A 90,721-nucleotide genomic window follows, 5' to 3' on the forward strand; every position below is an offset into this window, starting at 1 on the left:
GGTCGCGGACTCGGTGAGCGCGCAGGTCGACCTGTCGATGTTCGAGGATGGCCGGGACTGGCGGACCGCGCTGCACGACTGGGCCGTCTCCTACCGGTCCGCGCTGCGCGACCACCCCAACATCGTCCCGGTCCTCGCGCGCGGCCCCGGCCGCCGTCCGGCCGGGCTGCGGCTGGCGGACGCGGTGTACGGCGGGATGGTCGACGCGGGCTGGTCCCCGGCGCAGGCGACCTCGATCGGCGCGCTGATGCGGTACTTCGTGATGGGCTCCGCACTCAGCTCCTTCGCGGGCGGTTTCGTGGACGACGCGAGCGCCTACGACCCCGCCGACTATCCCCACCTCGGGCAGGCGCACCTCCTCGCCGAGCAGCAGGAGAAGATCGACGAGCGCGCCTTCGAGGTGGGGCTCGCGGCGTTGCTGGCCGGTCTTGAGGGGCAGTACGGTCAGCCGGAGCCCCGGCCATGATTCGGTGGGCGCCGAAGTGTCCGTGCCGCATGCTGGGCACATGACCGCCAGCGAACCGTGCGCCGCCGCTCTCGCCTCGCTCGCCGCGCTGCTCGCCGACGAGACGCGGGCGGGCTGTCTGCTGGCCCTGCTGGACGGGCGGGCATGGACCGCCGGAGAACTCGCCCGGCACGTCCGGGTCGCGCCCTCGACACTCACCGAGCATCTGAACCGGCTGGTCGCGGGCGGCCTGCTCGTGACGGAACGCCAGGGGCGGCACCGCTACGTCCGGCTGGCCGACCCGCGCGCCGCGCAGCTCGTCGAGGATCTGGCGGCGCATCTGCCGCAGGACGTGGTGGTCCAGGTCCCGCGCACCCTGCGGGAGGTCCGTACCCAGTCCGCGTTGGCGCGCGGGCGCACCTGCTACGACCATCTCGCCGGCCGGCTGGGCATCGCGGTCACCGACGCGCTGACCTCGCGCGGGCTGCTGCGCCAGGACACCGGGTTCGCGCTGACCGACGAGGGGCTCGCCTGGTTCGGCGAGGCGGGCATCGCCGTGGACCGTTCCACCCGGCGCCCGCTGGCCCGTTCCTGCCTGGACTGGACGGAGCGGCGCCCGCATCTGGGGGGCGCGGCGGGGGCGGCGCTGTGCCGGCACGCGCTGGACGCCGGGTGGTGCGCCCGCGTGGGCTCGGGGCGCGCGGTACGGGTGACGGCCGCCGGGGAGCAGGCGCTGGCGGAGCTGCTGGGCATCGACGGGCCGGCGCTGGTCTGAGACCGCCTGCCCTGTCTTTTTCACCTCCTTTCACCTCTTTTCACTGAGTTGTCACCGAGTCGATCGAGGAGTCCGATGGACCTCAGTCCGCGTCATCGTCTGCTGCCCGCGGCCGCCGCCGTGGTCACCGTGCTGCTGTGGGCGTCCGCCTTCGTGGTGATCCGCACCGCCGGTGACGCCTACTCGCCGGGCGCGCTGGCGCTCGGCCGCCTGCTCGCGGGCGGCCTCACCCTGGCCGTGCTGTGCGCGATACGGCGGGAGGGCTGGCCGCCGCGCGGCGCCTGGCCCGGCATCCTGGTGTCCGGGGTGCTCTGGTTCGGCTTCTACATGGTGGCCCTGAACTGGGGCGAGCAGCGAGTGGACGCGGGTACGGCGGCCCTGGTGGTGAACGTCGGCCCGCTGCTGATCGCCCTGTTCGCCGCCCGGTTCCTCGGCGACCCGATGCCGCCCCGGCTGCTGGCGGGCATGGCGGTGTCGTTCACCGGCGCTGTGATCGTGGGCCTGTCGATGTCGGCCGGGGGCGGCGGCTCCTCGGTGCTCGGGGTGGTGGCCTGCCTGCTGGCGGCGGTCGCGTACGCGGCCGGTGTGGTCGCGCAGAAGCCCGCCGTGGCCCGCGCGAGCGCCCTCCAGGTGACGACGTTCGGCTGCCTGATCGGCGCGGCGGCCTGCCTGCCCTTCACCGGCCAACTGATCTCGGAGGCGTCCCACGCCCCCGTGTCGGCCACGCTGGGCATGGTCTACCTCGGCGTCTTCCCGACGGCGCTGGCCTTCACCGCCTGGGCGTACGCCCTGGCCCGCACCAGCGCCGCCAAGCTGGGGGCGACGACGTACGCCGTCCCCGCGCTGGTGGTCGTGATGTCCTGGCTGGCCCTGGGCGAGGTCCCGGGCCCGGTGATGCTGGGCGGCGGCCTGCTCTGCCTGGCGGGCGTGGCGGTGGCCCGGTCGCGGGGTCGTACGGCGCCCGCGCAGGTGGCGGACGCGGCGCCGAGCCCGGACCGGGTGCGCTGAGTCCCTAGAACACCACCAGCGCCCGTCCACCCCGGCCCGCCAGCATGTCCTCGAACGCCGTCGGGATGTCCTTCAGGGTGATGTGTTCGGTGACCAGGGCCGAGAGGTTCAGGCGGCCCTCGCGGACGTGGGCGGCGATGGCCGGGAGGTCGCGGGCCGGGTCGGAGTTGCCGTAGACGCAGCCGGTGAGGGTGCGGCCCCAGTGGAAGATCTCCAGGGCGTTGAAGGTGACCTGCTCGTCCTTGCCGCCGATGCCGACGACCGTGGTGCGGCCGCCCCGGCGGGTGGACTCCCAGGCGGCGCGGATGCTCTGCGCGCGGCCCGCGCACTCCACCGCGACGTCGACGCCCTGCTTGCCGGTGAGGGCGCGAAGGGCGCGCGGGGTCTGCTCGTCGGCGAGGACGAAGTCGGTGGCGCCGCAGGCACGGGCCAGCTCCTCCTTGCCCGGCGAGACGTCGACGGCGATGATCCGGGCCGCGCCCGCGATCCGGGCCGCCTGGAGGGTGGCGAGCCCGACCCCGCCGACCCCGAACACGGCGACCGTCTCGCCGGGCTGGACCCGCGCCGAGTGGTGGACGGCGCCGTACCCGGTGAGGACGGCGCAGCCGAGCAGGGCCGCGTCGGTCAGCGGAACCCCCTCGGGCAGCGGCAGCGCACAGGCGGCCGGTACGACGGTCTCCTCGGCGAACGCGCCGACGTTGAGGCCGGGATGGAGTTCGGTGCCGTCGGCCGTACGGGCGTGCACGCGGGCGGCACCGTCCAGCGCGTGCCCGCACAGCCACACGTCGCCGCGCGCACAGGCCGGACAACCCCCGCACGCGGGAGCCCAGTTGAGGACGACGGGCGTACCGGGTACGAGCCCCGCCACCCCCTCCCCCACGGCGGTCACCGTGCCCGCGCCCTCATGGCCGAGCACCGCCGGGACCGGCACCCGCATGGTGCCGTTGGACAGCGACAGGTCGGAGTGGCAGACCCCGGCGGCGGCCAGGCGCACCCGCACCTGGCCGGGCCCCGGCTCGGGCAGTTCGATCCCGGTGATCTCCAGCGGTGCCCCGACGGCGGGCAGGACGGCGGCTCGTACGGTCATCGCGCGCGGTCTCCTCGGAAGCTGGGGCGACGGTACCCGGCGGGCGCGTACCCGCCGGCGCTCCAAACTAGCGGCGTTAGTTTTCCGGCGCCAGGGCTGCCGGGACGCCCGCGGGTCCGACCCGGACCGGGATGCCGTTGAGGACGGCGTTGCCGGACAGGGGATCGAGGAGGGTGCCGTCGAGGAGCTGGTTGACGTTGACGCCGGGTTCGCGGCCGGCGTGGCCCAGCCGGGTGCCGGGGCGGTCGTGGCCCCAGCCGTGCGGGAGGCTCACCACGCCGGGCCGGATGGCGTCGGTGACCTCGGCGGGCGCGGTCACCTCTCCCCCGGCGCCCTTGATCCGTACCGGTTCGCCGTCGCGTACGCCGAGGCGTGCGGCGTCCTCGGGGTGGAGGTGCAGGGTGCAGCGGTTGGTGCCGCCGGTGAGGGCGGGCACGTTGTGCAGCCAACTGTTGTTGGAGCGCAGATGGCGGCGGCCGACGAGGACGAGCCCGGTGGGCCGCTCGCGCAGGGCCTCTCGCAGCCGGGGCAGATCGGCGGCAATGGGGGCGGGCAGCAGCTCGACCTTGCCGCTGGGGGTCTTGAGCGGCTGGGGCAGGCGCGGGCGGAGCGGGCCGAGGTCGATGCCGTGCGGGTTCTCCAGCAGCCGGGCCAGGGTCAGGCCGTCGGGGCGGGCGCCGAAGCCGTCGCCGTAGGGGCCGAGGCGCAGCATCAGGTCGAGGCGGCGCTCCGGGCCGTCGGCGCCGGTGAGCCGCGCGGCCAGCTCGCGCGGGTCGCGGCCGTGGACCGGGGAGTGGGGGTCCTGGGCGGCCTTGCCGAGGGTCTGGTCGATCACCATGGTGTCGACGGCGGCCGGGTCGGCGCCGTGCATACCGCTCGCGGCGAGGATCAGCCGGGCGAGTATCTCGGTCTCGGCCATCCGGCCGGGCTCCAGCGGCACGGCGGGCCGGGTGTAACGGACCTGGTTGCGGACGGCCAGGGTGTTGAAGGCGAAGTCGTGGTGCGGGCTCTGCGCGGGCGGCGGCGGGGGCAGCACGACGTGCGCGTGGCGGGAGGTCTCGTTGAGGTAGGGATCTACGCTGACCATGAAGTCCAGCGACCCCAGGGCCTTGTCGAGCCGGTCCCCGTCGGGCGCGGACAGCACCGGGTTGGCGGCGATCACGATCAGCGCGCGCAGCGGTTCGCCCTCGGGGGTGGCGGTGTCGATCTCCTCGGCCAGCGCGGAGAGCGGCAACTCGCCCTTGGCCTCGGGCAGTCGCCGTACGCGGGAGTGCCAGCGGCCCAGGGAGAAGCCCCGGCCGGGGCCCGCCGGGCGGGGGGTGCGGTCGGTGGCGGCCTGGGGGAAGAGGGCGCCGCCGGGGCGGTCGAGGTTGCCGGTGAGGGTGTTGAGCACGTCGACCAGCCAGCTCGCCAGGGTGCCGTGCGGGACGGTGCAGCTCCCTATGCGGGCGTAGACGGCGGCGGCGGGGGCGGCGGCGAGTTCACGGGCGAGGGTGCGGATGGTGTCCGGGTCGACGTCACAGGCACCGGCGACGGACTCGGGGGTGAAGTCCGCTATCGCTTCGCGGAGTTCGGGCAGCCCGTCGACGTGCGGCGCGAGGTCCCCGAGGTCGACCAGCCCCTCCTCGAACAGCACGGTGGTCATCGCGGCGAGGAGCAGGGCGTCGGCGCCGGGGCGGATGGCGAGGTGCCGGTCGGCCAGTTTCGCAGTGCGGGTGCGGCGGGGGTCCACGACGGTGAGGGTGCCCCCGCGCGCCTTGAGCGCCTTCAGCTTGCCGGGGAAGTCGGGCGCGGTGCACAGACTCCCGTTGGACTCCAAGGGGTTGGCGCCGATCAGCAGGAGGTGGCCGGTGTGGTCGAGGTCGGGCACCGGGATGGCGTTGGCGTCGCCGAACAGCAGGCCGCTGGAGACGTGCTTGGGCATCTGGTCGACCGTGGAGGCGGTGAACAGGGAGCGGGTACGGACCGCGCCGAGCAGCACGGTGGGATAGAGGGCGCCGGCCATGGTGTGCACGTTGGGGTTGCCGAGGACCACCCCGAGGGCGTCCGCGCCGTACCGCTCCACGACCGGGCGCAGGCCGCGCGCGACGGCGTCGAACGCCTCCTCCCAACTGGCCTCGCGCAGCTCGCCGTTCTCCCGGACCAGGGGGTTGCGCAGCCGGTCGGGGTCGGCGTCCAGTGCGCCGAAGGAGGCGCCCTTGGGGCAGATGAAGCCCTTGCTGAACACATCGTCCCGGTCGCCGCGCGCGGCGGTGACGCGGGTCCCCTCGATGGTGAGGGTCAGGCCGCAGGTGGCCTCGCACAGGGGGCAGATGCGCAGGGCGGTGCGGGGCACGGGTCCTCCCGGAGGGTCGGCGGCGCTGCCGGGCGGGCTCGGCCGTACCGGCTCGGGCGAGCATACCGACCGGTAGGCATGGTGGGGAGACCTGTGCGGCCGGTTCAGTCCGCCGGGTCCAGGACGCGGCCCAGGTAGGCCCGCAGCAGCTCCCGTGTCTCGCGGATGATCGCCGGGTCGCCGTCCGGGTCGGTGCGGAAGGCGAGCTGGATGAGGGTGTCCGCGCTCTCCACGGCCACCAGCAGGACGCGGCGCAGGTCGTCGTCGAAGGTGCGGCCGAGGTAGCCGGCGATGAGGGCGCCGAGCCGGTCGGCGACGCGGGTGTTGGGCGCGGTGCTGCGGGTGCCTACCGGTATCTGGTTGCCGAAGTCCACCAGGGCGAAGCCGGGCGCGGTGCGCTTCATGCCGAGGTACTCGTCCAGGATGACATCCATCGCGGCCCGCCAGTCGCCGGGCGGCGCCTCCTTCAGCCGGGAGGTGACGTGCTCGGCGTAGTGGCGCAGGTTGCGCTGGGCGAGGGCGTCGGCCATCTGCCGCTTGTTGCCGAAGAAGCGGTACACCGAGCCGATGGGCACCCCGGCCCGCTCGGCGACCGCGCGGGTGGTCAGGGCGTCGTAACCGACCTCGTCCAGGAGGGCGGCGCAGGCGTCGAGGATTCTGGTCAGCCGTTCGGCGCTGCGCCGCTGAACGGGGGCGCGGCGGAGGGATGTCACATGGGGCACGGCCACATGATGCCTCGCCACGGGGAGGCGGAGAAGGGCGGGAGTCCTGGTACGCCCCCCGCACCGTCCCCGTACCTCCCCCGCGCGGCCGGTTCTCGCGCTCCGGCCGGGTGAAGGGCGCGTTCGCCTCTTGCGCACACCACCCGGCATTCCTACGGTGCTCCATAGGAATGCCGGAGTAGCGTGTGCGCAAGGGAGCGATCATGGCAGGGGACGCGCGGAAGACCGCCGAAGCACTGGCGTACCTGACCGGGTTCGGCAACGAACACTCCTCCGAGGCGGTGCCCGGCGCCCTGCCCGACGGCCGCAACTCACCCCAGCGCGCACCGCTCGGCCTGTACGCGGAGCAGCTCAGCGGTACGGCGTTCACCGAGCCCCGCGCCCACAACCGCCGTTCCTGGCTGTACCGCATCCGCCCCTCGGCCGCACACCCCGCCTTCACCCGCACCGCCAACGGCGCGCTCCGCACAGCCCCCTTCACCGAGACCGTGCCCGACCCCAACCGGCTGCGCTGGAGCCCGCTGCCCGAACCGCTGCCGGGCACCGACTTCCTGGCCGGCCTGTGGACGCTGGGCGGCAACGGCGACGCGACCCAGCGCAGCGGCATGGCCGTGCACCTCTATCACGCCAACTCATCGATGGAGCGCGTCTTCTCGGACGCCGACGGCGAGCTGCTGATCGTCCCCGAGCGGGGCGGCCTGCTGCTGCACACCGAGTTCGGCCGTCTCCATGTGGAACCCGCACAGGTGGCGCTCATCCCCCGTGGGGTCCGGTTCCGTGTGGAGCTGCTGGACGACTCGGCGCGGGGCTATGTGTGCGAGAACTATGGTGCGCCCTTCCGCCTCCCCGACCTGGGCCCCATCGGCGCCAACGGCCTCGCCAACGCCCGCGACTTCCGGGCACCGGTCGCCGCGTACGAGGAGGTCGAGGGCCCGGTGGAGGTGGTCAACAAGTACTGCGGCAACCTCTGGACGGCCACCTACGACCACTCCCCGCTCGACGTGGTCGCCTGGCACGGCAACTATGTGCCGTACACCTATGACCTGCGCCGCTTCAATGTGATCGGCACCATCTCCTACGACCACCCGGACCCGTCCATCTTCACCGTCCTGACCTCCCCCTCGGACACTCCGGGGCTGGCGGGCGCGGACTTCGTGGTGTTCGCCCCGCGCTGGCTGGTCGGCGAGGACACCTTCCGGCCGCCGTACTTCCACCGGAACGTGATGAGCGAGTACATGGGCCTGATCGAGGGCGCCTACGACGCGAAGGCGGAAGGGTTCGTCCCCGGCGGCGGCTCGCTGCACAACATGATGTCGGCGCACGGCCCGGACCGGGAGACCTTCGACCGGGCGAGCGCGGCCGAGCTGCGCCCGCAGCGGATCGACGACGGGCTGGCCTTCATGTTCGAGACCCGCTGGCCGATCGCCCTCACCCCGGACGCCGCCCGCGCGGACCACCTGCAGCGGGGCTACGACGACGTGTGGCGCGGACTGGAGCCGCACTTCCGCACCCCGTGACGACACCGAGTGACAACTCCCATGTGTGACCGCTCCGTTGCGCCGACCGATCCCGGACAGGTACGGATAGCCGCGTGACCTCTTTCGCCCCGGACTCGATCGTCCTGAACCGCAAGCTGCCGCTCTGGTACCAGGTGTCGCAGTCGCTACGGGCCTCCATCCTGGGCCGCTCCCCCGAGGACCCGCTGCGGCTGCCCACCGAGGAGCGGCTGGCCGGGCACTACGGGGTGAGCGTGCTGACGATGCGGCAGGCGCTGAAGGAGCTGGAGGACGAGGGGCTGATCAGCCGGCACCGGCGGCGCGGCACCTTCATCGAGCCGGGGGTGCGGCGCGGGGCGCCGGTCAGGCTGCTGGGCTCGGTGGACGCGATCGTGGCCCAGCAGTCCGGGATGACGGCCGAACTGCTGGACGTGGCGCGGGTCCCGGTGCCGCCCATGTGGGCGGAGCACTTCCCGGACCTCACCGAGGTGGCGGTCTACCACCGGCTGCGCGGGGACGCGAAGACCGGTGAGCCGACCAACCACGCCGTCAACCATGTGCGCCCGGAGCTGGCCGACCGGATCGACCCGGCCGATCTGGCCCGCTGGCCGATGACCAAGGTGCTGCGGGACGTGGTGGGCGCCGACATCAGCCGGATCACCGACACCGTGGAGGCCCGGCTCGCCGACCCGGAGACGGCCCGGCTGCTTCAGGTGCCGCTGCTGAGCCCGATCCTGCACTACACGGGGGTCACCTACGACTCCTCGGGGCGGGTGCTGGACGTGGCCGTCATCCACTACCGGGGCGACCGTTTCTCGTTCACCGTCACCCTGGAGGCGACCTGAGCGCCGCCCGTACCGCCGCCCCCGTTCCCGTACCCCGTCCGGGCCGAGGCCGTAGCATTCCGGGCGTGACGTACGAGGACGCGCCGCCGCTGGCGGACCTCATGCCGTGGTCCGTCGCACCGCTGCGGCCGGGCCGCGCCTGGCCGACGGCACCCGACCCGGCGTCCCTGAAGGCCCGCTGGGCGGCGCTGCTCGCGGCCGAGGGGGCGGAGCGGGAGGCCCTGTTCGAGCCGACCCGGTCGCGCACCGTCCACTCGGCGGTGGCGCAGTTGCCCGGCCGGAACACCGGTACCGAGCGGCTGGCGCGGGCCTCGGGGCCGTGCCCGGAGCCGGTGCGGGTGCTCGCGGCGCCGTTCGACGAGCGCTGGCTGATTCCGGACCACCGGCTGATCGACCTCGCCCGTCCGGAGCTGTGGCGGGTGGCGGACGAGCGGCAGGTGTTCGTGGTGGAGGCGGGTGCCGGGCTGCTGGCGACCTCGCTGCCGCCGACCCTCGCGGCGGGGCGCGTCCGCCCGCTGTACCGGCGTCCCGGCGGTGCCGAACCCAACCTGGCGCCGGGGCTGTTGGACGAGCTGGGCGCGCGGCTCGGCTCCCGGCCCACGGCGGCGGACGTGCTGGCGTGGACACTGGCCGCCGTCCAGGCCGACCTCACCGTGCCGCTCACCGGGGACCCCGAAGTGTGGGCGCGGGGTGTGGCGGCGGGCCGGCGCGCGCTGTGGCTGATGCGCCGGGACGGGGAGCGCCCCAAGCTGCCCGGCGGCCGCCGCCCGTACGTCCGCGCGCCGCTGCCCCCGTACCCGCGCACCCTGCGCTACGACGCCGAGGACGAGACCCTGTTCCTCGACGAGGGCCGCGTCTCCCCCGTCCCGCGCGCGGCCTGGGAGCACGAGGTGGCCGGGGTCCGCACGCTGGAAGCCTGGTTCACGGCCCGTACGACCCCCGGCGCCCCCGGCACCCTGGCCGCGATCGGCCCCCGGACCTGGCCGCAGAGCTGGACCTCGGAGCTGCTGGAGCTGATCACCGTGCTGACCCTCCTGGCCGAACTCCCCGACCCGGTACCGGTGTCGGAGCCGATCACGGCAACCGACCTACGTGCGGCCGGAGTTCTCCCACCCGCGCCCCGGTCTCGCCGCCCCGCCTCGGTCCTGGACCACCAGGAGGAGGGCCCGGAGGGACAGTTCGCCCTGCTCTAGCGAGGCGGGAGCCCGCCGGGAGATCATCGCGGGCATGGATCTGCTGCCGCCGCCCCTGGAGGGCGTCACCGTCGTGGCCGTCGAACAGGCCGTGTCCGCGCCCTTCGCCACCCGTCAACTGGCCGACCTGGGCGCGCGGGTGATCAAGGTGGAGCGGGTCGACGGCGGTGACTTCGCACGCGGCTACGACACCGCCGCCGAGGGGCTCGCCTCACACTTCGTGTGGTGCAACCGGGGCAAGGAGTCCATCGCGCTGGACCTGAAGGACCCGCGCGGTCTGGACGTCGTACGGCGGCTGGTCGCGGAGGCGGACGTGTTCGTGCAGAACCTCGCGCACGGCGCGGCGGCCCGCCTCGGCCTGGACGCGGCCACCCTCTGCGCGGCCGACCCGCGGCTGATCGCCGTGGACATCTCGGGGTACGGCGGCTCGGGGCCGTACGCGGACAAGCGGGCGTACGACATGCTCGTGCAGTGCGAGGCGGGGCTGGTGTCGGTGACCGGTACGCCCGAGCGGCCGGTGAAGGCGGGCATCCCGGCGGCGGACATCGCGGCGGCCATGTACGCCTTCTCGGGGGTGCTGGCCGCGCTGGTGCGGCGCGGTACGACCGGGCGGGGCGGCCCCGTGGAGGTGTCGATGCTGGAGGCGCTGGCCATGGGGGTCCCCCCTGCTCGAGCGAAGCCGAGAGCTTGGGGGAGGATGGGGCATCCGCTGCACCACACGATGCACGGGGGCGAACCCCCGGCGCGCACCGGTCTCGCGCACGCCGTGATCGTGCCGTACGACTCCTACGCGACGGCGGACGGCGGCCGGGTGCTGCTGTCGGTGCAGAACGACCGGGAGTGGCGGCGGCTGGCCGAACTGGTACTGGACAGACCGGAGTTGGCGTACGACCCGGCGTACGCGACCAACGCGGCGCGGGTGGCCGGGCGGGAGCGGACCGACGCGCTGGTCGCGGGGGCGCTGGGCGCGCTGACGGCGGACGAGGCGCTGGCGCGGCTGGAGGCGGCGGGGATCGCGTGTGCGCGGATCAGGGATCTGGCCGAGCTGGCGGAGCATCCGCAGCTCGCGGCGCGGGAGCGGTGGCGGCGGGTGGGTTCGCCGGTGGGACCGCTGCGCGCGCTGCTGCCGCCCATCACGCTGCCGGGTGGCGCGGAGACGCGGCTGGGGGACGTGCCCGCGCTCGGCCGGCACACCGACGCGCTGCTCCGTGCCGTGGGGATGACGGACGACGAGATCGCGGCGTTGCGCCGGGACGGTGTGGCGGCCTGAGCGCGGATGGCCTGCGGGGGCGGGGCGCCGGTTCGGTCGGGGCCGGGCCGGTACCGGGCGGCACTCCGGGGAGTCCGCTCGGTACGGCTCAGTGGCTGCCGAAGAGCGACCGGCGCAGCCGGCGCAGGGGCGCGAAGAGAGAGACCCGGCTGACGCGGACGCGCCGGTCGCTGCGCTGACGCACGGTGTCCCGCGCGGTCAGTTCACGCATCAGCGACGTCGCTTCGACCGTCTCCCGCTGCGGTATGGCTGGTCCGCCGAGCACCGCGAGGTGGCGGTCCAGACGCCTGCTGGTCGCACCACTTCCGCAGGTGATCGCAGGGACCCTGGCCCTGCTGCGCATTGCTATCTGCTCCATGTCACTCCCCACCCGTACGAATCCACCCGGCCCACGGGCAGAGTAACCCTATCGTCCCGGTAGGGCATGCGTGTATCTCGGCCACGGGATTCACCTTCCCCACAAGGAGGTTGATCATCCCTCATTGACTACTCTCCGAATCCGACTGATTTCAGGGTGAGTTGGACAACGGGCTGGCCAGTGGGGTGCTCAGAACCGCCGTTCGGCTCGACCGTCACCGCGAGTGACGCCGCGGACTTCTCCAGCCCCTTCACCGCCAAGGGCGTGTCGCCGCCGAGAAGCCCGAGAGACCGGGGTTGTACGCCGGGGCGCGTGAGCCAGAGCTGATGCACCCGGCCGCCGGACGGCGTGCCGTATCCGCTCAGGGTGACGACGGCGCGGCCCTCGGACGGCGAGGCGACGACCGCGAGCGCGCGGCCGTGTCCGTCGGTCCCGGCCGTGGCACGGGCGTCCGGAGCGGCCAGAACGTGGGCGATGTCACGTGCCCGCGCCCGCTCGGCGGCGAGCCGTTCCTCGGTGCGGTGCGCCTGGACGGCGAAGAGCGAGGCGACGACCAGGGCGGCCGCGGCCGTCACCGTGGCGAACGGCACGAACAGCGGACGCGGCCGGGTACGCGCGGGCGGCGGCTGGACTCCCCATACGTGCGGCGGCAGTTGGGCGGCGCGCGGCCGACCGGCGGGCGCCGGTTCCTGGGGCGTGGTGCGTACGGCGGCCAGGACGCGTTCGCGCAGGGCGGCCGGGGCGGGGGCGGCGGTGGACCAGGCCAGCCGGACGGCGTCCTCGGACAGTTCGCGCACCTCCGCCGTGCAGCGGCCGCAGCCCGCGAGGTGCTTCCCGAACCGGCGCCGCTCGCCGGGGTCGAGGGCGTCCAGGGCGTAGGGCGCGGCCAGCGAGTGCGGGTCCTCGCGGCGCAGCAGACGGGTGAAGACGCTCACGCGGCACCTCCGAGGCAGCCGCGCAGCCGGTTCAGGCCGTCGCGCATCCGGGTCTTGACGGTGCCGAGCGGCAGCGAGAGCCGTTCGGCGACCTCGCGGTAGGTGTAGCCGTCGTAGTAGGCGAGGGTGACGGACTGGCGCTGGAGGTCGGTCAGCCGTCTCAGACAGCGGCGCACCCACTCCCGTTCGAGTCCGGCCTCGACCTCCTCGGTGACGTGGTCGAAGGCGGGTTCCCCGGCGCGCAGGGCCTCGCGCTGCTCGCGTTCGCCGGCCGCGCGGGCGCTGCGCACCCGGTCGACGGCGCGGCGGTGGGCGAGGGTGAGTATCCAGGACAGGGCGCTGCCGCGTGCCGGGTCGAACCGGGCGGCGGAGCGCCAGAGTTCGAGCAGCACCTCCTGGACGACCTCCTCGGACTGGGCGGGGTCGCGCACGACCCGCCGGACCAGTCCGAACACCGGCCCGGAGACCAGGCCGTACAGCTCCTCGAACGCCTGGTGGTCGCCGCCCGCCACGCGCACCAGCAGTACCTCGGCACCCTCACCCCGGCCGTGGCCGCACCCGGCCGTGCCGGTGACCCCTCGCATCCGCACGAACGCACACCTCCGGCGGTTGATACGGATCGGCGGGCCGAAAACGCGGGTCGGAAAAGAGGAAAAAGAAAGTTCCGCTCCGGCCAATCCGCGCGCGCCGATCGCTCCGTATACCCGTCCGTCAAGCAAGTCGGATTCGAGGACGGACGGCATGACTCTCTTCGCCAGAAGCGGCACGGCACGCAACGGCCTGGTCCCGCTCATCTGCGGCGCGCTCGCCGCCGGTGGGCTCGCGGCCGCCGGTGTCGCCACGCTGGAGCCGGGGGCGGCCTCCGCCTCCTCCCATCGGGAGGCCCCGCTGATCTCGGGAACCCCGCAGTACGACAACACCGATCTGTACGCGTTCGTCAGCCCCGACAAGCCGGACACCACGACGATCGTGGCCGACTGGATACCGTTCGAGGAACCGGCGGGCGGCCCGAACTTCTACACCTTCGCCGACGACGCGCAGTACGACCTGCACATCGACAGCGATGGCGATGCCCGGGACGACCTCCTCTTCCGCTACACGTTCAAGACGAGGACGAGGAACGGGAAGACGTTCCTCTACAACACCGGCCCCGTCACCAGCCTGGACGACCCCGACCTCAACATCACCCAGACCTACGACCTCGAACTGGTCCGCCTGAAGGACGGCCACGCGATGTCCCGGACCAAGGTCGCGGACGACGTGCCGGTGGCGCCGTCCAACGTGGGCAAGGCGTCCATGCCGGACTACGGCACGCTGCGCTCGCAGGCGGTGTACAAGACGGCGGGCGGCGCGGCGACCTTCGCGGGGCAGGCGGACGACCCGTTCTTCCTGGACCTGCGCGTCTTCGACCTGCTGTACGGCGGCAACCTGAGCGAGGTCGGCCGGGACACCCTCAAGGGCTACAACGTCAACACGATCGCCCTCCAGGTCCCCAACGACCTGATCCGGCAGTCGGCGGACCAGCCGGTCGTCGGCATCTGGTCCACCACCCAGCGCCGCAACGCCCAGGGCTACTACAGCCAGGTCTCCCGCCTCGGCAACCCGCTGGTCAACGAGGTGGTCAACCCGCAGGCGGACAAGGACCGCTTCAACGCCTCCCAGCCCTCGCACGACGCCCAGTTCCTGAAGAACGTCACCAACCCGGAGCTGCCCAAGCTCATCGAGGGCATCTATAAGATCGACGCCCCGGCCGAGCCGCGCAACGACCTGGTGGACGTCTTCCTCAAGGGCGTCAAGGGCCTCAACCAGCCCCCGAACGTGCGCCCTTCGGAGCAACTGCGGCTGAACACCTCGATCAAGCCGACCATGCACCCCAAGCGGCTCGGCGTGCTCGACGGCGACAACGCGGGCTTCCCCAACGGCCGCCGGCTCACCGACGACGTGATCGACGAGGCCCTCCAGGTCGTCGAGGGCGAACTCCTGGGCGCCAAGAACGACTTGGGCGACGCGGTGGACGCCAACGACAAGAAGTTCGAGAAGTCCTTCCCCTACGTCGCCCAGCCCACGGCGGGTTCGCGGGGCGCGCTGGCCAAGGGCACGACCGCGGGCGCCGACGTCAAGAGCCAGCTCGGTGACGCACTGAGCCCGGCCTCGGCGTCGGGCGGCACCGACAACACCGTGCTGATCGCCGGCTCGGCGGCGGCGGGCGCGGCCGCGATCCTGCTGCTCGGCACCGTCGTCGGCTGGTGGCGCCGCCGAATGCGGCGCGCCTACTGAACCACTCCTTGAGCGACCGGCACGGCCCGTACCCCTTCCCCCACGGCGGGCCGCGCCGGTCTTCCCTACCACCATCAGGCGAACCAGGAGAGGGCGATGGGCCCGCGTACGAGTAGTGACGAGCAGACCGGTGGCACGCCGGACGGTCGCGTTCCGGGCCGCCGCCGGACGGCGTGGCGGGTGGCGTCCGCCGCCCTGCTGGCCGTCGCGCTGACCGGTGGCGCGGTCGCCTTCGGGGCCGCGCGGGACGGCGGGCGGCCGGCTCCGGTCGCCGCCTCCGCCGCCCTGGACCCCGGCGCACTGGCGGGCGCCGACCCGGACGCGGCCGTCGCCGCGCTCCAGACCCACTTGAAGGCGCAGCCGAAGGACCACGACGGCTGGGCCACCCTCGGCCTCGCCTACGTGGAACAGGCCCGCACCAAGGGCGACCCGGCCCGGTATCCGCAGGCGCAGGCCGCGCTCCGACGCTCCCTCGCGCTCGCCCCCGGCAACGACAGGGCGGTGGCCGGACAGGCCGCCCTCGCCGCGGCCCGCCACGACTTCACCGGCGCCCTCGCGGACGCGGACCGCGTCCTGAAGCACAACCCCTACGACGAACGCGCCCTCTGCTCCCGCATCGACGCCCTGGTCGAACTCGGCCGGTACGCCGAGGCGGCCCGCGCCGCCGACACCGCCGACGCCCGCAAGCCCGGCACCCCCGTCTTCACCCGGTACGCCTACGTGCACGAGCTGCGCGGGGACATCACCACGGCCCGGCGCGTCCTCCAGCAGGCCCTCACCGGCGCGATCTCCCCCGGCGACATCGCCTACGTGGCCGCCCAGCTCGGCCAACTCGCCTGGAACCAGGGCGACTACCGGACCGCCCTCACCCAGTACGCCCGCGCCCTGGCCGCCGACGACACCTACCTCCCCGCCCTGGAGGGCCGGGCCCGCGCCCAGGCGGCGAGCGGACAACAGGCCGCCGCGATCAAGGGACTTGAGACCGTCGTCGCCCGTGCGCCGCTGCCCACCTGGCTGGTGGCGCTCGGGGAGCTGTACGAGGCGCGCGACGGCGCGGGTGACCGGGAGAAGGCACGCCAGCAGTACACGCTCGTCCAGGCGTGGATCGCGCTGGCCCGCGCCAACGGCGTCGACGCCGACCTGGACACCGCGCTGGCCGCCGCCGACCACGGCGACAAGGCGGCCGCCCTGCGCGCGGCCCGCGCCGAGTGGGCCCGCCGGCACACCGTCCACACGGCGGACGCCCTCGCCTGGGCACTGCACGTCAACGGCCACGACACGGAGGCCCTCGCGCACGCCCGCGAGGCCACCGCCACCGGCTACCGCAACGCGTCCTTCCTCTACCACCGGGGCGTCATCGAACTCGCCACCGGTCACGCGAAGGAGGGCCGCGCCTCGCTGGCGGCGGCGCTGAAGCTGAACCCCGGCTTCTCCCCGCTCGGTGCCGCCGAGGCCCGCAAGGCGCTGGAGGCGGCCAAGTGAGGCTCCGCCGTTCCCTCGCCGTCCTCGCGGGCACCTGCGCCGTGCTGCTCGGCTCCGCCCCGGCGGCGGACGCGCATCCCCTGGGCAACTTCACCGTCAACCGGTACGACGGTCTCGTCGCCGCTCCCGGTACGCTCCGCGTCACCCATGTCGAGGACCTGGCGGAGATCCCGGCGACCCAGGCCAAGCCGGAGCTGGAGCGGCTCGGCACCGCCCGGTGGGCCTCGTCGCGCTGTGCCGAGGCGGCGCGGGGCAGCGAGGTCACCGTGGGCGGGCGCCGGGTCACGCTCACGGTGTCGGCCGCGCGGGCCGAGCTGCGGCCGGGGCAGGCGGGGCTGGACACCCTGCGGCTGGAGTGCGCGGAGTCGGCCCCGCTGCCTGAGGGCGCGACGCTGAACGTCGGCTTCCGCAGCGCCGGGGTGTCCTCCGGGCCGGGGTGGCGGGAGATCACGGCGCGGGGCGACCGGATGACGCTGAGCCGGTCCGACGTGCCGCGCGAGTCGGTCTCACGTCAACTCACCACCTACCCGGCCGGGTTGCTCTCCTCCCCCGCCGACACCTCCACCGCCCGGCTCACCCTCCGGCCCGGCGGGGCCGCCCTGGCCCAGGAACGGGACGCCCCCGGCGCCTCGGTGCTGCCGCGCGGCGCCGACCGCTGGACCCAGGCGTTGAACGACCTGGTCGCCCGGCGTGACCTCACCCTCGGCTTCGCCACGCTGGCCCTGCTCATCGCGGTCGGCCTGGGCGCGGCCCACGCGCTCGCACCGGGGCACGGCAAGACGCTGATGGCCGCCGCCGCTGCCGCCCGGGGCGGGCGCGCCCGGCTTCGGGACGTACTCCCGCTGGCCGCCTCGGTCACCGTCACCCACACCCTCGGGGTGGTCGCGCTGGGGCTGTTGGTGACGGCCGGCTCCGCCGCGACACCCTCGGTGGTGGCGTGGCTGGGGGTGGCGAGCGGGGCGTTGGTGCTCGGGGCGGGGGTCAGTCTCGTACGGCGGGCCTGGCGGGGGCGGGGGGTTCAGGCGGGGCATACGCATGAGCCTGTGCGGGTCGCTGAGGTGGAGGTGCGGGCGTTGGCGCTGGTGGGTGGGGGTGGTGGTCGGGAGGCACATGTTCGTACCGACCATGTCGCGGGACCACATGTGCCGAGCCCACGTGTACGGGACGCACACGTACGGAGCCCACATGGGCCAAGCGCCCATGTGTCAAGCCCCCATGTGTCAAGCGCACATGGAGAGACCCCACATGTGCCCGACCACCACCACCCGCACCCCCACTCACCCGACCACGACCACACCCACCCGCACCCCCACCCCCACACCCACACCCACACCCACGGCGGCCACACCCACACCCACCCCACCGCCCCCACCCTCAAAGGCACCCTCCTCCTCGGCTTCGCGGGCGGCCTCGTCCCCAGCCCCTCCGCCGTGGTCGTCCTGGTGGGCGCCGCCGCCCTCGGCCAGGCATGGTTCGGCCTCCTCCTGGTCGTCGCGTACGGCATCGGCCTGGCCCTGACCCTCACCGCCGCCGGCTTCGCCGTAGTCAGGCTCGGCACGGTCGCCGGCTGCCTCCTGGACCGGAACCCGGCCCGCCACGCCCACCCCCTCACCGCACTGCTCCGCCGCACGATCCCCCTGGCCTCCGCGCTGGCCGTGCTGGCGCTGGGCGCCGGATTGATGCTCAAGGGGGTCGCAAGCGCTGTCGGCTGAGCTACGTTGGTCAGGATTCGCGCGACGTGCCATGGGGGGAAGCCCGTGTCAGAACAGCCGGGACGCGATCGGTTGATCGCCGGCCGTTACCGTCTGCTGTCCCCGCTGGGCGAGGGCGGCATGGGCACGGTGTGGCGGGCCCGCGACGAGGTGCTCCGGCGTGAGGTGGCCGTCAAGGAGGTACGCGCCCCGGCCGGGCTGCCCGCCGGTGACGTGGAGCGGATGTACGCCCGCCTGGAGCGCGAGGCGTGGGCGGCGGCTCGGGTCGCCCACCCCAACGTGGTCACGGTGTACGACGTGGCGATGGAGGGCGGCCGCCCCTGGATCGTCATGGAGCTGGTGCGCGGCCGTTCGCTGGCCGACATCCTGGAGACGACCGGCCCGCTGTCCGTGACGGAGACCGCCCGCGTCGGCGCCGAGGTGCTGGACGCGCTGCGCGCCGCGCACGACGTCGGCGTACTGCACCGGGACGTGAAGCCGGCCAATGTGCTGCTGTCCGACGACGGCCGGGTGGTGCTGACCGACTTCGGGATCGCCTCGGTCGAGGGCAGTTCGGCGCTGACCATGGCCGGAGAGGTGATCGGCTCCCCCGAATATCTCTCCCCCGAGCGGGCGTTGGGCCGTACGCCGGGCCCCGAGTCGGACCTGTGGTCGCTGGGTGTGCTGCTGTACGCGGCGGTGGAGGGCGGCTCCCCGTTCCGCCACGACACCCCGCTCTCCACCCTGCGCGCCGTGGTGGACGAGCCCTTGCCGCCCCCGCACCTGGCGGGCCCCCTCACCCCGGTCATCGAGGGCCTCCTCCGCAAGGACCTCGAGGAGCGGCTGCCCGCCGAACAGGCCGCGCGCGACCTGCGGTTGATCGCGGCCGGAGGCGCGCCCACGACCCGTGTCGCGTACGTACCGCCGCCCCCGCCGACCGTCCCGCTGCCGGAGGGCGAGCCCGATCCGGGTCCGCCGGTGCGCGAGCGGCGCGCGGGTGTCGTCCTGGTCATCGGCGTGCTCGCCCTGGTCCTCGCGCTGGCCGGGCTGACGTACACCCTGCTGCAGCGGGACGACGGCGACCGGAACGAGGGCGGGAGCACCCCGGGCGCGACCGTCACGAGGACCAGCGAGCCCCGCTCCCCCACACCGACCAGCCATGAGCCGTCACCGTCGAAGAGCAGCGCCCCGCCGAGCAGCAGCGAGCCGGCGCAGTCGGTACGGGTGGCGCTGACCGGAACGCATACGGAATATCGAGGGAGTTGTCCGCCGCCGGAGGCCGAGTCGCCGGTGTTCACCGCGACGTTCACCGTGGGGCGGCTGCCCGCCGAGGTGCGCTACCGGTGGAAGCTGAAGCACGGCTCGTTCGAGGGCGACGAGTGGCGGACGCTGTCCTTCCCGGAGGGCGGCGAGCGCACTCGTCAGGCGCGGGTGACCGTGCGGACCAACGACGAGGACGGCACGTCGGAGAACGCGATCAGCGTGGAGGTGCGGGAGCCGGAGCGGGTCACGTCCGACGAGGTGCCGTTCACCGTGACGTGTGACAGGACGACGGAGACCCCGTCGGACGGGGCCTCCGCTTCATCCTCCGACACACCGTGATATTTCGTTCGTCCGAGTGAGTCCCGTACGGCTCGCATTGACGGGGCCACCCCTATGGACGGTGGGGGTCAGGCTGCGTTGGTGAGCACGGGGAGATAGCCGCCGGACTGTCCGGCCGCGGTCGGGTGGTACGACTCGCCGATGTTGGTCCAGTTGACGCTGTGCAGCCAGGAGTTGCTGGAGCAGATCTCATGGCCGGTGAAGGTGGTGCGGACGTCACCGAAGACGAAGCCGTGGGCCTGGGCTCGCTTCTGGATGGCGCTGTTCATGTAGTCGGCCGCGCTGTTGATCGCGGAGCGCTTGGTCTCGGAGAGGCCGAGGCAGCTCTGGCCGAGCAGGTAGAAGCGCGGGTAGCCGATGACGACCACGCGGGCGGAGGGGGACGTGGCACTGATCGCGTTGTACACGGCGTCGAGCTTGCCGGGCAGCGTGGAGTCGACGTAGGCGCGGGCGGTGTTGATCCGGGACAGACAGGTGCTGTCGGAGGAGATGACACAGGTGGTCATGACGTCGGCGAAGCCGGCGTCGTTGCCGCCGATGGTGATGGACACCAGGCCGGTGGCGGAGTTGAGCGAGCCGAGCTGGCCCGCGAGGACGTCGTCCGTGGTGGCGCCCGAGCAGGCGTTGAAGGCGAAGGAGGACGGGCCGTGCGCGGCGTTCCACAGGTAGGGGTACGCCTTGGTGCTGCGGTCGCAGTCGCCGCTGGAGCTGATGTAACTGCCTGAGCCGACCCCGGAGGAGTAGGAGTCGCCGAGCGCCACGTAGCCGCCGGTGGCGGCCTGCGACGATCCGGCACCGGCGAGGGTGAAGCCGGTGGCGAGGAGGAGTGAAGCCACGTATGCCGCAATTCGGGTACGTCTCATGGAACCTCCCTTTAGCAGGATCTCTGCCACAACTTTGGTACCAGCTACGCGCGTTGACGGGAAGTGTCCATGCCAAAACAATTTCGGTTCTCAACCATGATCAGTCGCTGACGCTGACGTCTCGCCACATAGCACAAGCCACAGGCGAGTTCGGGAACAATCCCCCGGAAGGGTCACGGGGGCCGAGGTCGTCTTGACGCCCTCGGAGCGGCTGCGCCACATTGAAGCCCGGCATCCGACGCGTCGGGGGGCAAGTCGGCCCATGCGGTCATCAACTGGCAACAGACACACGGCAGACGGTGAAGGCGCAGAGCGGACGGGTCCGGGGAGGGACCTGTCGGCCCTGCTCGCCGGAGCCGCGACCGGCACCGCCGCGTGCGGCGCGCTGCTCGCGCTCATCGACTCCGGCTCACCGCTGCGCGGACCGTGCGCACTGTTCTTCCTGCTCGCCGCGCCCGCCCTGGCCATCGCCGTGGCGCTGCGCGGTCTCGACCCCTTCGGCCGGCTCATCGCCGCGCTCGCCGGGGCGGTCGCGCTCGACATGCTGGTCGCCCAGGCCATGTTGACCGTGCACCGCTGGTCGGTGACGGGCGGGATCGTCGCCGTGACCGTACTCAGCCTGCTGATCCTGCTGGCCACCCATGTACGGCAGCGGGGGCGGACGCGAGAGGGGACGCCGGAAGGGAGTAAAACAGGCCAAAGTTTCGTAACGGCCAAACCAACTGATTCGTGAGACCACGTCCAGGTCTTGCGATTCTGCTTCTATCGTCAATACCGTCGTACATCTCACCCGATCGGTCCGTCGCCCACGGTTCAGGGGAGGGCTCGGAGCCGTGACGCACCGGGGTGAGGCGCGGTAGGGGGGTGCCGTGCTCGGTGACCGCACCAGGTGACCGGGCCGTGCCGCGCGACCGGAGGTCCCTGCACGCTCGGGGGCCCGGTCAGCTTTGCCAGCTCGTCCTTTTCCGGCCCGGAGTGCATTTCGCCGTGCCGCGAGCAGGGACGAGAACCCCCCTTTCGAACCGGACACACAGCCGGGCCGCCCGAGGGGCGGGCGGTCCACCGGACGAGAGGGACCACAGTCATGAGTTCTGTTCTGCGCACGCCGGGTCCGGACCGCGAGCCGCTGCTCGCGGCCCACTACCGGCCCATCTCCTCGCACCTGGCGATCACTCCGCCGGTGAGCGTGGTGATCCCCGCCATGAACGAGGCGGAGAACCTGCCGTACGTGTTCAAGACGCTGCCGGACTGGATTCACGAAGTGGTCCTGGTCGACGGCGACTCCACCGACGACACCGTGGACGTGGCCCGCTCGCTGTGGCCGGACGTGAAGGTGGTCGCCCAGCGCGGCAAGGGCAAGGGGGACGCCCTGATCAGCGGGTTCGAGGCGGCTTCCGGCGACATCATCGTGATGGTCGACGCGGACGGCTCGGCCGACGGCAACGAGATCGTCTCCTACGTCTCCGCGCTGGTCTCCGGCGCCGACTTCGCCAAGGGCTCCCGGTTCGCCAACGGCGGCGGCACCGATGACATGACCCTGATCCGCAAGCTGGGCAACTGGGCGCTGTGCACGGTCGTCAACCGCAAGTTCGGCGCCCGTTACACGGACCTCTGCTACGGCTACAACGCGTTCTGGCGGCACTGCCTGGACAAGATCGACCTGGACTGCACCGGCTTCGAGGTCGAGACGCTGATGAACATCAGAGTGGTCAAGGCCGGGCTGAAGGTGCAGGAGATCCCCAGCCACGAATACCTCCGCATCCACGGCACCAGCAATCTGCGGGCCGTGCGGGACGGGCTGCGGGTGCTCAGAGTGATCCTCCAGGAACGTTCCAACCGCCGTGCGCTGCGCCGGATTCGCCGTTCGCCGCTGGCCGACTCCCGGCGGGGAGCGGCGTCTTGACCGCTCCGGCCATTTCCGTCGTGATCTGCGTGTACACCGAGGACCGCTGGGAGGACATCCTCGCGGCAGTCGCCTCGGTGCGCGCCCAGTCGTATCCGGCGCTGGAGACCCTGCTGGTGGTGGACCACAACACCGCCCTGCTGGACCGGCTGGCCGCCGAGTACAAGGAAGCGGACGGCGGCCCGGTCCGGGTACTCGCCAACGCCGGTCCGCGCGGCCTGTCGGCGGGCCGCAACACGGGGGTCGCCGCATCGAAGGGCGAGGTCATCGCGTTCCTCGACGACGATGCGGTGGCCGAGCCGGACTGGCTGCGCCACCTCGCCGAGGGGTACGCCGACCCGCGCGTGCTGGCGGTCGGCGGCCGGACCGAGCCGGTGTGGGCGTCGGGGCGGCGGCCGGCCTGGTTCCCGGAGGAGTTCGACTGGGTAGTGGGCTGCACCTACCGGGGTCTGCCGCCCGGCCGGGTCCGGGTGCGCAATGTGCTGGGCGGCAACGCCTCCTTCCGGCGCACCGCGTTCGAGCTGGCGGGCGGCTTCGCCACCGGGATCGGCCGGGACGGCGACCGGCGCCCGCTGGGCTGCGAGGAGACGGAGCTGTGCATCCGGATCAGCCGGGCCCGCCCCGACGCCCTGCTCCTCATCGACGACCGCGCGGTGATCCACCACCGGGTGCCCGAAGTCCGCGAGCGCTTCGCCTACTTCCGCACCCGGACGTACGCCGAGGGCCTGTCCAAGGCGCTGGTGGCCCGGAGCGTGGGCGCGGCGAAGGGGCTGGAGTCGGAACGCCGGTACACCACACGGGTGTTGCCCGCCGGGATCGCGCGCGGCCTGCGGGACGCGGCGCTGGCCCGGCCGGGCGGCGCGGGGCGTGCCGGGGCGATCGTGGCGGGCGTGCTCGGCGCGGCCGGCGGTTACGCGGTGGGCAGCGTACGGGCCCGGCGCGGCGGGCCCCGGTTCGCGGTGCCGCCGGTGGAGGTGGGCGGATGACCGGCACGGCCGTACCGATCCTGATGTACCACGCGGTGGCGGCCGCGCCGGGCGACGCGACCCGCGCGCTGTCGGTCGCGCCGGAGGCGTTCGCGGAGCAGATGGCGCTCATCGGCGACCTGGGCCTGACCCCGCTCACCACCGCAGCCCTCGCGGCGCACTGGCGCTACCGGCGCCCGCTGCCCGCCCGGCCGGTGCTGATCACCTTCGACGACGGCTACGAGGGCGTCCACCGCCACGCCCTGCCGGTGCTGGCCAAGCACGGCTTCCCGGCCACCCTGTTCGCCGCGACCGGCTGGCTCAGGGGCCCCCACGACACCGGGGGCGGCCTGGACGCCATGCTCGACTGGGACCAGGTACGCGAACTGGCCGACAGCGGTGTGGAGATCGGGGGCCACAGCCACAGCCACCCGCAGCTCGACCAGTTGGACGACGCCGCGCTCGCCGCCGAGCTGGAGCACAGCACCGGCATCCTCACCGACGAACTCGGCGCCCGCCCACTGTCGTTCGCCTACCCCTACGGTTACTCCAGCCGCCGCGTCCGCGAGGCGGTACGGGCGGCGGGGTACACCCAGGCGCTGGCGGTCGGCAACGCGCTGGCCCGGCGCCGGCAGGGCCCGTACGCGCTGCGCCGGGTCACCGTGCGGCGCAGCACCGGGGTGGCGGAGTTCGAGCGACTGCTCCAAGGACGTTCCATCGCACGGGACTTCGCGAAGGACCGTGCGCTGACCACTGGATACGCACTCGTGCGAAGAGCACGCCAGGTCTGCCGGAAGGCCATCCGCTCCCGTGTCTGACACGACCACCGCCCAAGAGGCCGCCCCGGCCGTCGCCGCGCCGGGGCGCCGCCCGCGACTGCCCCTACTGGGCCGCGCGTTCGGCGGCAATCCGCTGTTCCGCAACGCCTACGCGCTGATGCTGAACACCGGCATCTCCGCCGTCCTCGGTCTCGGCTTCTGGCTGGCGGCGGCACGCTACTACTCGGAGTCGGCGGTCGGGCAGGGCTCGGCCGCCATCGCCGCGATGAAGCTCCTGGCGGGGCTGACCGCGGTGACCCTGACCGGCGCCCTGGCCCGCTTCATCCCGGTCGCGGGACGTGCCACCGCCCGGCTCATCTTCCGTACGTACGCCGGAAGTTCGCTGGTGGTGGCGGTGGCGGCGGGGGTGTTCCTGCTGACGCTGGACGTGTGGGGGCCGTCGTACCGGTTCCTGCACGGGCCGGTGAACGGGCTCGGGTTCCTCGCGGCGGTCGTCGCCTGGAACGTACTCACGCTTCAGGACGGGGTGCTGACCGGGCTGCGCAGCGCGCCGTGGGTGCCGGTGGGCAACACCGTGTTCTCGGCGGTGAAGCTGGGGCTGCTGGTGGCGTTCGCGGTGGCGGTCCCGACTGCCGGGGTGTTCGTCTCCTGGGTCGCGGCCATCGCCACCTCCGTACTCCCGCTGGGCTGGCTGGTGTTCCGGCGGCTGGTGCCCCGGCACACGGCGGCGACCGAGGGGCGGGCGCATCCGCCGACGCTGCGGGAGATCGGCCGCTTCCTGGCCGGCGACTACACCGGCTCGCTGTTCTCGCTGGGGGTGGTCTACCTCGTCCCGGTGATCATCGCGTCGCAGGTCAGCGCCGAGGACAACGCGTACTTCTACATCACCACCACCATCGGCGGCACCACCAACCTGCTCGCCATCAACATGGGCGCCTCCCTCACCGTGGAGGGCTCGCACGACCCGGCGCGGCTGGCCGCCAACACCCGTGCGGCGCTGAAACGGATGGCCCGGATCATGCTGCCGGTCGCGGGTGTCCTCTTCGTCGGCGCCCCCTGGATTCTGGGCGTGTTCGGCGCGGGGTACGCGGACGCGGCGACCCCGCTGCTGCGCTGGTTCGCGGTCGGCGCGGTGCTGCGGGTGGTGATGGAGACGTACTTCGCGGTGCTCCGGGCACAGAGCCGGACCGCCGGACTCGCCTGGCTCCAGGGGCTGTTGTGCGTACTGGTACTGGCCCTGACGCTGCTGCTCCTGCCCCGGATGGGGCTGACCGGGGCGGGCGTCGCGGAGATCTGCAGCCTGGCGGTGATCGTGGCCGTCGCCGCGCCGCGCCTGTGGCAGGTGATCCGGCCCGGCCCGGTGACGGCGGCGCCGGACGGTGATCTGGCCGATCTGGGGTCGCGCGAGGCGACCCGGCCGGCGCCCTCCTGGGTCAAGGGGACGGAAGCGGTCGACCCGGCTCCGCCAGAAGAGAAGCAGGCGCCCGCCGAGCCACCCCCGCCCCGCCCCCGCCGCTCCCCCACCCGCACCGGTCTCGTCCTCGGCTGCCTCCTCCTCTCCGCGCTCCTCCTCTACTGGGTCCCCGCCCTCCGCCTCACCGACGCCGACCTCGACCGGATGGGCGGCCTGGGTCTCGTCTCGGTGCTGCCACTGACGACGCTGGCCGGTGCCGCGCTGCTGGTCACGGTGTTCGCCGCGCTGCTCAGGCTGCGCCGGGAGCACCGGACGCTGCTGCTGCTCACCCTGGTGGCGACGGTGTTCTCGCTGCACGCGCTGCCCGCCGTGATCGAGAGCGCGCCCAGGTTCCCCACGGCCTGGCAGCACCTGGGCTTCCTGGACTACATCGACCGCACCGGCTCGACCGTGCCCGACCTGGACGCCCGCTGGAGCTGGCCGGGCTTCTTCGCGGTCACCGCGTTCGTCGCCCAGGCATGCGGGGTGTCCGACTTCACCGAGGTGATCCGCTGGTGGCCGACGGCGATCCAACTCGCCTATCTGGCACCGATGTTCCTGCTCGCCCGGTCGCTCCGGGCGAGCTGGCGGGCCCGGTGGGCCGGGGTGTGGCTGTTCGCGCTGAGCGGCTGGGTCGGGCAGGACTACTTCTCCCCGCAGGGCTTCACCTATCTGCTGTACCTGGTGTTCGTGGCGATCCTGCTGGTGTGGTTCCGGGCCCCGCACATGATCTGGTCCCGGCTGCGGCCCGGCGAGGCCGAGGTGGAGCCCACCGACCGGCGCCAACGGGTCGTGCTGCTCCTGGTGTTGATCGCCCTGTTCCTGGCCTGCGTCCCGGCCCACCAGCTCACCCCGTTCGTGATGCTCGGCGTGCTCGCGGCCCTGGTGCTGCTGCGCCGGTGCGAACTGCGGGGCCTGCCGCTGCTGTTCGCGGTGGTGGTGGCGGTGTGGGTCGGCTTCATGGCGGAGCCGTACTGGTCGGGGCACTTCGACGAGCTGTTCGGCGGCCTCGGCGGGGTCGGCGGCAATGTGTCGACCTCGGTCTCCGGCCGTATCGAGGGCGGGAGTTCGACCCACAAGCTGGTGCTGTACACCCGCGTGCTGCTGGCCGGCTCGGTGCTGGCGCTGGCCTGCTGGGGCTGGTGGCGGCGGCGCGCACACGGCTACCGCGAACGCTCCCTGCTGGTCCTCGCGTTCGTACCGTTCCTCGGCTTCGGCATGCAGTCGTACGGCGGCGAGATGGCGCTGCGCGTCTTCATGTTCGCGCTGCCGGGCGCGGCCCTGCTGGGGGCGCTCGCGCTGTTCCCGCGTACGGGGCAGCGGAACCGGGTGAACCTGGGCGCGCCGGCCGCGCTGCTCGCCGGGCTGCTGCTGATCGGCGGCTTCCTGGTGGCCCGCTGGGGCAACGAGCCGTTCGAGCGGACCCGGCCCGGCGAGGTCGCGGCGATGGACTGGGTGTACGCCCATGACGAGCCGACCGTACGGCTGCTGTGGCTGACCACGGACACGGTCAACGACGTGACTCCGGCGCTGGCCTGGGGCGCGCGGGACATGGAGCGGGTGACCTATGTGCCCACCCTCGCGCCCCCCGACCCGGTGCTGGTGTCCGGGCTGGTCAAGTCGCTGAAGGACGCGGGCCCGAACTCGTATCTGATCGTCAACGAGAGCCAGGTCCGCTATCTGGAGCTGGACGCGGGCTACCCGGCCTCCTGGGAGTCCCGGCTGACCCGCACGCTGGACGGCCGTGCGGAGCTGGCCAAGGTGCTGGTCAACGGGGACGCGACCGTGTACGCGCTGCGCGGCGGCGGGTCGGCGGCGGTGCCCGAGCCGGACCCGGGTCCGATCGGGCCGCAGATCACCTGGACGCCGTGGTCGGTGGTGGGCGCGCTGGCCGCCGGGGTGCTGATCCTGCTGCTGGCCGGCCGTGAGGTGCTCCGGGTGGCGGGCCGGCCGAGCGTGGGCCGGCTGCGGCGGCAGCAGAGCGCGTTCTGGTTCGCGCTGCCGCTGCTGGCGGTGGTGCTGGCCTCGCTGGTGCAGCGGTTCCTCACGATGAGCTGAGGAGGCGCAAGTGGCTCAGCGGTCGAGCCACTTCACCTCGTAGCCGCGCATCCGGAACCGCTTGCCGTCGATGCGGGCGCTGACCGGGCGGTCCAGGGTGTTCACCACCAAGGCGGTGTCCCGGCTCGCCAGCACGCGAAGGCCGGGCGCGGCGGAGAGCTTCTCATACCGGGTGCCGGGCGGGAACGCCTTGCCGAAGCGGGAGATGAGGCCGTACATGGGCAGTGCGCGGCCGCCGTCGGCGTCCCCGGTCGGGGTCCACAGGCAGCCGGGGCAGTCGGCGCCGCTCTTCTTCTCCGGGTTCCAGTAGAAGCCGGAGTCGGCGCCGCCTTGGGCCATGGCGATCAGCCCGGTGGCGTGCACGGCGATCCGGCGGTCTTCGGACCAGCCCTCGCGCCGGTCCTGGGAGTCGGCGGGCTCCACGTAGTACTCGGCCCACCACAGCGGGAGGTCGTGTGTGCGCCCCCGCACCCACTCCCCCACGGCGGTGAACTTGGCGGTGGCGGCGAACTCGTCGGGGAGCAGCTCGTCATCGTTGGTGTAGCTGGAGCCGTCGACCACCACGAAGTCTGCGCCGGACTTGTGGGCGTTCCAGTAGTCGAAGGCGTCCAGTACCCGCTGGTCCATGGCGCCCCAGGGCCCGCGCACCTGCGCCGAGGCGTGGTCGGCGCGGGGGTCGACGCTGTCCATGGGCAGGTAGGGACCGCCGACCATGTTGTCCGGGTCGGCCTTCTTCAGCGCCGCCCGCACCAGGTTGTACAGCTCGGTGTACCCCTCGTAGTCCCAGCGGCCCTCGCCTTCGTTCCAGAACCCCTTGAACTCGTTCCAGACGACGAAGTGCCGTACGTCGGGGTAGCGGCGGGCGACGGTGGCGGCGAGGTCGGCGAAGTCCTGGTAGTGCTCCGGGTCGGGCGCCCGCTCCAGCGAGCCCTGGCTCCAGTCGGTGGCACCGACACCGGCCTTGCCGCCCTTCATCCAGTCGGGGGCGCAGCACAGGGTGATGACGGGGGTGCCGCCGGAGGCGCGGATGAAGTCGATACGGCGGTCCAGGGCGCCGAAGTCGTAGTGCCCCTTCACCGGTTCGGGGTTGTCGGCGCCCCAGCCCATCACGGCCTGGTCCTGCGGGAGTCCGCCGTCACCCTTCAGCAGCCGGGCCACGCGATCGCTGCCGCCACCCTGGTCGGCGCTGTACTGGGTGTGGGTGAAACCCCAGCCCACATCGGGGCGTACGGGTCCGGTGGGGGCGGCGGGCGTGCCGTGCGCCCGGGCGCCGTCGCGGGTGGTGCCGCTTGTGTCGGCGCCGCGTCCGGGGAGGGTGTTCAGGAGGGTCACCAGCAGGGCCAGCGCGGTCACGCACACGCCGAGCAGGGCGGTGAGCCGCCACCGCTGTGCCCCCGTGTACCACCGATGACTGCCCATCAGCTCCACAGTAACGGCGGAAACCCGGCGTCGGACGCGAGTTGGGAACACCTGGGGACAAGCGGCGGAATTGCCGTGCGCGCGGTGCGCCGGTGCCCGATCATGGCGGCATGTCTGTGAACCCGCGGAACCCGCACGACGCGCTGCCGATCCGGCTGAACGTCGACGACTCCGACTCGCCCTCCGACGTCGTCGACGCGTTGTTCCTCGGCCGTTTCGCCACGGGTGAGCAGCCGTACGCGCACGCGGCCAACATCGACCGGGTCCGCTCCGAGGCGACCCTGCTGCCCGACGGCGCGCGGGTGCTGCGGGTGGCCCGCGACGAGGACCGCAGCGCGACCCTCGCGGAGGGCGACGGCTGGACCTTGCTGGTCTCCCGCTGGAACCGGGGCGCGGACGTCACGGTGACCGCCACCACGGCCGAGCTGGCCAAAGAGGTGCTGGGCCGGGCCACGGACGGCGCGGCCGACGAGCCCGCCCCGCAGCCGGACAACGTCACGATGGGCTTCTGGTACGTCTCGCCCCGGCGCGGTCCGCACCGCACCACCCGGCAGATCTCGGCCGGCACCTGGGAGGAGGTGCGGTCCAACTACACCGCGCCGGTGGCCCAGGCGATGGACCGGCTGATGAAGACGACGCCGGAGGACATCGCGGGCCGGCTCCTGCTGCTGCACGGCCCGCCGGGCACCGGCAAGACCTCCGCGCTGCGCACGCTGGCCCGGTCCTGGCGGGAGTGGTGCCAGGTGGACTGCGTACTGGACCCGGAGCGGCTCTTCTCCGACGTGGGCTATCTGATGGACATCGCGATCGGCGAGGAGGACGGCACCGGCAAGGGCCGCTGGCGGCTGCTCCTGCTGGAGGACTGCGACGAGCTGATCCGGGGCGAGGCCCGGCACACCGCGGGCCAGGCGCTGTCCCGGCTGCTGAACCTGACCGACGGGCTGCTGGGCCAGGGCCGCAACGTCCTGGTGGGGGTCACCACCAACGAGGACCTGGAGCGGCTGCACCCGGCCGTGGTCCGCCCCGGCCGCTGTCTGGCCCGGATCGAGGTGGGCCCGCTGACCCGCCCGGAGGCGGTGAGCTGGCTCGGCGACCAGGCCCCGGAGCTGGGGAACGAGCTGGGCCGGGACGGCTCGACACTGGCCGAGCTGTACGCGCTGCGCCGGGGTACGGCGCCGACGTCGGTACCGGGGGCGCGGGACGGGGCGGACGCGGGGCTGTACCTCTAACCGCGCGGGCCCGCATTCCGGGTTGGGCCGTTCCGGTGGGCGCGGTCGGTCCGCCCGCCCGGCCCGCGCGCGGATGTTTTCATGGACGTATGACCCTGTTCGTCGGTACGTCGGGGTGGCAGTACAAGAGCTGGCGGGGCGTGCTGTACCCGGCGGGCGTGCCGGTGCGCCGGTGGCTGGAGGAGTACGCGGAACACTTCGCCACGGTGGAGCTGAACAACGCGTTCTACCGGCTGCCGTCCCGCGAGAACTTCGAGGCGTGGCGGGACCGGCTGCCCGAGGGCTTCGTGGTGGCGGTGAAGGCGAGCCGCTATCTGACCCACATCAAGCGGCTGCGGGACCCCGAGGAGCCGGTGCACCGGCTGATGAGCCATGCCGAGGGGCTGGGCAAGGACCTGGGCCCGGTGCTGCTCCAGCTCCCGCCGACCCTGCGCGCGGACCCCCCGCTGCTGGACGCCTGCCTGGCCTGCTTCCCGGCGAAGACGCGGGTGGCGGTCGAACCGCGCCACGACTCCTGGTGGACGGCGCAGACCCGTGAGGTACTCGAAGCGCGGAAGGCCGCTCTGTGCTGGGCGGACGAGCTGGGCCGCCCGGCCGGCCCGCTGTGGCGCACCGCCGACTGGGGCTACGTCCGCTTCCACCGCGGCCGCGCCAAGCCCTGGCCCCGCTACGGCACCCAGGCCCTCCACACCTGGGTCGACCGCATCGCCACCACCTGGCCGGAGGGCCAGGACGTCTACGCCTACTTCAACAACGACCCCAGGGGCGCGGCGGTGAAGGACGCGGCGGAGTTCGGCAAGCTGGCCCGCCAGGCGGGGCTGGAGGTGACGCGGACCCCGGAGCCGTGGGCGCGGCGGTGAGCGCCGGTCAGTCGGTGCCGTAGGCGGCGCGCAGGGCGTCGCGGACCGTGGCCATGGCGGTGTCGTGGTCCAGGCCGAGGCGGCGGGCGCGTTCCGCGTACGTTTGGGCGGCGGTGCTGGCCTCGCGGGTGGCGGCGGGGGCAGCGATGTAGGTGCCGTTGCGGCCGCGGGTCTCGATCACGCCGTCCGCCTCCAGCGCCCGGTACGCCTTGGCGACGGTGTTCACGGCGAGGCCGAGGGACTCCGCGAGGCCGCGCACGGTGGGCAGCCGGTACCCGGCCGGGAGCGCGCCCGCCCGCGCCTGCTCGGAGATCTGCGCCCGGACCTGCTCGTACGGCGGCGCGCTGTCATCAATGTGGATCTTCAGGCTCACAGGGCCGATTCTCCCGCACCAGCCGGAAAATGAGAGGCACTCCGGCGGCCCCGCCCGTACGGTGCCTGCTCATGACCGTACTCGTGCGCGATCTGCGCCCCGACGTGCCGGCCGACACCGAGGGCTTCGCCCGCGTCCGACGGCTGGCCCTGCCCTACATCCTGTTCACCCCCGAGTCGGTACGCCATGTCCTCACCCGGAGCCACCCGGCCGCGCGGTTCCGCTCGCTGGTCGCGGAGGAGGACGGCGAGGTGATCGGCACGGCGCAGGTGGCGCTGGCGCACGAGAGCACGGAGCCGGGGCAGGCGTACCTCAACGTCCATGTCCACCCGGAGCACACCGGCCGGGGTGCGGGGCATCTGCTGGTGGCCACCGCCGAGGAGTACCTCGCCTCGCTGGGCGCCACCCGGCTGTACTCCTGGGTGCTGGACGAGCCCGCCAGCGTGCGCTTCGCCGAACGGCACGGTTACCGCGCCGGCCGTCCCGCCCGCTTCCTCCGCCTCGACCTGGCGCACGGCACCCTCCCGCCGCTGCCGGAGACCCCGGCCGGGGTGGAACTGCGCACGGCCGCCGACTTCGCGGCCGACCCGCGCCCGCTGTTCGAGCTGGACGCCGAGACCGTGGCCGACGAGCCCGGCGAGGTCACGCTCGCCTACGCCGACTACGAGGCGTGGCTGGCGGAGACCTGGGAGCACCCGCTGCTGGACTTGGACCTGACCGTCGTGGCGGTGGTGGACGGCCGTCCCGTCGCCTTCACCGTGGCCTACTCCGACGGCACCACCCGCTATTTCACCGCCATGACCGGTACCTCGCGCGCCCACCGGGGCCGGGGCCTGGCCAAGCTTGCCAAGCTGCACTCGCTGCACCGGGCGCGCGCGGCCGGCCACACCGAGGCGTTCACCGGGAACGACGCGGGCAACGGCCCGATGATCGCCATCAACAAGTGGCTCGGCTACGAGTTCTGCGCCACGGAGGTGCGGTATGTCCGCGAACTCGGCTGACACATCGGGCGAGTTGGAGGTCGTCCTCGTCAAGGCGGGTCGTACGAAGATCCGTTACCCGGCAACCCTGCTCGCGGACGACGGCACCCGTGTCTCGGTGCGCGCCCCCTGGGCGGGCGAGGGTGTACGGGACTTCGGGTTCGTGCGCTTCGAGCCGGGCGACCTCTTCACCGAGCACTACTGGCGGGACCGCTGGTACGCGGTGAAGGAGGTCCGCGCGCAGGACGGCACCCTGAAGGGCTGGTACTGCGACATCACCCGGCCCGCCGTCCGGTCCGGCGCCGAGCTGGTCGTGGAGGACCTCGACCTGGACCTCTGGGTCTCCGGCGACGGCAAGGACGTACTCCAACTGGACGAGGACGAGTTCGCCGCGAGCGGGCTGGCGGAGCGGGACCCGGAGGCTGCGGCCGCCGCCCGGTCCGCGCTGGACGAACTGGCGGCGCTGGCCCGCGCGGAGGGGCTCACGGGTCTGGTCTGAGCCTCAGATCTCGGCCAGCACCGCGTACCGCTCGTCGGTGACGGTCTTGCCCCACAGCAGCGGGTCGTCGGACAGCGGCTCCACCCGTATCCGCCCGGCGAGCGGCGCCAGCAGGCCGGTGACCTCGTCGACGGGCATCCCGACCGGGGAGAGGCTCCCCCAGACGCCCTCGACCAGCACGAACCGGCCGCCGGGGCGCAGCAGGGTGCGCCAGTGGCGCAGCACCTCGGCGGGGCGGGGCAGCGTCCACAGCACGTGCCGGACGAGGATCACGTCGTAGCCCTCCTCCACCACCGGCGGTATCGCGGCGTCCCCGCACAGGACCCGCGCGTCTTGCCCGGCGAGCTTGGCGCGGGCCCGCTCGACCATGGCCGGGGAGGCGTCGACCCCGGTCACCCGGTGCCCCTGCTCGGCGGCGAGCAGCGCGAGGCTTCCGGTGCCGCAGCCGAGGTCGAGGACGTCCGAGGGCTGATCGGGCAGCCAGCCCCGCAGCCGCCCGGCCCATGCGGCCCGTGTCTCGGGCGCGCGCAGGCCGTGGTCCGGTTCGTCGTCGAAGCCGGGGGCCTGGGCGTCCCAGTCCACGTCCGTCCCGGCGGTCCACTCGCTCGCGTCACTCATACGGCAAGCGTGCCATCCACCACTGACAATCAGGTTCCGTCAGCGGTCCACCGGCTTGCGGTAGTGGAGCCGGTCGTACGGCCCGTCGACCCGGCGTTCCACCAACTCGTAGCCGTACCGGGGGTAGATCTCCTGGTTCTCCCACATCAGCGCGTTGGTGTAGAGCCGGATCTCGGGGAGGCCAAGGGTACGGGCGTGGGTTTCCACGAAGCGCAGCAGCCGGCGCCCGACGCCCCGGCCGTGGGCGTCGGGGTGGACGGCGATGCTGTCGAGGAAGAGGTGGTCGGGGCGGGCGCGGACGGCCACGAGCCCGGTGACGGGCTCCCCTATGACGAAGACACACCCCTCTTCGACGTCCGCCATGTGGTCCGCCTCCATGGGCTGGGGCACCACACCGATGCGCGCGATGTAGGGGCGGTAGGCGGCGTCGGTGACCGCGCGCACGGCGGGCACGTCGGCGGCCGTGGCGGCGCGGACCGGGGCTTCGGGGTGATCGTCCATGCCGGGCACGGTAGCGACCTGAGCCCAGTCTGAGCACGGCCTTAAGCGGACCATAAAGATCGCCTCAAGGGGGCCGGAGCGGGTCAATCCGCCGCCGTACGGGGCTAGTTTCTGACCGTCCCCCCACGGGACCACCCCCCTCTTCCGGCACACCCTTCCGAGGAGTTCCGATGCCCTTCGCCACGCCCTCGACCCCGCGCGGGCGGCGCCTGCCCCGGCTGCGGGCCGCCGCCACCGCGGCCGCGCTCGGCCTGGCGCCGCTGACCCTGACCGTGCTGGCCGCCGCTCCCGCGTCCGCCCACGGTTCGATGGGCACCCCGGTCAGCCGGGTCGCGCAGTGCTTCGCGGAGGGCCCGGAGTCCCCCAAGTCGGCTGCCTGCCAGGCGGCCGTGGCGGCGGGCGGTACCCAGGCGCTGTACGACTGGAACGGCATCCGGATCGGCGACGCGGGCGGCCGCCACCAGGAGCTGATCCCCGACGGCAAGCTGTGCAGCGCGGGGAACGACGAGTTCAAGGGCCTCGACCTGGCCCGCGCCGACTGGCCGGCGACCGGCGTGCACAGCGGCGCGTACACCTTCAAGTACCGGGTGACCGCGCCCCACAAGGGCACCTTCGAGGTCTACGCAACCAAGCCCGGCTACGACCCGGCGAAGCCCCTGGCCTGGTCCGACCTGGATGTGGCCCACCCAGTGGCGAAGTCCACGGACCCGGTCGCCACGGACGGCTTCTACACCTTCTCCGGCACGCTCCCCGAGCGTACGGGCCGCCACCTGCTGTACGCGGTGTGGCAGCGCTCGGACAGCCCGGAGGCGTTCTACTCCTGCTCGGACGTCGACTTCGGCGGCACGACGGCGGCCGCCCCGGCCGGTACGGCCAAGGTGACCAAGTCCGCGAAGACGACCCCCGCGCCCACGCCCACGGTCTCCGCCCCCTCGGAGCGCCAGATCGCGGCCGGCGCCGACCGTTCCACGGTGGAGCACCACGGCCACGGCGACGACGACCCGAGCACCTCGGCGCAGCCGGTGAGCCCCACCCCCAACGCCCCTCAGCCGGAGGGCACTTCGGTCCCCCTGGCCGAGACCGGCACCCCCACCGGCACCTCGTACGCGGCCGTCGGCGGCGCCGCCGCCCTGGCCCTGGGTTCGGCCGCACTGTTCCTCTCGGTGCGCCAGCGCGCGACGGGCCGCAACCGCACCGCGCGCTGAACACCCCTTGAATCGCGGGGCCCTGCCGGGCGGCTCAGGCCGGGCAGGGCCCCGAGTCACGTCAACTGAAGGCGGACGCGCAGCTCGTGGCCGTGGCGTGGGACGGGTCGAGGGCGTTGGCGACCTCGTGGTAGGCGATGCGGTCGAAGATGCCGATCGCGACGTGTTCGGAGAGGTCGAGCGGGCAGAGGTCCTGGAGGAGGACGTTGCGGACGTCGGAGCCGGTCAGGTACTGGGTGCGCCAGGGGGTGACGACCTCGTCGTACTTGGTGGCGATGACGGTGTAGTGCACACCGGGGACGGTGTCGCCGCCCGCGTTGAGCTTGGTCATGAAGGCCGAGTTGGTGATCTGGTCGGCGAGTGCCGGCGTGCTGGACTTGATGAGGTCCTCGGCGCCGGGGAAGTACGGCAGCAGGTTGGTGAGGCCGCTCAGGTCGGTGCCGTGGTTGCTGGGGGCGATCCCGACGAGCGCGTTCACCTTGGCGGACCCGCCGAGGAACTTCAGGTAGTACCGGGGCATCATGCCGCCCTGGGAGTGGCCGACGAGGTCGGCCTTGGTGGCGCCGGTGGCGGTGAGCACCTTGTCGACGAAGGCGGAGAGCTGCTCGGCCGACTTGTCGATCGGGCCGAGGCCGTAGAAGACGGGGACGCCGGGGAGTTGCCCGTAGTCGAGGGAGAAGACGCAGTAGCCGCGCTCCTTGAGGTACGGAGCGAGCGACACCCAGTTGGTGACGGAGTTGCCGAGGGTGCCGTGGACGAGGACGACGGGCCGCGGGTGGGCGGCCGAGGGCTTGCAGGAGTAGTCGTTCCAGCCACTGCTGGGAGCGGCGTGGGCGGTGGCGGCGGGAACGGTGGCGAGCGCGGCGGCCAGGACCAGCGCGGCGAGCGGTCTGAGCGCTCGCTTCCAGGGCAGCATCGTGTGATCTCCTTGCGGCTCAAGGGAGAAGGTGCACGGCCTAACCCTGTGATCCGGATCACGGGATGCTGTTCACTGGTCAAGTTACGGACGAGTAGTGCAACTGTGAAGTTACGCGTCGGTAAAAAGTTCCCTCCCTCGCGCCCCTTGTGCTACTCAGGCCGCGAGCGTCCCGGGCATCACCGCGCGGGGTCCGAACTTGGCCCGCGCCAGGTCGGCGACCTCCTCGATCCGGCGGACCTTCTCGTCCACGGGGTCGAAGGTGAGCTGGTGCGCGGCCTCCCCGGCCGGGGCCAGCCCCTCGGCGCGCAGGGCGAGCGCCCGCACCCGCGCCCGCTGCAGCCCGAGCGCCTCGTACATGCCGTACGCGGCCTTCGTGAGGTCGGCCGAGTGCGCGGTCGGCTCGGCGAGGGTGCGCCCGCGGACCGTGGTGGAGCGGTCGGCGTAGCGCACGGTGAGCGTCAGGGAGCGGCAGACGTGCTCCATCCCCCGCAGCCGCGCCCCCAGTTCCTCGGCGTCGGCCAGCAGCGCCCGCCGGTGCCGGGCGGGGTCCAGCTCGTCCACGCCGAAGGACCGCTCGGCGGCCACCGACCGGGAGACGGCGTTCGGTACGACCCGCCCCCGGTCCACCCCGTTGGCCCGCTCCCGCAGCTCACGGGCGGTCCGGGCGCCGACGAGCCGCTGGAGCGTGGCGGGCGGCGCGACGGCGACCCGCCCGAGGGTGTCGAGCCCGTACTCGCACAGGGTGCGGGCGGTGGCCGTCCCCACACCGGGCAGCGCGACCACGGGCAGCCCGGCGAGGAACTCCGCCCCGGCACCGGGCTCGTCGGGCACGGCGCGCACCATCCCCGGCCGGGCCTCCCGCAGCGCCATCCGGGCCAGCATCGGGCCGGGCCCGGCGCCCACCACGCAGTCGACCCCGTACCGGGCGAGCGCCCGCACCCGGATCAGCGCGGCCAACTCCACCGGCCCCCGCCCGAAGTACCGCTCGGCCCCGCGCAGATCGGCCAGCGCCCCGTCGGGCGGCAGCCCCTCCACGACGGGCGTGAACTCCTCCAGCAGCCCGAGCAGTTCGGACAGCTCCAGCTCACCGTCACCCTCGCCGGCGCGGCGAAAGCGCACACAGAGAATGGTCATCCCGCACTCCCCGGACTCTGATGCCACAACTTCCGCATGGCGGACGGCGCTTGCTCGGACACCTCCTGGCCGGCCGGGCGCAGGTCGGCCCAGGGATGCATCTGGAAGCCGGTGGACATCCGAATCCGCCGCCCCACCCCGTCCTCAGCGGCCTTCGCCTCCGGCGCGGGCTCGGCCAGCCGGGCCGCCACCTTCTCCAGACCGCCCTCGGCCCGCAGCTCGGCGAGTTCGGCGAGGTTCCAGACGGCCGACCCGACCACGCTCAGACTGCGCGGCCCGCGCCGCTGCACCACCCCGCGCACCAGCAGCAGCCAGGAGTGGAAGACGGTGTGCGCGCAGGCGTCGTGCGAGTCGTCGAAGAAGGCGAGGTCGACCAGCCCGGTGCCGTCGTCCAGCGTGCTGAAGATGACCCGCCGGCCGGACCGGATCGGCGGTGTCTGGGTGGCCGCCTTGGCCCCGGCGACCAGCACGGTCTCCCCGTGCCGGGCCTCGCGCAGCCGCCGCGCCGACACCACGCCCAGCTCCTCCAGGAAGCCCCGGTGGTCGTCCATCAGGTGATGGGAGACGTCCATGGACAGCACACCCAGCTCGGCGCTGAGCCGCTCGGCCTCCGACAGATCGGGCAGCCCGGCGGAAGCGGTCCGCCGCCCCCCGCCCAGCGGAAGCTGATCCCCGCGCCCGCCACGGGACCCCCGGTGCAGCTCGGCCAGGTGCAACTGAAGATCACGCCGGTTGGCCCCGAACGCGTCCAGGGCTCCCACCTGGGCCAACCGCTGCGCGAGCGGCCGCCCCGGCCGCCCCCGCTCCCAGAAGTCCAGCAGGGACGCGTACGGCTGCCCCTCGGCGATCCGCGCGGCCTCCGCCTCACTGATCCCATGCACATCGGCCAGGGCGAGCCGCACCCCCCACACCCCAGAACCAGACACCAGTTCGATTCGATGAGCGACCCCGGACACATTCACGTCCAACGGCAGAACCGGCACCCCGAGCCGCCGAGCATCCGCCAACAGCAACCGCTTGGGATACATCCCCGGATCATGCGTGAGCAGCCCGGCATAAAAAGCGGCAGGATAATGCGCCTTGAGCCAAGCGGACTGATAGGTAGGCACAGCAAAAGCGACAGCATGCGCCTTGCAGAACCCATAGGACCCGAAAGCCTCGACAATCTCCCAGGTCCGCCGAATGGTCTCCGCGTCGTACCCCTTCTCCTCGGCCCGCTGGGCGAACCACACCCGCACCCGCCCCTGAGCCTCGGAATCGGAGAGCAACCGCCGCACCGCATCGGCCTCTCCCCGCCCACACCCGGTCATGACGGCAAGAATGTCGATGACCTGCTCATGAAACACCACCACCCCATACGTGTCCCGCAACGCCGGCTCAAGATCCGGATGCGGATACCGCACAGGCGCCCGCCCATGCCGAGCCTCGATAAAAGGCCGCACCATATCGGCGGCAACAGGACCGGGCCGGAACAAAGAAATATCAACAACCAGATCCCCAAAACAATCAGGCTGAAGCCGCCCCACCAGATCCCGCTGCCCAGGCGACTCAATCTGAAAACACCCAAGCGTCTCGGTGGACCGAATAAGCCGATAGGTATCACCATCCCCCTCCGGCAGAGCATCCAGATCGACCCGCTCCCCGGAAGCCCGCTCCACCTCGGCAACGGCATGCGCCATGGCCGACTGCATCCGCACCCCGAGCACATCCAGCTTCAGCAGCCCGAGATCCTCCACGTCCTCCTTGTCGAACTGCGACATGGGCAGCCCCTCTCCACTGGTCGGCACCACCGGAGTACGCCGGAGCAGAGAGGAGTCGGACAGCAGAACCCCACAAGGATGCATGGCAACCCCACGCGGCAACGCGTCCAGCGCCTCCACCAGCTCCCACAGCACCCCGTACCGCTCCTGCTCCCCCGCGAGCCCCTTCAACTCCGGCAACTCGGCGAGCGCGACGCGGGCGTCCCGAGCCCGCACATGCGGAAAAGCCTTGGCGACCCGGTCGATCTCGGCAGGGTCCATCGAAAGAGCGGCCCCCACATCCCGAATGGCATGCCGCACCCGATAGGTCTCCGGCATGGCGACGGTAGCCACCCGCTCCCCACCGAACCGCCCGATAATGGCCCGATAAACCTCGATCCGCCGAGCGGACTCCACATCCACATCGATATCAGGAAGCGCAATCCGCTCCCGCGACAAGAACCGCTCCATGAGCAACCCGTGCGCCACCGGATCGGCATGAGCAATACCCAGCAGATGATTGACCAGAGACCCGGCCCCGGACCCACGGGCAGCGACCCGAATCCCCATCCCTCGCACATCGTCGACCACCTGGGCAACGGTCAGGAAATAAGACGCGTACCCGTGGTACCCGACAATCTCCAGCTCCTCATGCATCCGCTCCCAGTACTCCCGCCGCCCGGAATACCCAAGCCGCACCATCCCGGCAACGGCCCGAGAAGCAAGCGCCCGCTGAGCCCCCCGCCGCCCGGCCCCCACCAGCCGCCCCTCGGGAAACCGCACACTCCCGATCCCGAGATCATCCTCAGGATCAACCACACACTCCCCGGCAACGGCAAGCGTCTCGGCAACCAACCGCCCCGCCATCTCCCGCCGATACCCGGCAGCCTCCACCACCCGCTCGGCAACCCGGAACATCTCACCAGGCCCCTTCAACCAGGCTTCCCCGGAATCAAGCCCCTTCCGAGGATCAATAGGCACCAGCCGCCGAGCAGCATCCAACACATCAGCAACCCGCCCCTGCCCCGAATCGGCATACCGCACCGCATTACTGAGCACAGGCCGCACCCCCTGCTCCACAGCGAACCCAAGACTCCGAGCAGCCAGCCGCAAGGACCCCCTCCCCGTCCCCCCGACCCCATGCCACACAACCTCAACCCGCAGAGCGTCCCCAAAAACCTCCCGCCAGCCCCCCAGCAACCGCCCAGCCCGATCAGGCCGCCCAGCAGCAAGAGCCCGCCCCACATCAGAGTCAGGCCCCAACAGCACCACAACCCCTTCCCCCCGAAGCGCCTCCCAGGGCACCAAGGGCGTACCCCCACCCCCGGCGTGAGCAGCGGTAACCATCCGACAAAGCTCAGCCCACCCCAAAGCCCCGTCCCGAGCCAGAAAGGTCACCCGAGGAGCCGACTCATCAACAAAGGCACCCCCACGCACCGGAGCCCGAAGCCGCCCCCCACCACCCCCGGAAGCAACGGCAGCAACCCCCAGCTCAACCCCAAAAACGGGCCGCACCCCACTCCCCGCACAAGCCTTGGCAAACCGCACAGCCCCGGCAAGCGAGTCCCGATCAGTAAGGGCCAGCACATCCATCCCCCGCTCGGAGGCCCGCTGGGCAAGCCGCTCCGGATGCGAGGCCCCGTACCGCAGGGAGAACCCGGAGGCCACCCGCAAATGCGCGAACGCCACCCCAGCACCTCCCATCACTCACCAATCGAACACCCGTTCCATCCCCACCATACCCCCACTATCGAACGCACGTACGACGAGAGCAACGACCCCCCTCACCTGCGAAAACGGCGAGGAAGCCCCACGAGGACTCCACGGGCGGGATGGCCGAACACGGCGGCGAGGGGACGTGTCGGGGGGTGTCCGCCCGCAGCGGCCGGCGAAACACCAACCCGAACAACGAAAGAAACAAAAGTCGCCGGACCGAGGACGGACACCCCCCGGCGCGGCCCCGCCCCACAACGCGCGCCCCGAAGCGCCCACCGGCAGAGAGCCGCAAAGGGCCCCCGCCCTCCCGAAGGAGAACGGGGGCCCAACAGCCCGAAGCCAGGACTCAGCCGATCTGCGTCCCGGTGGCGGACAGCGCCTCGGTAACAGGCTGGAAGAACGTCTCCCCACCGGAGGAGCAGTCCCCACTACCCCCGGACGTCAGCCCGACCGCACTGCTCCCGGAGAACAGCGACCCACCACTGTCCCCAGGCTCAGCACACACATCGGTCTGAATCAGCCCACTGACAGTCCCCTCGGAGTAGTTCACAGTCGCGTTGAGCCCAGTCACGGTCCCGTCGTGAACCTGAGTCGTGGACCCGCTCCGAGTCACCTTCATCCCCACAGTGGCCTCAGCAGCCCCCGAGATCGCCTGAGCAGACCCGTTGTAGAGATTGACCTCACTAGGATGATCGACCCCGTCGACATACTTCACGAGCCCGTAGTCGTTCCCGGGGAAACTGGAGTCCGCGTTGGACCCGATGGCATTCCCAGCCGAGTCGGTCCAACTGGAGATCGCAGCCGTGCAGTGCCCCGCGGTGAGGAAGTACGGCGCCCCACCCTTGGTCACGTTGAACCCGAGCGAACACCGCCCACCCGACCCGTTGATGGCGTCACCCCCGGAGACGAAGGGCTTGAACTCCCCCTTCGACCGCTTGAGTTCAGCAGCACCGTCCAGTCCGGAGACAACCTTCCCCAGCTTGGCGTACTGAGCCGAGGACACGGTCTTGTCGGCGGTGACGACGACCTTGTTGGACACCGGGTCGGTAGCCCAGGAGGTACCCGGGATCGTCGCGTCCTTGGTGAGCGTGGACCGCGCCCCGTCGAGCACGGCGAGCGAGTGGGAGACGATTCTGGCCTTGGCGCCGGCCGCCTGGACGGTATCGGCGGCAGAGGCGTTGAGCACGTTGACGACGAGGCTCTTGGCCTGGGCGTCGTAGTAGCTGCCCGCGCTGTCGGAGCCGAGGTCGGCAAGCAGCGTGGAGGCGAGCTTTCCGGCCGCGGGAGCGGACAGAACACGCGCGCCGGCCGCGGAGTCCGCAGCCCCGGAAGGTTCGCTGGCGTTCGCAGTCTGGAAGGTGACACCCGCTCCGACCAGTGCGAGAACACCCGCTCCGGCGATCGCGGCCCGGCGTGCGGGTATGCGTCGATGCTTCAACTCACGTCCTCCTGTGGGGGGTCGGTACGGCAGGTTGTGGGGACCTGACGGACCGGAAGGCTGGTTGACGAGCGCCCACTCTTCCGAAGGTCACAGCGGGCACACAAGACCGACTTCAGGCCGCACTCTCGAACAACCTCCCCAGCTTGACCGAGAACAGTCACCCCAGGAAGTTCGCAGTGCAAACGCGAAATCCACAACCGGGCCCCTCACGCACCAACAGGATCGGGTGTCCTAAAACCGCCCCTCCCAAAGCGCCCGAAAACCGAAGCCCCACACCCCCTGCACAGACCCCCCACACAGACCACCACCCGCCCCCACACCCCCACCCACAACAAAAAGCGGGCCCCCGCACGCGAGTTACCGCGTGCGGGGGCCCGCCGAACCGACCCGTCAGTAAGGACGGCCCGTCAGGGAACCTCAGAGAACCCAGGGAACTACGGAAGCGTCACCCCGTAGTAGCTCAACGCCTCGGTGACAGGCTGGAAGAACGTCGTCCCCCCGGAGGAGCAGTTGCCGCTACCCCCGGACGTGAGCCCGTAAGCGACACTCCCCCCGTACAGCGGCCCACCACTGTCACCGCCCTCGGCGCACACAGTGGTCTGGATGAGCCCGGAAACCACGTCCCCACCGCCGTAGTTGACGGTGGCGTTCAGCGCGGTGACCCGCCCACTGTGGGTACCGGTGGTGGACCCGCGCCGCGTCACGGTGGTCCCGACCGCCGGAGTCGCGGCGCTGCTGATCGTCTGGCTCCCGACCGCACTCGGGTGCGCGACGGACGAGTTGGTGTACCGCACCAGCGCGAAGTCGTTGCCGGGGAAGCTGTACCCGACGTTGGTGCCGAGCACCGTGGTCTTCGCGGAGTTGCTGTACCAGGTGGAGGCGACCTCACCGCAGTGGCCGGCGGTCAGGAAGTAGTACGTGCTGCCGCTGCGGACGTTGAAGCCGAGCGAGCACCGGTAGGAGCCGCCGTAGATGGCGTCACCGCCGGTGATCAGCTTGTTGAACTTGCCGGCCGTCCGCTTGACGGTGATCTTGTCCGCGCCGGCCTGCTGCTTGATCTTGGCGATCTCGGCCTGGGACACCGTGCTGTCGACGGTGACGAGGACGCGGTTGGTCTTGCTGTCGACGGCCCAGGCGGTACCGGGGACGTCGGCCTGGCGGACGGAGTCGCTCGCCTTGGTGAGCTGGCTGGCGCTGAACGTGTGGACGTCGCTGGCGTTCGCGGTGGGGGCGGCGAACGCGGCAACGGCGAGAAGGCCGCTGACGGCCGCCGTGAGCTGAGTGCGTCTGGCGATACGGCCTCGGGGAGTGGTGCGCTTGATCCTCACGTGTCGTTCCCTCCTGGGGAATTCGGGGGCCCGCGTGGGGTCGGGGCCCGTGAGGCGCAGTCAGCGGCAGGTCGATCGGACGTGCATGCCCCTGACAAGCGCTGAGGGGGAGTATTCGGCCGAACGACCGGTCGGCACAAGGGTGCCTTTCGGCCGTACACGGCTCAACGATCAGACGCCCCGCACACCCTGACGTTCCCTCAAGTCACACAAGCCGACAATCGCCCCACAAGACCCACCTCGGGCGTCCCGGAGACCCCTTCCGTCACCCGGACACACCACACATCACCCATCCGCCGCGACAAATCATATTTCACTCACAGTCAGCAGCCGTATGAGTCGCAGCCCTTGGGGCACAAGGGCTCTCGACGGATCGATCGTGCACCAGTACCGTCACAAACCCCCCGCGCGGCGTCTATCCACTTGGCGCACCGTCCGCATCATGGATGACCATAGGGAAGCGAAGAACAGACAAGACCGCTGTGAGAGGAGGCGTCCATGGGATCGGTACGCAAGGCGAGTGCGTGGCTCGGCCTCGTCGACGACAACGATGACGAGCGTTACTACGACGACGACTACTCCGAGGGCACGGAGCCCGCTGACGCCTGGGTCACCGACCCGCGGGTGAAGGTGGCCGCGGACACGGCCGAGGACAAGGGCCGCCGGATCGGCACGGTCACCCCGGACAGCTTCCGGGACGCCCGCGCCATCGGCGAACTGTTCCGGGACGGGGTCCCGGTGATCATGAACCTCACGGCGATGGAGGGCGCCGACGCCAAGCGGGTGGTGGACTTCGCGGCCGGGCTCACCTTCGGTCTGCGGGGCACGATCGAGCGGGTGGCGACGCGGGTCTTCCTGCTGACGCCCGCCCACACCGAGATCATCAGTGGCGAACCGGCGGGCCGCCGGGAGGACGGCTTCTTCAACCAGAGCTGAGGCGGGGCCGTTCACCGGCCCCGCCCCTCAGGGGGCTCACCGGAAGGCGTCGAGCCCGGTGAGCGCCTTGCCCAGCACGAGCTGGTGCATCTCCACGGTGCCCTCGTAGGTGAGCACCGACTCCAGGTTCGTCGCGTGCCGCATCACGGGATATTCGAGGGAGATCCCGTTGGCTCCGAGGATCGTCCGCGCCGTGCGGCAGATCTCGATGGCCTCGCGGACGTTGTTCAGCTTGCCGAAACTGATCTGCTCGGGCCGCAGCTTCCCGGCGTCCATCCGCCGCCCCAGATGGTGGGCGAGCAGGATTCCCTTGTGCAGCTCGACCGCCATGTCGGCGAGCTTGGCCTGGGTGAGCTGGAACCCCCCGATGGGCCGCCCGAACTGCTCCCGCGTCCGCGCGTAGTCCAGGGCGGCCTCGAAGCTGGCGCGGGCGGCGCCCATCGACCCCCACACGATGCCGTACCGGGCGTGCGAGAGACAGCCGAGCGGTCCGCGCAGCCCGGTGACGCCGGGCAGCACCGCGTCGGCGGGCAGCCGTACGTCGTCCAGCACGAGTTCGCTGGTGACCGAGGCCCGCAGCGACCACTTGTGCTTGATCTCCGGCGCCGAGAAACCGGGCCGGTCGGTGGGGACCACGAAGCCTCGGATGCCGTCCTCGGTGCGCGCCCAGACCACCGCGACCCCGGCGACCGATCCGTTGGTGATCCACATCTTGCGCCCGCTGAGCACCCAGTCCTCGCCGTCCCGCTTGGCGAAGGTGCGCATGCCGGCCGGGTCGGAGCCGTGGTCGGGCTCGGTCAGCCCGAAGCAGCCGATGACCTCGCCGGAAGCCATGCGGGGCAGCCACTCGTTCTTCTGCTCCTCGCTGCCGTACGCGTGGATGGCGTACATGGCGAGCGAGCCCTGGACCGAGACCAGGGAGCGGATGCCGGAGTCGGCGGCCTCCAGCTCCAGGCAGGCCAGGCCGTACTGCACGGACGAGGCGCCCGCGCAGCCGTACCCGGTCAGGGACATGCCGAGGGCGCCGATCGAGCCGAGTTCGCGGGCCAGCTCCCGGATGCCGGGCAGCTCACCCTTCTCGTACCAGTCGGCCACGTACGGCAGTACGCGGTCGGCCGCCCAGGAGCGGACGGTGTCGCGGACGGCGAGGTCCTCGGGGTCGAGGAGGTCGTCGAGGCCGAGCGGGTCGGCGGGGTCGAACGCGGGCGGCTTCGGGGACGCGGACATGGGGAACACCCTCCGGCACTCTGCGGCTCTGGACCTGCGGCGCCAAAAACTAGCACCGCTAGTTAACGTATGCCCGGCCGACGTTACGGCCGAGCGCGCCGTACGTCCAGAGCGACCGGGCCGGAGGTCAGGCGGAGACGGTGGGTTTCCCGGCCGTCCGGGGCGCGGGCAGCTCGCTCTTGGCGAGCGGTACGGGGCTCTCCGCGGCCGGTTCCGGGACCCCGGCGCCCTCCGGGGCGCAGTTCATGACGCGGGGCAGCCGGAGCGCCATCAGCGCGCCGAGCAGCAGCAGACCGGCGCTGACCAGCAGCGTCACATGCAGTCCGTGCACGAAGGAGTCGCGGGCGGCGTGCCGCAGCGCGGCCCCGGCGGGCCCGCCGAGCCGGGCGGCGACCTCGTACGCCTCACCCAGGGAGCGGCCCGCGGCCGAGGAGGCGGAGGCGGGGACGCCGGGCACGGAGTCGAGGGCGGGCGCGTAGGCGGCGTTCATCACGCTGCCGAGCAGGGCGATGCCGATGCCGGCGCCGAGCTGGTAGGAGGTCTCGCCGATGGCGGCCGCGCCGCCGGCCCGGTCGGCCGGGGCCTCGCTGAGCATGGACTCGTAGGCCCCGAAAAGGGTCGTCTCCAGGCCGAAGCCGAGCAGCACGAAGCCGGTGAGGAGCAGCGGGGTGTTGTCGTGGCCGCCCATCGCGGTGAGGGTGACGACGGCGACGGCGGTGAGGACGAACCCGGCGCAGACCATCCGGCGCGGCCCGAGACCGCGCAGGACCCGGGCGCCGGCGAGGCCCGCCGCCATCGCGGCGACGGTCAGCGGCAGCAGCCGCAGCCCGGTCTGGAGCGGGGACAGGCCCAGCACGAGCTGGAGGTACTGCGCGGCGATCAGTTCCAGGCCGACCAGGGCCAGCATGGCGAGCACGATGCAGCCCACCGAGGTGCTGAACGCGGGCCGCCGGAACATGCTCAGGTCGACCAGGGGATGGGCGCGGCCGGCCTGGCGCCGGACGAAGAGGACGAGCAGGGCCACGCCCACCAGGAGCGGGACGAGGGTGAGCGGGCCGGTGACGTCCTCGCCGCCGCCGAGCCGCTTGACGCCGAGGACGACGCCGAAGAGGCCGCCCGCCGCCATCAGGGCGCCGGTGACGTCCCAGGGGCCGTCGCGCTCGCCCCGGGACTCGGGCAGCAGCATCCGGCCGATGGGCAGGCTCACCAGCATCAGCGGGATGTTGACCAGGAAGACCGAGCCCCACCAGAAGTGCTCCAGCAGGAACCCGCCGAGCAGCGGGCCGACGGCCGCGCCGACGGCGGCGACCGCGCTCCAGATGCCGATGGCGAGCGCCCGTTCGCGCCGGTCGGGGAAGACCTGGCGCAGGATGGACAGCGTGGCGGGCATGATCATGGCGCCGCCGACGCCGAGCAGCGCGCGGGCCATGATCAGCGTCTCGCCGTTGTGCGCGAGGGCGGCGACGGCCGAGGCCACGCCGAACAGGGCGTAGCCGAGCAGCAGGACGCGTCTGCGTCCGACCCGGTCGCCCAGGGTGCCGAAGAGGATCAGCAGCGAGGCGCAGACCAGGGGATAGATGTCGACGATCCAGAGCAGTTCGACCGCGCTGGGCCGGAGGTCCTCGGTGACGGCGGGGACCGCCACGTGCAGCACGGTGGCGTCGAGACCGACGAGCAGCAGGCTGACACAGAGGACGACGAGGACGACCCAGCGGTTGGCGCCGGTCGCCTCACGGGACGGCCGGACGGCGGCCGTGGTCGTCCCGGACATGTACGTACCTCCCAGAAGAGTCCTCGCGTGCGGCGGGTCGGCGGGGTGGGGGGATCTCCACGCCGTACGGCCGGAGAGGAGCGGTGCCCGAAGGCCCGCCCGGACCCACGCGGGTGGCTCGTCAGCGTACGCGAGTTCATGCCCAGGTCACGTGGCGGACCTCTCACGGTTGCGCCCGATCGGTGTGGCGTGCGCCACCTCGCCACCGGGGGTCACCGGCGGATGACGGGGCGGCCGGCGCGGGCGTCGATAATCGGCCCGTGACCGAGACAGCCACGCGGGCGGCCCCTCCCGTGACTTCCCTCCCCCGCCGGGCCCTCCCGGCGCTGCTGGGGTACGCGGGGGTCCGGGCCCTGGGGCTGGCCGTGCTGGCCGGGTGGAGCGCGGCGCGCGGTACGAGCGCGCACACGCTGCTCTCCGCCCGCTGGGACTCCCTCTGGTACGCGCGGGTCGCCGGGGCGGGCTACGGCCACGAGGTCCGGCTGCCGAACGGCGACGTCCACTCCGACCTCGCCTTCTTCCCCCTCCTCCCCTGGCTGGAGCGCCTGCTGCACGCCCTGACCCCGCTGTCGTACGCGGACGCGGGCCTCGCGGTCTCCGCCCTGGCCTCGCTGGCGGCGGCGGGCGGGATCTTCGCGCTGGCGGACCGGCTGTACGGGGCGCGGGCCGGGGTGTGCGCGGTGCTGCTGTGGGCGGTGCTGCCGGTCGGGGTCGTGCAGTCGATGGCGTACAGCGAGTCCCTGTTCACCGCGCTGGCCGCCTGGTCGCTGTTCGCGGTGGTGTCCGGGCGCTGGGTGACGGCGGGGCTGCTGGCGGCGCTCGCGGGGCTGACCCGGCCGGTGGGGGCGGCGGTGGTCGCCGCGGTGTGGGTGGCGGCCGTTGCCTCGTTCGGGCGAACCGGGAGCGCGGACGGCCCGCGCGCCCCCGCCTGGCGCCGGGTGCTGGGCGCCGCCGTGGCCCCGCTGGGCGCGGCGGCGTACGTGCTGTGGGTGGGCCGTCGCACCGGGGACGGCCCGCTCGGCTACCTCGACGTGCAGGCGGGGTGGCGCAACGGCTTCGACGGCGGGTACGCCTTCGCCCGCTTCGTCGGCGGCCTGCTCACCGGGTTCCCGTCGGTCCTCGCGGGCGTCGCCCTGATCACCGGCGTCGTCCTGCTGCTGTGGCTGTACGGGGCCGGGGTGCGCCGGGGGCAGCCGCTCGCGCTGCTGGTCCACAGCGGGGTCGTGCTGGCGCTGGCCCTGTGCGCGTCGAGCTACTTCGGCTCCAAGCCCCGGCTGCTGCTGCCCGCCTTCCCCCTGCTCTTCCCGCCGGCCGAGGCCCTGGCCCGCGCCCGCCCGGCCCGCGCCGCGCTGCTGGTCACGGCGCTCGCGGCCGGGGCGGCGGGGTACGGCGCCTGGTGGCTGAACGGCTCCGGCCCGCCCTGAGGGGCCCGGCGGGCCGGGTGAGCGCCCGCCGAATACCGGACCACCTTTCGGTGAACCGAATTTGAACCGAATTAAAAGCGCCATAAAACCGCTCCCGGCGAGATCCGGGGCAATTACGGGGGCCGCTCCGGCGATATTGCCGACGTTCAGGAATTCAAGCGGTTCCTGAGAGGTTTCCCACATCACATCGTCATCACAAAGCCCCAGTACCGACCGGGAACACAGCTCACTCGCTGTAACGTCGATTGGGTGCGTACCGAACGAAAGCTCACCCGGCGTCTGGACCGGGTGTTCGCCAGGCTGGACCGTGAGCCGGAACGGCCGGCCCATATCGACGTGCCGCGGATGTCGCGGCACCGGGCCGTGCTGTTCTCCTCGACCCTGGCCTTCTACCTGGCGATCGTGTGGGCCGTGATCACCACGTCCTGGCTGGTCCGGCTGGACTGGCGGGTCATGTTCTTCCGCCCCTACCAGCAGTGGCCCGGCATCCACGCCTTCCTCGACTACTACGTGGTGCTCGGCCAGCGCGGCCCCACCGCGGTGATGGTCGCGGCCTGGCTCGGCTGGCGCTCCTGGCGCCAGCACACGGTCCGCCCGCTGCTGACCCTGGCCGCCTCGCTACTGCTGCTGAACATCACGGTCGGCGCCGCCAAGCTCGGCATGGGCCGGCTCGGCCCGCACTACGCCACCGTGATCGGCTCGAACGAGATGGGCCTGGGCGGAGACATATTTCCCTCGGGTCACACCGCCAACGCGGTCGTGACCTGGGGCATCCTGGCGTATCTGGCCTCCACGGCCAGGGCGCGCCGCTGGCTTTCCGCCCTCTCCGCGATCACCTCGCTCGGCGTCGGCCTCACCACCGTCTATCTCGGTACGCACTGGCTGAGCGACGTGTTGCTGGGCTGGGCCGCCGGACTGCTGATCCTGCTGGCGCTCCCCTGGTTCGAGCCGCTGATCTCCCGCGCGGAGAACGCGCTGTTCGCGCTGCGGGACCGGCTGCGCGCCCGCTGGCGGCGCACCGCGCCCGCGCCGGCCGCGCCGCTCGCCCCGGTGGCGCTCCAGCCGCTGGCCAAGGCCGCCGAGCCGGCCGTACCGGCGCGGGAGCCGGTCACGTCGGCGCGCGGGTCCCGGCCGCCGATCCATCTGGCGCCGGGCCCGCACACGGCCCGCTCCGAGCGCACCCCGGTCACCCCGGCGGGCAGCCGGCGTCCGCCGCACGCGGACCGGCTCCCGCGCGGCGCCTCGCAGGCCGCGCGCCCCTGACGGCCGGGTCAGCCCTTCCAGACGCGGGCGACCCGGCCGTCCTTCACCTCGAAGTTGAGACGGCCCGTGCGGTACTCCATGGTGATGATCGCGCCGGGCGGCAGCGCCCGCACCGTCTGCCAGCCCCGGCTCCGGGCGCGCCGGTCGGCGTCCTCCGGGGCCAGGCCCACATAGCTGTCCAGGGTGTCCTGCGGCTCCGGCGGCGGAGCGGGAATCTGTGCCATGCGGCCACGCTAGGCGGCCCGCGCCGACTACGGAAGGCACCCGCCGGGGCGCCGCCCGGTCACACTTCTGTCACAGCTCCCGGAGCCCGTAACCCGCGTACTCCGTCACACGTATGGGGGTTTCCGTTCACCTTCACGGGGTAATCGAACAGAATTTTCCTGTGGGGGCCCGCACGGGGTCCAATTAACGCTCGTAATGCGTCGGATCACACACCGGAACCGGCCAAGAACGGGACCGGAACGTTTTTCCCGCGAAATGCGGCGCACGCGTCCCGGAGCTGACGGCGCATAGGAAATTCACGGGTTCTCCGCACGAACAGACATGCGAACGGCCGCCGCCCTCCGGAGGGCGGCGGCCGTTGCCGTCGAGGCGGGGCCTCGCGTCAGAGCGTCAGAGCGCGAGGTGCTGCCCCGGCACGATCAGATCGGGGTCGGCCCCGATGACCGACCGGTTGGCCTCGTAGACCCGCTGCCAGCTCACCCCGTGCCGGGCGGCGATGGTGCTCAGCGTGTCGCCCTGGCGGACGGTGTAGCCGCCCCGGCCGGCTCCCCGGTCGGCGTGGGTCGTCGCCGGGCGCTGCGGGACCTGGGCGGACCGCGACGGTGCGGTCCGGGTCGGGGCGGACCGGGTGGGAGCGGACCGGGTCGGGGCGGACTTCTTCGTCACGCCCTTGTCGGTTCCGCCGCCCGTCGAGGCGCTGGACGGTGCGGACCCGTAGGCCCCGGCGCGGCCGGAGCAGACGGGCCAGGCGCCCCAGCCCTGGGCCTGCTGGACCTTGGACGCCACGGCGATCTGCGCGCTTCTCGACGCCTGGTCCGCGGTGGCGGCGTAGGCGCCGCCGCCGTAGGCACGCCACGTACTGGCGGAGAACTGGAGTCCGCCGTAGTAGCCGTTGCCGGTGTTGATGTGCCAGTTGCCGCCGCTCTCGCACTGGGCGATGCGGTCCCAGACCCCGTTGTCCGCCGCCTGCGCCTCTCCGGAGGCTGCCAGCAGCCCCAGCGGGGCGAGCAGCGCGGCCCCGGCGAGGGCGGCCGTCGTACGGCCCTTACGGGCGGTCGGACGGGTCGTATCGGCACACTCGGTCATGCAGTTCCCTCTCCACGAACCCGGGCTCCCCCTGGGCGGGGCACGGCTCGCCGCGTCGGACCGCGGTTCCTCGCGCCCGCCCCGTCCACCGGTGACCGGTGCCGCGGCCCTGACGGACCCGGCGCCGGGCGGCGGACCTACCCGAGCGGTGCTAGTTGCACACGGCGAAGGAATCTAAGGAGGACAGGTGCCGCATTTCAACAACACGCCGTCGAGGCAGGCCAGTTGGCGGTTACCGCCGGTATCGGCGATTTCCGGCCAACCACTTCATACGGTTATTTCCGCTTTTGTCGACCATGAGCGGCACCTGCCCGTGACACACATCACCCTTTCAAGTTCCTTGACTGTGCACGGAGTTGACGGTGTGTGGCCGATTCCGTGTCGAAAGTGACCCTGCGCGCAGGCCGGTTCGATTCCGTTCCCCCTGGGGCGTGACCCCCACCACAGGACGCCCGTTGTCTTCTGCATGAGCCCGCGATCCCAAGGCTCAGCGACCGGGAGCCACCCGGCCGACCGCGCGCATCCCGAGGGAGCCACCGTGCCGCGCATGCTCGACGTCAGTGACGCCGTACGCGCCGAGATCGGCGACGAAGAAGCCGACCGGCTGCTCACCGGAGCCGGCGCTCCGGGCAGTTACGACTGCACGTCCTGCCGCACTCCGGGGGACTCCGAGCAGGAACGCACCAGCACCGTCCTGTTCGTCGGGGACGAGACCGCCGTCCTCGCCTTCGCCCACGCGGGCTGTCTGCCCTCGCAGGTCGTACAGGTCACCGAGGAGCAACTGCAGGGCGCCGTCCGCTCCATCGGCGGCGAGGCCGCCCCCCAGGAGCCGGAGCAGCCGCACCGGACCACGCCCGAGCCCGCCGTGCTCGGGGTGACCAGCGGACTGGTGCTGATCGAGGGCGAGTTGCACCCGGCGCTCGTCGTCGAGCCGACCGCGCCCATCGCGCGCCCCGGCGCCACCGGGGGCGGGGACGACTTCCTCCCCCTCCTCATCGAGCAGGGCTTCATGCCGGTCACCGCGCTCGACGCCGTCCCCCCGGTGCTGCACGGCTGGTCGGTGCTGCTCGCCGTCGGCCAGTTGCACGCGGTGCTCCAGCCGGGCCCCCACGGCAGCCAGCCGGTGGCCTGGTGGCAGGCGCACCAGCCGCTCCAGGTCACCGAGAGCTGGCGGGCCGCCGCCAACAAGCACCAGCAGGTGCTGATGTTCGCGGCCCCCGTCGGCTCCATCGGCCGCCAGCCCCGCGAGGACCTGCTCCGCGACGCCCTGGACAAGGCCGCCGCCAACGGCCGCCTGGTCGCCGCCGCCCTCCCCCTCGCCGGCACCTGACCCCACCCATCCCCCCGAACACCGGCCGTGCCGTCCCCTCACCCCCAGGGCGGCACGGCCGGTCGTGCTGTCCCGGCGCACCCCCGACAGCCCCCCGCGTGGCCGCATCCCTTTGGGTGGACCGTCGTTTGGACATACGTGCACCCATACGACGCCTCTCCCCGCCGGCCCGCCCTGTCCCCCGTTCCCGTCGCCCGGTCCGGGCAGGAGAACTCCGGCGGACCCTCGTCCACGCCGATCTACGACACGCTGTACGCGGAGTGGGTCAAGACCTTCCGTACGCTGCCCGGGGACCGCAGCGGCGAGGAGAACCTGGGCTTCACCGCCTTCGGGAACCTCCCGCAGAGCACGGGCTCGTACGGCGGGCACCGGCCGGGGTCGTTCAGCAGCTCCTACAGTGCCTACAGCGCGGGGGCGTACAGCGCGCGGCAGCAGTCGCAGCAGTCCCAGTGGCAGCGGATCGGCACGATCGGGCGGGCCCAGCCGGACGGCGAGGGGCCCCCGGCGCTCCCCCCGGCCCCGCGCCAGGGCAACTGAGCCGGACACGAAGGGGCGGCCCGTCTCCACCGAGACCGGGCCGCCCCTTCGCCGTACGTATCTCCGCCGTGGCGGTTACTTCTTCTTCGCGCCGCGCTTCTCGCGCACCCGCACCGAGAGGTGGATCGGGGTGCCCTCGAAGCCGAACTCCTCGCGCAGCCGGCGCTCGATGAAGCGCCGGTAGCCCGCCTCGATGAAGCCGGAGGCGAAGAGGACGAAGCGCGGCGGCTTGGTGCCGGCCTGGGTGCCGAACAGGATGCGCGGCTGCTTGCCGCCCCGGACCGGGTGCGGGTGGGCGGCGGCCAGCTCGCCGAGGAAGGCGTTCAGCCGGCCGGTGGGGACACGGGTCTCCCAGCCCTCGAGCGCGGTCTCGATCGCCGGGACCAGCTTCTCCATGTGGCGGCCGGTGCGGGCGGAGACGTTGACGCGCGGGGCCCAGGCGATCTGGCCCAGCTCGGTCTCGATCTCGCGCTCGAGGTAGTAGCGGCGCTCTTCGTCGAGGGTGTCCCACTTGTTGAACGCGACGACGACCGCGCGCCCGGCCTCGACGGCCATGGTGACGATGCGCTGGTCCTGCACCGAGATGTTCTCGGAGCCGTCGATCAGGATGACCGCGACCTCCGCCTTCTCCACGGCGGCGGCCGTGCGCAGGGAGGCGTAGTAGTCGGCGCCCTGCTGGAGGTGGACGCGCTTGCGGATACCGGCGGTGTCCACGAACTTCCAGGTCTTGCCGCCCAGCTCGATCATCTCGTCGACCGGGTCGCGGGTGGTGCCCGCCAGCTCGTTGACGACGACGCGCTCCTCGCCCGCGACCTTGTTCAGCAGCGAGGACTTGCCGACGTTGGGGCGGCCGATCAGGGCGATGCGGCGGGGGCCGCCGACGCCGGGGCCGCCGAAGGTCTGCGCGGGGGCGTCCGGCAGGGCCTCCAGGACGGCGTCCAGCATGTCGCCGGTGCCGCGACCGTGCAGGGCGGAGACGGGGTGCGGCTCGCCGAGGCCGAGGGACCACAGGTAGGCCGCGTCGGACTCGCCGGAGAGGCCGTCGACCTTGTTGGCGGCCAGTACGACCGGCTTGCCGGCCTTGCGCAGCAGCCGGACCACGGCTTCGTCGGTGTCGGTGGCGCCGACCTTGGCGTCCACCACGAAGACGACCGCGTCGGCGGCCTCGATCGCGTACTCGGCCTGCGCGGCCACGGAGGCGTCGATGCCGAGGACGTCCTGCTCCCAGCCGCCGGTGTCGACCACCTTGAAACGGCGGCCGGCCCACTCCGCCTCATAGGTGACGCGGTCGCGGGTGACGCCGGGCTTGTCCTCGACGACCGCCTCGCGGCGGCCGATGATCCGGTTCACCAGGGTCGACTTGCCGACATTGGGGCGGCCGACGACGGCGAGCACGGGAAGGGGGCCGTGGCCCGCCTCCTCGATGGCGCCCTCGACGTCCTCGATGTCGAAGCCCTCTTCCGCGGCGAGCTGCATGAACTCCGCGTACTCGGCGTCGCCGAGAGCCCCGTGCTCGTACTCGTGCGCGGCCGAGCCGTCGGGCTGGTTCTGGTCGTTCATGAAGTCCGTACCTCGTCGTCGTTCGTGGTGATCGGTGGAAGTGGCCCGATCCGGGCCGGTTCCACTACTCAAGTGTCGCCCAGCGCCCGGTCAGGCGCCTGGCGTTTTCCAGGTGTGCGGTGAGCCGCTTCTGGATGCGCTCGGTCGCCTCGTCCAGCGCCTTGCGCGTACGCCGCCCGCTCCCGTCGCCCGCCTCGAACGGGTCTCCGAAGACCACGTCGACGCGGGAGCGCAGCGGCGGCAGGGCCTTGACCAGGCGACCGGGCTGGTCGGCGCTGCCGAGCACGGCCACCGGCACGATCGGCGCCCCGCCGCGCACCGCGAAGTAGGCGAGCCCGGCGCGCAGCGAGGCGAAGTCGCCCTCGCCGCGGGTGCCCTCCGGGAAGATGCCCAGCACGCCGCCCTGCTCCAGCACGCCGAGCGCCCGTCCGATGGCGGTGCGGTCGGCGGTGGTGCGGTCGACCTTGAGCTGGCCGATGCCGGTCAGGAAGGGGTCGAGCGGCCCGATGAACGCCTCCTGCTTGATCAGGAAGTGTGTCGGCCGGGGCGCCACGCCCATGACCATGGGGCCGTCGATGTTGTGGGAGTGGTTCACCGCGAAGATGACCGGGCCGGACGCGGGCACCTTCCAGGCGCCCAGTACGCGCGGCTTCCACAGGCCGTACATCAGGCCGACGCCGATGCGCCGGCCGATCTCGGCGCCCCGCTCCGAGGGCGGTGGCGGCTGGCTCACTTCCCGGCCCGCTTCTCCTCGACCAGGGTGACGACGCACTCGATGACCTGGGCGAGGGTCAGCTCGGTGGTGTCGACCTCGACCGCGTCGCCGGCCTTGGCGAGCGGGGAGGTCTTGCGGCTGGAGTCGGCCGCGTCCCGCTGGATCAGGGCGGCGCGGGTGGCGGCGACGTCGGAGCCCTTCAGCTCGCCGCTGCGGCGGGCCGCGCGGGCCTCCGGGGAGGCGGTGAGGAAGATCTTCAGGTCGGCGTCGGGCAGCACGGTGGTGCCGATGTCCCGGCCCTCCACCACGATGCCGTCCTCGGCCCCGGCCGCGATGGAGCGCTGCAGCTCGGTGATCCGGGTACGCACCTCGGGCACCGCGCTGACCGCGCTGACCTTGGAGGTGACCTCCTGGGTGCGGATCGGCCCGGCCACGTCGTAGCCGTCGACGGTGATCGTCGGGGCCAGCGGGTCGGTGCCGGAGACGATCTCGGGCTTGCCCGCCACGGCGGCGATCGCGGTGGGGTCCGTGAGGTCGATGCCGTTGGTCACCATCCACCAGGTGATGGCCCGGTACTGGGCGCCGGTGTCCAGGTAGCTGAGGCCGAGCTGCGCGGCCACGGCCTTCGACGTGCTCGACTTGCCCGTGCCGGAGGGGCCGTCGATCGCTACGATCACGGGCTGTGCGGTCGGGGCGGCGCCGTTTTCCACGGGAGGGCACCTTCCTGGTGAAGGGTGTCGGTCGGGGTGGCGGGACGCGAGGGCGCCCCGCACAAGGTTACTGGGTGTGGGTCACTCGTACGGACGCACGTGCGCCGTGTGACCGCCGGGGTCCCGCGCTACTGCCGCAGCGCCCAGCCCCGCTCGCGCAGCGCCTCGGTGAGGACGGGCGCGGCCCCGGGTTCGACCATGAGCTGGATGTGCCCCGCCTGCTGCCCGGTGGCGTGCTCGATACGGACGTCCTCGATGTTGACCCCGGCCCGTCCGGCGTCGGCGAAGATGCGGGCGAGCTGGCCGGGCTGGTCGTTGATGAGCACCGTGACGGTCTCGTACGCGCGCGGGGCGGAGCCGTGCTTGCCGGGGACGCGGACCTGGCCGGCGTTGCCCCGGCGCAGTACGTCCTCGATCCCGGCGCCGCCGGTGCGCCGCTTGTCCTCGTCGGCGGACTGCAGGGCGCGCAGCGCGCGCACGGTCTCGTCGAGGTCGGCGGAGACGTCGGTGAGCAGGTCGGCCACGGGTCCGGGGTTGGCGGAGAGGATGTCGATCCACATCCGGGGGTCGGAGGCGGCGATCCGGGTGACGTCCCGGATGCCCTGCCCGCACAGCCGTACGGCGGCCTCCTCGGCGTTCTCCAGCCGGGCGGCGACCAAGCTGGAGACCAGGTGCGGCATGTGGGAGACGAGCGCGACGGCGCGGTCGTGGGCGTCGGCGTCCATGACGACCGGGACGGCACGGCAGTGCGAGACCAGTTCGAGGGCGAGGTTCAGCACCTCGGTGTCGGTGTCGCGGGTCGGGGTGAGCACCCAGGGGCGGCCCTCGAAGAGGTCGGCGGTCGCGGCCAGCGGGCCGGACTTCTCCCGGCCGGACATGGGGTGGGTGCCGAGGTAGCGGGCGAGCACGGCCTCGTCCAGGCCGAGCGCCTCCAGTTCGCGGCGCGGTCCGCCCTTGACGCTGGCCACGTCGAGGTAGCCGTGCGCGAGGTCGCGGCGCATCGCGTCGGCGAGGACGCCGGCGACGTGCGCGGGCGGCGCGGCGACGAGCGCCAGGTCGACCCGGCCCTGCGGCGGCTCGTCGGTACCGGCGCCGAGGGCGGCGGCGGTACGGGCCTGCGCGGGGTCGTGGTCGGTGAGGTGGACGACGACGCCCCGCTGGGTGAGGGCGAGCGCGGCCGAGGTCCCGATCAGCCCGGTGCCGATGACGAGTGCGGTTCTCACTGGGCGAAGTCCTTGTACGGGGCGGCGGCACCGGCACGGAACCGGCTTCTGGTGGCGTCCAGCCTAGCCAGCCGGGGCGGGCCGGGCGCACGCCGACCGGGCGGCGGGGCGGGCGCCCGTTCGGCCGAGGCGGGGGCCGACCCGCTGCCGCCTCCTTCGTCCGGGCGGGGTTCGGTGCCAAGATGCCCGGAAGTATGGGGCTTTCCGTCCCCTTTTCCATGCGTTTTCCGCCTCTTGAAACTCGGAGTGACGACATGAACCAGCCCGCGACGCGGCGCACGCTTCTCGCCACGGGGGCCGCCACGCTCGCCGTCTGCTGTGTGGGATGCGGCGACGACGGCGACAGCTCCTCGGCCGCCGCCACCACCTCCCCCAGCGACGGGAGCGCCCCGGCCTCCGCCTCCGCCGACTCCGGTGACGGGCAGGCGCTGGGCAGCGTGAGTGAGATCCCGGAGGGCGGCGGCAAGATCTTCGCCGCGGAGAAGGTGGTGGTGACACAGCCGAAGAAGGGCGAGTACAAGGCGTTCTCCGCCGTCTGCACCCACCAGGGTTGCACCCTGAACAAGGTCGCGGACGGCACCGTGGACTGCCCGTGCCACGGCAGCAAGTTCCGTATCTCCGACGGCTCGGTCGCGCACGGCCCGGCCACCGAGGCGCTGGCCGCCAAGGAGATCATGGTGCACGGAAACACGGTGCACCTGGCCTGACCGCCCGCGTACGCTCCCCCGCATGCGCCCCGCCGACCTGGTCCGCGACCACACCGTCTACGCCTGTGTCATGGGCTCGCGCGCCTTCGGTCTGGCCACGGACGCCAGTGACACCGACCGGCGGGGCGTGTTCCTGGCCCCGACCCCGCTGTTCTGGCGGTTCGAGAAGCCGCCCACGCATGTCGAGGGGCCGGGCGAGGAGCGGTTCTCCTGGGAGCTGGAGCGCTTCTGCGAGCTGGCGCTGCGGGCCAACCCGAACATCCTGGAGTGCCTGCACTCCCCGCTGGTGGAGCACCTGGACGACACGGGCCGCGAACTGCTGTCCCTGCGCGGCGCGTTCCTCTCCCGCCAGGTGCACGCCACCTTCACCGGCTACGCCCTCGGCCAGCGCCGCAAGCTGGACGCCGACATCCGCGTCACCGGCGCCCCGCGCTGGAAGCACGCCATGCATCTGCTCCGCCTGCTGACCAGCGCCCGCGACCTGCTGCGCACCGGCGAACTGCGGCTGGACGTCGGCGAGGAGCGCGAGGCACTCCTCGCGGTGAAGCGGGGCGAGGTGCCCTGGCCGGAGATCGAGGCGCGGATGGCCCGGCTGGCCGACGAGACCGACGCGGCCCTCCTCCACACCCCGCTCCCGGCCGAGCCGGACGAGCCCCGGGTGGCCGACTTCCTGTACCGCGCGCGGCAGGCGTCGGCCGCGAAAACCTAGGCGTCCCAGAGCGCGCCCAGCTCCAGCAGTTCGTCCCGGTGCTCGATCCGGTCCACCCAGTCCGCCGGCCAGGCGTCCGCGCCCAGCCAGGCTCCCGCGAAGGCGCCGGTCAGGCAGGCGATGGAGTCGGAGTCGCCGGAGGTGCAGGCGGCCCGGCGCAGCGCCAGGACGGGGTCGGCGGGGAAGAGCAGGAAGCAGAGCAGCCCGGTGGCCAGCGCCTCCTCCGCGATCCAGCCCTCGCCGGTGGCCAGGCACGGATCGGTCTCCGGGGAGGGGGTGCGCAGCGCGTCCTGGAGGCGGCCGAGGATCGCCAGGCACTCGTCCCAGCCGCGCGCGATGAACTCCTCCGGGCTCGCGTCCCCGGCCCGCCGCCACAGGTCGCCGAGCCAGAGGTGGTGGTACCGGGTGCGGTTGTCGAGGGCGTACGAGCGCAGCCGGCCGACGAGCCCTTCGGGGTCCATGCCCTGGGCCAGCAGCCACACGGCGTGCGCGGTGAGGTCGGAGGCGGCGAGCGCGGTGGGGTGGCCGTGGGTGAGGCCGGACTGCAACTGGGCGGCGCCCGCCCGCTGTTCACCGGTCAGGCCGGGCGCGAGGCCGAGCGGGGCGACCCGCATGTTGGCGCCGCACCCCTTGGAGTGGACCTGACTGGCCTCCTGCCAGTCCCGCCCCTCCTCCTTCAGCAGCGCGCAGGCGGTGAGGCAGGTGCGGCCGGGGGCGCGGTTGTTCTCCGGGGACCGGTACCAGTCGACGAACTCCTCGCGCAGCGGCCGCTGGAGCCGCTTCGGCGCGAGCGAGCCCCGGCCCATGGCGGTGCGGAGCCCGCGTCCGAGCGCGAGGGTCATCTGTGTGTCGTCGGAGACGAAAGCGCGGCCCGGCAGCTCCATCTCCCGCCAGGGACCGCACTTGGCGAGGATGGAGGGCACGTCGTTGAACTCGGTCGGGAAGCCGAGCGCGTCGCCGAGGGCGAGTCCGAGCAGGGAACCGGCGGCGGCGCGTTTGCCCGCGGGCGTGGTGGTCATGGGCGAAGTCCTTCCGGGCGCCCATGACCCGGCCCCCGTTGGTCCGGCCGCATGGCCACCCGACTAATCGTCAGGTTGACCATAAAGCCGGACCGGCACCGGCGGCAAGAGCCCCTCCTAGAGGTCGACTTCCTTCATCAGCATGCCGACCTCGGTGTTGGACAGGCGGCGCAGCCAGCCCGACTTCTGGTCGCCGAGGGTGATCGGGCCGAAGGAGACGCGGACCAGCTTGTCAACGGGGAAGCCCGCCTCGGCCAGCATCCGGCGCACGATGTGCTTGCGGCCCTCGTGCAGGGTCACCTCGACGAGGTAGTTCTTGCCGGTCTGCTCGACCACGCGGAAGTGGTCGGCGCGGGCCCAGCCGTCCTCGAGCTGGATGCCGTCCTTCAGCCGCTTGCCGAGGTCGCGCGGGATCGGGCCGACGATGTGCGCGAGATACGTCTTGCGCACGCCGTACTTGGGGTGGGTGAGGCGGTGGGCCAGCTCGCCGTGGTTGGTGAGCAGGATGACGCCCTCGGTCTCCGTGTCGAGCCGGCCGACGTGGAAGAGCCGGGTCTCGCGGTTGGTGACGTAGTCGCCGAGGCACTGACGGCCCTCGGGGTCCTCCATCGTGGAGACCACACCGGCGGGCTTGTTCAGCGAGAAGAACTGGTACGACTGGGTCGCGACGGTCAGGCCGTCGACCTTGACCTCGTCCTTCTCCGGGTCGACCCGGCGGCCCTGCTCCAGCACGATCTCGCCGTTGATCTCGACGCGGGCCTGCTCGATCAGCTCCTCGCAGGCGCGCCGCGAGCCGTAGCCCGCACGGGCCAGCACCTTCTGCAGCCGCTCGCCGTCCTGCTCGGCGCCGGGGAAGGTCTTGGGCGGCTTGATGTCCTTCTTGCCCTCGTACCGCTCCCGGTTGCGCTCCTCGGCCCGCGTCTCGAACTCACGCGAGCGGCCGGGCGCCGTACGGCCGCGCCCCGCCTGCTGGGACTGCTTCGGGCCGCCCTTGGCGCCGCCGCGCGCCGCGCCGCCACGGCCGGACTTCGGGCCGTCCTTCGTGGCGCCGGGTCCGACGTCGTAGCGGCGCTCCTCCGGACGGGGCTTGCTGGGGCGGCCCTGCCCCTTGCGCTCGTCCCGGTCGTTACCGCGGGGGTTACCGCGTCCGCTGTTCCTGCCGCTGCCGCTGCTTCGCATCAAGGTTTCCGTCGTAGTCGTCTGCGTCCTGACCACCGGCCGCGTCGGGCGCGTCCGGGTCGAACGACGGGACTCCCTCCTGGGTCTCCGCCTCGATCGCCTCCGCCTCGGGGAGGAAGGGCGCGAGTTCCGGAAGCTCGTCCAAGCCGCGCAGGCCCATCCGCTCCAGGAAATAGTTCGTCGTCACGTACAGGATCGCACCTGTTTCGGGTTCCGTGCCCGCCTCGGCCACCAGACCCCGCTGGAGCAGGGTCCGCATCACGCCGTCGCAGTTGACCCCGCGCACGGCCGAGACCCGGCTGCGGCCGACCGGCTGGCGGTACGCGACGACCGCGAGGGTCTCCAGGGCCGCCTGGGTGAGCCGGGCCGTCTGGCCCTCCAGCGCCAGGCGTTCCACGGCGGGGGCGTACGCGGGGCGGGTGTAGAAGCGCCAGCCGCCCGCGACGAAGCGCAGCTCGAAGCCCCGGCCCTGGGCGGTGTAGTCGTCGGCCAGTTCGCGCAGCGCCTCGGCGATCCGGCGTCTGGGCCGCTGGAGCACCCGCGCCAGGTGTTCCTCGGTCGCGGGCTCGTCCACGACCATCAGGACGGCCTCCAGGGCGGGCTTGAGGTCGAGGGCGGCGACGCGGTCGTCGCCCCCGCTCGTCACGGCCTGGTGGTTCACGTCTTCTGCTCCTCGGGCTTCGGCGCCTCGGCGGGCCGGTCGAACTCGTCGGTGACCGTCGGGGCATCCCTCTCCCCGCCGGTCCAGCGGACCAGCAGGGTGCCGAGCGCGGTCTCCTGTTCCAGGGCGACGGCCTTCTCCCGGTACAGCTCCAGCAGGGCGAGGAAGCGGGCGACGACGGTGAGGGTGTCGTCGGTGTCGGCCACCAGCTCCTGGAAGTCGGCCTCACCGGCCTCCCGCAGCCGGGCCACCACGACCCGGGCCTGCTCCTGGACGCTGACCAGCGGGGCGTGGATGTGGTCGATGTACACCTGCGGCTTGGCCTTCGGCTGCATCGCCTTGACCGCGAGCCGGGCGAACCCCTCGGGCCCGATGCTGATGACGACCTCGGGCAGCAGCTCGGCGTGCTCCGGCTCCAGGCCGACGGTACGGGGGTAGCGGCGGCCCTCGTCCTCCAGCCGCTCGTTGAAGATGTCCGCGATCCGCTTGTAGGCCCGGTACTGGAGCAGCCGGGCGAAGAGCAGGTCGCGCGCCTCCAGCAGGGCGAGGTCGGCCTCGTCCTCGACCTGGGCGGCGGGCAGCAGCCGGGCGGCCTTGAGGTCGAGCAGGGTGGCGGCGACGACCAGGAACTCGGTGGTGCGGTCCAGGTCCCAGTCGGGTCCCATGGCCCGGATGTGCGCCATGAACTCGTCGGTCACCCTGGACAGCGCGATCTCGGTGACGTCCAGCTTGTGCTTGGTGATGAGCTGGAGCAGCAGGTCGAAGGGGCCCTCGAAGTTGTCCAGCCGGACCTTGAAGACGCCGTCGGGCGCGGAGGTCTCGGGTGCGAGGGCCTCGGGCGCCGGGGCCGGGTCCGGAGGTGCGGTGTCCGGGCCCCGGCCCAGCGGGCGTCTCGGGCCGGTCGTGGCGGTGCGGTGCGCGTTCATGGGGGTCGCAGGCTATCGGTCGGGCGGTGGGAAGCCGGGTCAGCGCCCCCGCAGCCGCCGTACCAGGATGCTGGCTTCCCCTCGGGACTCCAGGTCGGCGAGGACCACGGCGACCGCCTCGCGGACGATCCGGCCCCGGTCCACGGCGAGACCGTGCTCGCCGCGCAGCACCAGCCGGGCGTGCTCGAGGTCCATCAGTTCCTCGGCCGATACGTACACGGTGATCTTCTCGTCGTGCCGCTCGCGTCCGCTGGGCCGCCGGGCGGCCGCGCGGCCGCGCTTGCGGGGCTGCTCGCCGGAGCCGTCCGGCTCGGCCTGCCGCCGGGCGGGCCGGATACGGGACTCGCCGGACCCGTCGGGTTCCGGGCCGACCGCTGCCGTGTGCTCGGCGCCCTCGCCGTCGCCGCCCTGCACGGGCACCGACTGCGGCGCGTCCTGCGCCGCGGCGGCCGGGTCGCTCTCCCCCGCCGGCGCGGGAACCCGCGCCTCTGGGCCGGGCCCGCGCCGGGGCGAGGAGGACTGGAGCCCCATCCCCCCTGTCGTACGGAACAGTTCGTCGGCTCCGGGCAGACTCACTCGGCGTGACACCGGGCGAGCACCTCCCTGGCGAGCTGACGGTAGGCGGCGGCACCGACGGAGTTGGAGGCGTACGTGGTGATCGGCTCGCCGGCGACCGTGGTCTCCGGGAAGCGGACCGTACGCCCGATGACCGTGTGGTAGACGTGGTCGTCGAACGCCTCGACCACCCGGGCCAGCACCTCGCGGCTGTGCACCGTGCGCGAGTCGTACATCGTGGCCAGGATGCCGTCCAGCTCCAGCTCGGGGTTGAGCCGCTCCTGGACCTTCTCGATGGTCTCGGTCAGCAGGGCCACACCGCGCAGCGCGAAGAACTCGCACTCCAGCGGCACGATCACCTTGTGCGCGGCGGTCAGCGCGTTGACCGTGAGCAGGCCGAGCGAGGGCTGACAGTCGATCACGATGTAGTCGTAGTCGTCCATCAGCGGCTTCAGGGCGCGCTGGAGCGTGGACTCGCGCGCGACCTCGGAGACCAACTGGACCTCGGCCGCCGACAGGTCGATGTTGGAGGGCAGCAGGTCCATGTTGGGGACCGCCGTCTTCAGCAGGACCTCGTCGGCCGACATGCCCCGCTCCATGAGCAGGTTGTAGACGGTGAGGTCCAGCTCCATCGGGTTGACGCCGAGACCCACCGACAGCGCGCCCTGCGGGTCGAAGTCCACGAGCAGCACGCGCCGTCCGTACTCCGCGAGCGCCGCGCCCAGGTTGATGGTCGACGTGGTCTTGCCGACGCCGCCCTTCTGGTTGCACATGGCGATGATCTTCGCGGGGCCGTGGTCGGTCAGCGGGCCCGGGATCGGGAAGTACGGCAGCGGGCGCCCGGTCGGGCCGACGCGCTCACGGCGCTGGCGGGCCGCGTCGGGCGCGAGCGTGGCCGCGTACTCCGGATCGGGCTCGTACTCGGCGTCGGGGTCGTAGAAATGCCCCTCGGGCAGTTCGTCGTAGTCGGCGAAGTGGTTGCGGGGCGCGCCACTTCCGTCGCCGGCCATGGCGTTCACGTGTTGGCCATCCATGCTCTGGTGTGCTCTCCGGGCCGTCTGCGGTACCGGACTCTGGTGGGCTGCGAAGGTGCGCACCGCGACGGAGCCGGCAGCCTCGTGTCCCTCGGGACCCTGGCCCTCTCCGCGCAATCCTGGTCGACCACCTCCGGGAGAAAATGTCGACTCATTCACAAGTCGTCTTACCTCCTTGGCGGCCAGGGGACTTCTAGACAAGGTCAGCGTGGCACCATGCCGACGGTTGGCGACTCTATGGCGTGTCGGCGGTCCGCAGCAACACAATCCGCCGGACCCGGCACGATGTGTCGACAATGAAACATCCCGCTGTCAAGGGCGTACAGCCGTCGCACAGCAGGTTTCACCGGTGTGCGAATCGGTCCAAGCGCGACGTTCGAGGCGAGTTGACCTAGCGTCGCAAAGTGACCATACACACATCCGGCCGGACCTTGTCGGGCAAGGTCCGGCCGGGTTCGCGGTGTTGACGATCCATGTTGACGAATCGCCTTTTCCACGCGGGCGACTTGGGTGTCCGCCGCCGCCGCGGAGGTCAGCCGATCAGGGTCTCGATCGCCACGTGCTCCAGGCCGTGCGCCTCGGCGACCTCCTTGTAGACGACCTTGCCGTCATGGGTGTTGAGGCCGCGGGCCAGCGCCTCGTCCCGGCGCAGCGCCTCGACCCAGCCGTTGTTGGCGAGCGAGACGATGTACGGGAGCGTCGCGTTGGTGAGCGCGTTGGTGGAGGTGTTGGGCACCGCGCCGGGCATGTTGGCGACGCAGTAGAAGACCGAGTTGTGCACCCGGAAGGTCGGCTCGGCGTGCGTGGTGGGACGGGAGTCCTCGAAGCAGCCGCCCTGGTCGATGGCGATGTCGACAAGGACACTTCCGGGCTTCATCCGCGACACCAGCTCGTTGGTGACCAGCTTCGGGGCCTTGGCGCCCGGGATGAGGACGGCGCCGATGACGAGGTCCGCGTCGAGGACGGCCTTCTCCAGCTCGAAGGCGTTGGACATGATCGCCTTGACCTTGCTGCCGAAGATCCGGTCGGCCTCGCGCAGCTTGTTGATGTCGCGGTCCAGCAGGGTGACCTCGAAGCCCATGCCGACGGCGATCTGGGTGGCGTTCCAGCCGGAGACACCGCCGCCGATGACGACGGCCTTGGCCGGGGTCACGCCCGGCACGCCGCCGGGGAGCACACCGCGGCCGCCGGCCGGGCGCATCAGGTGGTAGGCGCCGACCTGCGGGGCGAGCCGGCCCGCGACCTCGGACATCGGGGCGAGCAGCGGCAGCGCGCGGTTCGCCAGCTCCACCGTCTCGTACGCGATCGCCGTGGTGCCGGACTCCAGCAGGGCGTCGGTGCACTCGCGGGAGGCGGCCAGGTGCAGGTAGGTGAAGAGGATCTGGTCCTTGCGCAGGCGGTGGTACTCCTCCGCGACCGGCTCCTTGACCTTCAGCAGCAGGTCGGCGTCGGCCCACACCTGGTCGGCGGAGTCGAGGATGCCGGCGCCGGCGGCGATGTACTCCTCGTCCGTGATCGAGGAGCCGAGACCGGCGCCCCGCTCGATGACGACCTGGTGGCCGTTGCGCACCAGCTCGTGCACGCCGGCGGGGGTGATGGCCACCCGGAACTCGTTGTTCTTGACCTCGCGGGGGATGCCGACCTTCACGTCGATCACGGTCCTTGGCTCAGGGGGGTATGGGGGGTGCGCTGAAAGACATACCCGGGCGCGCCGGGGCACACCGGGAGACACCGCAGGAGAACGTGCGGCAGAGCCAGTTTAATGAAGGTGTTCCGCGTGTCTAGCCTTCCATTGCATCAATCTTCTTTGGATGCACTGCGGATTTCGCAGGCGTCCGGGCCGGCGGGGTCCGATTCCCCTGGCTCTCCGTCGGCGACGGTCCCGGTGGCCGCCTCCTCTTCCAGCATGCGCTCGGCCGCCGCGCGGTGCAGTCGGGCGGCCGTGGGGTCGCCGAGCCGGTCCAGGGTGTCGGCCAGCCGCAACTGCAGCGCGGCCAGCAGCCGGGTGTCCTCCGCCCGCCGCGCCCACTCCACCGCCTCCTGGCAGGTGCGCAGGGATTCCTCGGGCCGCCCGGCGTACTCCTGCACGCGGGCCAGCTCGCTCAGGGCGCGGGCGTGGGCGGCGATGTCGCCCTCCTTGCGGTATCCGGCGAGGGCCGCCCGCCAGTTGCGCTGGGCCTCGCCGTACCGGCCCGCGTAGGTGTGGGCGGTGGCGATCCGGCCGTAGAGCCGGGCGGCCTCGGCGCGTTCGCCGCGGGCGAGGCGCTGGGAGAGGGCGCGGCCGAACCAGTCGGCGGCCCGGTCGTGGTCGCCCAGCTCCTGGTGGGCGCCGCCTACGGATTCCATCGCGCGGCCGGTGGCGTAGGGGTCGTTCGCCTCGCGTCCGGCGTCCAGGGCGGCGCGGTAGCGGGCCAGCGCGGCGCGGGTGCGGCCGGTCTGGGCGTCCACGTCGCCGAGGTTCAGCAGGGCGGCGGCCTTCTCGCGGGGCAGTCCGCGCCGCTCGGCGACGTCGAGGACCAGGCCGTGGATGCCGTACAGGTCGGGGGCGGCGGCGCGGGTGCCGAAGTGGGCGACCATGGCGCGCACGAGCTGGGACATCAGGCGCCGGGCCAGGGTGTCCAGCTCGCCGTCGGCCACCGCGAGCCGGGCGGCGGCCAGCAGCGCCGGGCGCCGGGCGGTGAGCCAGGCGGCGGCCGCGGCGGGGGTCGGGAAGCGCAGCGGCGGCGGGATCGCCTGGAGCTTCTCGCGGGCCTGCGGGCTGTCGGTCTCGGTGACGGCGCGGCAGGACTGCAGGAGGCGTACGTCCCGTTCCAGCAGCCGGGCGCGGGCCAACTGGAGTTCGGCGGGGCGTTCGCCCGCCTCGGCCAGGGCGCGCAGCAGGGGGTGCAGGCAGCCGGGGATGTCGTACTCGGGCAGCGGGCCGGCGACCGGGCGGAGCAGGCCGAGGGCGGCGAGTTCGCGCAGTACGGTCTGCGCGGTCTTGACCGAGCAGCCGGCCAGCGCGGAGGCGGAGTGCGGGTCGACGGTGCCGGCCGGGGCCTGGGAGAGCAGGCGCAGGGTCCGGGCGGTGGAGGCGGGCAGTCCGTCGTGCACGAGCTTCAGGACGCGGGCCAGGGTGGGGGCGTCGTCGGGGTCGGTGTGCAGCCGCTTGGCCAGGTCGGAGACGGCCGTCTGGGGGCGGGCGGCGAGCCAGCCGCCGGCCAGGGTGAGGGCGGCGGGCTGTCCCTCGCAGATCTCGGCGAGGGACTCGGCGGAGCGCGGGTCGACGGTGACGCGGACCGAGCCGGTGTACCGGGTGAGCAGTTCCACCGCGGACTTGGTGTCCAGGCCGCCCAGGGTGCAGGGGCGGACGTCGGAGATGCCGGTGAGGGGGCCGCGGGAGACGGCGACCACCAGGCAGTCGGGGGCGTCCGGGATGAGGGCGTCGACCTGTTCGGCCCCGGTGGCGTCGTCCAGCAGGAGCAGGGCGCGCCGGTGGGCGAGGGCGGTGCGCAGCGCCTCGGTCAGCTCGTCCTCGGCGGCGCCCGCCGGGGCGGGGGCACCGAGCGCGCCGAGCAGCTCGCGGGCGGCGCGTTCCACGGGTACGGGGGTGCCGTCGGGGTCGCCGAGACGGGCCCGGAACACTCCGGCGGGGTAACGCTGCGCGACCTGGCGGACGAACTCCTCGGCGAGCGCGGTCCGGCCGGAACCGGGGCGCCCGGCGATGAGGAGGACGCGGGCGCGGGGGGCCTTGCGGCCGGCCAGGGTGTCCAGGCCGGTGCGCTCGATGTCGGCCCTGAGTTCCTTCAACTCCCGTGTGCGCCCGAGGAAATGACCCTCCGGGGCCGGCGGCTCCGACAGCCGCGCCTCTTCCTGGTCCACCGCCTGATCCGTCACGGGCCACGCTCCCGTCCCACCGCACGCGCAAAGCCCGCCGGTTCTTCCGGTACGGGCGTTTCCAGAGCCTAGTTCACGCTCTGCGACGTTCCCGGTGGAGCGCGGCGGACGGGTCCCCCGATCGGATCAGGCGATGGTCACACCATTGGGGTGCTGCTGTTGATCTTGGCCGGAATCTACGCGGCGAAGGGCCGCGCGGGCCACGGCGCGTCGGCCGGGCGCAGGCTGTCCAGACCGTCCCCGGCGCGGGCGGCGGCCAGCGAGAGGACGCCGACGACCAGGCAGTTGTTGTGCAGGTCCCCGGCGAGCACCAGCCGCACCAGCTCGTCCAGGGGCACGCGGATGTGCTCCATGTCCGTCTCCTCGTGCTCCGGGACGAAGCGCTCGCCCCGGGCCTCGGAGATGTCGCGGGCGAGGAAGATCCGTACCGCCTCGTCGCAGCCGCCGGGGCTGGTGTAGACGTCGGTCAGCACCCGCCAGTCCTCGGCCTTGACGTGCGCCTCCTCGTACAGCTCGCGCTGGGCGGCGTGCAGCGGGTTCTCGCCGGGCACGTCCAGCAGGCCGGCCGGGATCTCCCAGAGCTTGTGGCGCACGGGGTGGCGGTACTGGCTGATGAGCAGGACCCGGTCCTCCTCGTCCAGGGCGAGGACGGCGACCGAGCCGGGGTGGACCTGGTAGTCGCGGCGGGCCACCGAGCCGTCGGGCATGACCACGTCGTCCGTGCGGACGGCAGTCTTGTTGCCCGTGAACGGGGTCGCGCTGTCGCGGATCTCCCACTCCTCGGGGGTGTCCTTGATCGTCATGCCCTGTCCCTCCACGTGCGCAAAAGAAAACCGGGGTGCGCAACCTTTGAAGGTTCGCACCCCGGCCACCGTAACAACTGGTGTGCTACTTGGAGTTCTTCGGCTTGCCCGCCGTCTTGCGCTCGACGGAAGCCTTCACCAGGCCCGCGAACAGCGGGTGCGGCCGGGTCGGCCGCGAGCGCAGCTCGGGGTGCGCCTGGGTGGCGACGAGGTAGGGGTGGACCTCGCGCGGGTACTCGACGTACTCGACGAGCTTGCCGTCGGGCGAGGTGCCCGAGAAGACGATGCCCGCCTTCTTCTCCAGCTCGGCGCGGTAGGAGTTGTTGACCTCGTAGCGGTGGCGGTGCCGCTCCTCGACGTACTCCTTGCCGTCGTAGACCTCGCGGACGATGGAGCCCTCGGCCAGCTTGGCCGGGTACATGCCCAGGCGCATGGTGCCGCCCATGTCGCCCTCGCCGGCGACGATGTCCATCTGCTCGGCCATGGTGGAGATGACCGGGTGGCCGGTGGCCGGGTCGAACTCGGTGGAGTTGGCGTCCGGGATGTCCGCCAGGTTCCGCGCGGCCTCGACCACGATGCACTGCAGGCCCAGGCAGAGGCCCAGCAGCGGGATCTTGTTCTCGCGGGCGTAGCGGATGGCGCCGACCTTGCCGAGCACACCGCGGTCGCCGAAGCCGCCGGGGATGCAGATGCCGTCCACGTCACCGAGGGCGGCTGCGGCACCGGCCGGGGTCTTGCAGTCGTCGGAGGTGACCCACTTGATCTTGACGCGGGCACGGTTGGCGAAGCCGCCGGCGCGCAGCGCCTCGGTGACCGACAGATAGGCGTCGGGCAGGTCGATGTACTTGCCGACCAGGGCGAGGGTGATCTCGTGGTCCGGCTTGTGCACGCGGTCCAGCAGGTCGTCCCAGGTGGTCCAGTCCACGTCCCGGAAGGGCAGGTCGAGCTTGCGGACCACGTAGGCGTCCAGGCCCTCGCCGTGGATGACCTTCGGGATGTCGTAGATGGAGCGGGCGTCGGGGCAGGCCACGACGGCGTCCTCGTCCACGTCGCACATCAGCGAGATCTTGCGCTTGATGGCGGTGGGGACCTCGCGGTCGCAGCGCAGCACGATCGCGTCGGGCTGGATGCCGATGTTGCGCAGCGCGGCGACGGAGTGCTGGGTCGGCTTGGTCTTCAGCTCGCCGGAGGGGCCGATGTAGGGCAGCAGCGAGATGTGGACGACGAAGACGTTGTCCCGGCCGACCTCGTGGCGGACCTGGCGGACGGTCTCCAGGAACGGCAGCGACTCGATGTCGCCGACGGTGCCGCCGACCTCGGTGATGACGACGTCCACCTCGTCGGTGGCCATGCGCCGGATGCGGTGCTTGATCTCGTTGGTGATGTGCGGGATGACCTGCACGGTGTCGCCCAGGTACTCGCCGCGCCGCTCCTTGGCGATGACCGTGGAGTAGACCTGGCCGGTGGTGACGTTGGCCGAGCCGTCGAGGTCGCGGTCGAGGAAGCGCTCGTAGTGGCCGATGTCCAGGTCGGTCTCGGCGCCGTCGTTGGTGACGAACACCTCACCGTGCTGGAAGGGGTTCATCGTGCCCGGGTCGACGTTCAGGTACGGGTCGAGCTTCTGCATCACGACGCGCAGGCCGCGAGCCTTGAGCAGCATGCCCAGGCTGGAGGCGGTGAGGCCCTTGCCGAGCGAGGAGGCGACACCCCCGGTGACGAAGATGTGCTTGGTCGTCGTAGATTTCGGCGGCATGGCCAAGAGGGGGCTCCCGTGGTCGCTGTCTGTGATGCGGTGCGGTCGCCGGCCCGGAGAAGCTGGTGTTCCTCGCGGTGGCGTCGTCGCTGCGGTTCGGGGGTTTTGGGGCCCACCGGTCCACGGGCTACCAGGGTATCAGCGCCTGGAGGAGTCGGCGTCCGGCCACGCTCCGCACACGGCCCAGGCGGCCGGTGTGACCAGGCACCGGACCCGCGGGCGGCCGTCACGGGGTTCTCACCCCGCGGTCACTCGTTCGGCTCACACGGGTTGCCCCGAGCGGCGCGCGGATCTTCCGGGTGCGTCGTATCCTGCTCGGACACTCGCTGCCGAGCGCGGCCGGGATGACGGCACACCCCCGCCTCCAGCATCCCCGCCACTGGCATGTGGAACATGGAGAGCGCGGCAGTTCGTTGAGCATGGACCGCCGTTTTGCCTCAGGGCTCGGCGGGCTGCTTTGCTTCACCGCTCAACGTATGACAACCACCCCTTGACCGCACCAAGCGACTGCCCCCTCGTGCGGGGGTGACGTGGCCGTTCGACTGGAGTTGCACGTGGCCGGGCGCATCGAAGATTACGCACTCATCGGAGACATGCAGACCGCCGCGCTGGTCTGCCGGGACGGCACGGTGGACTGGCTGTGCCTGCCCCGCTTCGACTCGCACGCCATCTTCGCCGGTCTGCTCGGCACCGAGGAGCACGGCTTCTGGCGGCTCGGCCCGGCGTACGCGGCGGACTCACCACCGCCCACGGCCGCCCGGCGGAGCTACCGGGGCGACTCGCTGATCCTGGAATCGGAGTGGGACACCCCCCGCGGCACCGTCCGGGTGACGGATTTCATGCCGCCGCGCGACGGCGCCCCGCAGCTCATCCGGATCGTGGAGGGGCTCAGCGGCGAGGTGCCGATGCGCTCGGAGCTGCGGATGCGGTTCTCCTACGGCCGTGTGGTGCCGTGGGTGCACAAGTACGACAACCGTACGGTCGCCGTCGCGGGTCCCGACTCGGTGTGGTTCGACACCGAGGCGGACACCTACGGCAAGGACCTGACCACGTACTCCGACTTCACCGTCTCCGCCGGTGAGCGGGTGGCGTTCACCATCTCCTGGCAGCCCTCGCACAAGGAGGCGCCGCCGCTGCCCGAGCCGGAGCAGGCGCTGCGCGCGACGGAGGAGTTCTGGCGCGAGTGGGTCGAGCAGTGCACGTACCACGGTCCCTACCGGGAGGCCGTGATCCGTTCGCTGATCACGCTGAAGGCGCTGACCTACGCGCCCACCGGCGGCATCGTGGCCGCGCCCACCACCTCTCTGCCGGAGGACATCGGGGGCGTGCGCAACTGGGACTACCGCTACACCTGGCTGCGGGACGCGGCGATCACGCTGTCCTCGCTGCTGCGCACCGGCTACCGCGACGAGGCCCGCGCCTGGCGCGAGTGGCTGCTGCGCGCGGTCGCCGGCGACCCGGAGAACCTCCAGATCATGTACGGCATCGCCGGTGAGCGTGAGCTGGGCGAGGCCGAGCTGGACTGGCTGCCGGGGTACGAGAACTCCCGCCCGGTCCGGGTGGGCAACGGCGCCGCCGACCAGCTCCAGCTCGATGTGTACGGCGAGGTCATCGAGGCCCTCCACCTGGGCCACATGACGGGGCTGGCCCGCAACGACTACGCCTCGGTGCTCCAGCTCAAGCTGATCCGCTACCTCGAGGACCACTGGCAGGAGCCGGACGAGGGGATCTGGGAGGTGCGCGGGCCGCGCCGCCAGTTCGTGCACTCCAAGGTGATGGCCTGGGTCGCCGTGGACCGCACGATCAAGCTGATCGAGTCCGGGGACGCGGAGGGCCCACTGGAGCGCTGGAAGGAACTGCGCGACGACATCCACCGCGAGGTCTGCGAGAAGGGTTACGACCCGGAGCGCAACACCTTCACCCAGTACTACGGCTCCAAGGAGCTGGACGCCTCCCTGCTGCTGATCCCGCAGATGGGCTTCCTGCCGCCGGACGACAAGCGGGTCATCGGCACCATCGAGGCGATCCAGCGCGAGCTGTCCACTTCCGACGGGTTCATCCTGCGCTACCCGACCGACGGCGAGGACGCGGGCGTCGACGGCCTGCCCGGTGACGAGGGCGCCTTCCTGGCCTGCTCGTTCTGGATGGCGGACGACCTGGCGATGATCGGCCGGGTCGACGAGGCCCGCAAGCTGTTCGAGAAGCTCCTGGACCTGCGCAACGACCTCGGCCTCCTCGCCGAGGAGTGGGACCCCGTCAACCAGCGCCAGGTCGGCAACTTCCCCCAGGCGTTCAGCCACGTCCCCCTGATCGACACCGCCCTGCGGCTGACGGCGTCGGGGGCGTACGGGGGCTGACGCTCCTAGGCTGGAAGCGGACCACTCCCGATGTGGAAGGGGGCGGCCATGGCTTCCCTCTCGAAGGCGGGCGCGGCGCTGGCCGCGCTGCGTGAGGAGCTGACCGGCGAGGTGTTCGCGCCGGGGGACGCGGGGTACTACGAGGCCCGTGCCGTCTTCAACGCGATGATCGACCGGCGGCCGGCCGTGATCGCCCAGTGCGCGGACACCGCCGACGTGGTGCGCACGGTCCGCTTCGCCCGTGACCTGGATCTGCCCGTCGCCGTGCGCGGCGGCGGGCACAGCGTCGCGGGCAACGCCCTGGGCGACGGCGGGGTGGTGGTGGACCTGCGCCGGATGCACGGGGTGCGCGTCGACCCGGAGTCCCGCACCGTACGGGTCGAGGGCGGGGCCACCATGAGCCATCTGGACCGGGCCTGCCAGCCGTACGGGCTGGCCACCACCGGCGGCCGGGCCTCCACCACCGGGGTCGGCGGGTTCGTGCTCGGCGGCGGCACCGGCTGGCTGGACCGCGCCTTCGGGCTCGCCGTGGACAACCTCCGGGCCGTGGAGCTGGTCACGGCCGACGCCGAGCAGGTACGGGCGGACCCCGAGGAGCACCCCGAGCTGTTCTGGGCGCTGCACGGCGGGGGCGGCAACTTCGGTGTAGCCACCGCGCTCACCCTGGGCCTGCACGAGCTGCCGGAGTTCGCGGTCGCCCTGCTGCTGTACCGGCCGGAGCACGGCCCCGAGGTGGTGCGCGCCTTCCGCGAGGCCATCGACGCCGGCCCGGACCGGCTGAGCGGGGCGCTGCTGTACATCACCGGCCCGCCCGAGGAGTTCGTCCCGGAGGAGCTGGTGGGACACCTGGTGTGCGGGGCGCTGGTGACGTACGCGGGCGGGGTGGCGGCGCTGCGCGGTCTGATCGGGCCGCTGCTGGCGCTGCCGGTGGCGGGCGAGCTGGTGGCCGAGCTGCCGTACGCGGACGTGCAGTGCATGATCGACGACCCGCCCGGCCTGCGGAACTACTGGTCGGCCGAGTATCTGACCGGGCTGCCGGACGAGCTGGTGGACGTCTACTGCTCGCTCGCGGAGCGGATGCCGGTGCCGACCGGCACCCAGCACATCCTGTTCCCGCAGGGCGGCGCCCTCGCCTCCGGCCCGCACGACTACCCGATCCCCTACCGGGACGCCCCCTGGTCGGCGCACCCCTTCGCCATCTGGGAGGACCCGGCCGACGACGAGCGCGCGATCGACTGGGTGCGGACGGTCCGTTCGGAGGTCGAGCCGTGGAGCACCGGTGACGTGTACCTGAACTTCATCGGCGACGAGGGCGCCGAACGCGTCGGCGCGGGGCTGGGCGTGGGCAACATGCTGCGGCTGGAGAAGGTGAAGCGGGCGTACGACCCGGACAATGTGTTCCGCTTCAACCACAACATCCGGCCGCTGTAGCTCCGGCTGTTCCCTGCGAGGTCAGGGGGGTAGCGTCCGGCGCATGGGCACAGAGGGTGGCGGGATCACCGTGCGGCGGGCGCTGGAGCTGCCCGGGCTGCGCGGCGGGCTGCCGGAGGTGGTGGCGGGCGAGGACCGGCTGGGGCGCGCGGTGCGCTGGGTGCACGCGGGCGAGGTTCCGCACATCGCCTCGCTGCTCAAGGGCGGCGAGCTGCTGCTGACCACCGGGTACGGGCTGGGCACGCGCCCGGCCGAGCAGCGGGCGTTCGTGCGCACGCTGGCCGAGCGGGACATCGCCGCGCTGGTGGTGGAGCTGGGCCAGCGCTTCACCCGGCTCCCGGCCGCGATGGTGGACACCGCGCGGGCGACGGACCTGCCGCTGGTCCAACTGCACCGCGAGGTGCCCTTCGTGGCGGTCACCGAGGAGATCCACACCGAGATCGTCAACGGCCACTACGCCCTGCTCCAGCGGGCGGAGGACGTGCACCGGCGCTGTACGGAGGCGCTGCTCGGCGGGGGCGGGGTGCCCCAACTGCTCGCCATCCTCGCCGACTTCTGCGCCAACCCGGTGTTCCTGGAGACCGCCGACGGCCGCCTGCTGTACGCGGCCGGGCCGGGCCCCGAGGGCGCGGACCCCCTGCAGGTGTGGGAGGGGCTGCGCGGTCCGCACCGGGCGGAGCCGCCGCCGGCGGGGGCGCTGCTGGTGGACGTGCCGGGCGGGGGCGCGGGGCCGGGCGGGGTGCGGGCGCGGCTGGTGCTGCTGCCGGTGGGCGCTCCGCTGGCGCCGGTGCACCGGATCGCGGCCGAGCGGGCGGCGGGGACGGTGGCGGTGGTGCTGATGCAGGCCCGCCAGGAGGAGGAGCTGGCGGCACGCGGCCGGGGTGACTTCCTGACCGATCTGGCCGAGGGCCGGGTGCGGGCCGGGGACGCTCCGGCGCAGGCCCGCGTGCTGGGGTTCCGGCCGGGTGACGGCCCGCTGCTGCCGGTGGTGATGCGGGTGGGGGACGCGCTGTCCCCGGCGGGCGGCTGGGCGGTGCTGGCGCGGGCGGTCGGGGAGGAGCTGGCGTCGGTGGGGGTGCCGGTGCTGCTGGGGGTGCGGCCGGTGGAGGGCCGGGTGCCGGTGCTGGTGGGGCTGCGCGCGGCGGCCGACCGGGCGCCGGTCGCGGACCGGGTGGCGGCCGCGCTGCGTACGGGCGCCGAGCGGGCCGGGATGATCCGGCCGGGGGCCCGCCCGCCGGTCGTGGTGGTGGGGGTGCCGGGCGACTGGGCGGCGGCCTCGGCGAGCCTGCGGCACGCGGCGGAGACGGCGACGGCCGCACAGGGGCTCACCGACCGGCCCTGGTACGACGCCCGCCGCCTCGACATCGACCTGCTGCTGTGGCGGCTGCGCGACCACCCGGACCTGGCGGCCTTCGTGGACCGCGCCCTCGGCCCGCTGCGCGAACACGACCGGCGCGCCAAGCCCCCGCTGCTCCCCACCCTGGAGACCTACCTCGCCCACGCGGGCCGCAAGGCGGAGACCGCCCGCGAACTCCACCTCAACCGCCAGACCCTCTACAACCGCCTCGCCCGCATAGGCGAGTTGCTGAACACGGACCTCGACGACCCGCAGACCGTACTGGCGTTGAGCCTCGCCCTGCGAGCCAGGCGGCACGTCGACTAGCTAGAGCAACACGATCGGCTGGGTCAACTCGTCGTAGATGCTCAGCACTTGGGCGATCGTGTCGTCCTCGGTAGGCCAGCCGGACGCCTGGCGGATGCCGCGCTCGGTGAGCTGCTCGCGCCGCTCGGGGTCCGCGAGGAGGGCGGTGACGGTGTCGGCGAGGGCGCGGGGGTCGCCGTAGGGGACGAGGGCGGCGGCGTCGCCGACGAGGTCCGGGATGCCGCCGACGGCGGTGGCGACCAGGGGGACGCGGGCGTGCAGGGCCTCCTGGGCGAAGAGGGGGCGGGACTCCCAGCGGCTGGTGAGCAGGGCGAGGTCGGCGGCCGCGAGCAGGTCGGGCACGTCATCGCGGACGCCGAGCAGCCGGACGGGCAACTCCTCGTCGGTGATGCGCTGTTGCAGCTCGGCGCGGAGCGGCCCCTCCCCCGCGATCAGGGTGAGCGGCTGCGGGTCGAGGCCGCTCCAGCGGTGGGCGGCGTCCAGCAGCACGTCGTAGCCCCGGTGCCGGTCGAGGGAGCCGACGGCGAGGAGCAACGGCCGGTCGGTGACGCCGAGTTCGGCGCGTAGCTTGGCCGAGGGGCGGTCCGGGTCGTCCGGGGCGGCGGGCCGGGGGCGGCCGGGGAGGGCCATCGCGCCGAGCCGGGCGTCCCGCGCGCCGGTGCGGCGGGCCCGGTCGACCAGGGCGGAGCTGGTGCCGAGAACCACGGCGGCCGTCCGCGCCACGCGCCGCTCCAGCAGCCGCAGCAGATGCGCCCGCGCGCCCTCGGCGTGCGCCCGGTCGTGCCAGGTGACGACCAGCGGGGTCGTCCGGCCGCCGAGGGCCAGGGCGGCCCGGAAGGAGGCGTGCAGCCCGTGCGCGTGCACCAGGTCAGCGTCCGCGCAGACCGCCCGGAGCCGCCCCACCGCAGCCGGGTCGCTGCTGCGGGGCACGGGTACGTGGTCGGCGCCGGTGCCCCGGAAGTCGTACGCGTGGTCGGCCTCGGCCGGGGCGCACACCGTGACCCGGACGCCCCGCGCGACCAGTCCCTCGGCCAGGGAGCGCACATGGGCGCTGCTCCCGGCGTTGCCGCCGCCGAGCACCTGCACGGTGCGCAGCGAGGACTGGCCGTGCGGGGCGTTGCTGCTCACGGGGGTCACTGAGGCCGGGACTCCTGGGTCGGGGCGGGGTCGGTCAGGGGAACGTACGGATCGGTCACGAGGACGTACAGAAGGTAGCGAACGGCGAAACACCGGAAGCGGGGTACGACGGGCCGCGCGGGCCCCCGCCCGGAGGCGGCACACCGTCAAGCATGCCAGTACGTACGGCTGTTCCGGGAAATCGCGCCGGAGCCGGCAGACGGGGCGCGTTGGCAATGCGCTGGCGCATCTCACCCGTACGAGTGAGAGCGGCCGTCGGCCCGGCGGAGCTGGCCGGCACGCGTACCGCGAGGTCAGCGGCTCACAGGGCCCGCGCCCAGGCGGACACCCGGTCCCCGTACACGGTGGCGGCGACCACGGCGACGGCGTGCACGAGAAGGCCCGCGCGCCCGTTGGCCGAAACCACGGCGGTGCCGAGCGCCGCGCCCAGGGCGTGCGCCCCGGTGTCGCCGAGCATGGCCCGCTCCCCCACGTCCTCGGGGAGCACGGCGGCGGCCCCGCCCGCCGCGACGGCGGCCAGCGCGCCGCCCGCACCGCCGCGGGCGAGCCCCGGCACCGCGAGCGCGAGTACGGCGCCGGCCGCGCGGCCGGGGCGTACGTCGAGCAGGTTGGCGGTGTGCGCGGCGCCCGCGATGACGACGCCCGCGAGCAGCCGGTCCAGCGGCCGCTCCTTCAGCACAAGACCGGCGGCCAGCGCGGCGGCGGAGATGCCGAACAACTTGACGGCGCCGGAGGTGACTTCGCCGGTGCTGAGGGCGCCGAGGTGGGCACGGAAGCCCCGGCGGGGGTCGTCGGCGCCCGCGATGTCGTCGTACGCCCCGCAGGCTCCGGCGGCCAGCACGGCGAGCCCGGCCGCCGGGTGGACGCGGGCGGCGGCGAGCGCGGTGGCGGCGGCGCTCGCGGGCCCGGCGTACAGCTCGACGGTGCGGCCCGCGTGGTTCTTCCGCTCCCAGCGGTCCCGGCCGCCCGGCGCGCGGTGCCGGAGTGCGGCGGTCAGCCCTCGGGTGAGCAGCGCCGAGGTGAGCAGGGCGGCGCGGCGGGACACGCCCTAGTCCTCCGCTCGGGCGGTGGCGAGGAGTTCCTCGGCGTGGGCGCGGGCGGCCTCGGAGTCCTCCTGGCCGGCCAGCATGCGGGACAGCTCGCGGACGCGGTCCTCGCCCTCCAGGACCTTCACGCCGGACCGGGTGACCGAGCCGTCGTTGGTCTTCTCCACCAGCAGTTGCCGGTCGGCGAAGGCCGCGACCTGCGGGAGGTGGGTGACCACGACGACCTGCGCGGTCCGGGCGAGCTTCGCCAGCCGCCGCCCGATCTCCACAGCCGCCTTGCCGCCGACCCCGGCGTCCACCTCGTCGAAGAGGTACGTCGGCACCGGGTCGGTCCCCGCGAACACCACCTCCACGGCGAGCATCACGCGGGACAGCTCACCGCCGGAGGCGCCCTTGGCGATGGGCCGGGGCGGGGCGCCGGGGTGCGGGGCGAGGAGCAGCTCGACCTCGTCGACCCCGCTCGGCCCGTAGGCGACCGTACGGCCGTCGGCCTGGATGCCGTCGGGGTCCTCGGTCTGGCGGATGTCGAAGGAGACCCGCGCGTGCGGCATCGCCAGCGAGGCGAGTTCGGCGGTCACGGCGGCGGCGAACCGCTCGGCGGCCTCGGTGCGGGCCTTGGTCAACGCCTCGGCGAGGGCGCCCAGTTCGGCGCCCAGGGCGTCGCGCTCGGCGGTGAGTTCACCGATCCGCTCGTCGTCGCCGTCCAGCTCGGTGAGCCGGGCGGCGCCCTGCTCGCCCCAGGCCAGCACGGCGCCGATGTCCTCGCCGTACTTGCGGGTCAGCGCGGTCAGCGCGGCCCGGCGCTCCTCCACCGCGGCCAGCCTCAGCGGGTCGGCGTCCAGGTCGGAGGCGTATCCGGCCAGCTCACCGGCGACGTCGGCCAGCAGGATGCCGATCTCCCCGATCCGGTCGGTGAGCGCGGCCAGCGCCGGGTCGTGGGCCCGGACCGCCTCCAGTGCCCGGTGGGCGCCCGCGACCAGGGTGGAGGCGTCGATGCCCTCCGGGTCCTCGGGGTTGCCCGCGAGGGCGGCGTGCCCCGCGGTGGCCGCGCCGGCCAGCGCCTCGGCGTGCCCGAGCCGCTCCGCCTCCTCGGCGAGTTCGGTGTCCTCCCCCGCGCGGGGTTCCACGGCGGCGATCTCGTCCAGGCCGTACCGCAGCAGGTCGGCCTCCTGGGCGCGCTCGCGGGCGCGGGTGACGATCTCGTCCAGCTCGGCGGCGACGGCCCGCAGCCGCTTGTACGCCTCGGTGTACGCGGTCAGCGGGCCGGAGACGGCCTCGCCCGCGTACCGGTCCAGGGCCTGGCGCTGCCGGGACAGCTTGAGCAGGCCCTGCTGGTCGGTCTGGCCGTGCACGGCCACCAGTTCGTCGGCCAGCTCGGCGAGCAGCCCCACGGGCACGCTGCGCCCGCCGAGATGCGCGCGGGAGCGGCCCTCGGCGGAGACGGTACGGCTGATCAGCAGGGCGCCGTCGTCCAGCTCGGCCCCCGCCTCCTCGGCGCGCTGCACGGCGGAGGCGCCGGCGGCCAGGGCGATCCGCCCCTCCACCACCGCCTTGCCCGCACCGATCCGTACGAGCGCCGGGTCGGCGCGTCCGCCGAGCAGCAGGCCCAGGCTGGTGACCACCATGGTCTTGCCCGCGCCCGTCTCACCGGTGACCGCGGTGAACCCCGGCGACAGCTCGACCACGGCGTCGTCGATGACCCCGAGCGACCGTATCCGCATCTCCTCCAACACGGAACAGACCTTACGAGGTCCGGGGCGCGCCGCGCACACGGGCCGCCGCTGTCACTCCGAGGAGTGGTCGCGGGCGCCGCGCCAGCCGGTGGTCGGCAGGGCGAACTTCGCCACCAGCCGGTCGGTGAACGAGGCGTGGTGCAGCCGGGCGAGCCGGACCGGCACCGCGCCGCGCCGGACCTCGACCCGGGCGCCGGGCGGCAGCTCGATGGTGCGGCGGCCGTCGCACCACAGCACGCCCGGCGGGACGTGCGGGAGCACCTCGACGGCGAGGACCGAGTCGGGGGAGGTGACCAGCGGCTTCGCGAACAGGGCGTGCGCGCTGATCGGCACCATGAGCAGCGCCTCCACCTCGGGCCACACCACCGGTCCGCCGGCGGAGAAGGCGTAGGCGGTGGAGCCGGTGGGGGTGGAGAGCACGATGCCGTCGCAGCCGAAGGCGGTGACCGGGCGGCCGTCGATCTCCAGCACCACTTCGAGCATCTTCTCGGCGGACACCTTCTGCACGGCCGCCTCGTTCAGCGCCCAGTCGGTGTGCACGATGTCACCGTTGCGGTGCACGACCACGTCGATGGTCATGCGCTCCTCGACCTCGTAGGAGCGGGCCACCACCCGGTCCACCACCCGGTCCAGGTCGTCCCGCTCGGCCTCGGCGAGGAAGCCGACGCTGCCGAGGTTGACGCCGAGCATCGGCACCCCGGAGGCGCGGGCGAACTCGGCGCCGCGCAGCAGGGTGCCGTCACCGCCGAGGACGATGAGCAGTTCGCAGCCGTCGAGTGACTGCGGTGTCGCTTCCTTGACAAGCTCGACTTCGCCCGGCAGCGGCAGGTCGCACGCCTCCTCCTCCAGCACCCGCACCCCGATGCCGGACCGCAGCAGTCCCTTGACCACGAGTTCCGCACTGCGGATCGCCGCGGGACGCCCGGTGTGGGCGAGCAGGAAAACAGTACGCGCTCGGTTCTGTGTCAACGCGGCCCCTCCGCCACTGCACGATCGATGTCGGCCGGGTCGATCTCGGGGGCTCCGGCACGCAGCCAGAGAAAGTACTCGACGTTGCCGGACGGGCCCGGCAACGGACTCGCGGTGACTCCTCGCACCCCGAGACCCAGCTCCCACGCCTTGTCGGCCACCCCGCGCACGGCCTCCGCCCGCAGTTGCGGACTCCGTACGACACCCCCGCTGCCCAGCCGTTCCTTACCCACCTCGAACTGCGGTTTCACCATCATCACCAGATCCGCGTCCGGCGTCACGCACCGCTTGAGGGCGGGCAGCACCAGATGGAGCGGGATGAAGGACAGATCGCCCACCACCAGGTCCACCGGCTTTCCGTCGATCCCCTCCAGCGTCAACTCGCGTACGTTCGTACGGTCCTTGACCACGACCCGTTCATCGTTCCGCAGAGACCAGGCGAGTTGTCCGTATCCGACGTCCACGGCGACGACCTGGGCGGCGCCCGCGCGCAGCAGGACGTCGGTGAAGCCGCCGGTGGAGGCGCCGGCGTCCAGGGCGCGGCGGCCCTCGACGACGAGGCCCTGCGGGACGAAGGCGGCAAGCGCCCCGGCCAGCTTGTGGCCGCCGCGCGAGACGTAGTCGGGGTCGGAGTCGTCGCTCAGCACCACGATCGCGGCGGCGGTCTCCACCTGGGTGGCCGGCTTGGTCGCCACGGTCTTGCCGACGGTGACCCGTCCGGCGGCGATCAACTGGCTGGCGTGCTCGCGCGAGCGCGCCAGCTTGCGGCGGACCAGTTCCGCGTCGAGACGGCGGCGTGCGACTCCTGCCACGTTCGGTTCAGCTCCTGCTCAAGTCTTCGTGCTTGGTACGGGCGGTGCGGGCCGGGCCTCACCGGGGGGCGGGTGCCGGATGCTCCGGGCGGGCGTCGAGCGCGTCCAGCGCGTCGCGCAGCCCCCGGTGTACATCCTCGTACACGCCGAGGTGTCCCTCGGTGGGCAGGTGGTCGGCGTCGGCCAGCCGCGCCAGGCGGGCGTCGACCCCGGCGTCCCCGGTGGGGGTACGGGGGACGGCCAGGGGCGCCGGGGCGGCGGGGTCGGACTCGGGCGCCGGGGGCACGGACTCGGGCGCGGACTCGCTCATGCCCAGACGCTACCGCGAACGCCTGGGGTACCGTCGTGCGCGATGGCCACGATCGAGGAGTGCCGTACGGCACTGGAGAAGCTTTCGGACAGCATGAGCGGCGCCGAGGGCGACGCCGGCGCGGCCGCCGCGCTGGACCGCTCGGTGAGCTGCCATGTCACCGACCTGGACGTCACCTTCGCCGGCCGCATGAGAGGCGGCCGGATCGAGGTGGCCGAGACCCTGCCGGGCCCGCCCAGGGAGCGGGCCCAGATCCGGCTGGCGCTGACCGGGGACGACCTGGTGGCCCTGGTGGACGGCGAGCTGAACTTCGCCTCCGCCTGGGGGTCGGGCCGGGTCAAGCTGGAGGCGGGTCTGATGGACCTGTTCCGGCTCAGGAAGCTGCTGTGACCCCGCCGGCCCGAGGTGCCGTCCGCGCCTTGCGGGCGGCGGGCACGACCAGCGGGGTCCCGGTCTCGGGGTCGTCGATGACCTGGCAGCGCAGCCCGAAGACCCGCTCGACCAGGTCGGCGGTGACGATCTCGTTCGGCGCGCCCTGGGCGATGACCTCGCCGCCGCGCAGGGCGATGAGGTGCGTGGCGTAGCGCGCCGCGTGGTTGAGGTCGTGCAGGACGGCGACCAGGGTGCGGCCCTGCGTCTCGTGCAGCTCGGCACAGAGGTCGAGGACGTCGATCTGGTGCTGGATGTCGAGGTAGGTGGTCGGCTCGTCCAGCAGCAGCAGCGGGGTCTGCTGGGCCAGCGCCATGGCGATCCAGACGCGCTGGCGCTGGCCGCCGGAGAGTTCGTCCACGTACCGCTCGGCCAGTTCCGCGACGCCGGTCTGCGCCATGGACTCCTGAACGACGCGCTCGTCCTCGGCCGACCACTGGCGCAGCAGCCCCTGGTGCGGGTAGCGGCCCCGGCCGACCAGGTCGGCGACGGTGATGCCGTCCGGCGCGATGGAGGACTGCGGGAGCAGGCCCAGGGTGCGGGCGACCTTCTTGGCGGGCAGCGAGTGGATGGTCTGCCCGTCGAGCAGCACCTGGCCCTCGGCCGGCTTCAGCATCCGCGACAGCGCCCGCAGCAGGGTGGACTTGCCGCACGCGTTGGGGCCGACGATCACGGTGAAGGAGTTGTCGGGTATCTCCACCGACAGCCGCTCGGCGATGACGCGCTGTTCGTAGGCGAGGGTGACGTTCTCGGCGGACAGGCGGTTCACGGTGGTGGTGCTCCTAGGAAGGTTCGACTTCGGTCCGCTCGCTTCGGCGCTCATACCCGGCCCGCCCGGCGCTCGCCGACCAGCAGCCACAGCAGGTAGGCGCCGCCGACGACACCGGTGACCACGCCGACGGGCAACTGGTCGGCGCCGAAAAGACGCTGGCAGACCCAGTCGGCGGTGACCAGCAGGGCGGCGCCCATGCACAGGGACGGCACGAGGTTGGGGCCCGGCGAGCGGGTCAGCCGCCGGGCGAGCTGCGGCGCGGTGAGGGCGACGAAGCCGACCGGGCCCGCCGCCGCGGTCGCGGCCGCGGTGAGCAGGACGGCGCCGACCATCAGCACCAGCCGTACCCGGTGCACCCGCACCCCGAGCGCGTACGCCACGTCGTCGCCCATCTCCAGCATCCTCAGGCCCCGCCCGTTGGCGAGGACCACGGGGACGACGACCGCGCACAGGATCAGCAGCGGCCAGACCTGGGTCCAGTCCCGCCCGCTGAGCGACCCGGTCATCCACACCACCGCGCGGGCCGCGTCGACGATGTCGGCCTTGGTGATCAGATAGCCGTTGACGGCGGTGAGCACGGCGGAGACACCGATGCCGACCAGGACCAGCCGGTATCCGTGCACCCCCTGCTTCCAGGCGAGCAGATAGATGCCGAGGCCGGTGACCAGGCCGCCGACCAGCGCGCCCGCCGTGACGGCGGCGGCGCTGCCGGAGAACAGCACGATCATCACCAGCGCGCCCGCCGTGGAACCCTGGGCGAGACCGAGCACGTCGGGGCTGCCGAGCGGGTTGCGGGAGATCGACTGGAACAGCGCCCCGCCCAGCCCCAGCGACGCGCCGACCAGCAGCCCGACCAGCAGCCGGGGCAGCCGCAGCTCGTTGACGATGAAGTCCTGGTACGGGTTGCCGTTCCCTACGAGGGTCCGCAGCACGTCCATGGCGGGGATGTGGGCGTCGCCGGTGCCGATCAGGGCCACACCGGCCGCGACCACGGCGGCCAGCAGCAGGACGACGACGATCAGGGAGCGCAGGTCCAGGCGCAGCGAGAGCCCGCCGGGGGTGCGTACCGCACGGCTCCGGGAGAGTGTCTTCACAGTTGCGCCGTCCTCCGCCGTCGTACCAGAAAGATGAAGACCGGGCCGCCGATCAGCGCGGTGATGATGCCGACCTGGATCTCGGCGGGCCGGGCGACGAGCCGGCCCACGATGTCGGCGCCGAGCAGCAGCACCGGCGACAGCACGGCGGCGTACGGGAGAATCCAGCGCAGGTCGGGCCCGGTGAAGGAGCGCACCACGTGCGGCACCATCAGGCCGACGAACATGATCGGGCCGCACGCGGCGGTCGCGGCGCCGCACAGCACGGTCGCCGCCAGCATGGCCAGCGCGCGGGTGCGGTTCAGGTGGGCGCCGAGCGCGCGGGCGGTGTCGTCGCCCATCTCCATGGCGTTCAGCGGCCGGGCCAGGGCGAGCGCGAGGACCATGCCGGCCAGCAGGAACGGCAGCACCTGGACGATGGTCCGGTCGTTGGCGGAGTCCAGCGAGCCGACCGTCCAGAAGCGCATCCGGGACAACGCCTCGTCGTCCGTGATCATCACGGCCTGGAGGTATCCGTACAGCGCGGCCCCGATCGCGGTGCCGGCCAGCGCGAGCCGTACCGGGGTGGCGCCCCGGGTGCCCCCGAGGAACCACACCAGCGCGCCCACGGCGGCCGCACCGGCGAACGCGAACCAGACGTACCCGCTGAGCGAGGTCACGCCGAAGAAGGTGATGGCGGTGACGACGGCCGCCGAGGCGCCCGCGTTGATGCCGAGCAGGCCGGGGTCGGCCAGCGGGTTGCGGGTGAGCGCCTGCAGCACCGAGCCGGACAGCCCGAACGCGGCCCCGGCCAGCAGACCGAGGACGGTCCGGGAGATCCGGTCCCGTACGACGATGTCGGCGTAGGTCCCGCTGTCGTGGAACAGCCCGTGCCAGACGAGGTCCGGCGCCAGCGACTTGGCGCCGATGCCGATACTCGCCATGGCGACGAACGCCAGCAGCACGACGGCCAGGAGCAGCCCGAGGGCACGCACCAGCCGTCGCTTCGGGGGCGCGGGGGCGGTTGCCGCGCGCTGTTCCGGAGGACTCTCGACCAACACGCGGTTAGGTTAGCCTATCCTCCTATTTGATCTCGATCCCGCCCGTCCGGCGGAGCGTCAGAGACCCAGCCTGGCCAGCGCCTTCTCCGCGTCCAGCGTGCAGGTGCCGTCCCCGGCCGCCGTCCAGGCCGCCGCACACAGCGCCCGCAGACCGTCCAGCTCCGAGCCCTCGCCCGACAGCTCCAGACGGCCCGAGCCGGCCGTGGCGGTCCAGCCCCCGCAGCGGAAGCCCTCGCCGTCCTTCGTCACCTCCGGCTGGCCGGTCAGCAGGCCCCGCAGATCGGCGTCGACATAGGTCGGCCGTTGCTGCGGGGGCGCGGCGAGCAACTGGGCGCCGTCGGTGACCCCGGTCAGCACCAGCAGCGAGTCGACCTCGCCGTTGTAGGCGCCCTCGATGTCGGTGTCCAGCCGGTCCCCGACCACCAGCGGCCGCTTCGCGCCGGTGCGCAGGATGGTCTCCTTGTGCATCGGGGGCAGCGGCTTGCCCGCCACCTGCGGCTCGGCACCGGTGGCGATCCGGACGACCTCCACGGCCGCGCCGTTGCCCGGCGCGATGCCCCGCCCGCTGGGGATGGTCAGGTCGGTGTTGGACGCGAACCACGGCACCCCGCGCGCCACCGCGTACGACGCCTCGGCGAACCGCCCCCACGAGAAGTCCGGGCCGCCGTACCCCTGCGCGACGGCCGCCGGGTCGTCGTCCGCCGAGTCCACCGGGGTCAGCCCGCGCTCGCGCAGCGCCACCCGCAGCCCCTCACCGCCGATCACCAGCACCTTCGCCCCGGCCGGCACCTGCTCGCTGATCAGCCGGGCCACCGCCTGCGCGGAGGTGATCACGTCCTCAGCCCCGGTCGGTATGCCCAGCTCGGTCAGATGCCCGGCCACCGCGTCCGGGGTGCGCAGCGCGTTGTTGGTGACATACGCGAGGTGCATGCCGTCGGCACGGGCCTCGGCCAGCGAGTCCACGGCGTGCGCGATGGCCTCACCGCCCGCGTACACCACCCCGTCCAGGTCGAGCAGCGCCGTGTCGTACGCCTCGTGCAGGGGCCGCTCACTGCCCTCGGGACTCGTCCTGACGCTCCGGCTCATCCGTATCGCTCCTCGTTCGACGCTCTTTCCCCCGATCATCCCGCAAGGCGCCCGCACACGTACGATGCCGGGATGAACATCGCAGGTCACTCGGAAGCAAGGGCGCCCCGAGGTCTGGAACTCAACCCCTTCCGCGGCCTTCGGTACGACCCCGAACGGGTCGGCAGCCTGGCCTCCGTCACCTCCCCGCCGTACGACGTGGTGGTACGCCCGGACGGCCTGCACCACCTCCAGGACGCCGACCCGTACAACATCGTCCGGCTGATCCTGCCCCAGGCCGACACGCCCGAGATCCGCAACGAACAGGCCGCCGACACCCTGCGCCGCTGGCTCGCCGCGGGCATCCTCGCCCCGGACCCGGTTCCCGCCTTGTACGTGTACGAGCAGCAGGACGTGGATGGCCTGCTGCAGCGCGGTGTCATCGGCGCCCTGCGCGTGTCGGAGCCGGAGGACGGCGTGGTCCTCCCGCACGAGGACGTGATGGACCCGGTGGTCGCCGACCGCGCCGGCCTGATGCGCGCCACCCGCGCCAACCTGGAACCCCTGCTGCTGACCTACCGCGGCGACGGCGCCACCTCCGAGGCCATCGAGCGCACGGCGAAGCTCCCGCCCCTGCTGACGACCACCACCGAGGACGGCGTACGGCACCGGCTGTGGGGCCTGACCGACCCGGCCGAGCTGTCCCTCGTCCGCGAGGACCTCGCCCACCACCAGGCGCTCATCGCCGACGGCCACCACCGCTGGGCCACCTACCGCCTGCTCCGCGCCGAGCAGCCCTCCCCCGGCCCGTGGGACCTGGGCCTGGTCCTGCTGGTCGACACCGCCCGCTATCCGCTGCGCGTCCGCGCCATCCACCGCCTGCTGCACGGCCTGCCGGTGGCGGACGCCCTGGCCGCCGTGGGCGACCTGTTCCGGGTACGGCACCTCGCGGTGTCCCTGCCCGAGGCACTGGAGGCGCTCGCGGAGGCGGCCGCCGAGGGCAACGCCTTCCTGCTGGCGGGCGACGGCGACTTCCACCTGCTGGACCGTCCCGACCCCGGTCTGCTGGCCCGCGCGGTCCCGGCCGGATATCCGCCCGCCTGGCGCTCCCTGGACGCGACGGTCCTGCACACCGCGCTCCTCGACCACATCTGGCACATCCCCGAGGACTCCCCCGCGCACATCGCCTACATCCACGACACGGCGGCGACCGTCGCCAAGGCGGAACGCGGCGGCGGCACGGCGGTGCTGCTGCATCCGGTACGCGAGGAGGTCGTGCGCGAGCTGGCCCGGCAGGGGGTGACGATGCCGCGCAAGTCGACGTCGTTCGGGCCCAAGCCGGCGTCGGGGCTGGTGTTGCGGGTGCTGGACATCTAGCGGGTGCTCCGGCTTTCCGGGCATGAAACTTTCCGGGCATGAAAAAGGGCGGGACCGCTGGGGTCCCGCCCTTCATTCGTGTGCTGAGGATCAGTCCTCGGTGGAGTCCTTGATCTGGACGATCTTCGGCTCATCGGCCTTCGGCTCATCGGCCTTGGGCTCGACGGCCTCGGGGGCGTCCTCGTCCGAGGGCTCGTCGTCATCGGGCTCGTCGTCGGTGGTGGTGTTCTCGTCCACCACGACCGTCACCACGGTCTCGGTCTCGGCGTCGTCCTCGTCCATCGCGTCGACGAACTCGACACCGTCCAGCTCGGCGAGCCGGTCGGAGGCGTCGGTGCTGCCGTCGCGGTCGGCCTCGACGGCCTTGGCGAACCACTCCCGTGCCTCGCCCTCCCGGCCGACGGCCAGCAGGGCGTCCGCGTAGGCGTACCGCAGCCGGGCGGTCCAGGGCTGGACGGAGTTGGAGGCCAGCTCCGGGCTCTGCAGGGTGACGATGGCCGCGTCGAGCTGGTCCAGGTCACGCCGGGCACCGGCGGCGACGAGCCGCATCTCGACCTGGCCGGCCTTGTCCAGCTTCTGCACCTCGGGGGCACCGGCCATGTCCAGCGCCTTCTCCGGACGCCCGAGCCCACGCTCGCAGTCGGCCATCACGGGCCACAGCTCGGTGTTGCCGGTCATCCGGCGGGCGGCACGGAACTCGGCCAGGGCCTCGCTGTACTTCTGGTTCGCGTAGGCGGCGAAGCCGGCGGCCTCGCGCACGGCGGCCACACGGGACGCCAGACGCAGGGCGACCCTGGAGTAGCCGTAGGCGCCCTCGGGGTCCTCGTCGATGAGCCGCGCGACCATCACCAGGTTCCTGGCGACGTCCTCCGCGAGCGTCTTCGGGAGGCTCAGCAGCTCCTGGTGTACGTCCTTGTCGATCTCGTTGCCGGTGACGTCGTCCGGGATCGGGAGGCGCTTGATCGGCTCGCGGTCGCGGTCCCGCTCGTCACGGCCCCGGTACCCACCACGGTCGCCGCCACGGTCGTCCCGGCGGTCGTCACGACCCCGGTACCCACCGCGCTCGCCCGGCCGGGCGCCACGGTCGTCCCGGCCCCGGTATCCACCGCGGTCGCCACCCCGGTCGTCCCGGCCACGGAAGCCGCCACGGTCCCCACCACGGCTGTCGTCCCGACGGAAGCCGCCACGGTCACCGCCGCCACCACGGCGGTCGTCGTCGCGGCGGAAGGACGGACGGTCGCCGGAGCGCTCGTCACGACGGAAGGGGGGACGGTCGCCACCACGGTCGTCGCGGCCACGGAATCCACCACGGTCATCGCCACGGCGGTCATCGCGACGGTCGTCACGGCGGAAGTCGCCCCGGCTGTCGTCACGACGGAACGCGGGACGGTCGCCGGAGCGCTCGTCACGGCGGAAGGGCGGACGGTCGCCGCCGCCACGACGGTCGTCGTCGCGACGGAACGAGGGACGGTCGCCACCGCGGTCATCGCGGCCACGGAAGCCACCACGGTCGTCACCACGGCGGTCATCGCGGCGGAAGTCGCCACGGCTGTCGTCACGACGGAACGACGGGCGGTCGCCGGAACGCTCGTCGCGGCGGAAGGACGGACGGTCGCCACCACGACGGTCGTCGTCACGGCGGAAGGAGGGACGGTCGCCGGAGCGGTCGTCACGGCGGAACCCACCACGGTCGCCGCCACGCTCGTCACGGCCACGGAACCCACCACGGTCGTCACCACGACGGTCGTCACGGCGGAAGTCACCACGGCTGTCATCGCGGCGGAAGGACGGACGGTCGCCAGAGCGCTCGTCACGACGGAAGGGGGGACGGTCGCCGCCACGGTCATCGCGGCCACGGAAGCCACCACGGTCATCGCCACGGCGGTCGTCGCGGCGGAAGTCGCCACGGCTGTCGTCACGACGGAACGACGGGCGGTCGCCGGAACGCTCGTCACGACGGAAGGGCGGACGGTCGCCGCCACCACGACGGTCGTCGTCACGGCGGAACGAGGGGCGGTCGCCACCACGGTCGTCACGGCCGCGGAAACCGCCACGGTCGCCACCGCGGCTGTCGTCACGGCGGAAGCCACCACGGTCACCGCCGCGGTCATCGCGGCGGAAGCCGCCACGGTCGCCGCGGTCGCCACCACGGTCGCCGCCGCGGTCGTCGCGGCGGAAGGAGGGACGGTCGCCGGAACGACGGTCGTCGCCACGGTCGTTGGACCGGCGCGGGCCGCCGCGGTAGCCGCCACGATCACCGCGGTCACCACTGTCCCGTCGCCGCTGGTCGCGCTCCGGTCGGTCGTCGGGAGAGTTGGTGGACATCGGGTGACTCCTGTCTTCGGGTACCACAAGCATTGTAAAAACAAAAGGACCCCTGGTCCCAGCTGAACGCTGGGACCAGGGGTCCTCCAAAGATTGTTCGGCGGCGTCCTACTCTCCCACAGGGTCCCCCCTGCAGTACCATCGGCGCTGTGAGGCTTAGCTTCCGGGTTCGATATGTAACCGGGCGTTTCCCTCACGCTATGACCACCGAAACCCTAATGGTTTCGAGCGAACAAGCACACTTTTTATTTGTGAGTTCGAGTTCAGCTCTGAACCGGCAACTGTTCGTTGCCTCAGAACTTACACAGTGGACGCGAGCAACTGAGGACAAGCCCTCGGCCTATTAGTACCAGTCAACTCCACCCGTTACCAGGCTTCCATATCTGGCCTATCAACCCAGTCGTCTACTGGGAGCCTTACCCTCTCAAG

General features: G+C 72.7%; 79 protein-coding genes and 2 rRNA genes (1 of these 81 cut by a window edge). 34 read left to right on the plus strand and 47 right to left on the minus strand.

What is annotated here, in order from left to right:
- From E5083_RS26730 to E5083_RS26740, 3 genes are all read left to right on the plus strand, one after another.
- A protein-coding gene (locus tag E5083_RS26730) for a TetR/AcrR family transcriptional regulator (RefSeq protein WP_135788226.1) crosses the window boundary here: on the plus strand, positions 1–466 show its 3' portion. The gene continues 176 nt to the left of window position 1, outside the view; the window shows 466 of its 642 coding nt (coding positions 177–642); its start codon lies beyond the left edge, outside the window; it ends in the stop codon at positions 464–466.
- A gap of 40 nt (positions 467–506) precedes the next feature.
- Positions 507–1,220: an ArsR/SmtB family transcription factor gene (locus tag E5083_RS26735; RefSeq protein ID WP_135788227.1), complete on the plus strand. Its 714-nt coding sequence runs from the start codon at positions 507–509 to the stop codon at positions 1,218–1,220.
- A 75-nt stretch (positions 1,221–1,295) separates the two neighbouring features.
- Positions 1,296–2,228, plus strand: coding sequence for a DMT family transporter (locus tag E5083_RS26740; RefSeq protein ID WP_135788228.1), 933 nt, complete (start codon positions 1,296–1,298; stop codon positions 2,226–2,228).
- Between the two features lie 4 nt (positions 2,229–2,232).
- Here the strand turns inward: E5083_RS26740 and E5083_RS26745 are convergent, their stop codons facing one another.
- From E5083_RS26745 to E5083_RS26755, 3 genes are all read right to left on the minus strand, one after another.
- Positions 2,233–3,315: a zinc-binding dehydrogenase gene (locus E5083_RS26745; RefSeq protein WP_135788229.1), complete on the minus strand. Its 1,083-nt coding sequence runs from the start codon at positions 3,313–3,315 to the stop codon at positions 2,233–2,235.
- Positions 3,316–3,391: 76 nt separating this feature from the next.
- Complete coding sequence (locus tag E5083_RS26750) at positions 3,392–5,650, minus strand: molybdopterin oxidoreductase family protein (protein WP_135788230.1); 2,259 nt, start codon at positions 5,648–5,650, stop codon at positions 3,392–3,394.
- A 104-nt stretch (positions 5,651–5,754) separates the two neighbouring features.
- Positions 5,755–6,378: a TetR/AcrR family transcriptional regulator gene (locus E5083_RS26755; protein ID WP_244317668.1), complete on the minus strand. Its 624-nt coding sequence runs from the start codon at positions 6,376–6,378 to the stop codon at positions 5,755–5,757.
- A 197-nt stretch (positions 6,379–6,575) separates the two neighbouring features.
- On the opposite strand from E5083_RS26755, the gene hmgA reads away from it, so the two are divergent.
- The 4 genes from hmgA to E5083_RS26775 all read left to right on the plus strand — a co-directional run bounded on the left by hmgA (position 6,576) and on the right by E5083_RS26775 (position 11,176).
- Positions 6,576–7,889, plus strand: a complete 1,314-nt coding sequence (hmgA, locus tag E5083_RS26760) for a homogentisate 1,2-dioxygenase (RefSeq protein WP_135788232.1) — start codon at positions 6,576–6,578, stop codon at positions 7,887–7,889.
- A 74-nt stretch (positions 7,890–7,963) separates the two neighbouring features.
- The gene (locus E5083_RS26765; protein WP_135788233.1) at positions 7,964–8,713 is read left to right on the plus strand and encodes a GntR family transcriptional regulator; all 750 of its coding nucleotides are present in this window, start codon (positions 7,964–7,966) and stop codon (positions 8,711–8,713) included.
- Positions 8,714–8,769: 56 nt separating this feature from the next.
- Complete coding sequence (locus E5083_RS26770; protein WP_341869888.1) at positions 8,770–9,906, plus strand: type ISP restriction/modification enzyme; 1,137 nt, start codon at positions 8,770–8,772, stop codon at positions 9,904–9,906.
- A 34-nt stretch (positions 9,907–9,940) separates the two neighbouring features.
- Positions 9,941–11,176 (plus strand): CaiB/BaiF CoA transferase family protein, encoded by a 1,236-nt coding sequence (locus E5083_RS26775; RefSeq protein WP_135788235.1) that lies wholly within the window; start codon positions 9,941–9,943, stop codon positions 11,174–11,176.
- A gap of 88 nt (positions 11,177–11,264) precedes the next feature.
- Here the strand turns inward: E5083_RS26775 and E5083_RS26780 are convergent, their stop codons facing one another.
- From E5083_RS26780 to E5083_RS26790, 3 genes are all read right to left on the minus strand, one after another.
- Positions 11,265–11,534 carry a hypothetical protein gene (locus E5083_RS26780; protein ID WP_030812513.1) on the minus strand — a complete coding sequence of 90 codons (270 nt, stop codon included), beginning with the start codon at positions 11,532–11,534 and terminating at the stop codon, positions 11,265–11,267.
- A gap of 128 nt (positions 11,535–11,662) precedes the next feature.
- Positions 11,663–12,469 (minus strand): anti-sigma factor, encoded by an 807-nt coding sequence (locus tag E5083_RS26785; RefSeq protein WP_135788236.1) that lies wholly within the window; start codon positions 12,467–12,469, stop codon positions 11,663–11,665.
- A complete protein-coding gene (locus E5083_RS26790; protein WP_135788313.1) occupies positions 12,466–13,053 on the minus strand; it encodes a sigma-70 family RNA polymerase sigma factor in 588 nt (195 codons plus the stop codon). Before E5083_RS26790 ends, E5083_RS26785 begins: the two co-directional genes overlap by 4 nt.
- Before the next feature lie 157 nt (positions 13,054–13,210).
- Here E5083_RS26790 and E5083_RS26795 point away from each other — a divergent pair, with 157 nt between their 5' ends.
- From E5083_RS26795 to E5083_RS26810, 4 genes are all read left to right on the plus strand, one after another.
- Positions 13,211–14,746, plus strand: coding sequence for a DUF4331 domain-containing protein (locus E5083_RS26795; protein WP_135788237.1), 1,536 nt, complete (start codon positions 13,211–13,213; stop codon positions 14,744–14,746).
- Between the two features lie 96 nt (positions 14,747–14,842).
- Complete coding sequence (locus E5083_RS26800) at positions 14,843–16,228, plus strand: tetratricopeptide repeat protein (RefSeq protein ID WP_208754161.1); 1,386 nt, start codon at positions 14,843–14,845, stop codon at positions 16,226–16,228.
- Positions 16,225–17,940, plus strand: coding sequence for a sulfite exporter TauE/SafE family protein (locus E5083_RS31345; protein WP_167513642.1), 1,716 nt, complete (start codon positions 16,225–16,227; stop codon positions 17,938–17,940). The genes E5083_RS26800 and E5083_RS31345 overlap by 4 nt, the downstream gene beginning before the upstream one ends.
- A 45-nt stretch (positions 17,941–17,985) precedes the next feature.
- Positions 17,986–19,521: a serine/threonine-protein kinase gene (locus E5083_RS26810; RefSeq protein WP_135788238.1), complete on the plus strand. Its 1,536-nt coding sequence runs from the start codon at positions 17,986–17,988 to the stop codon at positions 19,519–19,521.
- Between the two features lie 68 nt (positions 19,522–19,589).
- Here E5083_RS26810 and E5083_RS26815 read toward each other — a convergent pair whose 3' ends face one another.
- Complete coding sequence (locus E5083_RS26815; protein ID WP_135788239.1) at positions 19,590–20,384, minus strand: SGNH/GDSL hydrolase family protein; 795 nt, start codon at positions 20,382–20,384, stop codon at positions 19,590–19,592.
- Between the two features lie 262 nt (positions 20,385–20,646).
- Between E5083_RS26815 and E5083_RS26820 the strand changes: the two genes are divergently transcribed.
- From E5083_RS26820 to E5083_RS26840, 5 genes are all read left to right on the plus strand, one after another.
- The gene (locus tag E5083_RS26820) at positions 20,647–21,117 is read left to right on the plus strand and encodes a hypothetical protein (RefSeq protein WP_244317661.1); all 471 of its coding nucleotides are present in this window, start codon (positions 20,647–20,649) and stop codon (positions 21,115–21,117) included.
- Positions 21,118–21,468: 351 nt separating this feature from the next.
- Positions 21,469–22,287 (plus strand): glycosyltransferase family 2 protein, encoded by an 819-nt coding sequence (locus tag E5083_RS26825; protein ID WP_135788240.1) that lies wholly within the window; start codon positions 21,469–21,471, stop codon positions 22,285–22,287.
- Positions 22,284–23,273 carry a glycosyltransferase family 2 protein gene (locus E5083_RS26830; RefSeq protein WP_135788241.1) on the plus strand — a complete coding sequence of 330 codons (990 nt, stop codon included), beginning with the start codon at positions 22,284–22,286 and terminating at the stop codon, positions 23,271–23,273. The genes E5083_RS26825 and E5083_RS26830 overlap by 4 nt, the downstream gene beginning before the upstream one ends.
- On the plus strand, positions 23,270–24,070 hold the full coding sequence (locus E5083_RS26835) for a polysaccharide deacetylase family protein (RefSeq protein WP_135788242.1): 801 nt from the start codon (positions 23,270–23,272) through the stop codon (positions 24,068–24,070). Before E5083_RS26830 ends, E5083_RS26835 begins: the two co-directional genes overlap by 4 nt.
- Complete coding sequence (locus E5083_RS26840) at positions 24,063–27,542, plus strand: lipopolysaccharide biosynthesis protein (RefSeq protein WP_135788243.1); 3,480 nt, start codon at positions 24,063–24,065, stop codon at positions 27,540–27,542. The genes E5083_RS26835 and E5083_RS26840 overlap by 8 nt, the downstream gene beginning before the upstream one ends.
- A gap of 15 nt (positions 27,543–27,557) precedes the next feature.
- On the opposite strand, the gene E5083_RS26845 is transcribed toward E5083_RS26840, so the two are convergent.
- Positions 27,558–28,961 (minus strand): GH39 family glycosyl hydrolase, encoded by a 1,404-nt coding sequence (locus E5083_RS26845; protein ID WP_135788244.1) that lies wholly within the window; start codon positions 28,959–28,961, stop codon positions 27,558–27,560.
- A gap of 110 nt (positions 28,962–29,071) precedes the next feature.
- Here E5083_RS26845 and E5083_RS26850 point away from each other — a divergent pair, with 110 nt between their 5' ends.
- Both E5083_RS26850 and E5083_RS26855 read left to right on the plus strand, forming a co-directional pair.
- Positions 29,072–30,190 carry a DUF5925 domain-containing protein gene (locus E5083_RS26850; protein WP_135788245.1) on the plus strand — a complete coding sequence of 373 codons (1,119 nt, stop codon included), beginning with the start codon at positions 29,072–29,074 and terminating at the stop codon, positions 30,188–30,190.
- 89 nt (positions 30,191–30,279) lie between these two features.
- On the plus strand, positions 30,280–31,050 hold the full coding sequence (locus tag E5083_RS26855) for a DUF72 domain-containing protein (RefSeq protein WP_135788246.1): 771 nt from the start codon (positions 30,280–30,282) through the stop codon (positions 31,048–31,050).
- A 7-nt stretch (positions 31,051–31,057) separates the two neighbouring features.
- Here E5083_RS26855 and E5083_RS26860 read toward each other — a convergent pair whose 3' ends face one another.
- Positions 31,058–31,423 (minus strand): GntR family transcriptional regulator, encoded by a 366-nt coding sequence (locus E5083_RS26860; protein ID WP_135788247.1) that lies wholly within the window; start codon positions 31,421–31,423, stop codon positions 31,058–31,060.
- 71 nt (positions 31,424–31,494) lie between these two features.
- On the opposite strand from E5083_RS26860, the gene E5083_RS26865 reads away from it, so the two are divergent.
- Both E5083_RS26865 and E5083_RS26870 read left to right on the plus strand, forming a co-directional pair.
- Entirely contained in the window at positions 31,495–32,424 is a 930-nt protein-coding gene (locus E5083_RS26865) for a GNAT family N-acetyltransferase (RefSeq protein ID WP_167513643.1), read from the plus strand.
- Positions 32,405–32,902, plus strand: coding sequence for a ribonuclease FAU-1 family protein (locus E5083_RS26870; protein ID WP_135788248.1), 498 nt, complete (start codon positions 32,405–32,407; stop codon positions 32,900–32,902). The genes E5083_RS26865 and E5083_RS26870 overlap by 20 nt, the downstream gene beginning before the upstream one ends.
- Positions 32,903–32,905: 3 nt before the next feature.
- Here the strand turns inward: E5083_RS26870 and E5083_RS26875 are convergent, their stop codons facing one another.
- A complete protein-coding gene (locus E5083_RS26875) occupies positions 32,906–33,520 on the minus strand; it encodes a class I SAM-dependent methyltransferase (RefSeq protein WP_135788249.1) in 615 nt (204 codons plus the stop codon).
- Positions 33,521–33,559: 39 nt separating this feature from the next.
- A complete protein-coding gene (locus E5083_RS26880; RefSeq protein ID WP_135788250.1) occupies positions 33,560–34,021 on the minus strand; it encodes a GNAT family N-acetyltransferase in 462 nt (153 codons plus the stop codon).
- Positions 34,022–34,191: 170 nt separating this feature from the next.
- On the opposite strand from E5083_RS26880, the gene E5083_RS26885 reads away from it, so the two are divergent.
- On the plus strand, positions 34,192–35,226 hold the full coding sequence (locus E5083_RS26885; protein ID WP_135788251.1) for a lytic polysaccharide monooxygenase auxiliary activity family 9 protein: 1,035 nt from the start codon (positions 34,192–34,194) through the stop codon (positions 35,224–35,226).
- A gap of 61 nt (positions 35,227–35,287) precedes the next feature.
- On the opposite strand, the gene E5083_RS26890 is transcribed toward E5083_RS26885, so the two are convergent.
- From E5083_RS26890 to E5083_RS26910, 5 genes are all read right to left on the minus strand, one after another.
- Entirely contained in the window at positions 35,288–36,142 is an 855-nt protein-coding gene (locus tag E5083_RS26890; protein ID WP_135788252.1) for an esterase/lipase family protein, read from the minus strand.
- 156 nt (positions 36,143–36,298) lie between these two features.
- Positions 36,299–37,279, minus strand: a complete 981-nt coding sequence (locus E5083_RS26895) for a DNA polymerase Y family protein (RefSeq protein ID WP_135788253.1) — start codon at positions 37,277–37,279, stop codon at positions 36,299–36,301.
- A complete protein-coding gene (locus E5083_RS26900; protein ID WP_135788317.1) occupies positions 37,276–40,722 on the minus strand; it encodes a DNA polymerase III subunit alpha in 3,447 nt (1,148 codons plus the stop codon). The genes E5083_RS26895 and E5083_RS26900 overlap by 4 nt, the downstream gene beginning before the upstream one ends.
- A gap of 358 nt (positions 40,723–41,080) precedes the next feature.
- Positions 41,081–42,172, minus strand: coding sequence for a S1 family peptidase (locus E5083_RS26905; protein WP_135788254.1), 1,092 nt, complete (start codon positions 42,170–42,172; stop codon positions 41,081–41,083).
- A 437-nt stretch (positions 42,173–42,609) separates the two neighbouring features.
- Positions 42,610–43,503 carry a S1 family peptidase gene (locus E5083_RS26910; protein ID WP_135788255.1) on the minus strand — a complete coding sequence of 298 codons (894 nt, stop codon included), beginning with the start codon at positions 43,501–43,503 and terminating at the stop codon, positions 42,610–42,612.
- A 498-nt stretch (positions 43,504–44,001) separates the two neighbouring features.
- Here E5083_RS26910 and E5083_RS26915 point away from each other — a divergent pair, with 498 nt between their 5' ends.
- Positions 44,002–44,439: a cell division protein SepF gene (locus E5083_RS26915; protein WP_030812436.1), complete on the plus strand. Its 438-nt coding sequence runs from the start codon at positions 44,002–44,004 to the stop codon at positions 44,437–44,439.
- A gap of 36 nt (positions 44,440–44,475) precedes the next feature.
- On the opposite strand, the gene E5083_RS26920 is transcribed toward E5083_RS26915, so the two are convergent.
- Both E5083_RS26920 and E5083_RS26925 read right to left on the minus strand, forming a co-directional pair.
- Positions 44,476–45,666, minus strand: a complete 1,191-nt coding sequence (locus E5083_RS26920) for an acyl-CoA dehydrogenase family protein (protein WP_135788256.1) — start codon at positions 45,664–45,666, stop codon at positions 44,476–44,478.
- Between the two features lie 127 nt (positions 45,667–45,793).
- Positions 45,794–47,437, minus strand: a complete 1,644-nt coding sequence (locus E5083_RS26925) for an MFS transporter (RefSeq protein WP_135788257.1) — start codon at positions 47,435–47,437, stop codon at positions 45,794–45,796.
- A gap of 260 nt (positions 47,438–47,697) precedes the next feature.
- Here E5083_RS26925 and E5083_RS26930 point away from each other — a divergent pair, with 260 nt between their 5' ends.
- Complete coding sequence (locus E5083_RS26930; RefSeq protein ID WP_135788258.1) at positions 47,698–48,861, plus strand: glycosyltransferase family 39 protein; 1,164 nt, start codon at positions 47,698–47,700, stop codon at positions 48,859–48,861.
- 249 nt (positions 48,862–49,110) lie between these two features.
- Positions 49,111–50,124 carry a phosphatase PAP2 family protein gene (locus tag E5083_RS26935; RefSeq protein ID WP_135788259.1) on the plus strand — a complete coding sequence of 338 codons (1,014 nt, stop codon included), beginning with the start codon at positions 49,111–49,113 and terminating at the stop codon, positions 50,122–50,124.
- 8 nt (positions 50,125–50,132) lie between these two features.
- Here E5083_RS26935 and E5083_RS26940 read toward each other — a convergent pair whose 3' ends face one another.
- Both E5083_RS26940 and E5083_RS26945 read right to left on the minus strand, forming a co-directional pair.
- On the minus strand, positions 50,133–50,348 hold the full coding sequence (locus E5083_RS26940; protein WP_135788260.1) for an I78 family peptidase inhibitor: 216 nt from the start codon (positions 50,346–50,348) through the stop codon (positions 50,133–50,135).
- A gap of 391 nt (positions 50,349–50,739) precedes the next feature.
- Positions 50,740–51,435, minus strand: coding sequence for a transglycosylase family protein (locus E5083_RS26945; RefSeq protein WP_135788261.1), 696 nt, complete (start codon positions 51,433–51,435; stop codon positions 50,740–50,742).
- A 538-nt stretch (positions 51,436–51,973) separates the two neighbouring features.
- On the opposite strand from E5083_RS26945, the gene E5083_RS26950 reads away from it, so the two are divergent.
- Positions 51,974–52,765: a hypothetical protein gene (locus tag E5083_RS26950; protein ID WP_135788262.1), complete on the plus strand. Its 792-nt coding sequence runs from the start codon at positions 51,974–51,976 to the stop codon at positions 52,763–52,765.
- Between the two features lie 138 nt (positions 52,766–52,903).
- On the plus strand, positions 52,904–53,302 hold the full coding sequence (locus E5083_RS26955; RefSeq protein ID WP_135788263.1) for a hypothetical protein: 399 nt from the start codon (positions 52,904–52,906) through the stop codon (positions 53,300–53,302).
- Positions 53,303–53,377: 75 nt separating this feature from the next.
- Here the strand turns inward: E5083_RS26955 and der are convergent, their stop codons facing one another.
- From der to E5083_RS26975, 4 genes are all read right to left on the minus strand, one after another.
- On the minus strand, positions 53,378–54,862 hold the full coding sequence (gene der / locus E5083_RS26960; protein WP_135788264.1) for a ribosome biogenesis GTPase Der: 1,485 nt from the start codon (positions 54,860–54,862) through the stop codon (positions 53,378–53,380).
- A 64-nt stretch (positions 54,863–54,926) separates the two neighbouring features.
- The gene (locus tag E5083_RS26965; RefSeq protein ID WP_167513645.1) at positions 54,927–55,529 is read right to left on the minus strand and encodes a lysophospholipid acyltransferase family protein; all 603 of its coding nucleotides are present in this window, start codon (positions 55,527–55,529) and stop codon (positions 54,927–54,929) included.
- Between the two features lie 62 nt (positions 55,530–55,591).
- The gene (gene cmk / locus E5083_RS26970) at positions 55,592–56,287 is read right to left on the minus strand and encodes a (d)CMP kinase (RefSeq protein WP_135788266.1); all 696 of its coding nucleotides are present in this window, start codon (positions 56,285–56,287) and stop codon (positions 55,592–55,594) included.
- A gap of 128 nt (positions 56,288–56,415) precedes the next feature.
- The gene (locus E5083_RS26975) at positions 56,416–57,510 is read right to left on the minus strand and encodes a prephenate dehydrogenase (protein WP_135788267.1); all 1,095 of its coding nucleotides are present in this window, start codon (positions 57,508–57,510) and stop codon (positions 56,416–56,418) included.
- Positions 57,511–57,764: 254 nt separating this feature from the next.
- Between E5083_RS26975 and E5083_RS26980 the strand changes: the two genes are divergently transcribed.
- The gene (locus tag E5083_RS26980; protein WP_135788268.1) at positions 57,765–58,217 is read left to right on the plus strand and encodes a Rieske (2Fe-2S) protein; all 453 of its coding nucleotides are present in this window, start codon (positions 57,765–57,767) and stop codon (positions 58,215–58,217) included.
- Positions 58,218–58,239: 22 nt separating this feature from the next.
- Positions 58,240–58,926 (plus strand): nucleotidyltransferase domain-containing protein, encoded by a 687-nt coding sequence (locus E5083_RS26985; protein WP_135788269.1) that lies wholly within the window; start codon positions 58,240–58,242, stop codon positions 58,924–58,926.
- Here the strand turns inward: E5083_RS26985 and E5083_RS26990 are convergent.
- The 10 genes from E5083_RS26990 to E5083_RS27035 form a co-directional block, all read right to left on the minus strand.
- Positions 58,923–59,945, minus strand: a complete 1,023-nt coding sequence (locus E5083_RS26990; protein WP_135788270.1) for an ADP-ribosylglycohydrolase family protein — start codon at positions 59,943–59,945, stop codon at positions 58,923–58,925. The genes E5083_RS26985 and E5083_RS26990 overlap by 4 nt on opposite strands.
- Positions 59,946–60,062: 117 nt before the next feature.
- Positions 60,063–61,124 carry a pseudouridine synthase gene (locus E5083_RS26995; RefSeq protein WP_135788271.1) on the minus strand — a complete coding sequence of 354 codons (1,062 nt, stop codon included), beginning with the start codon at positions 61,122–61,124 and terminating at the stop codon, positions 60,063–60,065.
- Positions 61,084–61,704 carry an SMC-Scp complex subunit ScpB gene (gene scpB, locus E5083_RS27000; RefSeq protein ID WP_229918954.1) on the minus strand — a complete coding sequence of 207 codons (621 nt, stop codon included), beginning with the start codon at positions 61,702–61,704 and terminating at the stop codon, positions 61,084–61,086. The genes E5083_RS26995 and scpB overlap by 41 nt, the downstream gene beginning before the upstream one ends.
- Positions 61,705–61,781: 77 nt before the next feature.
- Entirely contained in the window at positions 61,782–62,711 is a 930-nt protein-coding gene (locus tag E5083_RS27005; RefSeq protein WP_135788273.1) for a segregation and condensation protein A, read from the minus strand.
- Positions 62,712–62,750: 39 nt separating this feature from the next.
- The gene (locus E5083_RS27010; protein WP_135788274.1) at positions 62,751–63,299 is read right to left on the minus strand and encodes a hypothetical protein; all 549 of its coding nucleotides are present in this window, start codon (positions 63,297–63,299) and stop codon (positions 62,751–62,753) included.
- Positions 63,284–64,276: a ParA family protein gene (locus E5083_RS27015; RefSeq protein ID WP_381072978.1), complete on the minus strand. Its 993-nt coding sequence runs from the start codon at positions 64,274–64,276 to the stop codon at positions 63,284–63,286. Before E5083_RS27015 ends, E5083_RS27010 begins: the two co-directional genes overlap by 16 nt.
- Positions 64,277–64,832: 556 nt before the next feature.
- Positions 64,833–65,948, minus strand: coding sequence for an alanine dehydrogenase (gene ald / locus E5083_RS27020; protein WP_158707485.1), 1,116 nt, complete (start codon positions 65,946–65,948; stop codon positions 64,833–64,835).
- Positions 65,949–66,097: 149 nt separating this feature from the next.
- Positions 66,098–68,176 (minus strand): tetratricopeptide repeat protein, encoded by a 2,079-nt coding sequence (locus tag E5083_RS27025; RefSeq protein WP_135788275.1) that lies wholly within the window; start codon positions 68,174–68,176, stop codon positions 66,098–66,100.
- A gap of 176 nt (positions 68,177–68,352) precedes the next feature.
- The gene (locus E5083_RS27030) at positions 68,353–68,979 is read right to left on the minus strand and encodes an NUDIX domain-containing protein (protein ID WP_135788276.1); all 627 of its coding nucleotides are present in this window, start codon (positions 68,977–68,979) and stop codon (positions 68,353–68,355) included.
- Between the two features lie 85 nt (positions 68,980–69,064).
- Complete coding sequence (locus tag E5083_RS27035; protein WP_031183251.1) at positions 69,065–70,732, minus strand: CTP synthase; 1,668 nt, start codon at positions 70,730–70,732, stop codon at positions 69,065–69,067.
- Between the two features lie 554 nt (positions 70,733–71,286).
- On the opposite strand from E5083_RS27035, the gene E5083_RS27040 reads away from it, so the two are divergent.
- Genes E5083_RS27040 through E5083_RS27050 form a run of 3 tightly spaced genes read left to right on the plus strand, consistent with a single transcriptional unit; the run spans position 71,287 to position 76,183 of the window.
- Complete coding sequence (locus tag E5083_RS27040) at positions 71,287–73,089, plus strand: glycoside hydrolase family 15 protein (RefSeq protein ID WP_135788318.1); 1,803 nt, start codon at positions 71,287–71,289, stop codon at positions 73,087–73,089.
- Between the two features lie 48 nt (positions 73,090–73,137).
- The gene (locus E5083_RS27045; protein WP_135788277.1) at positions 73,138–74,520 is read left to right on the plus strand and encodes an FAD-binding oxidoreductase; all 1,383 of its coding nucleotides are present in this window, start codon (positions 73,138–73,140) and stop codon (positions 74,518–74,520) included.
- 43 nt (positions 74,521–74,563) lie between these two features.
- Positions 74,564–76,183, plus strand: coding sequence for a PucR family transcriptional regulator (locus E5083_RS27050; protein ID WP_135788278.1), 1,620 nt, complete (start codon positions 74,564–74,566; stop codon positions 76,181–76,183).
- Here E5083_RS27050 and E5083_RS27055 read toward each other — a convergent pair whose 3' ends face one another.
- The 6 genes from E5083_RS27055 to E5083_RS27080 all read right to left on the minus strand — a co-directional run bounded on the left by E5083_RS27055 (position 76,184) and on the right by E5083_RS27080 (position 82,190).
- The gene (locus E5083_RS27055; protein WP_135788279.1) at positions 76,184–77,320 is read right to left on the minus strand and encodes a glycosyltransferase family 4 protein; all 1,137 of its coding nucleotides are present in this window, start codon (positions 77,318–77,320) and stop codon (positions 76,184–76,186) included. It lies immediately after the preceding gene.
- A 301-nt stretch (positions 77,321–77,621) separates the two neighbouring features.
- Positions 77,622–78,365 carry a hypothetical protein gene (locus tag E5083_RS27060; RefSeq protein WP_135788280.1) on the minus strand — a complete coding sequence of 248 codons (744 nt, stop codon included), beginning with the start codon at positions 78,363–78,365 and terminating at the stop codon, positions 77,622–77,624.
- Between the two features lie 3 nt (positions 78,366–78,368).
- On the minus strand, positions 78,369–80,087 hold the full coding sequence (gene recN / locus E5083_RS27065; RefSeq protein ID WP_135788319.1) for a DNA repair protein RecN: 1,719 nt from the start codon (positions 80,085–80,087) through the stop codon (positions 78,369–78,371).
- Positions 80,088–80,150: 63 nt separating this feature from the next.
- On the minus strand, positions 80,151–81,068 hold the full coding sequence (locus E5083_RS27070) for an NAD kinase (RefSeq protein WP_030812355.1): 918 nt from the start codon (positions 81,066–81,068) through the stop codon (positions 80,151–80,153).
- Positions 81,065–81,880: a TlyA family RNA methyltransferase gene (locus E5083_RS27075; protein ID WP_135788281.1), complete on the minus strand. Its 816-nt coding sequence runs from the start codon at positions 81,878–81,880 to the stop codon at positions 81,065–81,067. Before E5083_RS27075 ends, E5083_RS27070 begins: the two co-directional genes overlap by 4 nt.
- A 58-nt stretch (positions 81,881–81,938) precedes the next feature.
- Complete coding sequence (locus E5083_RS27080) at positions 81,939–82,190, minus strand: hypothetical protein (RefSeq protein ID WP_135788282.1); 252 nt, start codon at positions 82,188–82,190, stop codon at positions 81,939–81,941.
- A gap of 42 nt (positions 82,191–82,232) precedes the next feature.
- On the opposite strand from E5083_RS27080, the gene E5083_RS27085 reads away from it, so the two are divergent.
- Entirely contained in the window at positions 82,233–82,580 is a 348-nt protein-coding gene (locus E5083_RS27085) for a sterol-binding protein (RefSeq protein WP_135788283.1), read from the plus strand.
- Here E5083_RS27085 and E5083_RS27090 read toward each other — a convergent pair.
- From E5083_RS27090 to E5083_RS27105, 4 genes are read right to left on the minus strand one after another with little or no spacing between them, the layout of a single operon-like run.
- The gene (locus E5083_RS27090) at positions 82,564–83,442 is read right to left on the minus strand and encodes an ABC transporter ATP-binding protein (protein ID WP_135788284.1); all 879 of its coding nucleotides are present in this window, start codon (positions 83,440–83,442) and stop codon (positions 82,564–82,566) included. The genes E5083_RS27085 and E5083_RS27090 overlap by 17 nt on opposite strands.
- Positions 83,439–84,485 carry a FecCD family ABC transporter permease gene (locus E5083_RS27095; RefSeq protein ID WP_135788285.1) on the minus strand — a complete coding sequence of 349 codons (1,047 nt, stop codon included), beginning with the start codon at positions 84,483–84,485 and terminating at the stop codon, positions 83,439–83,441. The genes E5083_RS27090 and E5083_RS27095 overlap by 4 nt, the downstream gene beginning before the upstream one ends.
- Positions 84,482–85,525: a FecCD family ABC transporter permease gene (locus E5083_RS27100; protein ID WP_135788286.1), complete on the minus strand. Its 1,044-nt coding sequence runs from the start codon at positions 85,523–85,525 to the stop codon at positions 84,482–84,484. The genes E5083_RS27095 and E5083_RS27100 overlap by 4 nt, the downstream gene beginning before the upstream one ends.
- Positions 85,526–85,582: 57 nt before the next feature.
- The gene (locus E5083_RS27105; RefSeq protein WP_135788287.1) at positions 85,583–86,611 is read right to left on the minus strand and encodes an HAD hydrolase-like protein; all 1,029 of its coding nucleotides are present in this window, start codon (positions 86,609–86,611) and stop codon (positions 85,583–85,585) included.
- A gap of 72 nt (positions 86,612–86,683) precedes the next feature.
- Here E5083_RS27105 and E5083_RS27110 point away from each other — a divergent pair, with 72 nt between their 5' ends.
- Positions 86,684–87,967 carry a DUF1015 family protein gene (locus tag E5083_RS27110; RefSeq protein ID WP_135788288.1) on the plus strand — a complete coding sequence of 428 codons (1,284 nt, stop codon included), beginning with the start codon at positions 86,684–86,686 and terminating at the stop codon, positions 87,965–87,967.
- Positions 87,968–88,057: 90 nt separating this feature from the next.
- Here the strand turns inward: E5083_RS27110 and E5083_RS31540 are convergent, their stop codons facing one another.
- Positions 88,058–88,930 carry an FUSC family protein gene (locus tag E5083_RS31540; protein WP_208754165.1) on the minus strand — a complete coding sequence of 291 codons (873 nt, stop codon included), beginning with the start codon at positions 88,928–88,930 and terminating at the stop codon, positions 88,058–88,060.
- On the opposite strand from E5083_RS31540, the gene E5083_RS31545 reads away from it, so the two are divergent.
- Positions 88,871–90,358, plus strand: coding sequence for a hypothetical protein (locus tag E5083_RS31545; protein ID WP_208754166.1), 1,488 nt, complete (start codon positions 88,871–88,873; stop codon positions 90,356–90,358). The two genes, E5083_RS31540 and E5083_RS31545, sit on opposite strands and share 60 nt — an antisense overlap.
- Before the next feature lie 29 nt (positions 90,359–90,387).
- Here E5083_RS31545 and rrf read toward each other — a convergent pair.
- A 5S ribosomal RNA gene (gene rrf, locus E5083_RS27120) occupies positions 90,388–90,504 on the minus strand.
- Between the two features lie 111 nt (positions 90,505–90,615).
- A 23S ribosomal RNA gene (locus tag E5083_RS27125) occupies positions 90,616–90,721 on the minus strand; the annotation flags it as partial.

This window comes from Streptomyces bauhiniae, assembly GCF_004784475.1.
GTDB classification, from domain to species: domain Bacteria; phylum Actinomycetota; class Actinomycetes; order Streptomycetales; family Streptomycetaceae; genus Streptomyces; species Streptomyces seoulensis.

Bases quoted from the DNA above. Each gene is read 5' to 3' on its own strand.
- E5083_RS26735 (WP_135788227.1), top strand. From the start codon at position 507: ATGACCGCCAGCGAACCGTGCGCCGCCGCTCTCGCCTCGCTCGCCGCG.
- E5083_RS26740 (WP_135788228.1), top strand. From the start codon at position 1,296: ATGGACCTCAGTCCGCGTCATCGTCTGCTGCCCGCGGCCGCCGCCGTG.
- E5083_RS26745 (WP_135788229.1), bottom strand. From the start codon at position 3,315: ATGACCGTACGAGCCGCCGTCCTGCCCGCCGTCGGGGCACCGCTGGAG.
- hmgA (WP_135788232.1), top strand. From the start codon at position 6,576: ATGGCAGGGGACGCGCGGAAGACCGCCGAAGCACTGGCGTACCTGACC.
- E5083_RS26775 (WP_135788235.1), top strand. From the start codon at position 9,941: ATGGATCTGCTGCCGCCGCCCCTGGAGGGCGTCACCGTCGTGGCCGTC.
- E5083_RS26780 (WP_030812513.1), bottom strand. From the start codon at position 11,534: ATGGAGCAGATAGCAATGCGCAGCAGGGCCAGGGTCCCTGCGATCACC.
- E5083_RS26790 (WP_135788313.1), bottom strand. From the start codon at position 13,053: ATGCGAGGGGTCACCGGCACGGCCGGGTGCGGCCACGGCCGGGGTGAG.
- E5083_RS26795 (WP_135788237.1), top strand. From the start codon at position 13,211: ATGACTCTCTTCGCCAGAAGCGGCACGGCACGCAACGGCCTGGTCCCG.
- E5083_RS26800 (WP_208754161.1), top strand. From the start codon at position 14,843: ATGGGCCCGCGTACGAGTAGTGACGAGCAGACCGGTGGCACGCCGGAC.
- E5083_RS26815 (WP_135788239.1), bottom strand. From the start codon at position 20,384: ATGAGACGTACCCGAATTGCGGCATACGTGGCTTCACTCCTCCTCGCC.
- E5083_RS26820 (WP_244317661.1), top strand. From the start codon at position 20,647: ATGCGGTCATCAACTGGCAACAGACACACGGCAGACGGTGAAGGCGCA.
- E5083_RS26825 (WP_135788240.1), top strand. From the start codon at position 21,469: ATGAGTTCTGTTCTGCGCACGCCGGGTCCGGACCGCGAGCCGCTGCTC.
- E5083_RS26835 (WP_135788242.1), top strand. From the start codon at position 23,270: ATGACCGGCACGGCCGTACCGATCCTGATGTACCACGCGGTGGCGGCC.
- E5083_RS26845 (WP_135788244.1), bottom strand. From the start codon at position 28,961: ATGGGCAGTCATCGGTGGTACACGGGGGCACAGCGGTGGCGGCTCACC.
- E5083_RS26850 (WP_135788245.1), top strand. From the start codon at position 29,072: ATGTCTGTGAACCCGCGGAACCCGCACGACGCGCTGCCGATCCGGCTG.
- E5083_RS26855 (WP_135788246.1), top strand. From the start codon at position 30,280: ATGACCCTGTTCGTCGGTACGTCGGGGTGGCAGTACAAGAGCTGGCGG.
- E5083_RS26865 (WP_167513643.1), top strand. From the start codon at position 31,495: ATGACCGTACTCGTGCGCGATCTGCGCCCCGACGTGCCGGCCGACACC.
- E5083_RS26870 (WP_135788248.1), top strand. From the start codon at position 32,405: ATGTCCGCGAACTCGGCTGACACATCGGGCGAGTTGGAGGTCGTCCTC.
- E5083_RS26875 (WP_135788249.1), bottom strand. From the start codon at position 33,520: ATGAGTGACGCGAGCGAGTGGACCGCCGGGACGGACGTGGACTGGGAC.
- E5083_RS26880 (WP_135788250.1), bottom strand. From the start codon at position 34,021: ATGGACGATCACCCCGAAGCCCCGGTCCGCGCCGCCACGGCCGCCGAC.
- E5083_RS26885 (WP_135788251.1), top strand. From the start codon at position 34,192: ATGCCCTTCGCCACGCCCTCGACCCCGCGCGGGCGGCGCCTGCCCCGG.
- E5083_RS26890 (WP_135788252.1), bottom strand. From the start codon at position 36,142: ATGCTGCCCTGGAAGCGAGCGCTCAGACCGCTCGCCGCGCTGGTCCTG.
- E5083_RS26895 (WP_135788253.1), bottom strand. From the start codon at position 37,279: ATGACCATTCTCTGTGTGCGCTTTCGCCGCGCCGGCGAGGGTGACGGT.
- E5083_RS26900 (WP_135788317.1), bottom strand. From the start codon at position 40,722: ATGGGAGGTGCTGGGGTGGCGTTCGCGCATTTGCGGGTGGCCTCCGGG.
- E5083_RS26915 (WP_030812436.1), top strand. From the start codon at position 44,002: ATGGGATCGGTACGCAAGGCGAGTGCGTGGCTCGGCCTCGTCGACGAC.
- E5083_RS26920 (WP_135788256.1), bottom strand. From the start codon at position 45,666: ATGTCCGCGTCCCCGAAGCCGCCCGCGTTCGACCCCGCCGACCCGCTC.
- E5083_RS26925 (WP_135788257.1), bottom strand. From the start codon at position 47,437: ATGTCCGGGACGACCACGGCCGCCGTCCGGCCGTCCCGTGAGGCGACC.
- E5083_RS26940 (WP_135788260.1), bottom strand. From the start codon at position 50,348: ATGGCACAGATTCCCGCTCCGCCGCCGGAGCCGCAGGACACCCTGGAC.
- E5083_RS26945 (WP_135788261.1), bottom strand. From the start codon at position 51,435: ATGACCGAGTGTGCCGATACGACCCGTCCGACCGCCCGTAAGGGCCGT.
- der (WP_135788264.1), bottom strand. From the start codon at position 54,862: ATGAACGACCAGAACCAGCCCGACGGCTCGGCCGCGCACGAGTACGAG.
- E5083_RS26965 (WP_167513645.1), bottom strand. From the start codon at position 55,529: ATGTACGGCCTGTGGAAGCCGCGCGTACTGGGCGCCTGGAAGGTGCCC.
- E5083_RS26980 (WP_135788268.1), top strand. From the start codon at position 57,765: ATGAACCAGCCCGCGACGCGGCGCACGCTTCTCGCCACGGGGGCCGCC.
- E5083_RS26985 (WP_135788269.1), top strand. From the start codon at position 58,240: ATGCGCCCCGCCGACCTGGTCCGCGACCACACCGTCTACGCCTGTGTC.
- E5083_RS26990 (WP_135788270.1), bottom strand. From the start codon at position 59,945: ATGACCACCACGCCCGCGGGCAAACGCGCCGCCGCCGGTTCCCTGCTC.
- E5083_RS26995 (WP_135788271.1), bottom strand. From the start codon at position 61,124: ATGCGAAGCAGCGGCAGCGGCAGGAACAGCGGACGCGGTAACCCCCGC.
- scpB (WP_229918954.1), bottom strand. From the start codon at position 61,704: ATGGTCGTGGACGAGCCCGCGACCGAGGAACACCTGGCGCGGGTGCTC.
- E5083_RS27005 (WP_135788273.1), bottom strand. From the start codon at position 62,711: ATGAACGCGCACCGCACCGCCACGACCGGCCCGAGACGCCCGCTGGGC.
- E5083_RS27015 (WP_381072978.1), bottom strand. From the start codon at position 64,276: ATGGCCGGCGACGGAAGTGGCGCGCCCCGCAACCACTTCGCCGACTAC.
- E5083_RS27030 (WP_135788276.1), bottom strand. From the start codon at position 68,979: ATGACGATCAAGGACACCCCCGAGGAGTGGGAGATCCGCGACAGCGCG.
- E5083_RS27035 (WP_031183251.1), bottom strand. From the start codon at position 70,732: ATGCCGCCGAAATCTACGACGACCAAGCACATCTTCGTCACCGGGGGT.
- E5083_RS27045 (WP_135788277.1), top strand. From the start codon at position 73,138: ATGGCTTCCCTCTCGAAGGCGGGCGCGGCGCTGGCCGCGCTGCGTGAG.
- E5083_RS27050 (WP_135788278.1), top strand. From the start codon at position 74,564: ATGGGCACAGAGGGTGGCGGGATCACCGTGCGGCGGGCGCTGGAGCTG.
- recN (WP_135788319.1), bottom strand. From the start codon at position 80,087: ATGCGGATACGGTCGCTCGGGGTCATCGACGACGCCGTGGTCGAGCTG.
- E5083_RS27080 (WP_135788282.1), bottom strand. From the start codon at position 82,190: ATGAGCGAGTCCGCGCCCGAGTCCGTGCCCCCGGCGCCCGAGTCCGAC.
- E5083_RS27085 (WP_135788283.1), top strand. From the start codon at position 82,233: ATGGCCACGATCGAGGAGTGCCGTACGGCACTGGAGAAGCTTTCGGAC.
- E5083_RS27090 (WP_135788284.1), bottom strand. From the start codon at position 83,442: ATGAGCGCCGAAGCGAGCGGACCGAAGTCGAACCTTCCTAGGAGCACC.
- E5083_RS27105 (WP_135788287.1), bottom strand. From the start codon at position 86,611: ATGAGCCGGAGCGTCAGGACGAGTCCCGAGGGCAGTGAGCGGCCCCTG.
- E5083_RS27110 (WP_135788288.1), top strand. From the start codon at position 86,684: ATGAACATCGCAGGTCACTCGGAAGCAAGGGCGCCCCGAGGTCTGGAA.